We start from the raw sequence: 83,388 nt of genomic DNA, 5'->3' as shown, positions 1-83,388 counted from the left end.
TACGCTGGCCTGAAGGCCAAGGGCAAAGCAAGCAAGGTGGCGCTCGTGGCGGTCATGCGCAAAATGCTGGTGATCCTCAACGCCCGTAAGCGAGACGCCGAGGTGGCCCTCGGCTGCCCCTGACAAGACAGTTGCTACTGGAAATGCGGCATCCACGGAGGATGCGGATCAATCGGATTGCGGGGATGCCATGGTAGATCCACGCCATGCGTGGATACGCGGTGCAAGGCGCCTCGCAGACTCTGAAAAAAAAGCGCTTGACGGCATCCTTGGAATAGGTAAAATTTCGCCTCCCAAGCGGGAATAGCTCAGTTGGTAGAGCGCAACCTTGCCAAGGTTGAGGTCGCGAGTTCGAGTCTCGTTTCCCGCTCCAGATTCAAGAAAAACGCTCCCGCAAGGGGGCGTTTTTCGTTATGCGCGGCGGTACCCGCGCAGATCAATCATTGTCCTGCGCCGTCGCGCGCCAACGCATGCCGGTGATGCGCGCTTCCTCGCGTGCCACCTGGCGGTCGGCAAACCACGCCTGCACATCACCGGCGAAACTCCCCGGGCGTCCCTTGCCCTGCACGCCCTCGGCAATCGAGGGCAGGTTGGAACGTGCCAGTTCTTCGCGCATGGCCTTCTGCGCATTGATCATCACCGCGTGGATGACGCACACACCGCGGTTGGCCCAGCGGGTGGGGCACCATCAAACAGCGCGCAGCGCCCACAGGGAGTTGGGTGTGTCCTGGCGTCTGGGCTCGGGCGTCGCTCGCGTGGATGCGGAGGGCGTGACGTTGGAAAACGGAGAACGCATCGACGCCGCCACCGTTGTCTGGACGGCCGGTGCACGTGCCAGTGCGTTGACTGCTCAGATTCCTGGCTAGCACGATGCGGTGGGTCACCCGCATGTGGATCGCACTCTCAAGGCGAAGAGTGTCGACGCGGTGTTCGCCACCGGGGACTGCGCGCATGCCGCCACCGATGACGAGGGCAACGTGGCGATGATGTCCTGCCAGCACGCGATGAACCTGGGGCGCTCCGCCGGACACAACGCCGCGGCTGACCTGACCGGGGAAGCGATGATTCCGTATGCGCAGCCCAAGTACGTGACCTGCCTGGACCTGGGGCCGTGGGGTGCTGTCTACACCGAGGGCTGGGATCGCCAGGTAACGCTGTCCGGCGCTGAAGCCAAGGCGCTCAGGACCCGGATCAACACCGAATGGATCTATCCGCCCACGGGTGAGCATGCGGAGATCCTGGCGTCTGCAGATTCGCTGCGGATTATGGTGGCCTGACGGCGCAAAGAAGTCCTGCAAGCAACGTTCTCGGACGGGGGCGTTGCTTCTGCCCGATAGTGGATGCTGTGATCTTTCTCCACCTGGGATCTCGACATGGTCATCGTTGGTGTCAGCTTTGCGGACGGCACCTACCTGTTGGTCGTCGCACAAAACGGTTGTGCCTGGATGCAAGGTGGACGTCGGTGGCGAGTGAACAACGCAGGCAACTTTGAATGAATTGATCGTAGTGCTCGACAGCTGCGCAGAATGTCGCAAATGGTCAGCTGACATGGCAGATACCTCGGCGTTGTGCGATATCCAGAGCATCGGTAGCGCTTTCGCAAGCGAGCTCTCTCTCACAGTGAGTTCAGCCGGGCTTGCCCCTTGGTACAGTTGCCATTGCTGACGTGATGGGCAAGGAAGAACCAAGAAAGTACGAGTTGATGGAGAAGCTATGTTGGTGGGCCCCTTGCGCTCAGCTGCTTTTCCATCTGCATATTGACTGCACGGCGCGATGCTCATCGCTCAATGGACGGGCGTTGGCATGCCAGCTTCATTGATATGAATGGACGCCGAAACCTTCTATTCATCTACATCCGGAGTTCCATGATGATTCGACCGTTGGTTGCCGTCGGGATGCTCGTTTTTTCTGTCAATGCGCATGCGACTCCTCTGGGATATGACAAGCAAGCCGAAGTTTCCCTTATTGATGGGCGGCCTGCGATCTGCCTTCCGAAAAAGGCCCGATCACCTTTCCCCATAGGCTGGGCAACGCTGTCTGAAGCCAGTGATCAGAACGATGGGGTCTGGAGCATTGAACTGAAGGATGGTGCTGCACCATTGATGCTGAAACCCGGTGACTGCTTCTCATATGGGCGTGTGCCCAGCTCATACGCTGTCGAACCCTTGAGAGGAAGGGAGAGAGTGTTGGAACTGCGGCCAGGCTTGGCGTATGTGTTCAGGCTGAATTCTTCTGTGCACTCAGCAGAGGCCTATTCGGTGTTGTTCTGCACTGGCCGGAAGCAGACGGAAGGTCGCGAAATTGAATCCATCAAGAAGGTAGACGACAGGACGAGGCGGTCCTCATGCTGATTCATAAGGTCGGAGTCTGATGCGGCGGTCCTTTCGTAGCGCGCGGTGCTTCGTTGACTGCGATGCATGGTGTGTGGATCAGCAGCGCTCCCTGACAATCCTTGTCATTTCTGATAGAGAGGAGCTTCGATCGGGTCCAGCGTAACGTGTAGGCGAACGCTCATTTTTTTAAGATTCTTACGATCGAGATTGACCTCTTTTTTCCCGTCGCAGATCAGTAACTTCCTCAACTCTTCCTTGGAAGAGCTGCTTTGATGAACGAGTTGCTTGCAGTGCTGGGTGAGTCGAAGCTCCTTGATCCCCGCATTCAGATAAGTAGCGTCTTCGGTTGCATCTCGGACATGTAGATGGAAGCGGTACTCCCCTGAATTGATTGCGCTCTTTCTAGGTTCGTTCTGGAGTGTTAGTCCGACCGCTTCCAGTGGCAGTTTGCAAGCTCCGATGGAGTAATGCACGGGGATGTTTACACGTGATGGCTTGGATTCATCCGGGCTGGATAGATGAAATGCCTTTGTGACAGATCTCGGGCCGGGGATGTTGCTCACAAAGGAAGTTACTCCGCTGCAGTTCAGATCTTTCGCATCTCGTGGTGCATAGTGTGCGACAAGAGTCATGTGCAGCTGTGCCGGCAGTTGGGCTGTCAAGTTGAATGTTCTCGAAGATGCGCGCGTGGTCGTGGAAAGTGCAATTTCCTTGCTGATGACAGCTGCCGTCCGGCATCCCGATGTGATTAATGCCATCGAAACCAATAGCAGTGAAAGGGTGGTGCGGCCGGTTGCCAAGATGAGAGGTCCTGTCGAGGCCCAATGGGTTGTGCGAAGTGACATTCGATAGTGCTGCCAGAGCGATGGAATCGCGACATTTCGTTATAGATGCTCGAAGTAGGATCAAACATGCAACTAGTTGCAGAATATGCTGAATAGGTAAGAATGAATGCATCAGGAGGGTAGGTTGCGTTTCCTGATGAGGTGATGCGCAAAGAGTCGAAGCAGAAAAGCGATCCCGAAACTGAAGACGTTTTCCCGTTGGCAAGTTGCATGCTTCATCCCCACTTCACCCACACTCCATCGCCCCTCCATCCGCGCTAGCGAAGCTGCATCTCCGACTCTCCACGGCGATGCCGCAATGCCTCACACTCCCTCCGCCTATGACCACGACGTCGTCATCGTCGGCGCCGGTTTCGCCGGTGCCGCATGCGCGCTGGCTGCTGCCCAGTACGGCCTGCGCGTCTGCGTGCTGGAACGCAAGGCCGACCCCGGCGAGCGCCTGCACACCACCGGCATCGTGGTGAAAGAGGCGATGGAGCAGACCTGGCTGGGGCGCATGCCCGAACATCTCGTGCAACGCGTTGCAAACGTGCGCCTGTATGCGCCGAATCTGCGCAGCGTGTTGCTGGCCGCGCCCGGCTATTACTTCCTCACCACCGATACGCCGAACCTGATGCGCTGGCTGGCCAGCGAGCTGCGCGCAAATGGTGTCGACCTGCGCCTGCAGCAGTCCTTCACCGATGCACATCGCAATGGTGACGGCTGGCTGGTGGATGGGGCAGGGCGATGTGCCTATCTGGTTGGCGCTGATGGCGCACGCTCACGTGTGGCACAGCGCACCGGGCTCGGTCAGGTGCGTGACAACCTCTACGGCGTCGAACGTGAGTTCGCCGGCCTGCAGGTCACGCAGGGCGACGCGCTGCACTGCTTCGTCAACAAGCGCTACGCGCCGGGTTACATCGGCTGGGTCGCGCAGAATCCAACCGGCCTGCAGGTCGGGCTGGCCCTGCGTCATGATCCGCGACAGGTGCGGCCGCCGGATATTGAAGGTTTCCTCGGCCACGTGCGCGATGTGGTCGGCATTCCGCCTTCGGCGCGTCCCTCGGCCACCCGCGCCGGCCTGGTGCCCTGCGGCCGGCCGGATGGGCCGATTACCGGCCAACGCGTGATCCTGACCGGCGACGCGGCGGGCATCGTCTCGCCGCTCTCCGCCGGGGGCATCCACTCCTCGTGGCGGCATGGCTGGGCGGTCGGCGAGGCGATGGCCCGCCATCTGCGTGGGCAGGGGCCGGAAGCGGAACGGGTGGCGCGGCAGGTGGCGCCGGCATTCCATGGAAAGCGCCTGCTGCGCTGGGCGATGGATCATCTGCAGGTCGACTGGCCGCTCAACGCGCTGCTGCACACGGCGGCCACGCGGCGCATTGCCGAGCAGGTCTACTTCCACCGCCGTGGCCTGCGGACCTGAGGTATTGGTCCTGGAGGCCTGAACGCCGCCCTTCACTTCAGGTGAAAATTCCTGTTGACGCCGTGCAGCAATATCGACACAATAGCGCTCCTTCGACGCAGGTCGAACGAAATCTGCGGGAATAGCTCAGTTGGTAGAGCGCAACCTTGCCAAGGTTGAGGTCGCGAGTTCGAGTCTCGTTTCCCGCTCCAGATTCAAGAAAAACGCTCCCGCAAGGGGGCGTTTTTCGTTTGTCACACCGGTTGCACCGCTGCCGCGCTAGCGTGCCTTGCCGGGCAGGGCGCTGCACCAGGTCCGGGCGTCCTGGGGCTCGAAGGCGGGGCAGCGGTTGTCCTGTGGGATGTAGACGTAGGGAACGTCATCTTCGTAGGTGAAGTGGTAGTAGTAGGTCCGGTCCCTGCCGTACACCCAGTAGTTCGAGGAGCCCTGGTTGAGGGCATACGGCTCGAAGGTGAAGATCGAGGATTCACCGGGGATGAAGTTGCTGCGCTCCATCAGGAGCAGCATGGCGTTCGAGACCAGCGGGGTGGTCAGAACGAGCACGATCACGCCGACAGTCGCTGTCGTGATCGAGCCAATCAACAGCCAGCTGTGGGGACGTTTCACGGTCGGGCAGCGTCGAAGCAAAGCAGTGCCGCAATGTGCAATACGCCGTGAAAGCCGTCCAGTGTTCCGTGTTGAGAACGCATTGAAAGCGTAGTGAAAGGCCAACGGCATCGTTGCCTGAACCGCACGCGTGTTGTGACCTTTTTCGGACCATTTCTCCATGTTCGCTCCACAATCGCACGGTAGCCTTCATGCTCCTTCTACACGTTGGCGGGCTGGTGGTCAGGCGTATCACTCCAGTGGCAGTGCCCAGGACCGGGCGCGGATTTTCCCTGCAGGCAGTGCTGCGCCCCGGCGCGTTGCTGGCAAGCCTGGCTCTGGCTGGCTGCATGTCGGTGTCCGTCCCGGACCTGCCTGATCGCACACCCAGCGCCTGGACCCAGGTGCCGCAGGGGCAGGGCGTGGCGGTGGATGCCAAGCAGTGGTGGAAGGTACTGGCCGACCCGGCGCTGGACGGCCTGGTGGACCAGGCCATCGCCGGTAACCTCGACCTGCAGCAGGCCACGCTGCGGCTGCAGGCCGTGCGGATCGTCGCCGGCACCTCGGACTCGCGCTTCCTGCCGGAAATCTCGGCCAGCGCCAAGCAGGTGCAGGACGCTGCTGCGGTCGATACCTATTTCCATGCCGGCATCGAAGCGATCTGGGACCTGGGCCTGTTCGGCGCCGCCGAGAGCGCGCAGCTCAGCGCGCAGGCCTCGGCCGGCAATGCCGAGGCGCTGCGCAATGCCGCGCAGGTGGCGGTGATTGCCGACGTGGTGCGCAGCTATCTGGACCTTACCGTGGCGCAGGCCCAGCAGGACCTGCTGGCCCGGCAACAGACCGTGGATGACCGCGGCGAGCAGCTGGCCCTGGTCCGCCAGCGCCTGCGCCTGGACGAGCCGGGCGAGCTGGACCGCCTGCGTGCACGCCAGGCCGCCACCCGCGCCGCCATCGCACAGGCTCGGGAAAACGCTGACAACGCGGCCCGCGCGCTGGCATTGCTGCTCGGCCGCGATGGGCCGGATCCAGCCTGGCGCGCGTACCGAACGCCGCCGAAGCTGGGCACGTTCTCGCTGCAGCAGGTTCCTGCGGATCTGCTGCGCCACCGGCCACAGATCCTGCTGGCCGAATCCGAGGTGATGCAGGCCGCGGCCAGCAAGGGCTCCGCGCGCGCGGCAATGTATCCGCGGGTCAGCCTCGGCGGCTCGATCCTGTACGCCTACAACCTCACCCAGAACGCACGCTCCAATTCCGATTCCAGCCCGTCGATCGGCCCGTACATCGATATTCCGCTGTGGGACTGGGGCCAGCGCCGTGCGCGCTTCCATGCCGATGAGAAGCAGCTGGATGCCGCGCTGCTCGGCTATCGCAAGGCAGTGCTGGAGGGCGTGAGTGAAGTGGAAGGCGCACTGGGCAGCCTGGCGCGGCAGGACAGCAGCATCCAATCGCTGCGTGCGGCCAATGATGCCGCCGGGCAGCAGGTCAAGCGCCAGGCGCGGCAGGTGCAGCTGGGCCTGTCCAGCGAGTTCGATGGCCTCGATGCGCAGCGTACCGCGCTGGCCTCGCAGGCTGATCTGATCGGTGCGCAGGGCGCACGCGTGCTGGCCTTTGCGTCGCTGTACCGTGCCCTTGGCGGCGCACCGCTGCCGGTCGAGGCTGAGGGCGAGGTGCAATGATCGCGCTGGCCCGCAAGACCCTGGCCTACGAGTGGCGCCGGTTCCTGCCGGTGGTGCTGGCGATGTGCTTCGCCGGCGTGCTGTTGATCGTGCAGGCCGCCCTGGTACTGGGCATCTTCGGCACCGCCGCGATCTACGTGAAGGCATCCTCGGCCGATATCTGGGCCGGTTTCCCCGGCACCCAGAGCGTCAACTACGGGCATGCGATCAGCGCGGATGTTGAAAGCCACCTGCGCATGGACCCGGATGTCACCCGCGTCGAACCCTACGAGTGGGTGGATGGTGAGTGGCGTTCCAGTGCGCAGGGCACCGGCAATGTGTCGGTGTACCTGTCCGGCATTTCCACCCGCGACGACGCGATGATGTTCGCTCGCATCCTGCCGGCCGATCTGCGTGCACAGCTGCGCGAACCGGGCGCCGTGATCGTGGACAGCGCCGACCTGGATACGCTGGGCGTGGACCTGCAGAACAACCGCGCGTGGATCAACGGCAAGGCGGTGCGTGTGGTTGCCGCGCAGCCGGGCCTGCGTGGCCTGGGTGGCGTAAACGTGCTGGCCTCGCTCGACACCGCGCGCGCCATCGCCGGCACCGACCCGCATGAGGGCAGCACCTATTTCGTGGCGGGCCTGCGCTCGCCGGAACTGGCCGATCGCGTGCGTGACCGCCTTGCGGCGTCGATGGGCCAGGCCACACCGGTCGAGTTCTGGACTGCACCGGAGTTCGCCAGCCGCTCGCAGCAGTATTGGCTGTTCGATACCGGCGCAGGTATCGCCGTGTTGTTCATGGCCGTCATCGTCTGCTTCGTCGGTGCGGTGATCACCAACCAGTCGTTCGCTTCGGTGGTGGCCGGTTCGGTGCGCGAGTACGCCACGCTCAATGCACTCGGTGCGGGCCGCTATGCGCTGGCGCGGGTGGTGTTCGAGCAGGCATTGCTGATCGGCGGCGTAGGCATGTTGCTGGCGGCGGCGTTCAGCACGGTGGTGCTGTTGATCGCGCAGACCCAGCGCGTGCCGGTGCAGCTGACGCCGGTGGTGATCCTCGGTTGCGTGGCGCTGGTTGCGGTGATGGCCATGCTGTCGAGCATCATGGCGGTGCGCAGCGTGGTCCGCTCCGATCCATCGTTGCTGCTGCGTTGAGGAACGGCCGATGACCTTCAAACATGCCGTCGCCCCCACGTTGCAGGCCGACGCACTGGAAAAGGGCTTCATGTCCGGCGATGTGCAGGTGCCGGTGCTGCGTGGCCTGTCGCTGGACATCTATCCCGGCGAGCTGACCCTAGTATCCGGCCCGTCCGGCTGCGGCAAGAGCACGCTGTTGTCGCTGCTGTCCGGCCTGTCCGCCCCAGATGGTGGTCGCGTGCATGCACTCGGCCAGGATGTGGGCCACATGAGCCGCAGCGAAGTGGAGCGTTTCCGCCTGCACCATGTCGGTTTCGTGTTCCAGGGCTTCAACCTGTTCCCGGCACTGACCGCGCTGGAGCAGGTGCAGCTGCCACTGGGCTACCGCGGCATGAGCAATCGCGAAAGCGAACCGCTGGCGCGCCGTGCGCTGGAAGAAGTCGGCCTCAGCCATCGCAGCCACATGCGCCCGGCGCAGCTGTCCGGTGGTGAGAAGCAGCGCGTTGCTGTCGCCCGCGCGTTTGCCAAGTCGCCGACGCTGATCTTCGCCGATGAACCCACCAGCGCGCTGGATGCCGAGAATGGCCAGCGCGTGATCGACATCCTGCATCGCTACGCACGTGCGCATGGCGCCACCGTGCTGTGCGTGAGCCACGATCCGCGCCTGATCCGGCATGCCGATCGGGTGATCGCCATGGAAGACGGCATGGTCCGTGATGACCGCCGCCAGAACGAAACTGTAGAGTCCGCCCCATGACCAAGACGTCGCACCTGCTTCCCCTCAGCCTGGCCCTGTCCGCGGCATTGCTGCTCGGTGCCTGTTCCAGGGAAGCGCCCACCCCCGCATCGGCCCCCTCAGGCAAGGCGGGAACTGCCGTCGCCGGCAAGGTCGCCGTGGCGCGGGGCATCATCGACGTCGAAGGCGGGCTGATCGCACTGGCGCCGCCGGTGGATGGCTCGATCACCGCTGCGCCGGTGAAGGAAGGCGCCGTGGTGAAGAAGGGGCAGCTGCTGCTGTCGCTGGATGGCGCCCTGTTGCAGCAGGAAGTGGCAATGGCCACCGCCGACCTGGCGTTGGCCAATGACCGCCTGAAGGGCAGCCAGGCGCAGCTGCGCGAGCTGGAGCGCAACGCCACCCGCCTGTCCACGGGCGCCAGCGAAGGCGTGACCTCGAACCAGCAGGCCGATGCGGCCAAGCAGCAGCTGGCCGGCGTACGTGCCGACGTCGACGTTGCCGGTGCGCAGGTCGATATGGCCCAGCACAAGCTGGAGCACGCCAGGCTGAAACTGCAGCAGATGTCGTTGAGCGCGCCGGAAGCCGGCACCGTGGTCGGCCAGGTGCCGGGCCTCGGCGCCTTCGTGCAGGCCGGCAAGCCGGCGATCTCGTTGTTGCCGGCGCGCCCGCTGCAGGTGCGTGCCGAACTCAGTGCTGCCTACGCCGACGCGGTGCAGGTAGGCATGCAGGCCACCGTGGTGCCGGACAGCGATGGCGCCGAGAACACCGGCACGCTGCCGCCGGCGCGCGTGGTGCGCATCAGCCCGGTGTTCGCGCAGGCGCGCCTGCCTGAAGACGCAGGCCGTGGCGTAGCCAAGGTGGTGGAGTGCGTGCTGGAGTTCGATGGTGAGGCCAAGGCGCGCTTCGGCCAGCACGTGCGCGTGGAGTTCCGGAAGTAACTTCAGCCCGGTGGCGGGGCTGGTTCATGGGCCCTGCGATGCCGGAGCATGCGCCACGCGCTCACCACCGAGACAAGGCATAGCGCCAGCAGCAGGCCCACATCCAGCAGCAGTAACCACAGCAGGTGGGTGCCATGTACCGGCGGCTGGTGCATGGCCGAGAGCATCCATGGCACCGACCACGCCAGCAGCAGCGCGAAGGCGATCAGCAGGCGCAACCACAGCCGCTTCAGTTTCCAGGGCCGCACGATCAAGGCGGCCACCACCAGCTCGACCGTTCCCAGCAGTGCGAACACGATGACGGTGCTGGTCGGGTAGGGCAGCTCGGCGCCTTCCAAGCGATGCAGCAGCCAATAGTCCGGAGTGAAGCCGGCATTGACCAGCGCGGCGATCAGCGCCAGCCAGGTCAGCGCGACCAGCAGCCAGAACAGGCGGACGTAGCGTCTAGGCATCGGCGGTGTCCGTGGTGGCGGGCAGATGGTTGCGTGATGCATGCCACGCGGATAGGACGATCGCGGCCAGTGCCAGCAAACCGGGCCCGACGGTGAAGTACAGCAGGCGCAGCGGGTGGTTGTGCATCAGTGTCCAGCTCGCGAACGCCAGGGGAATCGCCAGCACCAGCAGCTTGGCGAAGAACGGCCGCAGCACGGCGATCAGCGGCTGGGCGCCAATGAACATCCAGAACAGATAGAACTGGGCGATGCCCAGGCCGACGTCACGATGTGAAGTAAAGCCGAAATGGTCGCGATACCAGTTCATTCCCATCGGCATCAGTGCCCAGTACAGCAGGGCCACCAGCAGATGCAGCAGCAGGGCGATCAACAGGGGCGTGCCGCGAAGGAGCATGGGCGAACGGGGCCGGGCGGGGCAGCGTACCCCAGCGCGGACGCCCGTGACCGCATGATGTGAAGACTGTTGACGGCGTGAAGGAATTTGGACACAATAGCGCTCCTTCGACGCAGGTCGAACGGAATCTGCGGGAATAGCTCAGTTGGTAGAGCGCAACCTTGCCAAGGTTGAGGTCGCGAGTTCGAGTCTCGTTTCCCGCTCCAGATTCTACAGGGCCCCGGTAGGGGCCTTGTTTTTCTCCCGCCACGGCAAGGCGGGGCACGTTGGGCCACAAGGCTCTACGCGCAGTCAGAAAGGTGAAATCGCTGGTGTGTTTTCCGGATTTCCGGTAGCATGTCGGCTTACGCGGGAATAGCTCAGTTGGTAGAGCGCAACCTTGCCAAGGTTGAGGTCGCGAGTTCGAGTCTCGTTTCCCGCTCCATGTTCCGACAGGCCCCATCTTGGGGTTTTGTCTTGTCAGGGCTACGTTCCTGGCGCGCAGTACGTTGGCCTCATGGCAGAGTGGCTATGCACCGGATTGCAAATCCGTTTACAGCGGTTCGATTCCGCTTGAGGCCTCCAATTGAAAAGCCCTGACTTCGGTCAGGGCTTTTTTGTTTGCCTGGATACCGGCACGCGCCCGGATCGATACCCGCTACAACCGGGCCAGCGCCTGCATCGTGGCCTGGGTCAGCGGTTGCGGCAGGGCATCGCGCGCGAACCAGCCCAGCCCGGTCTGCACGCCCGGCTCCTGGATGGAGGCTTCGATGCCGGCAATTGCCTGGGCTTCGTAGATCGGCGCGACCCAATGCTGCGCAAGCGCCGGCTCGAAATGATCGGCCACGCACAGCAGGCGCAGCAACGTCACTTCCAGCGCCGTCTCCTCGCGGATTTCACGGACCACGGCAGCCTCCACCGTTTCCATCCAGTCGACTTTTCCACCGGGCATGCCCCAATGCCCGCGCTCCGGCTCGCGTCCGCGCTGGATCAGCAGGATGCGGCCGTCGGCATCACGGACGACGGCGCCACATCCCACCCGGGGAATCTGCAGTTCAGTCATGGCGTTGGGTGAAGAAGGGACGTTCTTCATTCTTGCATGCACGCCGCATCAGGCGGACCCGCGCTAGGCTGGGCGCCTGTGCATCAACAACCCCGCAGGTGTGTCGCATGTTCATCCAGCAACTTGGTGCTGACGACGCCGACATTCTCTGGCAGGCACGGTTGCAGGCGCTTCGCGAGTCGCCCGCTGCGTTCCTGTCCACGCTGGCCGAGGCGCAGAATGAGACGGCAGACGTGATGCGCGCCCAGCTTGCTGATCCCGGCACGCGCTACTTCGGCGCTTTCATCGACGGCATGCTTGCGGGCTTCCTGCGCTACGTACGCCCGATGCGGATGGCGCGACGGCATACGGCGGAAGTACACAGCGTCCACGTGGGCACCGACCATCGTGGCCAGGGTGTCGCCCGCCAGCTTCTTCTTGCTGCGTTTGCGTCTGCGCGCGCCGAAGGCATTGAATCGCTCACCCTCACGGTGCTGGCGGACAATACTGCCGCGCGCGGGCTGTATGAATCGCTGGGTTTCAGCGTACTCGGCAGGGAGCCGCGGGCAGTCAAGCGCGAGGGCAGCTACACGGATATCGTCTCGTACTGGATCACACTGCACTGACAGTGAAACGTTGCCGCGGGTACGGTCATGTTTCCGTGGCACGATGAGGCTGGACACAGGTTGCAGGAAGACAGGGCAATGCACGTTCAGGTATCCAGCAGGGAGCGCGTGGCGCCGGAACACCGTCAGCAGGCGGTGGATCTGCTCCGCCAGGCTTTCCCGGACATGCAGGGCGAGGGCTACGCCATCCCGGGGCCGGTCGCTCTGGTCCTGGCGATGGAAGGTGATCACGTGGTCGCCCACCTCGCACTGTACGAACGCAATGCACTGCTGGACGGCGAGCCGGAACGCATCGGCCTGATCGGCGGCGTGGTGGTGCGTGCCGACGTTCGCCGGCAAGGCGTTGCCTCGCGCCTGATCGAGGCGGCCCATGCAGAGCTGCGCCGGCACGGTATCGATTTCGCCGTGCTGTTCGCTCTGGATCATCGGCACTATGCTTCTGCGGGCTATGTGCCGATGCAGAACGAGACCTGCTTCATTGAAGATGGTCACGCACGTCGGTTCGTCTATCGCGGTGGCATGGTGGCCACGCTGGGAGCGCGCCGCTGGACCACGGATGTGCTCGATCTGCAGGGCGAAACGGTCTGAACGGCGGCAGCGTGCAGTCGCCACCAAACCACCGTATCGTGGCGGTTGTCCAATGAACCAGGGAGCGGTGCAGGATGAAAGGGAAGGCAGTGATGGCGATGATCCTGCTGGGGTGTGCCCCGCTGGCATCGGCCCAGGTCTACAAGTGCAAGGGCGCATCCGGCGAAACGGTGTACAGCCAGAATCCCTGTGCTGCCGGCGCTGAACCCATGAAGCTGCGTTCCAGCCGTTCCTCCACGGAAACGGCGGGGGAGGCATCGAACCGCGCGGCGGTGTACCAGAACACCGAACTGGCCGACGCCGGCATCGCCGAGCGCAACTGCGTGCAGGGCGAGCGCTCGCGCATCTATGGTCCGCTGGAGTCCCGCAGCCAGCAGGTTGGCCGGCAGGTCGCCGAGCTGAATCGTCAACTTGCCGCGGCGGACACCAACCTGGCCGGCGCGACACAGGACTCCGGCATCCGTGCACAGATCGCCAGCCTGCAGCAGTCGTTGAGCGCTGAGCGCGTTGCAGCAGATACGCAGATGTCGAATGCGCGCGAACAGTGTGCATCGGTCCGGCGCGAACGTGAGCGGTCGGTGCGCGACAAGTTCAGCAGTTCGACCGCCCCTGCGAATTGACTGGTCACTGCGCGGCAGACGCGCGCATGGGCGTTTCCGCGCGGAAGTTGCGCCCGACCGGCTCTCCTACACCCAGGTAGTGCCGGAACAGGTAGATCAACGGTTTCCAGCGCGCCACATCGATGTGCTGGGTGCCGTCCACGGTGATGTCTTCGTGCGCATGCACGCAGCGGATGCGGGCTTCGACGATCACGAAGCCCTGGCCATCATCCTCGCCGGGCGGATGCATCGCCATTACGCTGGCCTCCACCTGCAGCGGGCACTCGGCAATGGCCAGCGGAGCAACATGCATCGACGCGACGGCACTGAACCCACCCAGCGCGAATTTGTCACGCACGTGCACGTAGCCCATCGCCTGCTTGGCGGCCGGCACAGGGTTGCAGCCGGTCGCTCTGGCGATGGCCTCGACCTGTGCGGCCTGCGCGGATGAGGGAAAGTTCAGCACGCACTCGTTGCGCAGCTGCAGGTTGCGATAGCCCTGGCCCTGCGTGCCGAGGCCCAGTACCACCCGGTTGCCCAGTGCCCAGAACGAAGAAAGCGGGCTGATGTTGCTGCTGCCATCGTCATTCAACGTGGTCATCAGCAGCACGGGCGTGCCCGGGTACAGGACCGAAGGGGTGATGCGGCGGCGATGGATCGAAGCGGTCTTCACGGCAGGTCTCGCGGTTGCGGGCGGCCACTGTGCCGTGCCATCGGCTGCAGACGCTTCGGCCTGCATCGAACTGTCGGCAGATGACGGCATGCCACAATGCAGCATGGTCCACACCTCCGGTTCCCTTGTCAGTGTCGGTGCCCTGGTCGGGGACCAGGCGCGTGCCGCCATGCTGCTGCAGCTGATGGATGGACGGGCCTATACCGCGATGGAGCTGGCGCGCGTGGCCGGGGTAACCCCGCAGACGGCGAGCACGCACCTGCGCAGGCTGGTCGAGGGCGACCTGCTGGTGGCGGTGGCGCAGGGGCGGCATCGCTACCACCGGCTGGCATCAAGCGAGGTGGCAGAGATGCTCGAAGGCATCCTGCGCGTGGCCGACCACACGCCCTCGTGCACCGCCGCAGCGTCACGCAGCATGCCTGCACTGCGCGAGGCGCGTTCGTGCTATCGGCACCTGGCTGGCGTGCACGCGGTAGCCATCACCGATCGCCTGCTGCAGGCGGGGCATGTACTGCCGTGCGAAGGGCATTGGCGGATCAGCGCTGGGGGCGCCGGATTCCTTGCCGGGCTGGGCCTGCCGTTGCGCGAGCTCCTGCAGCAGCCGGTGACGGCCAAGCCGGCGCGCTACTGCCGTGGTTGCCTGGATTGCACCGAACGGCGGCCACACCTGGCAGGGCTGGTCGGTGAGGCGATGCTGGACAGTTTCGTGAACAACGATTGGCTGCGGCGCGTCGAGGGCCGACGCGAACTGCGGCTGACGCCACCTGGGCGTGAGGCGTTGTGGCGGCTGTTCAGCCTTGCGACCTGAGCCGACTGATCAGTCTCAGCGGCCCGCGACATGGCAAGGCGTTATGGTCGAGTTCCACGTCTCAGGGAGCTGCAATGGCGAGCAAGGACATCACGGGTCGCTTCGGGCACGGAGCGAAACGGAAATGAGCAAAATCATGGCAGATGTGCGCTGGCTGACCTTTCGGTTGAAGAACGGGCAATCCATTGGACCGGAGCGGCTGAAGGACGGATGGGTGATTGCCTCGGAGACCGCCCGCTGCGAGGTCCGCCGCGAGAATATCGAGGGATCGGGCCTGGTGTATGCACTGTATGCGCCTGCCAACCTGGCCTCGCCACGGCGCGCGGAGATGCGCATGCGCGAATTCCTGATGAGCTCCGGCTACACCTTTACCATGGGCACGCTGGGCGGCTGACGCCGCCCGTTGCCGTCACGGGCGCACGGTCAAGGCCTGGCCAAGCGTGCCAATTGGACCGCGCGCATCGTGCAGCACCGTGCTGGTCAGGCCAAGCCCCTGGCGGCCGAACGAGACTGACGTGTCGAAGCCCAGCCATTCGCCTTCGGGCGTGCCGAACAGGTGAGCGGTCAGATCGAGGTTGGGGAAGGCGATCTCCTTCGGATCGGCGCGTACGGCCATGCCATTGGACAGATCGAACAGGGTGGCTGCACGCGCCAGTGGACTGACGGTCTCGCCGTCCAGCAGCGCATGCTTTGCACGCGCCCAGTAGGTGGCACGGCCGGGACCCTGATCGTGTCGGCGGATCTCCACGCTCCTGATGAATCCGCCGGGCCAGACCGTGCCCGGGTCCCACGCCGGCATCGATTCCGGTGGCGCGATGGCAGTGATCGGCGTTCCGGCGATGGCCTGCGTATCGTTCGGACGCATCAGCCACGCACGTACGCGCAGCGCCGCGCGATCGTCATGGCGCAGCGTGGCTTCGACCAGTTCGATGGTGCGACCACCACGCAGCACCTGCACGTCGGCCTCCATCGCTTCGATCGGAATGGTGCCGAGGATGTCGTAGGACAGGCGCGCGATCAGGAAGCCGTGGCCACGTGCGGCGGCGTCGCGTTCCAGGTGGTGGGCCAGCAGTCCGATCGCAGGCGCGATGTGCTGTTCGCGGATGTTCCAGGCGCCGCCGGTGTGTTCGGTCGGCAGGTAGCGGGTGTCGCTCAGTCGTTCGAAGAAGGCCATCGTATGCGTTGTTTCAGCAGGGAGGGGGCGGCAGGAACTCCACCGGTCTCTGCATCGTAAGCGTTCGGCTGCATGGCGGGCTGAGCCGGCCCCCGAAGGAGCCGGCCGGACACCGGTCAGGGCGACGGGCAGTCCGTTTCACGGCACAGCTTGTACTCGGCCAGGCACTGCTCGGAGGTCTTGCCCAGCGGTCCATGGGTTGCACGCAGGCATTGTTCGTACCGCAAGGCGCAGAACTCGCAGGAATCTGCGGCGAAGGCCAGGCCGGTCACGGCCATGCCAAGGAGCATCACGGCCTTCAAGGTCATCTTGATCATCACGTCAGTCCTTTGTGTGCCCGTCAATGGGCCGGGCCACCATAGCAGCACTTCCTGGACGGTCCTGATGCGCTGCGGCACGCGGTGGACTCAGGGCCGTACCGCCTTCAAGGCGTCGACCACCTGTGCTTCCGAAAAGCCACAATGCCCTTCGCCCACCGATGGCAGTACCCGCGGTGCTGGCCGCGCACCGGCGTGTGCGGCCAGCTGCGGATACACCGTCTGCATGTGCGGCACGATGGTTGGGTCGTTGTGGTTGAACTGGATCACCAGCGGGCGCTTCAGGGCGCCGGTCAGCGCCAGCGTCGCGCGCACCTTGGCCTGCGCGGCAGGTACAGCATCCAGGCGCCGCACCCCGGCGTTGAATGCGGAGTCATCGCCGAAGCCGCTATAGACCACGCCCATGTTGCCGACCGGCATGCCACCGCTGCGTGTGGCCAGTTCATGCAGGACCAGGGCGTGCAGGCTGATCGTGCCGGCTACTTCGTCGGGGGAAACCTGCAGCCGCTGCGCCAGCAACGCGGCATGCGTTGGGTCGCGCTGCAATGCAGTGGCGATACCCTGGTACAGCTCACCCTGCGGCAGCATGGCTGCTTCGCGCGATGCCAACCCGGTGCCAGGCAGCCCCTCAGCCTTGGGGAAGAAGTAATCGAATGCGACCAGCGTGGTCAGCAGGTCGGCCGCGATCTGTTCGCCACTGAGATTGGCGCCGCACAGCGACACACCACCGGCATAGTGCTGGGGGAAGCGCTCGAGGCTGCCGATGGCCACGGCACCGCCCATCGAGAAGCCCAGCATCCAGGTGTGTCGCACGTGCTTGAGTTCCACCAATGCGTGTTGGCGCAGGTGCTCCATGTCGGTGATCGCCTCGGCGACCGCCCAGCCCTGGCCGGAATACGCGCTCTGCGCGACGGCGTAGCCCGCAGCCAGCAGTGCTGCGGTGCTGTCACTGGCAGCCATCGGCGTGGTGCGCGGCACGCCCACGGGCTCATAGCCATGGGCCAGCATCACCAGATCGCCGTTCCAGTCTGCCGGTACATCCAGCCGCCAGGGGGCGCCCTGCAGCTCGCCGCTGAGCGTGCGTGGCGCCGTGGGTGGCGTTGCCAGCAATGCCGTCGAAGGAAGCAGCAGGCCAAGGGCGAGGGCACATCGAAGCAAGGGGCGCATCGTGGTCATTCCATGCGGGAATGGCGCCGAGCATAGATGCCAGCGAAACGTTGCGCGCGCTGCACTGCCGCAGGGGATTGCGGGCCGAACAGGCGGTGCTCTACGCTGTCGACATGGTCCCGCACGTCACCGCGTCGATTATCCGCATTCCCCACGGGAAGGCGGGGTAGCGCGCGGTCGTCATGGCCCTGCAACCCGCCCGGGAAGGCGGATTGCACGCAGCGCTCTCCCGGGAACTGGAATCCACCGAGGAGATCGCAGATGCAACACACTTCACCCGCCGCCGACGGCGCAACCCTGCACCTGCTGTGCGGCAAGATTGGGGCAGGAAAATCGACCCTGTCGCAACAGCTGGCGGCGAAGCCTCGCCACGTTTTGATCAGCGAAGATGCTTGGTTGGCCACGCTGCATCCGGGCGAAATCCACTCCATCGCCGATTATCTGCAGCGCGCAGCCACGCTGCGCAGCGTGCTGACCGAGCATCTGCGTGCGCTGCTGCAGGCCGGCGTTTCGGTGGTGCTTGATTTTCCCTTCAACACGCCTGCCACCCATGCGTGGGCGCGTGAGGTGTTCTCGCCAGTGGGCGCCGCGCATCAACTGCACTTCCTCGATGTTGCCGACGAAGTCTGCAAGGCGCGGCTGCGTGCACGCAATGCGCGCGGCGAGCATCCCTTCCAGGCCAGCGATGAGGAATTCGAGCAGATCACCCGTCACTTCGTGGCACCGGCCAAGGAAGAGGGCTTCGTGGTGATCCGGCATACGGAGGCCGGCCCGGTATAGCGCCGTCGGCTCAGTCGCCGAATGCCGGCTTGCCTTCGGTGGCGGTGCGCACGAGCGTCCTGCGGAAGGTTTCGACCAGGGGGCGCAGATTGATGCGGTGCCAGGCCGCCCACAGCGGCGTGCGGTAGCTGAACCACGGCAGCTCACGCAGCACCACGCCGTCCGGCGCCTGGTGATCCAGGCTCTGCTGGACGGTGGTCAGGCCCAGGCCGGCGGCAACCAGGCCAAGCGCGGCCAGTGGCTCGGTCGCTTCCATGGCGATGGTCGGGGTGAACCCGGCTTTCGCACACGCGGCGATGAAGGTGTCGTGGCGCAGTGCGTTTTCCTTGTGCATCACGCCGATCCACTGTTGGCTGGCCAGATCCGCGGGCGTGATGATTTCCGCGCTGGCCAGCGCGTGCGCGGCCGGCACGGCCAGCAGCATCGGGTCGTTCAGCACCTGCGTCGCTTCCAGGTCCGGGTCGTCGAACGCCGGTGGTTCGCAGACCAGGGCGATATCCAGGCTGCGTTGCCTCAGGCCTTCCAGCTGCACGTCCGACTGCTGGTTGTAGAGCGCGATATGCACCGCCGGGCGATCGCCTCGCAGTTCGCGCAGGGCGGCGGGCAATACGCCCGAGTGCATCGCGTACTCCAGATAGCCGATGCACAGGCCACCTTCATCGCCGCGGCCGAGCCGGCGCGCCAGCGATTCCAGCCGGTTGGCGTGGGTCAGCAGGGCCCGTGCCTCGGCCAGGAAGGTGCGGCCATCGGCGGTCAGCCGGATGCGCTGCTGCGAGCGTTCAAACAGCTGCAGTTCCAGCCGTTCTTCCAGCTGGGCGATCTGCCGGCTGAGCGGGGATTGGGAGATGTGAAGGCGCTCGGCAGCGCGGCCGACATGTTCATCTTCGGCGACGGCCACGAAGTAGCGCAGTTGGCGGAGATCGAGCATAAGACCTCGGGGGACTCAAGATTAAGAAATTATGTCTTGGACAGTCTTATCGGGCAAGCCTAGCCTGTGCCTCAACCTCAACAACCTCCCCAAGGGGAACTCCATGAGCATCAACACTCTGTTGGCTGGCAAGACCCTCGGCTTCGGCACCGCCCCGCTGGGTAACATGTTCCGTGACATTCCGGAAGCCGAGGCCCAGGCCACGGTGGACGCAGCCTGGGAGCAGGGCACCCGCTACTTCGACACGGCCCCGTTCTACGGTGCCGGCCTGGCCGAGATCCGCCTTGGCGACGCACTGGCCAAGCGCAACCGCGACGATTTCGTGCTGAGTACCAAGGTCGGCCGCCTGATCCTGGACGAAGTGGAAGACACCAGCGCCCGCGACCTTGGCGAGAAGGGCGGCCTGTTCGTCGCCGGCCGTCCCAACAAGCTGGTCAACGACTATTCGGCCGATGCCACCCTGCGCTCAATCGACGACAGCCTCACGCGCCTGAAGACCGATCGCCTGGATATCGTCTGGGTGCATGACATCGCCCAGGACTTCTACGGCGATGAGTGGCTGTCCTACTTCGAGACCGCACGCCGCGGCGCCTTCAAGGTGCTGACCCGCCTGCGCGAGGAGGGCGTGATCAAGGCCTGGGGCCTGGGCGTCAACCGTGTCGAGCCGATCGAGCTGACCCTGGACCTGGACGAAGCCCGTCCGGATGGTTTCCTGCTGGCCGGCCGCTACTCGCTGCTCGACCACGAGCGTGCGCTGCAGCGGGTGATGCCGAAGGCGGTCGAGCGCAACACCGGTATCGTGGTCGGTGGCCCCTACAGCTCCGGCGTTCTGGCCGGTGGCAGCCACTTCGAGTACCAGAAGGCGTCGCCGGAGATCCTGGCCAAGGTCGAGCGCATCAAGGCCATCGCCGCCGAGTACGGCATCAGCATCAAGGCGGCCGCCCTGCAGTTCTCGCTGGCAAACCCCGCAGTGGCGGCCGTGATCCCGGGCGCCAGTCGTCCTGAGCGCATCGCCGAAGACTATGCCGCACTTAAGGAAATCATCCCGGCCGGGTTCTGGCAGGAACTGCGCGCCCAGGGCCTGGTCGCTGCCAACGCCCCGCTGCCGATCGACAACATCTGAGTCACAAGGAGACCTTTCCATGGCAACTGCATCTGTATCCATCACCGTACCGACCCCGGCAGACCAGGTCTGGAACCTCATCGGCGGCTTCGATTCGCTGCCCGACTGGCTTCCGTACATTCCCCAGAGCACGCTCAGCGAAGGCGGTCGCGTGCGCCATCTGGCCAATCCTGATGGCGAGGCCATCGTCGAACGCCTGGAAGCGTTCGACCAGGCTGATCGCAGCTACACCTATTCGATCCTGCAGGCACCGTTCCCGGTCACCGGCTACCGTTCCACCCTGCGTGTGGTTGAGCAGGGCAGCGGTTCGCGGATCGACTGGTCCGGTGAGTTCGTCCCGGTCGGGGTCAGCAGCGAAGAGGCTTCCGCATTGTTCGAGGGAATCTATCGCGATGGCCTGAAGGCACTGGAAACCACGCTGGCCGGGTGATCGCCGGCGGTGCGTTGATTCCATGCAGGCGCCCCGGCCGGTCCGGGGCGTTTGTGTGTCAGCGTGCGGGAGCCGGCCCACCGCAGGCGATGCGGTGCATCGGGAAATCCATTGCCTGTTCCGGATTGTCCTGCGCGATCTCGATGCGCGCATGCGCCCGCTGCTCGTCCAGGCGCCGGTAGCGGATGCGCTGCGGAAAGTCGTTGGCCGGGTTCTCGAACACCGCTTCGTTGCCATCGACCCGCGTGGCGTTGAAGTCCGTGGCGTTCTGGCCAGAGGGCAGGGCGGTCAGCACCAGGCGCCCATCATCGTGCTGGCGCAGTTGCATGAATTCGAAGCCGACGGTTCGCCCGTCACGCAGGCTGCGGCTGCTGCCGAACAGGGTGTTTCCAGCAAGGCTGGACCACTGCTCGCCGGCGCCGGGCGGCTGCCCATCAAGCTGCCAGCAACCGGCCAGCCAGGCCAGGTGTTCGATCTTCGACTGCGGCGAGGCCTGTGCGTGGGCCACCGCAAGCAGCAGCGTCAGCAGGGCCGGGGCGATGCGGATCGACATCGGTGCCTCCATGCGCGGGAATCTGTGGCCTGTATAGCGCCCGGTGGATCGCCGGGCCAGTGCCCCCCTTTCCTGCAGTGATTCCGATACGATCTGTCGCACTGAGCCTGTCTCGCTTGACCCAACGTCCCGCCATGGTCGATCGCCTCGCCATTCTGCTTGAACGCTTCGCGGTCACCGCCTCGGTGTTCCATGCCGGTGCGCTGTGCGGCATCAACACGCTGGACGGCGAGGATGAGGCCGGCCAGCTGCACCTGGTGCGACGTGGCCCGCTGCAGGTCAGTCATGGCCAGCAGACCGTACAGGTCGAGGTGCCCAGCCTGCTGCTGTACCCGCGCCCGATGCCGCACCGCTTCAGCAGCGATCCGCAGCAGGGCGCCGACATGGCCTGTGCGAACCTGCATTTCGAAGGCGGCCGGCTGAATCCGATCAGTGCCGCGCTGCCTGATTTCATCTGCCTGCCACTGGCCGAGCTGTATGGCGGCAACGCCGCGCTGGAGTTGTTGTTCGAAGAGGCGTTCGAGCAGCGTTGCGGGCGCGCGGCGATGGTCAACCGCTTGTTCGAGGTGGTGATGATCCAGGTGCTGCGCCAGCTGATGGAAGGTGGCGAAATGCGCGGCGGTCTGTTCGCCGGGCTTGGCCATCCGCGATTGCGGCTGGCGCTGGTGGCGATGCATGAAGCCCCGGCGCAGGGATGGACGCTGGAAGATCTGGCCGAGGTGGCCGGCATGTCACGCAGCGTGTTCGCCTCCAGCTTCCGCGAGGCGATGGGGACCACACCCGGCCAGTACCTGCAGGGCTGGCGGGTAGGGCTGGCACAGCAGGCGCTGCGCCAGGGCCGACCGCTGAAGCGGATTGCCGATGAGGTGGGCTATGGCAGCGAGGCGGCACTCTCGCGCGCGTTCAAGGCGCACACAGGGCAGTCACCACGCGAATGGCGCGGACAGGCGCGCGCTGGCGCGGCCTGAGCCTCAGCCCAGGACCAGCCGGGCCAGCTTCATGCCACCGAACAGGCCGGCCAGGCCCAGTGCCACCGAGCCACCGGCATACAGCGCGGCCAGCCCGTGCTGGCCGCGCTGCAGCAGCAGGCCGATCTCCAGCGCATAGGTGGAGAACGTGGTGTAGCCGCCGAGGATGCCGGTGGCGAGCAGCAGGCGCAGCTGCGGCGAGGCGCCATTGCGCATCGCGAAGACCTCGACCACCACGCCCATCAGCAGCGCGCCGCTGATGTTGATCAGGAAGGTCGACCACGGCCAGGGGCTGCCGACGGCCACCCGGGCGCCGATCAGGTTGCAGGCATGGCGAAGGCAGGCGCCGATGCCACCTCCGATGAAGACCAGGACATAGTTGTTCAGCGTTTGCATCGCGTGCCTCGAGTGCAGGGTCGATGGCGAACGCCGAGGGCAGGCACGGCCTGCCATCGACGAACACCGGGTTCGTCTTGGCAGGAGCCATCAGCCTTCTCAGGCGGTTATCGGGGGAGCCCCATCCCCATCGTGGTCCATGCTACCAGCGGTGGTGCATTCACGTCATCGAGGTGGTCAACACGCGGGCGACCTTGCTGCGGCTGAAGCCGTCCATCAGCAGTTCGAACGCGAGCAGGTCCAGCGCCGCGTGGCGGCGGTGGTCGATTTCCAGGCCATTCTCGGCCACCAGGTGACTGACCAGCTCGTAGGCGTCCTGCCAGACGTCAAGGTGGGCCTGGCTGGGAATGTAGGCGTTGCCCGGTTCACCAACGGCGCGCCCGTTCACTCCGTACAGCAGCTCGCGCGCGTCCAGCTTGGCCGCATCGGCGATGCGGAACAGCTGCTCGGCTTTCACATGGGACGCACTGACATGGTCGTTGAGCCAGTTGCTGATGGTTGCCGTGGTGGATTTGGCGGCGCGGGCCAGATCGGCCGGGCGGGGGTGCCCGGCTTTCTTCATGGCGGCGGCGAGTCGTTGGCCGAGAGTATTCATCTATGCAAGCCAGCTTAACGCGTGGAATGCGAAGAATCCTTGCCGCAAGAATAAGTCTGGTTAACAGAAGGGCAGACCATGACCGAATTCTGGAACAAGCGGCAGGTGCGCACGCGGCTGGGATTCCAGACCGATGCGGAGCTGGCGCGCTTCTTCGGCATCAGCCGTTCCGCAGTATCGCAGTGGCCGAAAGACTTCCCGATTCCGGCTCTGCGGCAGTACATGCTGCATCAGCGCTACCCGGACCTGTTCCCCGCAACTGCCGCCGCCGAAGTCGAATCCATCTGAATTGCGCCGCCTTTTGTCGCATTTAGCACACTAAGCGCATTCTGCTAAGTAGACTTAGCAAAATAGGGAAAACTGATCGTTCTGGCGGTACCGATCGTTGTGACCTACCGGCTGCCGTGACAGGCGCCCAGGTCGCGTTGTCGGCTTCACCCCATCCGGGAGGGGCGGGGTCCCGTATGTAGTTTCGTGAACGATTAATAATTTCAATCGCGAAAGTCGCTGCATGTAATTGACCTGTCGTGAAATCTATGACTAATTTGGATCAACCGGACGTGAAGCCCGGGAGTCTTTCAGTAGCACGCAAGTGAGTCGGTAGACCGTCAACGATGCAGAACAAGTCCAACGGAGGTCGTATGGAATACGGCATGCATGGCTTGGCTGAACGGGTACGCCGCGAACTGGAAGCCAGCTATCACAAACACGGATGCGGTCCGGCGTTCTGGGATACCTACCAGCAGGTGCTGGACCGGCTCGTCCCGCAGGGGACCGAGCGTACCGAGTTCACCAACGAAATGGCGCTGATCATCGAGCAGCTGGGCATTGTCCGACGTGCGCAGCTGGTTCCGCCGCACGCCGACGGGCCGCGTTGATTCAGAGCAGGCGCCAGGCGCCGCAGGCAAGCAGCATCAGCAGCAGGGACAGCAGGGCCAGGGTCCGGGGTCGCCACCAGCGCTTCGGTTGCCCGGCCATCGCCTGCGGACTGCAGTAACGCACCAGCCCCGGACCGAATCCGGCCCGGTGCTGTTGCTGCGCGCAGGCTTCCAGGCAGGCGCCGCAGGCCAGGCAGTCGGCCTGAGGCCCCTGGCGGATGTCCAACTGCATCGGGCAGGCGCTGACACAGGCGGCACAATCGGTGCAGTCTCCGAGCCGATCGGCGTTGAAGGTCGGCATCGGTCCGGCCAGCAGCGGGTGCGCGGCGCGGAACACGTAGTCCTGGGCGGTGGTCGGGTCGAGCAGGCCGCGACCCCGGCCCAGTACGCCGCCCAGCCCCGACGGGCGCGGCCCGCGCGGCTCGCCGCGGCGGGCGTCGTACAGCATGCGTGGCGTGTGTGGATCGGTCAGCAGCGGCTGCATGCGTGCGAATGGGCACAGCGAACGGCAGACCTGTTCGCGCAGGAAACCGGCATTGCCCCAGGTGGCGGCGGCGTAGAACAGCACCCAGAAGATCTCCCAGCCGCTCCAGCCGGCACGCGGCGCTGCGATCACCAGCTCGGCGATCGGGCTGAACAGGCCCACGAAGGTGATGCCGGTCCACAGTGAGAGCAGCCCCCAGGCCAACTGCGTGGCCGCGCGCGCAACGCGTGCCGGAAGCGTGCGGACCATGCCGTCGGCGATCCAGTCGAAGGCGCGGCGCCACAGTGTCTGCGGGCAGGCGTGGCCGCACCAGATGCGCCCGGCGAGGTGGGTGAGCAGTGCCAGCCCCACCGCGAGCACCGCCAGCAGGCCGATCAGCACCCCGACGTCTCCCGGCCACAGCGTCCAGCCGAACAGATCGAAGCGGCGGGCGTTGATATCGAGCAGCAACGCCTGGCGGCCATCCCAGCGCAGCCATGGCAATGCGTAGAACAGCACCAGCAGGATGGCGCTGAGCTTGCCGCGCCAGTGTCGCGGTCCCGGCGTGCAGGTCGTACTCATCCCAGCGGCAACTCGTCGTCGTCGTCACTGGGCATCGGTCGCTGCAGGTACCAGGTGATCGCGCTGGACAGCGCCGTCACCGTCCAGAACATGAAGAAGCCAGCGGTGTAGCCCATTTCACGGCTGATCTGCGTGCCCGGGAAACTGATGGCCTGCAGCCGCAGCGGGTCGACGAAGGCGAAGAACACCACGCTGGCCACGCCGGCAGCGATGAAGCTGGGCCACAGGATGGCGCCCCAGTGCTGGATCAGCCGCTGGCGACGGCTTGGAGAAGGTCTGTTCATGCTGTCCCGGATCGAAATGTGGGCGGCGCGTATACTCGCCTGGGTTGGCGCGGCATCCGCAGGGCATGCTTCCTGCAAGCGTGCCAGCCTAGGTGCAGCGGACTGCGCCGACATTGATCTGGATCAACGGTGGTGCCGGCCGGCTGCGGCACACTGCCGGCACGCTTTGGGTACCCCGATGAACGCAACGCCGCCGCCTGTCCTTCCTGTCGCCTCGCCCGAGCTGTGCACCGAGCAGGAAGTGACCCGCCTGGTCCACGACTTCTACGCCCGCGTGCGCGAGGAGGAGCGATTGGGGCCGGTGTTCGAAGCCCACGTCCATGATTGGCCGGAGCATCTGGCCCAGCTGGTCGACTTCTGGTCGGCGATGCTGCGTGGCACCCGGCGCTTCAAGGGTTCGCCGATGTCCAAGCACATGGCCATCGAGCTGGACAGGGATCTGTTCGACCGCTGGCTGGTGCTGTTCCGGATCACCACGGCCGAGTGCGGCAACCCGCCCATGCAGGAGCTGGCCAACGACGTGGCCGCGCGCATCGGCGACACCTTCTGGAAGCGCTACCAGATGCTGCGCTGGCCCCAGGTCGGCCTGCCGGTGCTGGGGATGCCCGCCAAGGATTGATCTGGGTCAAGGCGTCGCCAGTCGACCGGCGCGATGCTGGCGTCATGGACACGTTCTCTCCCGCCGCCGGCGGCCTGGCCTGGACCTTCGACCCCGACCTGCTGCGCCGGCATGACCGGCCGGGGCCACGCTACACCTCGTATCCGACCGCGCCGCACTTCCACGATGGCTTCGATGCACCGGCGCTGCGCCAGGCGATCGCCGACAGCAACCAGCTGGCACGCGCGCTGTCGCTTTACGTGCATGTGCCGTTCTGTTCCAGCCCGTGCTTCTACTGCGGCTGCAACCGGGTGATCACCCGCGATCGCGGTCGTGGCCACAGCTATGTGTCGCGCGTGCTGGCCGAGGCCGATCTGCTGGCACCACAGTTCGATGACGGTCGCGAGGTCATCCAGCTGCACCTCGGTGGCGGTACGCCGAATTTCCTGGATGCCGAGGCGATGACCACGCTGGTGGAAGGCCTGCGCCGTCGCTTTGACTTCAGCGATTCGCCGCAGCGCGATTTTTCGATCGAGCTCGATCCGCGCTTCATCGATACCCGCGATGTGGGGATGCTGGCGCGGCTGGGCTTCAACCGGGCCAGCCTGGGCGTGCAGGATTTCGACCCGTTGGTGCAGGAATCGATCAACCGCGTGCAGGGCGTGCAGCAGACGCTGGACATCCTGCGTGCGTGCCGCGACAGCGGCATGCGTTCGGTCAACGTCGACCTGATCTACGGCCTGCCCGGGCAGAGCCTGGAGGGTTTCGGCCTCACCCTAGAACGGGTGCTGGCGCTGCGCCCGGACCGCCTGGCGGTATACGGCTATGCGCACCTGCCGCATCTGTTCCGCGCGCAGAAGCAGATCGACGAAAGCCGCTTGCCCTCGCCAGAAGACAAGCTGGCGCTGCTGGGGCTGGCGGTGGAGAAGCTCTCCGCGGCCGGCTACCAGTACATCGGCATGGATCATTTCGCGTTGCCGGAGGAGGATCTTTCACGCGCGCAGCGTGCCGGCCAGCTGCATCGCAACTTCATGGGCTACACCACGCATGCCGATACCGATCTGCTCGGCCTGGGCGTAAGTGCGATCAGCCACATCGGTGCCACCTACAGCCAGAATCCACGTGACCTGCCGTCGTGGGAGGACGCGGTGGACCAGGGACAGTTGCCGGTCTGGCGCGGTGTCGCGCTGAGTGCCGACGACCAGCTGCGCGCGGAGCTGATCCAGCAGCTGATGTGCCAGGGCGAGGTGGATGGAGCGGTGCTGGGGCAGCGCCACGGGGTCGATTTCGAGCGGTACTTTGCCGAAGACCTGCGTTCGGTGCAGCGGCTGCAACAGGACGGCCTGGCCGAGTACCGGGAGGGGGTCGTGCGCGCCAGCGAGCCGGGGCGGCCACTGCTGCGGTTGCTGGCGATGTGCTTTGACCCCTACCTGCGCGCCGCACACGAGCAGCCACGCTACTCGCGTGCGATCTGATCGCTCAGGGCTTTTTGCCGACGCCGCGTTCTGGATGACGGGCCGCCATGCCACCACTGGCGGTGGTGCGCCACCTGCCGCTCAGGTCGCGGGTGCTGGTCGAGTAGGAGCCGTCGCTGAACTCGGTGCGCCACCTGCCGCTCAGGTCACGTGTGCTGGTGGAGCGCGCACCGTTGCTGTACTGCGTGATGACCCTGCCGCTCAGGTCGGTGCTGGTGTCGGAGTAGCTGCCATCGCTGTAGGTGGTGCGCTTGCGGCCACTGAGGTCAGTGGTGGTGGTCGAGCGGCTGCCGTCACTGTGTTCGGCGATCACGCGCTTGGACAGATCGCGCGTGATGCGGCTGGAAGACCCATCGCTGTAGCGGATGTCCACGCTTCCGTCGCGATTGTGGCGGCTGTCGGAGTAGGACTGCGCCACCGCCGGAAGGCTGGTCACGCACAGCAGGGGGAGTATCAGGACAGACAGCTTCATGTGCGGGTTCCTTGTGCAATGCCCCGAAGGGCGGACGCCATCCTGCGCTGCGATGTTGGTGCCCGGAGCCGGAATCGAACCGGCATGGGGTTGCCCCCGGCGGATTTTAAGTCCGATGCGTCTACCAGTTTCGCCATCCGGGCCTGCAGCGCGGCGCCGATTGTAGCCCACCTGCAGCGCGGCGACCGGATCGCGTCGCGGCGAGGACGTGCTTAACTGTTATCCCTGTTCATGTCATAGTCCCAGCCATCGTTCCCAGGGGGGGAGCCACCCGATGTCGCTGCACGCGATTGCCTATGCCAGTGAGGCCCGCGCCGATCTGCGGACAACCGATCTTGATCGCCTGCTGGCCGATGCCACGGCCTTCAATCGTGTAGCCGGCGTCACCGGTGTGCTGATGTTCGACGGCAGCCGCTTCCTGCAGTATCTGGAAGGCCCCGAAGATGGCATCGATTCGGTGTTCCAGCGCATCGTCAATGCACGCAGCCATGCGCAGATGAAGGTGTTGTGCCGTGCGCCGGTACTGCAGCGTGCGTTCCCGCGCTGGTCGATGGGCACGCGGCGGATCGATGCGGACCTGCTGACCCAGATCGTTGACGCGGCGTGGCCGGGTTTCCTGCTGGGCAGTGGAGGTTTCGAGCGCCTGCTGCAGGCCTGGACCGGTGCCGACGGCGAGCTGGAACCCGCTGCGGTCGCGCTGGGCTCCTGAGCCCGCCTTGGCGGCGGGGTACCGGGGCCGTTAGGCTGTAGCCTTCCTGGTGCGGGTTTTCCGGAGTGGTACAGCGAATGAGTGGGTTGGCCGAAGCCATGGCAGCATGCATCCGGTTTCACCCGGTGCACGGGATGAGCCGATGAGCGTGCCCGTTGCGGCGGCGGTGACGCCGCGTTTCGCTGTGATCGGCCTGGGTTACGTCGGCCTGCCGTTGGCGGTGGCGTTTGGCCGGCACTGGCCGACACTGGGCTTTGACATCGATGCCGGCCGCATCGCCGAGCTGCGCGGTGGCCGCGATCACACGCTGGAGATGGAGGCTGACGAGCTGGCCGAAGCCACGCATCTGCAGTACGGCAGCGATCCTTCGCTGCTCGATGCCTGCAACGTCTATATCGTCACCGTGCCGACCCCGATCGATGCCTACGAGCAGCCCGACCTGGAGCCATTGCGTTCGGCCAGCCGCCTGATCGCCGGCCATCTGCGCACGGGCGATCTGGTGATCTACGAATCCACGGTGTATCCCGGCACCACCGAAGAGGTCTGCGTGCCGCTGCTCGAGCAGGGCTCGGGCCTGCGCTTCAACGAGGATTTCTACTGCGGCTACAGCCCGGAGCGGGTCAGCCCTGGCGATCGCCAGCGGCGCCTGGCCGACATCCGCAAGATCACCTCCGGCTCGACGCCCGAGGTGGCGGCAGTGATTGATGGCCTGTACCAGCGCATCATCGACGCCGGGACCTTCCCGGCGCCGTCGATGCGCGTGGCCGAAGCAGCGAAGGTGGTCGAGAACATCCAGCGCGACGTCAACATCGCGCTGGTCAACGAGCTGGCGCTGATCTTCGACCGGCTCGGCATCGATACCCAGGACGTGCTCGATGCGGCGGGCAGCAAGTGGAACTTCCTGCCATTCCGGCCCGGCCTGGTGGGGGGGCATTGCATCGGCGTGGATCCGTATTACCTGCTGCACAAATCCGAAAGCGTGGGCTACCACCCGGACCTGATCCACACCGCACGGCAGGTCAACAACCGCGTCGGCGAGCATGTCGCCGCGCGGGTGCTGGCCATGCTGGCCGAGCGTGGCCGCGCACCCGCGCAGTCGCGTGTCCTGGTGCTGGGCGTGACCTTCAAGGAGGACTGCCCGGACCTGCGCAACAGTCGCGCGCTGGAACTGGCCCAGCGACTGCGCGATGCCGGCGCCGAGGTGGAAGTCAGCGACCCGTGGGTGGGCCCTGCGGCGCTGGCCGAGGCCGGCGTGCAGTGGCTGGCCGAGCCGGTTCCAGGCGGCTATGACGCGGTGGTGCTGGCGGTGGCCCATGCCCGCTTCAAGGCCATGGATGAAGCGGCCATCCGGGGCCTGCTGGCACCGGGTGGGCTGGTCTACGACGTGAAATCGGCCTGGCCGCGCAACGTGGTTGACGGTCGCCTGTAAGCCTGGGCGGCGGGCAGCGCGGTAGACTCGGGAGCAGTTGCAACCGAGGAAAGCCATGCACCGGTATATCGTCTACCTGCTCGCCATCCTGATGTTCCCGATATGCCTGTGGCTGGCCACGATATGGCCGGCCTGGTATTGGGGCGTCGGCCTGACTGCCGCGATGGTGGCATTGGGGACCTGGGATCTGCTGCAGAAGCGCAGCACGCTGCGCCGCAACTATCCGGTGATGGCGCATTTCCGCTACGGGCTCGAATCGATCGGACCGGAAATCCGCCAGTACTTCGTGCAGAGCGACCTGGAGGACGTGCCGTTCTCGCGCCAGCAGCGCGCGCTGATCTACCAGCGCTCCAAGAACGAGATGGACACGGTACCGTTCGGCACCCTGCGCAGCACCTATGCGGTGGACTACGAGTGGATCAACCATTCACTGGCACCGACCGCCATCGCCAAGCATGACTTCCGCGTGCTGATCGGTCCGAACTGTGCCAAGCCCTATTCGGCCAGCGTGTTCAACATCTCGGCGATGAGCTTCGGTTCACTGTCGGCGAATGCGATACGCGCGCTGAACGAAGGCGCGCGGCGCGGTGGTTTCTACCACGACACCGGCGAAGGCTCGATCTCGCCCTACCACCGCGAGATGGGCGGTGACCTGGTGTGGGAAATCGGCTCGGGCTACTTCGGTTGCCGCGACGAGAAGGGTGGTTTCAGCGAGGAACGCTTCGTTGCCAATGCCACCCATGACCAGGTCAAGATGATCGAGATCAAGCTGTCGCAGGGTGCCAAGCCAGGCCATGGCGGCGTGCTGCCAGCGCCGAAGGTGACCGCCGAGATTTCGGTGACGCGCGGTGTGCCGATGGGCGTGGACTGTGTGTCGCCGTCGCGTCATTCTGCGTTCTCCACGCCGGTGGAGCTGTTGCAGTTCGTCGCCCGCCTGCGCGAGCTGTCCGGTGGCAAGCCGGTCGGTTTCAAGCTGGCCATCGGCCACCCGTGGGAGTGGTTCGGCATCGCCAAGGCGATGCAGGAAACCGGGCTGCTGCCGGACTTCATCGTGGTGGACGGCGCCGAAGGCGGCACCGGCGCGGCACCGGCCGAGTTCGTCGACCATGTCGGCGTGCCGATGCACGAGGCGCTGCTGCTGGTACACAACACCCTGGTGGGCCTCGATCTGCGCGAGCGCATCCGCATCGGTGCGGCCGGCAAGATCACCAGTGCGTTCGACATCGCGCGCACCATCGCGCTGGGTGCCGACTGGTGCAATGCCGGCCGTGGCTTCATGTTCGCGCTGGGCTGCATCCAGTCACTGAGCTGCCACACCGACAAGTGCCCCACCGGCATCGCCACCCAGGACCCGGCGCGCTGGAAGCATCTGGACGCACCGGACAAGGCCACCCGTGTGTACAGCTTCCATGAGCACACACTGCATGCGCTGAAGGAGCTGCTGTGTGCTGCAGGCCTGAATGACCCGGCGGAACTGGGCCCGGAACATATCCTGCGTCGGGTTTCGCCTGTTGAGATCCGCTCGCTGGCCTCGCTGTACCGCTACCTGGAACCGGGCGAGCTGCTGCACAAGGTGCCGGACCACGCCGTGTTCCATGCGTTCTGGGCCGACGCACGCAGCGATTCCTTCCAGCCGCCGCCGAAGATCCAGGCACTGCGGGCCAGCAAGTCGCGATAACGTCTCTGTAGAGTCGAGCCGTGCTCGACTGCTTTTGTGGAACGAAGAACAGCCGGGCATGGGCTCGGCTCTACAAGGAGATGCCATGCGATTCAGGATCGGCACCATGGATGACGTGGCCATCTTGTGGGCGCTGCGCACGCGATGCGTGCGTGAGACCTGCAGCAGCCACTACCTACCCGAGGTCATCGCGCCGTGGTCGGCCTCGCCGCCGCCCGCGCAGTACGCGCGGCTGCTGGGGCAGGGCGGTTGCGTGGTGGCCGAGGACGGCGAGGGTGCCCTGCTTGGTTTCGGGGTGTTCGATGCCGATGCCAATGAAGTCGATGCGTTGTTCGTTGATCCCGATCGTGGCGGCCAGGGCATCGGCCAGGCACTGATGCAGCGGTTGCTGGCAATGGCCGATCGTGAGCGTGAGGTGGTCCTGTCGGCCTCGCTCAATGCCGTGCCGTTCTATCAGCGGCAGGGGTTCATCAGCGTGAGCGAAAAGGCCTACCCACATCCCAGCGGCGTGGCGCTGGCGTCGGTGAGCATGCGCCGGCCGTGGTGATGTAGCTCGACGGCTTTTGTAGAGTCGAGCCATGCTCGACTGCTTTTGATTCAATCGATGAAGCAGTCGAGCATGGCTCGACGCTACAAGGCAGGCGTCACTGCCCGGCGAGCCACTCGATCACACCTTCCGCCGCACGCAGGCCGCTGGCGTAGCACGCGGTCAACAGGTAGCCGCCGGTCGGTGCTTCCCAGTCCAGCATCTCGCCTGCACAGAACACACCGGGCACCGCCCGCAGCATCAGGCCATCATCCAGCGCCTGCAGGCGCACGCCACCGGCGGTGCTGATCACCTCGGCCATCGGCCTTGGACGCAGCACGCGCAGCGGCAGGCGCTTGAGCGTGGCAGCTACGGCCGGCAGATCGTTGCCGGCCTCCTTGCCAAGAATCTCGAACACCAGTGCGGCCTTCACCGCATCCAGGCCCGCCTGGCGACGCAGATGCTCACCGAAGCTGCGGCCCTTGCGGGGACGTGACAGGTCGGCCAGCAGGCGCGCTTCGTCGCGGCCGGGCACCAGGTCCAGCCACAGCATGGCGTGGCCGTCGTGGTTGATGGTTTCGCGCAGATCGGCGGCCAATGCGTAGATCAGGCTGCCTTCAATGCCGTACTCACTGGCCACGCACTCGCCCTGCAGCGACTGCGGCTGTCCAGCCAGGTCGATCCAGTGTGCAATCACCGGCTTCAATGGTGCACCGGCATTGCGCTGGGCGAAGAACGGGGTCCAGTCCACGTCGAAGCCGCAGTTGGTTGACTGCAGTGGCGCGATGTCCACGCCACGCGCCTGCAGTGGCGCAACCCAGGCGCCGTCGCTGCCCAGCTGCGGCCAACTGCCGCCGCCCATCGCCAGTACCGTCGCATCGGGGCGCACATCGATTTCCCCCGCCTCGGTGGCAAAGCGCAGGGCGCCGTCGTCGCTCCAGCCGATCCAACGGTGGTTGGCATGCAGGCGCACACCCTGATCCTTCAACCGGCGCACCCAGCCGCGCAGCAGCGGCGCTGCCTTGCGGTCGACCGGGAACACCCGGCCAGAGCTGCCCACATAGGTCTCCACGCCGAAGCCGGCGGCCCAGTCACGCAATGCCTGCGCGTCGAAGCCATCCAGCCAGCTGCCGACCACGGCGGCCTGCTCGCGGTAGCGGCTGTCGAACAACGGCCGCGGATCGGAATGGGTGAGGTTGAGCCCGCCCTTGCCGGCGATCAGGAACTTGCGGCCGGGTGACCCCTTGGCCTCGTACAGGTCGACCTCCAGCCCAGCGGCGCGCAGGCGCTCGGCGGCGTACAGGCCGGCCGGGCCGCCGCCGATGACGGCGACCCGCTGGGGCAGTGCGGTATTACGGTTTGACATCGAGCAGCTCGACGTCGAACACCAGCGACGAGCCGGCCGGGATCGGGCCGACGCGGCGGTCGCCGTAGCCGTAGTCCGGCGGGATCATCAGGGTGCGCTTGCCGCCGACCTTCATGCCGGCCACGCCCTCATCCCAGCCCCGGATGACCTGGCCTGCGCCCAGCGGGAAGGTGAACGGTTCGCCACGGCTGACCGAGCTGTCGAAGGTCTTGCCGTGCTTGGTTTCGGTGCGGTTGTCGTAGATCCAGCCGGTGTAGTGCACGGTCACCTTGCTGCCGGAGACGGCTTCGGCGCCGGTGCCGGGCATGGTATCGATGCGCTCGAAGGTGGTCAGGGTGCCGCCGGGCGGCGGGCCGGACGGTTCGGTCGTGCAGCCAGCGGCGGCGAGGGACAGCAGCAGGGGAAGCAGCAGGCGGCGCATCGGGCGTCTCCGGAAGGGCGCAGGGCGAGGGCGGCAAGGGTAGCGCATCGGCGCCGGGTATCATGGAGCCATGGCAAAACTCCTGCTCAATCTGCGCAATGTCGGTGACGACGAATATGCCGATGTCTGCACGCTGCTCGACCAGCACGGCATCGCCTGGTATCGCACCGAACCCAGCCCGTGGGGCATTTCCAATGGCGGCCTGTGGCTGCGCGAGGACGCTGATCATCCGCGCGCGAAGGCGCTGATGGCCGAGTACCAGGCCGAGCGGGGTCCTCGCATCCGCGCTGAGCGTGAGCAGGCATTGCGTGATGGCACCGCCGAGACCTTCGGCAGCCTGTTCCGGCGGCGGCCGGTCTACGTGGTGCTGGTGCTGCTGGGGATGGTGGGTGCAGCAGCGCTGGTGCTGCTGCCGTTCGTGCTGTTGCGGGGGTAGAGGGTCCGGCCGGGTGGCACCCGCTGCCCGCCTGCCCACACCGCCCCATCCCTGACAGATTCCGGGTATCTGCCGGGGGTCGGATCCCTCTGCTGCGCAGAGGGCTCTGACCCCTGAATCTGTCCGGAGGGGCGGGAGGCGCTAAAATGGCGGGATGATCGCCAATACCGCTGCCTACCATTTCGCCGTCATCGACGCCCCCCAGGCCTTGTGCGACCAGCTGCTGGCGCGTGCCGAGGCGGCGGAGCTGCGCGGCACGATCCTGGTGGCAGGCGAGGGGTTGAACCTGTTCCTGGCCGGCGCCCCGGGAGCCATCGAGGGCTTCTATGCGGCGTTGCGTGAAGATGCGCGTTTTGCTGATTTGCGGGTCAAAACCAGTCTCAGCGAGCACCAGCCGTTCGCGCGGCTGAAGGCCAAGGTGAAGGACGAGATCATCAGCTTCCGCCGCGATGATGGCCAGCCGCTGGACTATCCGCGTGCGCCGGCGGTCGATCCGGCCACGGTGCAGCGGTGGCTGCGCCAGGGGCATGACGACGCCGGCAAGCCGGTGGTGATGCTCGACACGCGCAACCTGCAGGAAGTGGAGTACGGCACCTTCAAGGACGCGCTGGTGCTGCCCATCCACAAGTTCACCGACCTGCCCGAGGCGTTGGCGCCGCATCGCGAGGCGCTGAAGGACAGCACCGTGGTCAGTTTCTGCACCGGCGGCATCCGCTGCGAGAAGGCCGCGCTGTGGATGGTCAACGACGGCATGGACAATGTGCTGCAGCTCGACGGCGGCATCCTCGGTTACTTCGAGGAGGTGGGCGGTGAAGGCTACGAGGGGCGTTGCTTCGTGTTCGACGAGCGCGTGGCGCTGGATGCCGAGCTGAAGCCGATGGTCGATCAGCCGCTGCCGGAGCCGCGCCCCAGCGCGTTCTGACCGGTATGCAGGTTGACCGGGGCGCAGGTTGATGGGAATGCGGGCTGGCGGGGACGACGGTTGACGGGGCGCCGGTAGAGTCGACTGTTAGTCGACTATCGCGCGCAGCGCGGGGGTTTCAGTCTCCCGCCGAGAGCAGTCCAGCCGCCGTCCAGCCGCCGTCCGCGGCCCGCGGCCCGTAATCCGTCGACCCTGTTCTCCTGAACCCATCCCGCGGGAATCAGCATCCCGCCACCGTCACTGGCCGTTGCGCCCGGCCGACCCCATCACAAAGGGAATCCTGTGACGGAATACCGCCTGATGATCCCGTTGTCGATTCTCGACCTAGCCCCGGTCTGCGAGGGCAGTGACACCACCGCCGCCTTCGCCAACATGCTGGAACTGGCCCAGCACGCCGATGCGCTGGGCTATCGCCGTTACTGGCTGGCCGAACACCACAACATGCCCGGCATCGCCAGTGCGGCCACCGCTGTGCTGATCGGCCACGTGGCGGGCGGCACGAAGCGCATCCGCGTCGGTGCCGGCGGCATCATGCTGCCCAACCATGCGCCGCTGCAGGTGGCCGAGCAGTTCGGCACGCTGGCGTCGCTGTATCCGGATCGTATCGACCTCGGCCTCGGCCGCGCGCCGGGCACCGACCAGCCGACCGCGCGTGCACTGCGCCGCTACTTCGACAGCGCCGACCAGTTCCCGCAGGACGTTCGCGAACTGCTGCACTACTTCGAACCGGTACAGCCCGGGCAGGCTGTGCAGGCGGTGCCGGGGGGAGGCCTGCGGGTGCCGACCTGGATCCTCGGTTCGAGCCTGTTCGGTGCGCGCATGGCCGCCTCGATGGGCCTGCCGTACGCGTTCGCCTCGCACTTCGCGCCCGACGTGATGGACGAAGCGCTGGCGGTGTACCGCCGCGAGTTCCGCCCCTCGGCCACGCTGAAACAGCCGCACGCGATGCTGGCCTTGAACGTTGTCGCCAGCGACAGCGAAGCCGAATCGCGGCGTTTGTTCACCAGCCAGCAGCAGAGTTTCGTCAACCTTCGCCGCGGCCGTCCGGGCAAGATTCCGGCACCGATCGACGACATCGAGTCCTTCTGGGAACCGCATGAAAAGCTGGGCGTGGAGCGGGCATTGGCCTGCACCGTACTGGGTGATCCGCAGCAGGTGGCCGAGGGCATCGCCGCCTTCGTCGAACGGCACAAGCCCGACGAACTGATGCTCACCGCCAATCTGTACGACCACCGCGCACGCCTGCGTTCGTTCGAACTGGCGATGCACGCCTGGCATGCCCGCCACGCGGGCTGAACAATTGCGTCACGGCCTGTTGCGGCCCAACCGCGTCTGATGGGGACTCCTACTTCTGGAGTCCCCACCATGGCCGAGACCCGCGCCGAACACATTGCCCAGCTGGCCGAACTGATCAAGGACGTGGAGGTGGCGATGTTCACCACCACCGGCGTCGACGGGCGACTCTACAGCCGGCCGCTGGCCACCCAGCAGGTCGCCTTCGATGGTGACCTGTGGTTCGTGATCACCGGCGACAGCCCGAAGGTGGCCGAGATCGCGCTCGATCCGCGGGTCAACGTGGCGTATGCCTCGCCCTCGAAGAACACCTATGTGTCGGTGGCGGGGCGGGCACGCGTGGTTGACGATCGCGCGAAGATCGAGGAGCTGTGGTCACCGGCGATGAAACTGTTCTTCCCCGGTGGCAAGGATGACCCCAACCTTCGCCTGATCCACGTGCGCGCCGACAGTGCCGAATACTGGGATGGTCCGGGCACGCTGCTGGGCAAGGCGTTGACCTTCGTGCTGTCGGCGGTGCAGGACGAGCCGGCGGCGTTGGCCGACAACGGTTTCATTGATCTGCGCTGAGGTTTCGCCCCCGCCGGGCATGGCCCGGCGCTACCGGGGGCGCATCGTGGGTAGCGCCGGGCCATGCCCGGCGAGCGCAGCGGTCGGCTTTCAGAACCAACGCTGGAACAGATCCACCGTGTAACCCACCAGCTGCCCCGAACTGAAACCGAAGAAGGCGATCGCCGCCAGCGCCGCGATCCAGTTGAACAGCATCAGCGCGCCATCGCGCTCCAGCAATGCCAGCGCGAACAGCAGCAGCTGGAAGCCGAACAGGAAATTGGTGAACGGAATCGGCAGCGACAGCAGCACGCCCAGCAGCACCAGCAGCAGGCCGGTAAACGCATGCGCTGGCAGCGGTGTCAGCAGCTGCGGCAGCCGCGGCTTAAGCATCTTGTCCAGGCGCCGCAGCGGGCGATCGATACGGTCAAGGAAGCGGTGCATGGTGCCGCGCTTCGGCCCGCGCCGGGCAATGAAGCCGGGCAGCCAGGGGCGGCGCAGGCAGCACAGCATCTGCAGGCCGATAAGGATCACCAGTGGACCGCTGACCGCGCCGCCCATGCCCGGAATCGGAATGAACGAGGGCAGGATGGCCACGAACAGGAATACGCCGAACGCGCTCTGCTGCAGGTTGCACAGGATCTGGCCAAGCGGCATGTGCTCGGCCGGATCACCGGAGGCGAACATCTCCAGCAGGGTGCGGATGCCCTCGTTGCGGTAGGTCGGGCGCTCGGCGCCCGGACCCTGGCCGGCCTCAGGCGGTGAGCTCATCGGCCTGCTCGTCGGACAACGTGCGCAGCAGCAGCTTGTCCACGCGCGCACCGTCCAGGTCGACCACTTCGAAGCGCCAGCCAGCCCAGTCGAAGTACTCGCCCGCGTGCGGAATGCGGCCGAAGTAATGGATGCACATGCCGGCCAGCGTGTAGTAGTCGCCGTCCTCGGCGTCGGGCAGGTCGTTGCTGCCGATCAGTTCGCGCACGTCTTCGATCGGCAGTGAACCGTCAACCAGCAGCGAGCCGTCCTCGCGGGTCACCACCAGTGCGTCCTCGTCGGCGTTCTCCACCGCCTGCAGGCGTCCAACCACCGCGCCCATCAGGTCGCTGATGGTCACCAGGCCCTGGATCTCGCCGTACTCGTCCACTACCAGTGCCATCGACTGCTGTTCCTCGCGGAAGATTTCCAGCAGCTTCATCGCGTGGGTCGATTCGGAAACGTACAGGGGTTCGCGCAGGGTCTGGAACAGCGCGTTGTCGCCGCGCGCCATGCGCGTAGCCAGCGATTTCAGCTCCAGCACGCCGACCACGTCCATGTCGTTGTCGCGGTACACCGGGTACCGCGAGAACTCGTGCTCGGCCATGATTTCCAGGTTGCGTTCCAGTCCAGCCTGGGTGTCGAGCCACGCGATGCGGTTGCGCGGGGTCATCAGGCTGTCGGCGGTGCGGTCGCCCAGGCGCATGACACGGTTCATCATGTCGCGCTCGTGGGCATCGATCACGCCGGCCTCGTGGCTCTCGGCCACCAGCATGCGGATCTCTTCTTCGGTCACCGAGGCGACTTCATCCTTGCCCAGGCCGAACAGGCGCAGGACCAGCTGGGTGGTCTTGGACAGCAGCCAGACGAAGGGCAGGGCCAACTTGGCCAGCCAGCTCATCGGCATCGCCACCAGGCCGGCAATGGCCTCCGAACGGGTCAGTGCCAGGCGCTTGGGCACCAGTTCGCCGAAGATCAGCGTGATGAAAGTGATCAAGCTGACCGCCAGCGCCGTGCCGATGTTGCCGGCATAGGCGAAGCCCGGCATCAGGCCCTGGATCCAGCCGGCGAAGGCCTCGCCCAGTGCTTCACCACCGAGGTAGCCGGTCAGCACGCCGATCACGGTGATGCCGATCTGCACGGTGGACAGGAAGCTCTCCGGCTTCTCCGACAGCTCAAGCGCCTTGGCGGCGCGCTTGGAGGTGGCGGCCATCTGCTTCAGGCGGCTCTTGCGCGAGGTCATGACCGACATCTCGGACATGGCGAAGAAGCCGTTCAACAGAACAAGCGCGAAGACAATCAGGATCATTTCAAACACGGGCGTCGTCCCCGGTTGGTGGCAGGGAGGGCGGGTGCTTGCGATGGCGGCAGGCGCTCAGGAACGGGGTCCGGCGCGGCGCTGGGGGATAAGGGTCGTCGTCCATAAGGTGCGCCCGAAGGCGCGCTGGCATCTTAGCAAAGGGGCGTGGCAGGGTGGCAACCGCCTGTTCAGGTTGGGGGTTCTACGCCCTTGAAAGGGGGCGGGGATACCCGAGATGGTCATCTAGCCGTCATAATTCCGTCTGGTGCCGTCCTTCCCGCGACGGCTGACAGGTTTCTCAATGTTCTCTCTGCAGACCATTTTCGGTTCCGGCAAACAGTTCTACACCCTGCTCGATGAGGCCGCCGTCGCGGCGTCCGACGCCGCCAAGGCGCTGCATTCCATGCTGCGCGAGGCCGACCGCCAGCCCGCGCTGGACGCCTTCAAGCTGGCCCGCCTGCGCGAGCGCGCGGCCTCGGACAAGATCAGCCAGGCGCTGGTGGACAGCTTCATGACCCCGATCGAGCGCGAAGACATCGAAGCGCTGGGCTCGGCCCTGTACAAGATTCCCAAGCAGATCGAGAAGTTCGCCGATCGCTATTCGCTGGCCACGACCCACCTGGAACACATCGACTTCGCGCCGCGCGCGGCGATGCTGGAACAGGCCGCCGGCGTGGTGGTGGAGATGGTGGCCGACCTGCGCCACATGAACCTGGACCGGATGACCGCGCTGAACGAGAAGCTGCGTTCACTGGAAAACGAGGCCGACCGCCTGATGCTCGAGCTGTACCGCGACATCTATTCCGGCCGCCTGGACAACCTGCAGATGTTCCTGCTGAAGGAATTCTTCGAGATCCTGGAAAAGGCCATCGACCGTTGCCGCGAGGCCGGCGTGGTGGCGTACCAGATCGTGTTGAAGAACAGCTGACGGACGCCGCCGCATGTTGACCCTTGTCCTGGTGGTGATCCTGGCCGCACTCGTCTTCGAGTTCATCAACGGCTTCCACGACACCGCCAACTCCATTGCCACCGTGGTCGCGACCAAGGTGCTCTCGCCCGGCTGGGCGGTGATGCTGGCCGCCTTCATGAACCTGATCGGTGCGCTGACCGGTACGGCCGTCGCATTGACGATCGCCTCCGGCCTGCTCAACACCAACGTCGTCGATGTCACCCCGCAGGTGATCCTGTGCGCGCTGCTCGGCGGCATCATCTGGAACCTGATCACTTGGTGGAAGGGGCTGCCGTCCTCGTCCTCGCACGCGCTGATCGGTGGCCTCTGCGGCGCTGGCCTGGCCGCGGCCCACAACAACTGGGACGCGCTGATCTGGTCCGAGCGCCTGGGCAGCTGGGCGCAGAACAAGGGCCTGCTGTGGAAGGTGTTCGTGCCGATGATCACCTCGCCGATCGCCGGTTTCCTGCTCGGCATCGTGGTGATGGTGCTGCTGTGGGGCCTGATTGCCGGCCTGGCCAAGATCGGTGGCGCCATCGGTCGCCTGGCCCGCCCGCGCATCGTCAATGCGTTCTTCGGCAAGGCCCAGATCGCCTCGGCGGCCTACATGGGCTTCGCCCACGGCCACAACGACGCGCAGAAGACCATGGGCATCATCGCCATGACCCTGATCGGTGCCGAAGCGACCGGCGCACTGAACGACCTGCCGTCCTGGCTGGCCTTCATGCACCCGGACGCGCACGCCGGTGACGGCATCGCGATGTGGATCGTGCTGACCTGTGCGGTGGTGATGGCTGCCGGTACCGCCTCGGGCGGCTGGAAGATCATCAAGACCCTGGGCCACAAGATGGTCAAGCTGCACCCGATCCACGGCTTCGCCGCGGAGACCAGCTCGGCCACCATCCTGACCCTGGCTGCCCACTTCGGCATGCCGGTCTCGACCACGCACAGCATCTCCACCGCGATCATGGGCGTCGGCTTCGCCAAGAACCCGCGTTCGCTGAAGTTCGGCGTGATCGAACGCATCGTCTGGGCCTGGATCCTGACCATCCCCGCCGCCGGCGGCTGTGCGTACCTGATCCTGAAGCTGTTCGAGCTGTTCGGCTGGACCTGATCTGCACGCACACGTTGCACAAAAAAAGCCCGCCGGATACCGGCGGGCTTTTTTCATGGGGAGATCATTTCTCTGTACCCAGTGTGTCGACCAAGGTCGACACCCACCAACAGCAGCAGGAAGTCGACACCCACCAACAGCGGACGGTCGCCCGCCCCAACAGCCGCAGGAATCTGTCAGCGGCGGGGTGGGGTTGCAGGACCGTTGGCGCCATGGATGGCGCCATCGAGCCCCCAGGGATGGGTTTACGGCGTGTCCTGCAACCCCACCCCACCTCGCCAGCCCACGGAACCCCGGCTTGTGCCGTTGCCGTTGCCGTCAGCGGGTGCCGGGCCGCAGGCCCGGCCGAACCCCTCAATTGCGCTGGAACAGCGCCTGCACATCCTTCCGGAACGCCGCCTGGCTGTCCGCCCGGCTGTAGAACATGTGCCCGCCCGGGTAGCTCCGCACCTGCACCCGGTCCGGATTGCTGCCCATCGCCGGCATCTGGTCCACCGTCAGGATCGAACCCATGAACGGGCACGACAGGTCATTCCAGCCGTGCACGATCAGCACCTGCAGATGCGGGTCGATCGCCACCGCCTGGCGCAGCTGGGTCACCGCACCCTGGCGCAGTTCGCCGTTGCGGTCCCACAGCCGGTTCACCTCGTAGTTCAGCGCCTGGTAGCGCGCATCCACCTTCCAGCCGACCACGCGCGTCACGAAGTCGACCATCGCCGTGGTGGTCGGCGCGATGATGCTGTCCAGCAGAGGATCGTTGGCACGCTGCTCCGGATCGTTCGGGAACGGATCGAACGCGGTCACGTTGGAATCGTAGCGGCTGCCCAGCGTGCCCTTGTCGCGGAACACTTCGCGCAGGTAGGCCTGGGTTTCCAGGCGGCCGCCGGCACGGCGCACGAACTGCGGGTCAAGCCCGGTCAGCTCGGTTACCCGGCGCAGCATCGCCTCGGTCGCCTGCGGATCGCTGCGGCCCTTCATCAGCGCGTTGGCGTAGTCGCCACGGGTGTACTCGACCACCTCGCGCATCGCCGCGTCGGTCAGCCTGCCCTGGCGCTCCAGGTGCGCTGCGGCGATCGACGGCAGCGTCTGCATCCACGCCATCGGCGAGACGTCGGCGTTGTCTTCCAGCGTCGGGCTAAGGTACGGCGACACCAGCACCAGGCCGTTCATCGCCACGCCCAGCCGGGTCTGCAGGAAGTGGGTGATGCGCGGGCCGCGATAACCGCCGTAGCTCTCGCCGGTCAGGTACTTGCGTGACGCCATGCGCTGGTTGCGCAACAGCCAGTCGTAGATCGAGCGCGACAGGTACTCGATGTCGGCACTGGGGTTGTACAGCTGCTTCTTCGCCTCGTCATCGCCGATGCGCGCGCGGCTGAAACCGGTGCCGACCGGATCGATGAACACCAGGTCGGTGAAATCCAGCCAGGTACCCGGGTTGTCATGCAGGGTGGCTGGCGCCGAGGCGCTGTCGCCCTCCGAACCGAAGGTGACTACCTTGGGCCCGATCGCGCCCATGTTGAGGTAGACCGACGAGGCACCGGGGCCGCCGTTGAGCGCGAAGGTCACCGGCCGGTCCTTGCCCGGCATCGTGTAGGCGGTGAACACCACATCGGCGATCACCTTGCCCTTGTCATCGCGCACCGGCAGGGTGCCGACCGTGGCGGTGTAATCGAGGCTGCGCCCGGCCAGGCGCATGCTCTGGCGGACCGAGGCATCGGCCGGCAGCGCGGGCGCTTCGCTCTTGTCATCCTTCTGGTCGGGTTTGGCGTCGGCCGGTGCGGCCAGCGCGCTGGCAGGGGCGATGAGCAGGCCGACGCAGAGCGCGGCAGTGTGCAGCAGGGACTTCATGGCACCGTATCGGCAACGGAAGGGGGTTCCGATGCTAGGCCGGTGGGTGCCGCACCGGATGTGTCCAAAGGCATGCCTGAGCGCGCTGGCCGGTTGCGGCCAGATTGGGTCAAGCGGGCAGGGCGGTTGCCGCTTCGTCGTTGGCCAACAGGCCGTAGACGGCCGAGTCCGAAAGCTCACCCTGGATGCGCCAGCGCTGGCGCAGCACCCCTTCGCGGTGGAAGCCCAGGCGGTCAAGCACATGTGCCGAGGGTACGTTGCGTGGATCGATCTCGGCTTCGATACGGTGCAGGTGCAGGGTGCGGAACAGATAGCCCAGCATCTGCTGCAGGGCCTCATGCATGTATCCCTGGCCCTGGCGGTCCGGCGCCAACAGATAGCCGATCTCGGCCCGCATGGCCTCGCGATCAATGGCGAACGCAACGCAGATGCCCAGTAGTGGGCCGTTGGGCGATTCGCGCACGGCCAGCTTCAACTGGGTACCGATGGCGTGCGCGGCAAGATCGTCGTCGATCTGTTCGCGGGCTTCGGCCGGACGCGTCCAGGCCGGGTGGTTCCACCAGCGCATCACGTCCGGATTGGACTGCAGCGTGAACAGCGCGGCCGCGTCGTCACGGCGGATCGGGCTCAGCACCAACCGGGCGCTGTGCAGCGGCAGGGCGGGGAACAGCAACGAGTGGCTGGCCAATACGATGGTCCACACGGGTGGACGCGCATTATGGCGCCGCCGGGTTTGCCGATGGCGGCGGGATGGCTCCGGAGCGGATGGGGTCGGATCCCTTTCCGCAGGAAAGGGATCCGACCTCGCTCAGGATCAGACTTCCAGGGAGGCGAGGTCGCCCTTGCTCTCCAGCCAGCCCTTGCGGTCGGAGGCGCGCTTCTTGGCCAGCAGCATGTCCATCAGCGAACTTGTCTGTTCGCGATCATCAACGGTCAGCTGCACCAGGCGGCGCGTATCCGGGTGGATGGTGGATTCACGCAGCTGCGGCGGGTTCATCTCGCCCAGGCCCTTGAAGCGGGTCACGTTGATGGCGCCCTTGATCTTCTCGCGTTCGATCTTGTCCAGCATCGAGCGCTTTTCTTCCTCGTCCAGGGCGTAGAACACCTGCTTGCCCACGTCGATGCGGAACAGCGGCGGCATCGCCACGAACACGTGGCCGGCATCGACCAGCGCCGGGAAGTGCTTCAGGAACAGCGCGGTCAGCAGCGTTGCGATGTGCAGGCCGTCGGAGTCCGCGTCGGCCAGGATGATGACCTTGCCGTAACGCAGGCCGCTGATGTCATCCTTGCCCGGGTCGCAGCCGATGGCGATGGCCAGGTTGTGCACTTCTTCCGAGGCCAGCACGCTGTTGGACGAGACTTCCCAGGTGTTCAGGATCTTGCCGCGCAACGGCATGATGGCCTGGAAGTCCTTGTCGCGGGCCTGCTTGGCGCTGCCGCCTGCCGAATCACCTTCCACCAGGAACAGCTCGGTACGCGACAGGTCCTGGCTGATGCAGTCGGCCAGCTTGCCGGGCAGGGCCGGGCCCTGGGTGACCTTCTTGCGGACGACCAGCTTCTCGGTCTTCAGGCGTGCGCTGGCACGCTCGATGGCGATCTGCGCGATCTTCTCGCCCAGTTCCACGTTCTGGTTCAGCAGCAGGCTGAACGCATCGTGGGCGGCGCCTTCGACGAAACCGGCGGCCTGGCGCGAGGACAGGCGTTCCTTGGTCTGGCCGCTGAACTGCGGGTCGGTCATCTTCAGCGAGAGCACGAACGACACGCGGTCCCACACGTCTTCCGGGGCCAGCTTGACGCCACGCGGCAGCAGGTTGCGGAAGTCGCAGAACTCGCGCAGCGCCTCGGTCAGCCCGGTACGCAGGCCGTTGACGTGGGTGCCGTGCTGGGCGGTGGGAATCAGGTTGACGTAGCTTTCCTGTACCAGCTCGCCCTCCGGCAGCCAGGCCACGGCCCAGTCCACCACCTCGGTGTCCTTCTTCAGGTTGCCGACGAACAGGTCGGCCGGCAGCGATTCGCGCTCGCCCAGTTCCAGCTTCAGGTAATCGCGCAGGCCGTCTTCGTAGTACCAGGTGTCGACTTCGCCGGTGGCCTCGTCGGTCAGCTTGACGGTCAGGCCCGGGCACAGCACGGCCTTGGCGCGCAGCAGGTGCTTGAGCGCGCGCACCGCGAACTTCGGCGTATCGAAGTACTTCGGGTCCGGCCAGAAGCGCACGCGGGTACCGGTGTTCTTCTTGCCGACGGTGCCGACCACTTCCAGCGGGGTGGCGCGGTCGCCATTGCGGAAGGTGATGCGGTGCTCGGCACCTTCGCGCTTGATGTGCACTTCCACCAGGGTCGACAGCGCGTTGACCACGCTGACGCCGACGCCGTGCAGGCCGCCGGAGAAGGTGTAGTTGTTGTTGCTGAACTTGCCGCCCGCATGCAGGCGGGTGAGGATCAGCTCGACACCCGGGATCTTCTCTTCCGGATGGATGTCCACCGGCATGCCGCGGCCGTCATCGCTGACCTCCACGCTGCCGTCCTTGTACAGGGTGATCTCGATCGAGCGGGCGTGGCCGGCGAGGGCCTCGTCCACCGAGTTGTCGATCACTTCCTGCGCCAGGTGGTTCGGGCGCGCGGTGTCGGTATACATGCCGGGACGGCGCTTGACCGGGTCAAGGCCGGACAGGACTTCAATATCGGCGGCGTTATAGCGGGCGTTCATCTATCTTCTAAAGCGCGGAGCGACGCGCAAGTGTGCGGTCTGTGCGGCGAATTTGCACGCCTGCGGTTCAGCCTCGGCGGCGGGGAGGGGGTAAAATGGCAGTCGCTGGAATCTGAACGCCGGCGGCCCCTGTTGGGTCGAAACATCCAAGCCATACCGCGAGGAGGACCTCATGAAGAAGTTGCTGACCATTGCGATCCTGGCCGCTGCCGCCGTTGCAGTGCCGCTGGTGGTGGCGCAGAACGCCGGCCAGCCGGCCCCGCAGCAGGGCGACCAGGCCGACAAGGCACAGGCCGAAGCCGATGCCAAGGCCAAGCGCCGCGCCCAGGCCAATGCCGAAATGAAGGCGCAGGGCCAGCCGGCCCCGCAGCAGGAAGAGGAAGAAGAGGCGAGGAAGAAGAAGTAATCCTTCCACCCTCTGAAGCCCTTGCCGCAAGGGATTCGCCCCCCGACGCCCCGCCCAGCGGGGCGTTTCTTTTGGGTGATGGCCGCAACTGCCTCTTGGGTTGGCGGCCATCAATCTGTAAACTATGGCTTTCCGGGAGTAAGTGCGTGTCCACCCTTTGCGAATGGGCTGGCACGACCATGCGTGGTCGCCAGCAATGCGGGTCGCAGGTGACGGTCGATATGACCGGCACGGCCGCCCCGACCTCGCAGGGTGGTCCCCGTCCGGCGCCTGCCGCCGCACGGCCCAGCACCTCCCTCGCTGCCCCAGCGAACCGGAAAACCCCCTTCAAGCTCCATGCCCGCCCTCCGGGTGCGCGTGGTGCTGCCGTTTTCCATTTCCAGACAGGATGCTTGCAGCCATGACTCCCTTGATTTTCGTAACCGGCGGCGTGGTGTCCTCGCTCGGCAAAGGCATTGCCGCTGCGTCACTGGCCGCCATTCTCGAAGCCCGTGGCCTGAAGGTCACGATGATGAAGCTCGACCCGTACATCAACGTCGACCCGGGCACCATGAGCCCGTTCCAGCACGGTGAGGTCTACGTCACCGACGACGGCGCCGAGACCGACCTCGACCTGGGCCACTACGAGCGCTTCGTGCGCACCCGCCTGAGCCGCAAGAACTCGGTCACCACCGGCCGCATCTACGAGAACGTGATCCGCAAGGAGCGCCGCGGCGACTACCTGGGCGCGACCGTGCAGGTCATTCCGCACATCACCGACGAGATCCGCCGCTGCATCGATGAAGCCACCGAAGGCTACGACGTGGCGCTGGTCGAGATCGGCGGTACCGTCGGTGACATCGAATCGCTGCCGTTCCTGGAGGCGATCCGCCAGGTGCGCACCGAGCGCGGCCCGGAGAAGGCGCTGTTCATGCACCTCACCCTGGTGCCGTACATCGGCGCCGCCGGTGAACTGAAGACCAAGCCGACCCAGCACTCGGTGAAGGAACTGCGCTCGATCGGCATCCAGCCGGACGTGCTGCTGTGCCGCTCCGAGCAGGCCGTGCCGGATTCGGAGCGCCGCAAGATCGCGCAGTTCACCAACGTCTCCGAGCGCGCCGTCATCAGTGTGCCGGACGTGGACGTGCTGTACCGCATTCCGTCGGGCCTGCACGCGCAGGGCCTGGACGAGATCGTGGTCAACCAGCTGAAGCTGGCCGACAAGGTGGGCCCGGTCGACCTGTCGATGTGGGAGGACGCGGTCGACGCGACCCTGCATCCGCTGGACGAAGTGACCATCGCCGTGGTCGGCAAGTACGTCGATCACCAGGACGCCTACAAGTCGGTCGGCGAAGCCCTCAAGCACGGTGGCCTGCGCCAGCGCACCAAGGTCAACCTGAAGTGGCTGGAAGCGCAGGATCTGGAAGGCACCGACATGGCCGCACTGGCCGATGTCGACGGCATCCTGGTGCCCGGTGGCTTCGGTGACCGTGGTTTCGAAGGCAAGGTGCTGACCTCGAAGTTCGCCCGCGAGCAGCAGGTGCCGTACTTCGGCATCTGCTACGGCATGCAGGCGGCCGTGGTCGACTACGCGCGCAATGTGGTGGGCCTGGAAGGTGCAAACAGCACCGAGAACGACCGCCAGTCGCCGAACCCCGTGATCGGCCTGATCACCGAATGGCGCACCGCCACCGGTGATGTCGAGAAGCGTGACGACAAGAGCGACCTCGGCGGCACCATGCGCCTGGGCCTGCAGGAGCAGCGCTTGAAGCCGGGCACGCTGGCCCGCGAGCTGTACGGCAAGGACGTGGTCGCCGAGCGCCATCGCCACCGTTACGAGTTCAACAACCGCTACCGCACCCAGCTGGAAGATGCCGGCCTGGTGATCGCCGGCAAGTCGATGGACGACACCCTGGTGGAAGTGGTGGAACTGCCGCGCGATGCGCACCCGTGGTTCCTGGCCTGCCAGGCGCACCCGGAATTCCTGTCCACGCCGCGTGACGGCCACCCGCTGTTCATCGGTTTCATCCGCGCCGCGCGCGAGCGCAAGGCCGGCGGCAAGCTGCTTTCCGAAGCGCGCGCCTGACTTGTGAATGGGGGCCTCGGCCCCCATCCTGCATGCTTCAACCCCCAGCGCACCGGCCCGGCCGGTGCTGCGGACAACAAGGAAACGCCATGAAACTGTGTGGATTCGAGGTCGGGCTGGACCAGCCCCTGTTCCTGATCGCCGGCCCCTGCGTGATCGAGTCGATGCAGCTGCAGCTCGATACCGCCGGCAAGCTGAAGGAGGTCACCGACAAGCTCGGTGTCAACTTCATCTTCAAGTCCAGCTTCGACAAGGCCAACCGCACTTCGGGTACCGCCTTCCGCGGCCCGGGCATGGAGGAGGGCCTGAAGGTCCTGGCCGAGGTCAAGAAGCAGATCGGCGTGCCGGTGCTGACCGACGTCCACGAGTACACCCCGATGGATGAAGTGGCCTCGGTGGTGGATGTGCTGCAGACCCCCGCGTTCCTGGTCCGCCAGACCGACTTCATCCGCAAGGTGTGCTCGGCCGGCAAGCCGGTCAACATCAAGAAGGGCCAGTTCCTGGCGCCATGGGACATGAAGCCGGTCGTGGAGAAGGCCAAGGCCACCGGCAATGAGCAGATCATGGTCTGCGAGCGCGGTGCCAGCTTCGGCTACAACAACCTGGTCAGCGACATGCGTTCGCTGGCGGTGATGCGCGATACCGGTTGCCCGGTGGTGTTCGACGCCACCCATTCGGTGCAGCTGCCGGGCGGGCAGGGCACCAGTTCCGGTGGTCAGCGCGAGCACGTGCCGGTGCTGGCCCGTGCCGCCGTGGCGGTGGGCATCTCCGGCCTGTTCGCCGAGACCCATCCGGACCCGTCCAAGGCGCTGTCCGATGGCCCCAATGCGTGGCCGCTGGACCAGATGGAAGCCCTGCTCGAGACCCTGATGGAACTCGACGCGGTGACCAAGAAGCACGGCTTCTCGCGCTTCGCGTGAGTCGTGACCCGTGGCTGGCGCTGGAAGCCCAGCGTCATCGCCGGCACTGGAAGCAGTGGCCTTGGGGCCTGATCGCACTGGGCCTGGCGGTGCTGTTCACCGTGGGCATGTTTGGGTTGGCATTGATCGGCGCAGCGTCCGTGCGGCCACCGGGTGATGGTGGCAGCGCACTCAATCTGCGCGCGTACTTCATCGCGCTGCTGGTGGCGGAGCTGCTCGGCGCCGTGGGCTGCGTCGCTGCCGCCGTGCTGGCCTGGCGCCTGAATCGCGGCAAGGTGATGGCTGGCCTGGCGATCATCCTGCTGTCGCTGTGGTTCGGTGCTCTGTTCTACGGAGTGCTTTGATGAATGCGACCACGTCGGCGCGCGGCTGGCCCTGGGGTCTGATCGCTCTGGGCCTGGCCGTGTTGACCTGGATGGCCCTTGTGGTGGGCGTGCTGGCCTTCACGGCCGGCTTCCGGCCGCCGGGAGACGGAAACAACGGCGTGCAGGCCACGCAATGGTGGATGCTGGGCGCGTTGGTCACGATGGTGCTGTCCTTCCTGGGCTGCCCGGTGGCGATGGTGCTGGCCTGGCGTCGGCAGCGTGGCCCCATCCTGGCGGCGATTGCCGGTGCATTGCTGGTGATGCTGGTGTCGATGGTCCTGATCGTGATCGGGTCCAGCTGGGGCTGAAGCCGCCTGCGCCATTTGGCAAGTGGCGGGCAGCCGGGGATAATCACGCGGCATTCGTTTTGTCGCCCCCTCTCCATACAGGTAACCGGCCCGACCATGAGTACGATCCGCAGCATCCACGCCCGTGAAATCCTCGACAGCCGTGGCAACCCCACGCTGGAAGCCGAAGTCATCCTGGAGGACGGTTCGTTCGGTCGCGCCGCGGTTCCCTCCGGCGCCTCGACCGGCACCAAGGAAGCGGTCGAGCTGCGTGATGGCGACAAGACCCGTTACCTGGGCAAGGGCGTGCGCAAGGCCGTCGACAACGTCAACACCACCATTGCCAATGCGCTGAAGGGCTTCGAGGCCACCGACCAGAACGGCCTCGACCGTCGCCTGATCGACCTCGACGGCACCGAGAACAAGGGCCGCCTGGGCGCCAACGCGCTGCTGGGTGTTTCGATGGCCGCCGCGCATGCCGCCGCCGCATCGAGCAAGCAGGCACTGTGGCAGTACCTGGCCGCCAAGACCGGCGTGACCCCGTCGCTGCCGGTGCCGATGATGAACATCATCAACGGCGGCGCACATGCCGACAACAACGTCGACTTCCAGGAATTCATGGTGCTGCCGGTCGGCTTCACCTCGTTCTCCGAAGCGCTGCGCGCCGGTACCGAGATCTTCCATTCGCTGAAGTCGGTGCTGAAGGGCCACGGCCTGAGCACGGCGGTGGGCGATGAGGGCGGCTTCGCACCGGACTTCCGCAGCAACGTCGAAGCGCTGGACACCATCCTCGAAGCGATCGGCAAGGCTGGCTACACCGCCGGTGAAGACGTGCTGCTGGGCCTGGACGTGGCGTCCAGCGAGTTCTTCGAGAACGGCAAGTACAACCTGGTCGGCGAGAACAAGCGCCTGACCTCCGAGCAGTTCGTCGACTTCCTCGCCGACTGGGCCGCGCAGTACCCGATCATCACGATCGAAGACGGCCTGGCCGAGAACGACTGGGCCGGCTGGAAGCTGCTGACCGACCGCATCGGCAAGAAGGTGCAGCTGGTGGGTGACGACCTGTTCGTGACCAACCCGAAGATCTTCCAGGAAGGCATCGACTCGGGCACCGCCAACGCGATCCTGATCAAGGTCAACCAGATCGGCACCCTGAGCGAAACCCTGGAAGCGATCGCCATGGCCGACCGCGCCGGCTATGCCGCCGTGGTCTCGCACCGTTCGGGCGAAACCGAAGACACCACCATCGCCGACATCGCCGTGGCCACCACCGCCACCCAGATCAAGACCGGCTCGCTGTGCCGCAGCGATCGCGTGGCCAAGTACAACCAGCTGCTGCGCATCGAGGAAGCCCTCGGTGCCGGCGCGCGTTACGCCGGTCGTGACGCGTTCGTTTCGCTGAAGCGCTGAGCCGATGCGCGACTGGCGCTGGATGCTGCTGGTGCTGGCCCTGCTGCTGGGTTGGCTGCAGTACCGCTTCTGGTTCGGTCCGGGCAATTCGGGCGAAGTGATGATGCTCGAAGCCCAGGTCGCCAACCAGGAGCGGGACAATGAGGGCCTGCAGCAGCGCAATGATGCGCTCGCTGCGGAAGTGAAGGACCTCAAGGAAGGCCAGTCCGCCATCGAGGAACGCGCGCGCAGCGAGCTGGGCATGATCAAGCCTGGCGAAAAGTTCTACCGCGTGGTCGAGGATGCGCCGGTCCACCCGGCGCAACCTGCTGCAGGTGTCAGTGCGCAGGTCGGCGAACACCCGGCGGACGTGCCATGAGTGCGGCGATCTGGGTCGTGGTTCCGGCTGCCGGCCGTGGCACCCGCTTCGGCGCGCCGTTGCCCAAGCAGTACCTGCAGGCAGGTGGGCAGATCCTGCTTGCCCATACCCTGGACGCCCTGCTGGCGCACCCGGCCGTGGCCGGGGCGATGGTGGTGATCGGCCAGGACGACGCCGACTGGCCCGGCTGGAACGAATGGTTGGGCAAGCCGGTGCTGACCTGCATCGGTGGCGCGACCCGTGCAGCTTCGGTGCTGGCTGGCCTGCAGGCGTTGCCGGAGACGGTGCGCGCTGATGAGTTCGTACTGGTCCACGATGCCGCGCGGCCGAACCTGTCGCGGGCCGATCTCGGCCGCCTGCTTGAGGTCGGCCGTGCCGACCCGGTCGGCGCGATCCTGGCTGCCCCGGTGCGCGACACGCTCAAGCGTGCGGGTGACGACGGTGGCATCGATGGCACCGAACCGCGCGAACGCCTGTGGCGTGCACTGACCCCGCAGCTGTTCCGTCGCCATCAGCTCAGCCGCGCGTTGTCCGAAGCCGCGGCCGCCGGTGTCGACGTCACCGACGAGGCCATGGCCATGGAGCGCCAGGGCCAGCGCCCGCTGCTGGTGGAAGGCAGCGAGGACAACTTCAAGGTCACCACCCCGGCCGATCTGGACCGGTTCGAATTCGTACTTTCCCGCCGCGCCAGCTGATTGCCCGCGCGGCCCTGCTGCAAGGGTTGCATCCATGAGCACCGCACCGTTCCCGTCCGTCCGCATCGGCCAGGGCTATGACGTCCATGCCTTCGGCGAAGGCGATCACATCATGCTTGGCGGCGTGAACGTTCCACACAGCTGTGGCGTGCTTGCGCACAGCGACGGCGACGTGATCCTGCACGCCTTGTGCGATGCGATGCTCGGTGCGCTGGCGCTGGGTGACATCGGCCAGCATTTCCCGCCCAGTGACGACCGCTGGAAGGGCGCCGACAGCAGCGATTTCGTGCGCCATTGCGACAGCCTGCTGCGCGAGCGTGGCTGGCGTGTCGGCAACACCGACATCACCGTGATCTGCGAGCGGCCCAAGGTCGGCCCGCATGCCCTGGCCATGCGTGAGCGCATCGGCGAGCTGCTGCAGTTGCCGCTGGATACGGTCAGCGTCAAGGCAACCACGTCGGAGAAGCTGGGTTTCACCGGGCGCGGTGAAGGCATTGCCGCACAGGCGGTCGTGTTGCTGGTGGCGGCATGATCCCGCTGCCGCTCGCGTTCGGTGCGCCGCTGTTGACGGCGCGCATCCGCACCACGCCGGAAGATTTCCAGGTCGACGAGCTGCCCGCCTTCGAGGCCACCGGCGAAGGCGAGCACCTGTTGCTGCACATCCGCAAGCGTGGTGCCAACACCGTGCATGTGGCCAAGCTGCTGGCCAAGTGGGCCGGCCTGCCGGAAATGGCGGTGAGCTACGCGGGCATGAAGGATCGCCACGCAGTCACTACCCAGCGTTTCAGCGTGCACCTGCCCAAGCGCGTTGCGCCGGACCTGGCCGAGCTGGCCGGTGACGAGATCGAAGTGATCGAGTCCACATGGCACAACCGCAAGCTGCAGCGTGGCGCACTGGCTGGCAACCGCTTCAAGCTGGTGCTGCGCGAGGTGCAGGGTGATGCCACTGCGATCAGCGAGCGCCTGCAGCAGATTGCCGGGCGCGGCCTGCCGAACTGGTTCGGTGAGCAGCGCTTCGGCCGCGACGGCGGCAACGTGCCGGCGGCACTGGCGATGTTCGGTGGCCGCCGCATGCGCAAGGACCAGCGTTCATTGCTGCTGTCGGCGGCCCGCTCGGCGTTGTTCAACCGTGTGCTGGCCGCGCGCGTGGAGCAGGGCAACTGGGATCAGCCGCTGGACGGCGAAGTGTGGATGCTCGATGGCAGCCGCAGCGTGTTCGGCCCCGAGCCGTACACCGACGTGCTGGCCGAGCGCCTGGCGCGCTTCGACATCCATCCCAGTGCGCCGCTGTGGGGCGAAGGCGAACTGCGCAGTGCCGATGCGGCACGCGAGCTGGAGCTGGCTGCGCTGGACGACGAGGAGTCGAAGGCGCTGCGGGCCGGCCTGGAAGACGCGCGCCTGAAGCAGGAGCGCCGCGCGCTGCGCCTGCGCCCGGCGTTGCTGCAGCACCAGTGGCTGGCCGATGACGTGCTGGAGCTGTCGTTCGCATTGCCGCCCGGCTGCTACGCCACGGCCGTGCTGCACGAGCTCGGCCCCGTCGAAGACGCCTCGCAGGCCTGACGGGACAGGGGGGGGGGGGGGGGGGGGGGTAGAGTCGACTGTTAGTCGACTTGCGCGCGCAGCGCGGGCTTTTCGCGCGCCGCCCCAAGAAGCAGCCGACTAACAGTCGACTCTCCCGGGCCGGTCGCCGCCGGGTTAGTCACCGCCGTGCCAGCAGCACCAGCACCGCGCCGGTGCCGCCTTGCCCGGTCGGCGCCGAATGGAATGCCAGTACGTCGTTGCGCAGCCGCAGCAGGCGGTCGACCAGGTTCTTCAGTACCGGCGCGCCGCCGTCGGACTGCAATCCCTTGCCGTGGATGATGCGCACGCAGCCATACTCGTGTGCATGCGCTTCCAGCAGGAACTGGCGCAGCAGCGTCTCGGCCTGCGCGGCGGTGGCGCCATGCAGGTCCAGTTCGTCCTGCACCGAATACTGGCCACGCTTGAGGCGCTGGAACAGGCGAGGTGGCAGGTTGTCGCGGCGATAGCTGGCCACGTCGCCGGCTTCCAGTGGCGTGCTGTCGCGCAGCAGCCGGGCGAACTCGCCGGCGGCTTCGGCCTCGTCACGTTCGGCCATACGCGCGCGCGGCTTCGGCCGGGGCGCAGCCGGTGCCGGCTCGGCATCCTTGCGCAGCGGCGTCACTTCGCCGATGGCCGCACGGAACAATGCGGCCGGATCTTCGTCTTCAGGGTGCGACATGCGCACAGGGTAAACCGCCGGCGCAGGTCTGCCTATGACGGTTCGATGTCGGTCGTGACCGCCGGCAGGGTAGGACCGGCGGCTCGCATGCGGCACAATAGATGATGCCCTTGCAGGGTCGACGGCTTCCGCAGGGAGCACGACGGTCCCGCCCACACTGCACGGTGACGGAATCGAATTCTTGGAAAATCAAGCGGTTAAATCGAAGATGCGAATCCTGGTGAGTAACGACGACGGTGTCGACGCCGCAGGCATCCGGATGCTGGCCTCGGTGCTGCGCGAGGCTGGACACGAAGTCACGGTGGTCGCACCCGACCGCGATCGCTCCGGTGCCAGCAACTCGCTGACCCTGGACCTGCCGATCCGCCTCAAGCGCATCGACCATTACACCGTCTCGGTGGCAGGTACGCCCACCGACTGCGTGCACCTGGCGCTGACCGGCCTGCTTGAATTCGAGCCCGACATTGTCGTGTCCGGCATCAACAATGCTGCCAACCTCGGCGATGACGTGATCTATTCCGGCACCGTCTCGGCGGCGATGGAAGGTCGTTTCCTCGGCCTGCCGGCGGTTGCTGTTTCACTGGTCAGCCGCAATCACGACCCGAAGCATTTCGAGACCGCAGCGCGCGCCGCGCTCGAGATCGTTGCCCGGCTCAAGGCCGATCCGCTGCCCGCCGACACCATCCTCAACGTCAACGTGCCGGACCTGCCGTGGAACGAGGTCAAGGGCTTCGAGGTCACGCGCCTGGGCAACCGCCATCGCGCCGAAGGCTGCATCGCGCAGAAGGACCCGCGCGGCAACGAGGTCTACTGGATCGGCCCGGCCGGTCGTGAGCAGGACTCCGGCCCCGGTACCGATTTCCACGCGGTACGCACCGGCCATATCTCGATCACCCCCATCCAGGTCGACCTGACCCGCTACCAGGCCCTGGAGAAAGTGGCCAGCTGGGTCGGCGGCCTCAGCGCCGCGCTGGACCAGCCGGCATGAGTCCACGCCTTCGCCTGCAACCGGAAGCCGTTGGTATCGGCATGACCTCGCAGCGCGTGCGTGACCGCCTGGTCGATCGCCTGCGCGAGGCCGGCATCGTCGACGAGTCGACCTTGAATGCGATCCGGGTGGTGCCACGTCATCTGTTCATCGACGAAGCGCTTGCGTCACGCGCCTACGAAGACACCGCCCTGCCGATCGGCCACGGCCAGACCATCTCACAGCCGTGGGTGGTGGCGCGCATGACCGAAGCCGTGCTGCAGGTCTCGCCGAAGAAAGTGCTGGAAGTCGGTACCGGTTCCGGCTACCAGGCCGCCGTGCTCGGCGCGCTGGGCCTGGAAATCTACACCGTCGAGCGCATCGGCGACCTGCTGCGACAGGCGCGCAAGCGCTTCCGTGCGCTGGGCATGAACATCCGCACCAAGCATGACGACGGCCGCGCCGGCTGGGCCGAGCATGGCCCGTTCGATGCCATCGTGGTCACCGCTGCAGCGCCCGCACTGGTCGATGAACTGGTCGGGCAGCTGGCCGAGGGCGGCCGCCTGGTGGCGCCGGTCGGTGGGCCGGGCGGGCAGTCGCTGGTGCAGCTGGACCGCAAGGCTGACGGCAGCATCGAACAACGCGTGCTGGCGCCGGTCACCTTCGTGCCGCTGCTGTCCGGCATGCTCGACTAATCCACGGAGCAGGGTTGCATGAAGATTTTCGGGCCGCTGTACGAGCGGGCGATGAAGTGGGCGGCGCACGAACGCGCGCCGACCTACCTGACGGTGTTGAGCTTCTTCGAGGCGATCATCTTCCCGGTGATGCCGGAAGTGATGCTGGCGCCGATGTGCGTGGCCCAGCCCAAGCGTGGCTGGTGGTTCGCCACCCTCAGCCTGGCCGGCTCGATGGTCGGCGCGCTGGTCGGCTATGCACTGGGTCATTACGCCTTCGAGGTGATCAAGCCGCTGTTCGAAGCGCTGGGCATGCTGCCGGCCATCGAGCAGGGCATCACCACCGTGCAGGCGAAGATGGCCGAGTCGCCCTGGGCGGTGTTCACCTTCCTGGTGCTGGGCGGATTCATGCCCATCCCGATGAAGGTCTTCACGTGGGCATCGGGTATCGTCGGTGTACCGATGCCGCAGTACCTGTTGAGCATGCTGATCGGTCGTGGCAAGCGCGTGTTCGTGCTGGCTGCGGTCATCCGTATCGGTGGTGCGCGTGCTGAAGCGGCACTGCGTCGCTGGATTGAACCGCTGGGCTGGATCGCCACCGCGTTGGTGGTGGTGCTGATCGCCTGGCTTGTATGGAGGTCGAAGTTCGCATGAGTCCTGATCGTCTGAGCAAGGGAGTGCGCATCGGCGCGCTGGCGTTGCTGGTTTCCACCCTGGCCGCCTGCGGCACCGCCACTGTGGTCCGCCCGGGTGGCGGCAGCACCGGTGGCGTGACCACGCCGAAGACCTCGGTGCCCAAGCCCGGGCAGACCGTGGTGGTGCGCAAGGGCGACACCATCTATGCGCTGGCCCGCATCCATGACATCACCCCGGCCGACCTGATCGCCTGGAACAGCCTGGACAACCCGTCGACCATTCATCCGGGCCAGGTGATCCGCCTGTATCCGGCCGGTGCCAGCGGTGGCCGCGCGCCGACCACGGTGGTGACCCCGCCGCGTTCCGGCGGTGGCAGCACGGGCAGCACCGCGCCGACCACCGCCCCGGTGGGCCCGGTGAAGAGCAATATCGCCTGGCGCTGGCCGGCCGATGGCGCGATCGTCGGGCGCTACGTGGCCGGTGACGCAACCAAGCAGGGCGTCGATATCGCCGGCACCAGCGGCCAGGCGGTGAAGGCCACCGCCAATGGCGTGGTGGTGTACTCCGGTGCCGGCCTGGTCGGCTACGGTGAGCTGATCATCATCAAGCACAGTGACCAGTGGCTGTCGGCCTATGGCCACAACCGCAAGCGCCTGGTGAACGAAGGCCAGAGCGTGAAGGCCGGCGAGCAGATCGCCGAGATGGGCCGTACCGGTGCGAACCGCGACATGGTCCACTTCGAGATCCGCTATAACGGCAAGCCGGTCGACCCGCAGCAGTACTTGCCGGCACGCTGACGCAGGCAGAGACGGGCAGCGCCAGATGTAGAGCCGAGCCATGCTCGGCTGCTCTTCGCTGCGATGCGGCGCCGCCCGGGCGTGGGCTCGGGCGCAGGCCACGGGTGATCCAGGGTAGGGCCGGGGCATGCCCGGTGTGCGCCCAGGCTGAACGGTAATGGCCGTTTACGACCCTGATTGCCGTGTCTCCATCTTCCCGGTCAACCGCGAACGCGGCATCCTGCCGCAGACCCCATCGCCTGTGGTGCCGCATGATCCGCCGCCTTACCGTTCTGGCGTTGCTTGCCATCCCGCCGCTGGCCACCGCGGCCAGCGATCCGCATGAGGTCGTCTCCCGCTTCTACGCCGCCCTGCAGGCCAGTGGGCCAGACCAGGCCGCGATTGCGCCGCTGCTCGGCGATGCCCTCCGCTCAGCCATCGATGCGCAGCGTGCATATGAACAGGCCTGCACCGCATTGGCGGCGCCCGACGAAAAGCCGCACATGCTGGACCAGGGCCCGTATCTGATGGCGCCGGATCGGCCGGAAACGGTAAAGGTGGGGCTGCCCGCGACGAGCGGCGATGCCGGTTGGGTGCCCGTCGAAATGGCAATAGGCGACTATCGCTGGACCGACCGGGTCCTGCTGCAGAGGCAGGGCCAGGACTGGAAGCTCATGGATATCCGCTGGGACCAGGGCGGCAACCTGATCGGGCGGCTGAAGGACTTCTCGGCCTTCCGTTGTACCGCCACGCACGGGTAGCGCCGGGCCATGCCCGGCGACACCACGTCAGCCTTCGAGAATGAAGGCGGCGGCAACCTTGCGGCCTTCGCCTGCAAGGATGTTGAAGGTGCGCGCGGCGGCCGGATTGTTCATCACTTCCAGGCCGATCCCGCGCGAAAGGCAGGCGGCCATCACCACCGCCGGCGGGAACACCTGGCGGTCACCGGTGCCAAGCACGATCAGTGCCGGATTCAGCGCCAGGATCGGCTCCAGGTCGGCCAGCTGCAGTTCGGCGGCCTGCTTCACCGGCCAGCGCTCGACCAGCTGGTCCGGGGTCAGGAAGAAGCTGCTGCCCAGCACCAGCTCGTTGACCCGGGCCGAGCGGCCGTCGGCGGCGCGCAGGCTGTAGGCGTAATCCGGCGGTTCGTGGTTCAGCTGCATGGCAGTCGAGCGATCAGCCGCGCGGCAGCACGATCTGGCGCTGTTCCTTGCTCGGGCGGTACAGCACGGCGACGTGGCCGATGCGCTGCACCAGCGCGCTCTCGGTCGCTTCGACGATCTCGCCGATCATCACGTCACGGGCGTCGCGGTCTTCGGCAGCGACCTTCACCTTGACCAGCTCGTGGCGCTCCAGCACTTCGTTCAGCTCAGCGATGAAGGCCGGGGTCACACCCTTGCCGCCGGTCTGCAGCAGGGCCTTCAGGTCGTGGGCTTGGCCGCGCAGGAAACGGGTCTGGGAGGCGGTCAGGGCGATGGACATGCAGGAAAAGACGGTTGAATGGGGCGATCAGGGTATCATGAGGACCCCATCAGCCCCTATTTTCAATGGCTACCCGCAGCAAAAGCAGCCAGCGCTGGCTCAAGGAACACTTCTCCGACCCCTTCGTGAAGAAGGCCCAGGCCGAAGGCATGCGCTCGCGCGCCGCCTACAAGCTCGAAGAGCTGCTTGAACGTGACCGGTTGCTGAAGCCGCACATGGTGGTGGTCGACCTCGGTGCGGCCCCGGGCGGCTGGTCTCAGCAGGTGCGGAGACAGATCGGCGACACCGGCCGCGTGCTCGCCTTGGACATCCTGGAGATGCCGCCGCTGGCCGGCGTTGAGTTCCTTCATGGTGACTTCAGGGAAGAAGCCGTCCTATCGCAGTTTGAAGCCATGCTCGGGGATCAGCCGGTAGACCTTGTGCTGTCGGACATGGCCCCCAATAAGAGTGGTGTGGGCGCGGTTGACCAGCCGCGGATGATGCACCTGGCGGAGCTGGCCCTGGATTTTGCCGACAACCACCTGAAGACCGGTGGGGCATTCCTGATCAAGCTGTTCCAGGGTGAAGGCTTTGACGACTACGTGCGCGACATGCGCCGCCGGTACGACAAGGTCTCCATCCGCAAGCCGGAAGCGTCGCGCAAGCGCTCTCCCGAGGTGTATGCCTTGGGTCAGGGAAAACGCGCCCACATGAAGTAAGCTCGCAACGTACGCAAGTTCGACCCCAACGCAACGCCAGCACTAAGAGGAACACCGGAGCCAATGAGGATGAACGACTTGACCAAGAACCTCCTGCTATGGGTGGTCGTCGCCGTCGTGCTGATGGTGGTCTTCCAGAGCTTCTCGCCCAAGTCCTCCGGGGCCGGGGCGCAGGGCGCGTCGTATTCGCAGTTCCTGGACCAGGTGGACAGCGGCAACGTGCAGAAGGTCGCTTTCGGCGGCGACATGCGCGGCGGCACCAGCCAGCTGACCTACACCACCCGCGGTGGGCAGTCGTCCACCATCACCGCGCCGTTCGATCGTGACCTGATCAACGTGCTGCGTACCAAGAACGTGGAAATCGTGCAGGAGGAGCCGTCCAGCGGCATTTCCCTCGGTGCGATCCTGATGAATTTCCTGCCGGTCATCCTGATCATCGGCTTCTGGTTGTTCATCATGCGCCAGATGCAGGGCGGTGGCGGCGGTGCCAAGGGCGCGATGTCCTTCGGCAAGTCGCGCGCCAAGCTGCAGGGCGAAGACCAGATCAAGGTCACCTTCGCCGACGTCGCCGGCTGCGACGAGGCCAAGGAAGAAGTGGGCGAGCTGGTCGACTTCCTGCGCGACCCGTCCAAGTTCACCAAGCTGGGCGGCAAGATTCCGCGCGGCGTGCTGATGGTGGGTCCGCCGGGTACCGGCAAGACGCTGCTGGCCAAGGCCATCGCTGGCGAAGCCAAGGTGCCGTTCTTCTCGATCTCCGGTTCGGACTTCGTGGAAATGTTCGTCGGCGTCGGCGCCAGCCGCGTGCGCGACATGTTCGAGCAGGCCAAGAAGCACGCCCCGTGCATCATCTTCATCGACGAAATCGATGCCGTCGGTCGCCACCGTGGTGCCGGCCTGGGCGGCGGTCATGACGAGCGCGAGCAGACCCTGAACCAGCTGCTGGTCGAAATGGACGGTTTCGAGGGTGGCGAAGGCGTGATCGTGATCGCCGCGACCAACCGTCCGGACGTGCTGGACCCGGCGCTGCTGCGTCCGGGCCGTTTCGACCGCCAGGTCGTGGTCGGCCTGCCGGACGTGAAGGGCCGCGAGCACATCCTGAAGGTGCACATGCGCAAGCTGCCGCTGGCCGACGACGTCGAGCCGATGGTGATCGCGCGTGGTACCCCGGGCTTCTCCGGCGCCGACCTGGCCAACCTCTGCAACGAGGCCGCCCTGTTTGCCGCCCGTGGCAACGAGAAGGAAGTCCGCATGGACCACTTCGACCGTGCCCGCGACAAGATCCTGATGGGTGCCGAGCGTCGTTCGATGGCCATGAGCGAGGAGGAGAAGACCCTCACCGCCTATCACGAAGCCGGCCACGCCATCGTCGGCCGCCTGGTGCCCGAGCATGATCCGGTCTACAAGGTCACCATCATCCCGCGCGGCCGCGCGCTGGGTGTGACCATGTACCTGCCGGAAGGCGACAAGTACTCGATGAACCGCGTGGCGATCAAGTCGCAGCTGTGCTCGCTGTACGGCGGCCGCGTGGCCGAGGAGCTGATCTTCGGTGCCGACAAGGTCACCACCGGCGCCTCCAATGACATCGAGCGTGCCACCAAGATGGCCCGCAACATGGTCACCAAGTGGGGGCTTTCCGACCAGCTTGGCCCGATCGCCTATGGCGAAGAGGACGACGAGGTGTTCCTGGGCCGTTCGGTCACCCAGCACAAGAGTGTCTCCAACGACACCGCGCGCCGCATTGACGAGGAAGTGCGCAACATCCTCGATGAGGCCTATGCGCGTACCACCGAGCTGATGACCGCCAACCTGGACAAGCTGCACGCGATGTCCCAGCTGCTGCTGCAGTACGAGACCATCGATGCGCCGCAGATCGACGCCATCATGGAAGGTCGCGATCCGCCGCCGCCGGCCGGCTGGAACAAGTCGAACAAGGACGGTGGCGACGACAAGGGCGGCGACGCCCGTCCGCTGCCGCCGATCGCAGGCCCGGCCGAATCGCACTGACGGCCCGCTGCAGGTGACACCAGACGAGGCCGGGGCAACCCGGCTTCGTCGTTTCCGGGCCACTGGCCCATCTGCTGAACTGAACTGACGCTGGAGTCTGCATGTCCGCCCCGAAGCCCGAACCGATTTCCCACACCGTCGAAATGGTCATCGCCACCGTGGTCGGCGTGGGTGTGGGCCTTGGCGCTGACAATCTGCTGCTGGGCTGTGTGGTGGGTATCGCCGTTGGGATCGTGCTGAGCATTGCCAAGACCCTCTACGTGGATCGCAAGCGCCGCCGCCGTTGAGGGCGCGGCAGGGCTGCGCCCTGCACCCGCGGTAGTGCCGGCCGCTGGCCGGCAACCTCAGCAGCAACAGCAACAGCAACATTCCGTGGTTTGGCGGGGCGGTGTCGGATGGCGGGGACGCCGTAAACCCATCCATGGGGGCTTGGCAGCCGCATCCATGCGGCTGACACCCCGTCATCCGACACCGCCCCACCTCTGACAGATTCCTGCTGCTATTGGTAGGTATCGACCTTGGTCGACACGGTAGATCCACGCCATGCGTGGATGAGTCTCCATCGAATTCGAGTATTTCGAGAATTGAACGAAGAGCATCCACGCATGGCGTGGATCTACCGGGCCCCATCCAACCGTCACCGGGAATCTGCCGAAGGCGGGGCGGTGTGGGGCTGCAGGACCGTTGGCGCCATGGATGGCGCCATCGAGCCCCCAAGGACGGGTTTACGGCGCGTCCTGCAGCCCCACACCGTCCCGCCAGACCATCAGCAATCCAGCGCTGCTTTGGCTTTGGCTTTGGCCGTTGCCTCTGCGGGTGCAGGGCGCCGCCCTGCCGAACTAAACTACCCGCCGTTGTCCCTGCAGGATTGCCCATGTTCGATACCTCGCCCCAGCTCGATTGCGCCGGCCGCATCCTGCGCCTCGACCGTGCCCGGGTCATGGGCATCGTCAACGTCACCCCGGACTCGTTCTCCGACGGCGGCGCGCACGACACTACCGAAGCCGCCGTCGCGCACGGACTGAAACTGGTAGAGGAGGGCGCTGACCTGCTCGACATCGGCGGCGAATCGACCCGTCCGGGCGCTGCGCCGGTATCGGTCGAGGAAGAACTGCGTCGTGTGATTCCGGTGATCGAGCAGTTGGCCGCGCGCAGCGCCGTGCCGATCAGCGTCGACACCTTCAAGCCAGAAGTGATGCGCGCAGCCGTGGTGGCCGGCGCCGGCATGATCAATGACATTTTCGGCCTGCGCCAGGACGGCGCATTGGAAGCCGCTGCCGACGCCGGCGTGCCGGTGGTGCTGATGCACATGCAGGGTGAGCCGGGCCATATGCAGGCCGATCCGCACTACGACGATGTGGTCGCCGAGGTGCACGGTTTCCTGGTGCAGCGGCTGTTCGCTGCGGAAATGGCCGGTATCGCCAAGAAGAACCTGCTGATCGATCTCGGCTTCGGTTTCGGCAAGACCACTGCCCACAACATGACCCTGCTGGCACGCTCCGAGCGCTTCCTGGAACTGGGCGTGCCGATGCTGGCCGGCCTGTCACGGAAGCGCAGCCTTGGCGAACTGACCGGCCGCGACATGCCCTCCGAGCGTGTGGTTGCCTCGGTGGCGGCGCATCTGATCGCGGTCCAGCGCGGCGCGCGAATCGTGCGCGTGCATGACGTGGCAGCCACCGTCGATGCGCTGAAGATCTGGCAGGCCGTCGACGCCGTGCCGGCACCACGTGCCGACGCCACGCCGTCGATCCGCTGGCCGGACGAAGACTGATGGGTATCGACCGGCGGCCGCTGGCGATCGCCGTGATGGGTCCGACTGCCAGTGGCAAGACCGCCACGGCGATCGCCCTGGCCCGGCAACTGGACGGCGAGATCGTCAGCGTCGATTCGGCGCTGGTCTACCGCCATCTGGATATCGGTTCGGCCAAGCCCGACGCCGCCGAGCGTGCGCAGGCGCCGCACCATCTGCTGGACCTGCGCGATCCGTGGCAGACCTATTCGGCGGCCGAGTTCGCCGCCGATGCCGGCCGGGTCGTGGCCGACATCGTGGCGCGTGGCAAAACGCCGATCCTGGCAGGTGGCACGGGGCTGTACTTCCGGGCCCTGTTGCAGGGCCTGTCGCCGATGCCGGAGGCCAACCCGGAGATGCGTGAAGCGCTCAGCGCCGAAGCTGCCGAGCGTGGCTGGGCAGCGCTGCATGCGGAGCTGGCCGAGGTCGATCCGGCCGCGGCCGCGCGGATCCATGCCACCGACCCGCAGCGCATCCAACGGGCGCTGGAGGTCTATCGCCTCACCGGCACCCCCATCTCTGAATGGCAGCGCCGGCCGGGCGTGGCGCCGTTGCCGGTGCGCACCCTGAAACTGATCCTGGCCCCGCGTGACCGCGCGGTACTGCACCAGCGCATCGAGGCCCGCTTCGATCTCATGCTGGCGCAGGGCTTCCTGGATGAGGTGCGGGCACTCCGTGCAATGCCGGAAATGGCCGCCGTGGCGGCGCCGCTGGACCTGCCGGCGGTGCGCGCGGTCGGCTACCGCCAGGCCTGGGAGTACCTGGACGGCCAGGGCGATGCCGCCCGTTTCCGTGACAAGGCGATCTTCGCCACCCGCCAGCTGGCCAAGCGCCAGCTGACCTGGCTGCGCGGCGAGCTTGATGCGCGCTGGTTCGACCCCCATGTGGATGGAGAGCGCCTGGCCGGCGCGGTGTCGACCTTCGTCGCACGCTGAACCCCCGCCAGCCGTGTAACATCATCGGTCGGCGGGCGGCTCGGGGGCCGTGGCAACCGTCGGCAACCCAATAAGAACAATAATCAGGAGTGTGCAATGTCCAAGGGGCAATCGCTGCAGGATCCTTTCTTGAACGCACTGCGGCGCGAACGCGTGCCGGTTTCGGTGTACCTGGTCAACGGCATCAAGCTGCAGGGCACGATCGAGTCGTTCGACCAGTTCGTGGTCCTGCTGCGCAACACGGTCAGTCAGATGGTTTACAAGCACGCCATTTCCACGGTCGTTCCGGCACGCAACGTGAAGGTCGGTCCGGGCGGTGGTTATGTGCAGTCGGGTGAAGGTGGTCAGGCAGGTGATGAAGCAGACGAGTAAGACCGGAGCGGTGAATGTTTGACCGCTCGAAAAAGGGCGAACACGCCCTGTTGATCCAGCCCCATTTCGGCAAGCTGGAAGACGATGTGCTGGAAGAATTCGGTGATCTGGCCCGCTCGGCTGGGGCCAGCATCGCCGCGACGATCACCGCGCGCCTGGACCGTCCGAATCCGTCGACCCTGATCGGCAGCGGCAAGCTGGACGAGATCAAGGCTGCGGCCGATGCCAGTGGTGCCGACCTGATCCTGGTCAACCATGCGTTGAGCCCGGGCCAGGAGCGCAACCTGGAACGCTTCCTCGAGCGCCGGGTGATCGACCGTACCGGCCTGATCCTGGACATCTTCGCCCAGCGTGCGCACAGCCACGAAGGCAAGCTGCAGGTCGAGCTGGCGCAGCTGCGCCACCTGGCCACGCGGCTGGTGCGCGGCTGGACCCATCTGGAACGCCAGCGCGGCGGTTCGATCGGCCTGCGCGGCCCGGGTGAAACCCAGCTGGAAACCGACCGCCGCCTGCTGCAGAAGCGGGTCGAGCAGCTGCAGAAGCGCCTGGAAAAGGTCGAAGTACAGCGCACCCAGATGCGCCGTGCGCGCGTGCGCAGCGAGCTGCCGCGCGTGGCCCTGGTGGGCTACACCAACGCCGGCAAGTCGACCCTGTTCAATGCCATGACCGGTGCCGAGGCTTATGCCGCCGACCAGCTGTTCGCCACGCTGGACCCGACCGTGCGCCGCATCGCTGTGCCCGGTGGCAACGTGGTGCTGGCCGACACCGTCGGTTTCGTCCGCGACCTGCCGCATGATCTGGTCGCCGCGTTCCGCTCGACACTGTCGGAGGCACGCGAGGCCGATTTCCTGCTGCACGTGGTCGATGCTGCCGATCCGCATCGTGAGGAGCGCATCGCCCAGGTGGACGAGGTGCTGACCGCGGTCGGTGCCGGTGATCTGCCGCAGCTGCTGGTGTTCAACAAGATCGACCGCATCGACGGTGCCGACGTCCGCCACGACGGTCAGGATGGCATCCCGGACGAATCGCGCCGCGAGCGGGTGTGGATTTCCGCACGCGACGGGCAGGGCCTGGAGCTGCTGCAGGCGGTGCTGGGCAAGCGCCTGGGCCTGCAGCACGTCACCGGCGAACTGCGTCTGCCACCCGATGCCGGTCGCCTGCGCGCGCGGCTGCACCAGCTGGAAGTGATCCGCAGCGAACAGGCGGATGAAGAGGGCTGGCTGCTGCAGGTTGACCTGCCGATCGCCGAAGCCGAAAAGCTGGCCGCCAGTGCCGACGGTGCACCGATCCGGTCGCTGCTCCCGGAGAAGCTGCCGGAGTGGTGAGGTGGCGCCGGGCCATGCCCGGCGGCTGCCATTGCGGCGGTGCGCGACATCAGGCTGTCATCTGCGGTACAACGTGCAGGTTCTTCACCCCACCGTCATGCCGATGTCCATCCCCACCGACGCTGAACTCAATGCCCAGTCCGCCGCGCTCGGGCAGCGCCTGCAGCAGGCCTCGCTGCAGCTGGTGACCGCTGAAAGCTGCAGTGGTGGCTGGATCGCCAAGTGCATGACCGACATTGCCGGTTCCTCGGCGTTCTTCGACTGCGGCATGGTGGTCTACAGCTACGAAGCCAAGCAGCGCCTGCTCGGCGTGCGCGCGCAGACCCTGGAGCAGTTCGGTGCGGTCAGCCGCGAAACCGTGCTGGAAATGGTCTCCGGTGCGCTGGTCAACTCCGGTGCTGGCATTGCCGTCGCGGTGACCGGCATCGCCGGCCCCGGCGGTGGCAGCCCGGACAAGCCGGTCGGCAGTGTCTGGATCGGCTGGAAGCGCCGTGGCGGCTACGCCCGCGCCGAGTTGTTCCAGTTCGACGGCGACCGCGAAGCCATCCGCCGGCAAACCGTGGCGGCGGCATTGCGCGGTATCGACGCCCAGCTGTGACATGCTGCTCCGGTAATCGTCCGGAGCACGCATGATGTGGGAAACGCTGGGCACGGTCCGTGACCTGGGCCGACTGCAGGAAATCGCGGTTGTCCTGATCCGCTATGGCTTTGGTGACGTGGTGCGGCGCATCGGCCTGGCCAGCACGCTGGAGCGGGCAGGCCGCCTGCTGCACTGGAACGAAGAGCGGCAGGAACTGCTGCGGATGACCGCGCCGGTGCGTGTGCGCAGCGCGATGCAGGATCTCGGTCCCACTTTCGTCAAGCTCGGGCAGGTGCTGGCGACGCGCGTTGACCTGCTGCCGCCGGAATGGATCGCTGAACTGTCCGAACTGCAGAACGCGGTGCCGGCGCTGCCGTACGCGGATATCCGAGAGCAGCTAGAAGCCGACCTTGGCGCCTCGCCGACGGAAGTGTTCGCCTTCCTCGATGAAACCCCGATGGCCGCCGCCTCGCTGGCGCAGGCCCATCGCGCGCGCCTGCATGACGGCCGCCAGGTGGTGCTGAAGGTGCGGCGCCCGGGTATCCGCGATGTGGTCGAGGCCGACCTGCGGCTGCTGGCCCGCCTGGCCGAGATCGTCGAGGCGCGCCTGCCGGACCTGCGTCGCTATCGTCCGGCCGAGGTCGTGCAACAGTTCACCGTGTCACTGCGCCGCGAACTGGATTTCGCCGCCGAGTGCCGCAACGCCGAGCGCATCGCGCGCAACTTCAACGGCCGTGACGACATCCTGATACCCAGCGTGCACTGGCAGTGGACCTGCGAGAGCCTGAACGTGCAGGATTTCGTCGACGGCATTCCCGGCCGAGACCTGGCCGGTGTCGATGCGGCCGGGCTGGACCGCCGCGAGCTGGCCCGACGCGGCGCCGACATCGTGTTGAAGATGGTGCTCGAGGACGGCAGCTTCCATGCCGACCCGCACCCCGGCAACATCATCTACCTGCGTGACGGCCGCATCGGCGTGATCGATTTCGGCATGGTCGGGGCCTTGTCGGAAGTGCGGCGTTTCCAGGTGGCGCAGCTGCTGCATGGCCTGGTCGAGCAGGACCCGCAGGGCGTGGCCGACGTGCTGCTGGACTGGGCCGGTGGAGTTGAGGTGGACGAGAACCGGCTGCAGCACGACATCAGCCAGTTCGTAGATCAATACCGTGGTGTGCCGCTGAAGGACCTGCGCATCGGCCTGATGCTGGGCGACATCACCCAGCTGCTGCGCAGCTACAGCCTGACCCTGCCGGCCGACCTGGCGCTGATGATCAAGGCGTTCCTGACCCTGGAAGGCATGGGCCGGCAGCTGGACCCGGATTTCGACATGGCCAGTGCCGCGCGCCCGTTCCTGGAGCGGGTGGTACTGCAGCGCTATGCGCCCAGGGCGCTGCTCAAGCGCGGCCGCCGCAGCCTGTTGGGCCTGGTTGATTTCGCCGGTGAGCTGCCTCGGGACCTGCGCAAGCTGGTGCAGGCCGCGCGCCGTGGACGCCTGCAGTTGAAGGTGGAAACCACGGCGCTTCAGGGCTTTGGCGAACAGGTGAACCGCGCAGCGAACCGGTTGGTGATGGGCATCGTCACCGCCGCGCTGATCATCGGTTCCTCGATCGTGATGCACAGCGTCGGCGGTGTCTCCAGCCGCTGGCTGCTGGCGCTGGGCGTATGCGGCTTCATCGGCGCCGGCTTCTGCGGCGTGTGGATCCTGTTTTCGATATGGAGAAGCGGCAAGCACACCTAGTGTGCTTGCCGCAGCGGTTCCCAAAGGGAACCGTGGAATCGCGCAGCGATTCCTGTAGAGCCGACTGTCAGTCGGCTGCATCTGCTTTTGCCCTTGCTTTTGCCTTTGCCGACCGGTCGACCGGTCGACCGGCCGGGCGCGCGCCTGCCGAGCATGCCCCGGCCCAACAGGCCCTCACCACCCCATGTCGCCCCCGGCACTTGCAGTTCCGGATATTAGTAGTAATACTACTAACCATGGACCTGACCGACACCCAGCAGGCGATCCTGCAGTTGATCGCCGAGCGTATCGAGAGCGAAGGCGCACCGCCGTCGCAGACGGAAATCGCACGTGCGTTCGGCTTCAAGGGGGTACGCGCGGCCCAGTACCACCTGGAAGCCCTGGAACAGGCCGGTGCGATCCGTCGCATTCCGGGCCAGGCCCGGGGCATCCGCCTGGTACAGGCGCCACCGGTCGAAAAGCTGGCCGAGCCGGGCCTGCCCGACAGCGTACTGCGCCTGCCGGTACTGGGCCGGGTTGCGGCCGGCCTGCCGATCGGCGCCGATATCGGCTCGGACGACTTCGTGGTGCTGGACCGGGTGTTCTTTTCGCCGGCACCGGACTACCTGCTGAAGGTGCAGGGCGATTCGATGATCGACGAGGGCATCTTCGATGGCGACCTGATCGGCGTGCACCGCACCCGCGACGCCCACTCCGGGCAGATCGTGGTGGCCCGCATCGATGACGAGATCACCGTCAAGCTCCTGAAGATCGCCAAGGACCGCATCCGCCTGCTGCCGCGCAATCCCGATTACAAGCCGATCGAGGTGTTGCCGGATCAGGACTTCGCGATCGAAGGCCTCTATTGCGGCCTGTTGCGGCCGAACCGTTGACCTGTTCCATAGCGCATTACCCCGCGGTCTTTTGTGGCGATTCTCTGGTTCCACTGAGGTTGGTACGGATGTCCGATAATTCTTTTCAGAGCGCTGGGCAGAATCTCAGCCTGTGCGATACGTCCGACTTAAAGTGAGCCCATGGCAAAGAAGACCCCCAAAGACAGCACCTCCAACGACATCACCTCTGCAAGGACCCAACCGATGGACGAGAACAAGAAGCGCGCCCTCGCTGCAGCTCTGGGCCAGATCGAAAAGCAGTTCGGCAAGGGCTCGGTGATGCGCATGGGCGACCGCGTGGTCGAGCCCGTCGAAGCCATCCCGACCGGTTCGCTGATGCTCGACATCGCACTGGGCATTGGTGGTCTGCCGAAGGGCCGTGTCGTCGAGATCTACGGGCCGGAATCCTCGGGCAAGACCACGCTGACCCTGCAGGCCATTGCCGAATGCCAGAAGCTGGGCGGCACCGCGGCCTTCATCGACGCCGAACATGCGCTGGACCCGATCTACGCCGCCAAGCTGGGCGTGAACGTGGATGACCTGCTGCTGTCGCAGCCGGATACCGGTGAGCAGGCGCTGGAAATCGCCGACATGCTGGTCCGTTCGGGCTCGGTCGACATCCTGGTGATCGACTCGGTCGCCGCGCTGACCCCGAAGGCTGAAATCGAAGGCGAGATGGGCGACCAGCTGCCGGGCCTGCAGGCCCGCCTGATGAGCCAGGCGCTGCGCAAGCTGACCGGCAACATCAAGCGCTCCAACACCCTGGTGATCTTCATCAACCAGCTGCGCATGAAGATCGGCGTGATGATGCCGGGCCAGAGCCCGGAAACCACCACCGGCGGCAACGCGCTGAAGTTCTACGCCTCGGTCCGCCTGGACATCCGCCGCATCGGCGCGATCAAGAAGGGTGACGAAATCATCGGCAACCAGACCAAGATCAAGGTCGTCAAGAACAAGCTGGCACCTCCGTTCAAGCAGGTCATCACCGAGATCCTGTATGGCGAAGGCATCAGCCGCGAAGGCGAACTGATCGACATGGGTGTGGATGCCAAGCTGGTCGAGAAGGCCGGCGCCTGGTACAGCTACGGTGAAGAACGCATTGGCCAGGGCAAGGACAACGCCCGTGGTTACCTGCGCGACAACCCGACCGTCGCCGCCAAGCTCGAGGCCGAGCTGCGCGAGAAATTCCAGCCGGCCGAAGCGGCCCGCGAGGAAGGCGACGACGAAGGCGACGACGAGTAAGGCTTGCTGTGGGGCAGGGCGGCGCCGTCAGTGACGTCGCCCTGTCCCGCAGGTTCGAATCGCCCAGGGATGGGCTGGGCGCCACGGATGGCGCCACCCTTGGAGTACCCATGTCCGACGCCGAAGACATTCCGACCGGCCGCAAGCGCCGGCCGCGTGAGCAGAGCCCCGTACAACGGGCGCTGGGCCTGCTGGTCCGCCGCGAGCACTCGCGCAAGGAACTCACCCGCAAGCTGACCGCCCGTGGCATCGAAGACGAAGCCGCGCAGGCCGCTGTCGCCAAGCTGACCGAGGCCGGCTGGCAGGACGACACCCGCTTCGCCGAGAACCTGGTGCGGATGCGCGCCAACACCGGCTATGGGCCGATCCATGTCCGTGCCGAACTCGGCACCCACGGCCTGGACAGTGCCGCGATTGCCGCAGCGATGGACAGCTACGAAGGCGACTGGCAGGAAAATGCCCGTGACCTGGTCCGCCGACGCTTCGGCGAGGCCGGCCCGCAGGACCTGGCGCAACGGCGCAAGGCGGCCGATCTGCTGGCCCGACGCGGCTTCGACGGCGACAGTATCCGTCGCGCGACCCGCTACGACCCGGATGACTGAGACTGGCGGCGCCGGGCCTGATACCCTTTAGGTTTTCGGCGGTCCCTCGCGACCCTGGCCAACGCGGCCGGTGGTCCGGGTCCGCCGGCCCGCAGACTGCCAGCCCCCAATGAACGCATCCGCCAAATTCACGACCTCCCAGATCCGCAGCGACTTCCTTGAATTCTTCAAGGGCAAAGGCCACACCATCGTGCCGTCGGCGCCGCTGGTGCCGGGCAATGATCCGACCCTGCTGTTCACCAACTCCGGCATGGTGCAGTTCAAGGACGTGTTCCTTGGCGCGGAGAAGCGCAGCTACGTGCGTGCAGCCGACGTCCAGCGCTGCCTGCGCGCGGGCGGCAAGCACAACGACCTCGACCAGGTCGGCTACACCGCGCGCCATCACACCTTCTTTGAAATGCTGGGCAACTGGTCGTTCGGCGACTACTTCAAGAAGGACGCGATCGCCTGGGCCTGGGAGCTGCTGACCCAGGTCTGGAAGCTGCCGGCCGATCGCCTGCTGGTCACCGTCTACCAGACCGACGACGAAGCCTACGAACTGTGGCGCGACATGGTCGGCGTTCCGGAAGAGCGCATCGTACGCATCGGCGACAACAAGGGTGCGCCGTTCGCTTCGGACAACTTCTGGCAGATGGCCGACACTGGCCCCTGTGGCCCGTGCACCGAGATCTTCTACGACCACGGCGACCATATCGCCGGCGGCCCCCCGGGCTCCCCGGATGAAGACGGTGACCGCTTCATCGAAATCTGGAACCTGGTGTTCATGCAGTTCGACCGCCAGCCCGACGGCACCCTGGTGCCGCTGCCGGCGCCGTGCGTGGACACCGGCATGGGCCTGGAGCGCCTGGCAGCGATCCTGCAGCACGTGCACACCAACTACGAGATCGACCTGTTCCAGGCACTGATCCGCAAGGCTTCCGAGCTGACCGGCACCGCGGACCTGGAAAACAAGTCGCTGCGCGTGATCGCCGATCACATCCGTGCCTGTTCGTTCCTGATCGTCGATGGCGTGCTGCCGTCCAACGAAGGCCGTGGCTACGTGCTGCGCCGTATCATCCGCCGCGCCCTGCGCCATGGCTGGATGCTGGGCGTGCGCCAGCCGTTCTTCAGCAAGCTGGTGCCGACCCTGGTCGAGCAGATGGGCGAGGCCTATCCGGAACTGCCGGCAGCGGTGGACACCGTCACCCGTGCGCTGCAGGCCGAGGAAGAGCGTTTCGCTGAAACCCTCGACGCCGGCATGAAGATCTTCGAGGACGTCGCGGGCAAGGCCAGCAATGGCGTGATCCCGGGCGTTGACGCCTTCCGCCTGTACGACACCTATGGTTTCCCGCTCGACCTGACCCAGGACATCGCCCGCGAGCGCGACCTGACCGTCGACATCGCCGGCTTCGATGCTGCGATGGAGCAGCAGCGCGAAACCGCACGTGCGGCCGGCAAGTTCGGTGGCGGCGTGACGCTGCCGGCCGAGCTGGTGGCGACCCTCAGCCCGACCCGCTTCCTGGGCTACGACCGCCTGCAGGCCGATGGCCTGACCGTGCTTGCCGTGCTGAAGGATGGTCGACCGGTGCAGTCGGCCGATGCCGGTGATGCAGTCATCGTGATCACCGACCAGACCCCGTTCTACGCCGAATCCGGTGGCCAGGTCGGCGACACCGGCGTGCTGACCGGCAACGGCGTGCGCCTGGCGGTGGACGACACCCAGAAGTTCGCCGGCCAGTTCCATGGCCACGTCGGCACCCTGTCCGACGGCGGCCTGAAGGTCGGCGACGTGCTGTCCGGCCAGGTCGATGGCGAGCGCCGCGGCGCCACCATCCTCAACCACTCGGCCACCCATCTGCTGCACGCCGCCCTGCGCGAAGTGCTGGGCACCCACGTGCAGCAGAAGGGCTCGCTGGTCGCTCCGGACCGCCTGCGTTTCGACTTCTCGCACTTCCAGCCGATCAGCGCGGAAGAGCTTGCCGTGATCGAGCGCAAGGTCAACCAGCAGGTGCGCGCCAACAACGCCGCCGAAGTGCACAACATGGGCATGCAGGAAGCGCTGGACTTCGGTGCGATGGCGCTGTTCGGCGAGAAGTACGGCGAGCACGTGCGCGTGCTGAAGATGGGTGACTACTCCACCGAGCTGTGCGGCGGTACCCACGTCAACCGCACCGGCGACATCGGCCTGTTCAAGATCACCTCCGAGGGCGGTGTCTCCGCCGGCGTGCGCCGCATCGAGGCCGTTACCGGCCAGGGCGCCCTGGATTACGTGGACGCCGAAGAGGCCCGCCTGGCCGAGGCCGCTGAACTGCTCGGCGGTAGCGCTACCGACGTGGTCGAGAAGATCCGTGCCCTTGGCCAGCGCCAGAAGCAGCTGGAGCGCGAACTGGAAGCCGTGAAGGCCAAGGTCGCCGCAGGTGCCACGGCCGACCTGTCCAGCCAGGCCGTCGAGGTTGCCGGCGTGAAGGTGCTGGCGGCCCGCCTGGAGGGCTTCGATGCCAAGGCCCTGCGTGACGCCATGGACCGCCTCAAGCAGCAGCTGGGCGACGCGGTGATCGTGCTGGCCGGCGCCCAGGACGGCAAGGCCGCCCTGGTCGCGGGTGTGAACGGCAGTGCAATGGGCAAGGTCAAGGCCGGGGAACTGTTGTCCCATATCGCCAGTCAGATCGGGGGCAAGGGCGGCGGACGCCCGGACCTCGCCCAGGGTGGTGGCGAGGACGGGCCCGCCCTTGCCACTGCGCTGGCTGCAGTCGTCGAATGGGTCAGCCCCCGCCTGTGATGAACCTGGCCGTCCCCCTCCTTGTAGGAGCGGGACGGCTGACGGTACCATTGCGAATCTTTTCCCTTTGTCGTGGTAGCGCTTCTTGACGGAGCGTCAAGCCGGTGGGGGATACCCTTCCACACGGTTCCATGGAGACTTACAAAAATGTTGATCCTGACTCGCCGCGTCGGCGAAACCCTGATGATCGGTGACTCGGTGAGCGTCACCGTGCTTGGCGTCAAGGGTAACCAGGTGCGTATCGGCATCACCGCGCCGAAGGACGTCGCTGTGCATCGCGAAGAGATCTATCAGCGCATCCAGCGCGGTGACGAAGCCGGTGGCACCGGTAGCGAAAATTCTGCCGAATAACGCTTTACCTTCGCACTCGATTAACGTTATGATTCACGCCCCGCTGAGGTGCAACGCACCAGACGCGGAGAAAACCCCGGAGTGATGCCCGAGTGGCCGAAGGGGCTCCCCTGCTAAGGGAGTATAGGGTCAAAAGCTCTATCGAGGGTTCGAATCCCTCTCACTCCGCCAGATACAAAGAAGCGCGTGCAGATCCTCGATCTGCAGGCGTATTTCTTTATGGCGGCACTCATTGCCGGTGCACCATCCACTGATCATCGATCAATGGATGGCGCTTCGGATGCCCCCGGCTCAGAGCCTTACCGTCACCCCCACCTGGAACCCACGCCCCGGCAACGGCGCGATGTATTTCAGCGGCGAGTTGTGCGGGCGTGCTTCCTCGTTGAGCAGGTTGCTGCCATTGACGAACACCTCCATGCCGGCGATGTAGCTGTTGCGTACCGGCAGCGCACGACTGACCTGCAGGTCGACCAGGTTGAAGGCATCCAGCGGTACTTCCTCGCTGACGTTGCGGCCGAGGTACTTCTGCGTGTCGTAATAGGTGCTGGACAGCTGTGCCTTCCAGCCTTCGCGCTGCCACTGCAGGTTGGCACCGTAGCGGTTGGTCGGCATGTTCGGCAGGTACTCGCCATCGTTGTGGGCGCGCAGCGAATCGGGGCGATCGGCCTTGTTCTTCACCAGATCGGCGAAGGCGGAGATATTCAACGTGCCATAGCGGCCAAGGTCCAGAGCCTGTGATGCGTCGATCTCGAAGCCCTTCACCGTGGTGTCGGTCTGCTTCCAGTATTTCAGCGGCAGGCGGTTGGCCGTCTGTACGCCGGAATAGCCGAGATAGAGATAGTTCTCGTACTTCATCCGATAGGCGGTGGCCGACAGTTCGAAACCGCCGATGTGGAACAGGCCGGTCAGCTCCAGGTTCTTCGCGCGTTCCGGCGCGAGGTTCTGGTTGCCTTCCTCCTGGGTCATCACCGAGTAGTGCGCGTTGCTGGCATACAGCTCGTTGATCTCGGGTGCGCGCTGCGAGGACGCGTAGCGCACCTTGGCGGCAAACAATGGACCCAGCTCGACGTACGAACCCAGGCTGTAGCTGTTGAGCCGGTAGGAGCGATCCTGCAGTTTCGTGTTGGCGGCATTGCGCGCGGTCTTGAAGCGACTGGGCTGCAGTTCGTGATCGACACGCTCATGGCGCACGCCGGCATCGAAGGTGGCCCAGCCGAAATCCAGCGTTTCCTTCAGGAACACCGCGTTGCTGCGGGTGTCCACGTCCGGCAGGTAGCGCAACGAGCCACTGCCGGTAACGTCGCGCGACTGGTGGCTGAAACCGAGCAGGCCGCTGAGCGGCCCGATCCGCTGGTGGCTGAGCAACACCTCGGCCTGTGTGCTCTCGAAATCGTAGTCGTTGGCCCTGGAAGCGCCCAACCGCTCGCCGGAGGTGTTGTCGAGCTTGGAAACACGCAGTTCGGTGCGCTCGAGCCCTGGCAGCGGATCACGCAGCAGCGCCTCCAGCGCGTAGCGCTCCTGCTTGATCACCACGCCTACCGGCAGGCCATCGGCGTAGTTGGAACCGAATGACAGGTTCTGCATCGAGAAGCCTGGCACACCGTACTCGCTGTCCTTGGCATCGATGCTGACACCGACGTAACCGCGATCGAAGAACAGGGTCGAGCCGAAGGCCACCTGCGAGTTGTGCGAGTAGCTGTTGCCCAGCCGGTGATGGTAGTCGGGCGTCACGTCGTTGTTGATCTGCTTCTGGACGTACGACGGGGTGCCTGCGACGTAGGCGGGATTGACCGGATTGACGTAGGTGCGGCGCTGCCAGACCGAGGTCGGGTTGTTGGTGTAGAACGAGAAATCACCGTCGGCCCAGTCCGGGTTTTCGGTCATGAACTGGTCGATGTAAGGCTGCGAGGCCTTGTTGTAGATCTGCTGCACGCGCGCTTCCTTCTGGCAGCTGTCGGCCAGCGCAGAGTTCACGCCACCGGTCGGCGGGAACAGGCGCGTATTGCAGACGCTGGCCTTGCTGTTGCCGGGGATGTCGTAGTGCGAGATGCGCTGGCGCGAGACCTGCAGGTTGGTCGAGACGTTGCGCTGGTTGTTGAAGTTCATGCGGAAGCCCTGCGCGTCGGCGGCATTGAAGCCCTTGCGCAGGACCAGTTCCATCGACTGGTCCTTGTCTTCCATGCTGCGCGAGATCAGGCCGGAGTCGATCTCCACGCTGCCGCCGATCGCGTTGCCACCGTAGCGCACGGTATCGGACGACTTGTTGACGGTGACGCTGCGCACGAACAGCGGGTCGAACGGAATGCTGATATCGCCGCTGATCGCGTTCATGCCGAGGATGGACTGGCCGTCCTGCAGGATCTGCACGCGGTTGCCGCTGAGGCTGCGGATGACCGGGGCGCCCGCGTTCGGCCCGAAGGCGCTGCTCTGCACGCCGGAGACATGTTCGAGCAGATTGCCGAGGGTGCGGTTCTGGGCGTGTGGATTGTCGACGGTGACGCGGCTGTCGATGCGCGAGGGCTGGGAGGCCTGGACCTGGAGGGTGGGAAGGGTGGGTTCGTCCGCGGCCTGGGCGGACTGGACGGCGAACAGAATGGCTGCAGCAAGGAGATGACGACGCATGACACGATCCGTGAAGTTGACGTGAAATGTTATAACGTAACTATTTATGTCAACAAGGGAGGATTGGGCCTTGCCATGAGGACTGGATATGAGAATGGTTCTCATATCAGAATGGCCGCGGATTCTCTGCAGGCGCACCATGCACAGCCTCTCCCTTGCCGACCTTGATCGACTGGGCCGCAGCAGCGGCTTCCACTACCGGTTGCCTGCATTGGCCTCAGCCGATGGCTCGGTGGAGCGTTGCGTGGTGCAGGGCAGGGTGGAGCAGCGTTGCCTGCGCCCGGGGATCACCCTGGCGCTGTCGGACGTGATCGCCCACCAGCCGTTCGAGGCGACGTCGGAGTCGCCGCCGGCCTTCTCGGCGATCGTGATGCTGGAGGGACGCGCTGGAGCGCGGCTGGCGGGGCAGGCGGTGACCGGCATGCGTCCAGGTGCCGGTGCGATGGTGCTTGCCGAGGCGGCGCCGATGACTGCGATTCATCCCGCCGGGCAGCGGATGCGCAGCCTGAATGTCTCGCTGGATGCAACCGCCGGGATCGACGATCCGGTGATCAGCGAACTGCTGTCCACTGCGCGTCGCGGCGGTCAGCCGCGGTTGCGGGGTTGGCAGGTGCCCGGGCATCTGGAGCGCGCCGCCGATCAGGTGCTGTCGGGCACCTGGCACGGCGCGATGCATGCGTTGCTGTGCGAGGGTATCGGCCTGCAGATGCTGGCACAGGCGCTGGGCGCACCTGCCGGGGATGCCTTGCCGGACCTGCGTGTTTCAGCGCGTGACCGCCGCATGCTGCAACGGGTGATCGATTGCCTGCAGTCGGCACCGGCCGCCGAACACAGCCTGGAGGCGCTGGCACGCCTGGCCTGCATGAGCCCGAGCAGCCTGCGCCTGAAGTTCCAGCAGGTGCACCAATGCTCCGTGTTTGGCTGGCTGCGCGAGCGGCGCCTGCAACTGGCCTGCGAGCAGCTGCGGCAGGGCTGCAGCGTGCAGCAGGCCGCACATCTGGTCGGCTATCGTCACGCCACCAACTTCGCGACCGCGTTCCGTGCACGTTACGGCATCGCCCCCAGCCAGTTCCGCTGAATCCGGGGCATCGTCGGCAGCGCGCATACACCTGTTGTGTCCGCGCATACCTGCGCTCACGCTCAGATGACAATAATTCTCATCCAGCCTTTCTCTCCTGCTGGATCTCCCATGCCTGCCTGTTCCCGCCCGAGTGCCCTGGCAACCGCCATCGGCGCGACCCTGGCGCTGTTCAACGCCGCCCATGCCGCCGAGCGCGCCCCGTCCGCGACAACCTCGCAGCTGCCGACCGTGCAGGTCACTGCCGACCTTGATGGCAGCACCGAAACGTCGCGTTCCTACACCACCGATTCCATGGGCACGGCGACCGGGTTGTCGCTCACCTCGCGGCAGACGCCGCAGTCGGTCAGCGTCATCACCCGCCAGCAGATCGAGGACCGCGGGCTGCTCAGCACCGCCGATGCACTGGCCACCGCTCCGGGAATCTCGGTCACGCGCAGTGATGCCAACCGCTACTCGTTCTCGGCACGCGGCTTCGACATCGACAACTACCAGTTCGACGGTGTGGTCATGCCAGTGCTGTCGCCGTGGAATTTCGGCGAAAACAACCTGGACATGGTGGTGTACGACCGCATCGAGATCGTGCGCGGCGCCAATGGTCTGATGACCGGTGCCGGCAACCCCTCGGCGGCGGTGAACTATGTGCGAAAGCGTCCGCTGCGTGATTTCGCAGCCAGTGGCGGCATCAGCCTGGGCAGCTGGGACGCGCGGCGCGCCTGGGTGGACGTGTCCAGCCCACTCAGCCGGGAAGGGCGCGTGCGTGGCCGCGTGGTCGCCGCGCAGGCCGAGGGGGACAGCTATACGGCGGGCCTGGACAGCACCGCGAAGACGCTCTACGGCGTGGTCAGCATGGACCTGGGCGAAGACACCGGATTGATCGCCGGATTCTCCTACCAGGCCAACGACAACCGCGGCTTCGGTAGTGGCTTCGCGCTGTTCAATGCCGACGGCACGCGTACCCGCTTCGATCGTTCGGTATCGGCTACCGCCCCGTGGGCACGGATGAGCACCGATACCCGCAACGGCTTCTTCGATTTCAACCACCGTTTCGGCAACGACTGGCAGGCGCGCGTGTCCTACAGCCGTTCGCACACCGACATGGAAATGAAGCACCTCTATCGTGGCGGCTATCCCGATCCGGTTACTGGTGCCATGCCCAGTGGCAACAGCTTCACCCGTTACGACGGGCCGGTGCGCCGCGAGGCGGTCAGTGTCAGCCTGACCGGTCCGTTCCAGCTGTTCGGTCGCCAGCACACTGCGTCGGTGGGCTGGTCGCGCTCGCGAGATCAGATCGCACTGGGGCAGTACCGCGCACTGGCGCCGTTGCCACCGTTGGCCAGCTATTTCGACTGGCACGGGCCGGGCACGCCCGAGCCGGTGTGGGCCGGCAACAAGACCCAGGCCGATGATCTGGACAATCATCAGAGCGGCGCCTATGCCGTGGCGCGGTTGTCGCTGGCCGATCCCCTGCATGTGATCGTCGGTGGCCGCCTGAGCAACTGGGAGACCGACCAGGTCTACTTCGGCAGCAAGCGGAAATACCGCTACCGAAACGAGTTCGTACCGTATGCCGGCGTGGTCTGGGACCTGAACGGCTACAGCAGCGCGTATGCCAGTTACACCGGCATCTTCAAACCACAGAACAACCGCAATGAATCCGGGCAGATCCTCGACCCAGTCAGCGGCCGCAGCTATGAGCTGGGCCTCAAGGGCAGCTGGTTGCAGGAGCGCTTGAATGCCTCGGCGGCACTGTTCCGCACCCAGCAGGACAACCTCGCCGAAGCTACCGGTGGGCTGGTCGAGGGCAGTACGCAGGCGGCGTATCGTGCGGTGAAGGGCGCAACGGTGGATGGCCTGGAACTGGAACTGGCCGGTGAGCCGCTGCCGGGTTGGAGCCTGGGCACCAGCTTCACCACCTTCATCGCGCAGGACGCGCAGGGCAGGGCGATCAACACCGCCAAGCCGCGCAGCCTGTTCAAGCTGTTCACCACCTGGCGCCTGCCCGGTACCTGGGACCGGCTGACCATCGGTGGAGGCGTGGACTGGCAGAACCGCATGTACCAGACCGCCACCGCGCCAGGGAACCGGCGGGTGCCGGTGGAGCAACCCAGCTACGCGTTGGTGAACCTGATGGCGCGCTACCAGTTCAGCTCCAACGTGTCGGCGGCGGTCAACATCAACAATCTGTTCGACCGCCACTACTACTCGCAGATCGGCTTCTACAACCAGGGCTGGTACGGCGCGCCGCAAAACGTGATGTTCACCGTGAAGGTTGGCTATTAAGGCAGGAGGTTGCCGTACGTTCAGCGCCCTGCCTTGTGCAGGGCGACGATGCTGTGCACGATCCGGGGTGCTGCGCCCCACAGCGCTTCACGCAGCGTCTTCTTCACGGGAATGGAGCAACGTATGAAGCTGCTGTCCGCTGTGTTGATGTCTGCGCTTTCGCTGCCGGCCGCTTCGGCATTCGCGGTGGAGGCACCGCCCTCACCGCTGCTGGGGCGCTGGTCGCTGGATGTCGCCACGTCTGCGCTACCCGAGGCGCAGCGCCCGAAGCACGTGGTGCTGGAGTTCAAGGATGCCGGTGCTGGTCGTTGGAGTTCGCACGTGGACATCGTCCTGCACGACGGCAAGACCATGAAGTCCGATGGAACGCTGTCCCTCGACGGCACGCCGGGCGCCTTGTCCGGCACCTACGGCGCGGACAAGGCCAACCTGAAACTGCCAGCGCCGAACACCCTGGTGATGCAGCTGGTGGACCATGGAACGCCAGCGTCCACCCGCATCTATACCGTAGCGGCCGACCGCACGACGATGACCGAAACCAAGGCGTTCTACGGCCACGACGGTACCCCGATCCTGCAGACCAATCTGTTCAAGCGCATGCCGTAGCGGCATCATCTGCACCACGCCCGCACAGCGGGCGTGGTGAATGCGACAGCCTTACACCGCAGCCGGATCGCGCTTGCCGGTGTCGATGCCGTACCTGTCGATGGCTTCCTGCATCCGCGAGCGCTCGATGCGGCCTTCGTCGGCCAGCGACTTCAATGCCGCCAGCACAATGAAGTGGCGATCGACTTCGAAGAACGTGCGCAGCGATTCACGCGTGTCGGAACGGCCGAAGCCATCGGTGCCGAGTGCGGTGAAGCGGCGGTCGTTGATGAAGGGACGGATCTGGTCGCCGACGATCTTCATGTAGTCGGTGGCCACCACCACCGGGCCGTCGTGGCCCTGCAGGCATTGCTGCACGTAGGGCACGCGCGGCTCCTCGGCCGGATGCAGCAGGTTCCAGCGCTCGGCGGCCAGGCCATCGCGGCGCAGTTCGGTCAGGCTGGTCGCGCTCCACACATCGCTGGCGATGCCGAAGTCCTGCTGCAGCAGCTCTGCCGCTGCTTCCACCTCGCGCAGGATCGCGCCGCTGCCCATCAGCTGCACCCGTGGCCGGGTGGTGTCGGCGGCCGCCGGGTGCAGCAGGTACAGGCCCTTCAGGATGCCGGCTTCGGCGCCCTCGGGCAGGGCCGGCTGCGGGTAATTCTCGTTGAGTACGGTGATGTAGTAGTAGATGTCTTCCTGGTCGACATACATGCGGCGCAGGCCGTCGTGGATGATCACCGCCAGCTCGTAGTTGTAGGTCGGGTCGTAGGACACGCAGCTCGGGATCACCGACGACAGCACGTGGCTGTGGCCGTCATCGTGCTGCAGCCCTTCGCCCATCAGCGTGGTGCGGCCCGACGTGGCACCGAGCAGGAAGCCGCGGGTGCGCGCATCGGCAGCGGCCCAGGCCAGGTCACCGACGCGCTGCAGGCCGAACATCGAGTAGAAGATGTAGAACGGAATCGTGGCCAGGCCATGGTTGCTGTAGGCAGTGCCGGCGGCGATCCACGAACAGATCGCACCGGATTCGTTGATGCCTTCCTGCAGGATCTGGCCGTCCTTGGCTTCCTTGTAATAGCTCAGCTGGCCGGCATCCTGCGGGGTGTACAGCTGACCGAGGTAGGAGTGGATGCCGATCTGGCGGAACAGGCCCTCCATGCCGAAGGTGCGCGATTCATCGGGCACGATCGGAATCACCAGCCTGCCCAGGTCCGGATCTTTCAGCAGGCTGGTGAGGATGCGCACGAAGCCCATGGTGGTGGACTGGCCACGATCGCCGCTGCCCTGCAGCTGGGTGTTGAAGATCGACAGTGGTGGCAGCGGCAGCGGATCGACCTTGGCCAGGCGCGCTGGCAGCTGGCCACCCTGGATGCGGCGGCGCTCGGCGAAGTAGGCCGCCTCGGCGCTGCCGGGTTCGGGGCGCAGGTAGGGCATTTCTTCCAGCTGGTCGTCGCTGACCGGCAGGTTGAAACGGTCACGGAAGGCGCGCACCGCGTCGGCGCTCATCTTCTTCAGCTGGTGGTTGATGTTCTGGCCTTCGCCGGCTTCGCCCATGCCGAAACCCTTGACCGTCTTGGCCAGGATCACCGTCGGCCGGCCGCTGGTGTTCATGGCCTGCTGGTAGGCGGCGAACACCTTCTGCGGATCATGGCCACCACGCGCCAGCGCCCAGATATCGTCGTCGCTCATGTGCGCGACCAGCTCCAGCAGCTCGGGGTATCGGCCGAAGAAGTGTTCGCGCACGTAGGCGCCGCTCTGCGACTTGAAGGTCTGGTAGTCGCCGTCCACGCACTCCATCATGCGCTGGCGCAGCAGGCCGCTGTGGTCGCGGGCCAGCAGGTCGTCCCAGCCGCTGCCCCAGATCAGCTTGATCACGTTCCAGCCGGCCGCACGGAAGGTGCCCTCCAGTTCCTGGATGACCTTGGCGTTGCCGCGTACCGGCCCATCCAGGCGTTGCAGGTTGCAGTTGACCACGAACACGATGTTGTCCAGCCGCTCGCGGCCGGCCAGCGAGATCGCCGCCAGCGATTCGGGCTGGTCCATCTCGCCATCGCCGAGGAAGGCCCAGACCTTGCGGCCCTGGTGTTCCTTCAGGCCGCGGTATTCCAGGTAACGCATGTAGCGCGCCTGGTAGGCGGCGGTGAGTGGCCCCAGGCCCATCGATACCGTGGGGAACTGCCAGAACTCCGGCATCAGGCGTGGGTGTGGGTACGAGGACAGGCCTTCGCGACCGGCTTCGCGGCGGAAGTTGTCCATCCGTGCCGGATCGATGCGGCCTTCCACGTAGGCGCGACCATAGA

The 83,388-nt window shown here is 65.9% G+C and carries 90 protein-coding genes, 7 tRNA genes, 1 pseudogene and 1 riboswitch (1 of these 99 only partly in view); of the genes and pseudogenes, 68 read left to right on the top strand and 30 right to left on the bottom strand.

The window, feature by feature from the left end; all coding sequences use genetic code 11:
- Positions 1 to 123: pseudogene (locus tag AC5P88_RS08940) on the top strand (IS110 family transposase); the annotation flags it as partial.
- Positions 124 to 297: 174 nt separating this feature from the next.
- Positions 298 to 373 (top strand) — tRNA-Gly (locus AC5P88_RS08935).
- 63 nt (positions 374 to 436) lie between these two features.
- Here AC5P88_RS08935 and AC5P88_RS08930 read toward each other — a convergent pair.
- Positions 437 to 616, bottom strand: a complete 180-nt coding sequence (locus AC5P88_RS08930; protein WP_146146952.1) for a hypothetical protein — start codon at positions 614 to 616, stop codon at positions 437 to 439.
- 274 nt (positions 617 to 890) lie between these two features.
- Here AC5P88_RS08930 and AC5P88_RS08925 point away from each other — a divergent pair, with 274 nt between their 5' ends.
- Positions 891 to 1,277: an NAD(P)/FAD-dependent oxidoreductase gene (locus AC5P88_RS08925; RefSeq protein ID WP_202911063.1), complete on the top strand. Its 387-nt coding sequence runs from the start codon at positions 891 to 893 to the stop codon at positions 1,275 to 1,277.
- 1,178 nt (positions 1,278 to 2,455) lie between these two features.
- Here AC5P88_RS08925 and AC5P88_RS08920 read toward each other — a convergent pair.
- The gene (locus tag AC5P88_RS08920; protein WP_157806718.1) at positions 2,456 to 3,133 is read right to left on the bottom strand and encodes a hypothetical protein; all 678 of its coding nucleotides are present in this window, start codon (positions 3,131 to 3,133) and stop codon (positions 2,456 to 2,458) included.
- A 343-nt stretch (positions 3,134 to 3,476) separates the two neighbouring features.
- On the opposite strand from AC5P88_RS08920, the gene AC5P88_RS08915 reads away from it, so the two are divergent.
- Complete coding sequence (locus AC5P88_RS08915) at positions 3,477 to 4,583, top strand: NAD(P)/FAD-dependent oxidoreductase (protein ID WP_100443196.1); 1,107 nt, start codon at positions 3,477 to 3,479, stop codon at positions 4,581 to 4,583.
- A 115-nt stretch (positions 4,584 to 4,698) separates the two neighbouring features.
- Positions 4,699 to 4,774, top strand: a tRNA-Gly gene (locus tag AC5P88_RS08910).
- A gap of 67 nt (positions 4,775 to 4,841) precedes the next feature.
- On the opposite strand, the gene AC5P88_RS08905 is transcribed toward AC5P88_RS08910, so the two are convergent.
- Positions 4,842 to 5,351, bottom strand: coding sequence for a hypothetical protein (locus AC5P88_RS08905; protein WP_495224814.1), 510 nt, complete (start codon positions 5,349 to 5,351; stop codon positions 4,842 to 4,844).
- Between the two features lie 29 nt (positions 5,352 to 5,380).
- On the opposite strand from AC5P88_RS08905, the gene AC5P88_RS08900 reads away from it, so the two are divergent.
- The 4 genes from AC5P88_RS08900 to AC5P88_RS08885 are packed head-to-tail and all read left to right on the top strand — an operon-like array spanning position 5,381 to position 9,636.
- Positions 5,381 to 6,844 (top strand): efflux transporter outer membrane subunit, encoded by a 1,464-nt coding sequence (locus tag AC5P88_RS08900; RefSeq protein ID WP_100443197.1) that lies wholly within the window; start codon positions 5,381 to 5,383, stop codon positions 6,842 to 6,844.
- Complete coding sequence (locus tag AC5P88_RS08895; RefSeq protein ID WP_100443198.1) at positions 6,841 to 7,980, top strand: ABC transporter permease; 1,140 nt, start codon at positions 6,841 to 6,843, stop codon at positions 7,978 to 7,980. Before AC5P88_RS08900 ends, AC5P88_RS08895 begins: the two co-directional genes overlap by 4 nt.
- Before the next feature lie 10 nt (positions 7,981 to 7,990).
- Positions 7,991 to 8,719, top strand: a complete 729-nt coding sequence (locus AC5P88_RS08890) for an ABC transporter ATP-binding protein (protein WP_100443199.1) — start codon at positions 7,991 to 7,993, stop codon at positions 8,717 to 8,719.
- Positions 8,716 to 9,636 (top strand): HlyD family secretion protein, encoded by a 921-nt coding sequence (locus AC5P88_RS08885; RefSeq protein ID WP_286075455.1) that lies wholly within the window; start codon positions 8,716 to 8,718, stop codon positions 9,634 to 9,636. The genes AC5P88_RS08890 and AC5P88_RS08885 overlap by 4 nt, the downstream gene beginning before the upstream one ends.
- 2 nt (positions 9,637 to 9,638) lie before the next feature.
- Here the strand turns inward: AC5P88_RS08885 and AC5P88_RS08880 are convergent, their stop codons facing one another.
- Positions 9,639 to 10,088, bottom strand: coding sequence for a hypothetical protein (locus AC5P88_RS08880; RefSeq protein WP_106548990.1), 450 nt, complete (start codon positions 10,086 to 10,088; stop codon positions 9,639 to 9,641).
- Positions 10,081 to 10,482 carry a hypothetical protein gene (locus AC5P88_RS08875; RefSeq protein ID WP_495224813.1) on the bottom strand — a complete coding sequence of 134 codons (402 nt, stop codon included), beginning with the start codon at positions 10,480 to 10,482 and terminating at the stop codon, positions 10,081 to 10,083. Before AC5P88_RS08875 ends, AC5P88_RS08880 begins: the two co-directional genes overlap by 8 nt.
- Positions 10,483 to 10,612: 130 nt before the next feature.
- Between AC5P88_RS08875 and AC5P88_RS08870 the strand changes: the two genes are divergently transcribed.
- The 3 genes from AC5P88_RS08870 (at position 10,613) to AC5P88_RS08860 (ending at position 11,046) form a co-directional block, all read left to right on the top strand.
- A tRNA-Gly gene (locus tag AC5P88_RS08870) sits at positions 10,613 to 10,688 on the top strand.
- Positions 10,689 to 10,830: 142 nt separating this feature from the next.
- Positions 10,831 to 10,906, top strand: a tRNA-Gly gene (locus AC5P88_RS08865).
- 66 nt (positions 10,907 to 10,972) lie between these two features.
- A tRNA-Cys gene (locus AC5P88_RS08860) sits at positions 10,973 to 11,046 on the top strand.
- Between the two features lie 73 nt (positions 11,047 to 11,119).
- Here AC5P88_RS08860 and AC5P88_RS08855 read toward each other — a convergent pair.
- The gene (locus AC5P88_RS08855) at positions 11,120 to 11,524 is read right to left on the bottom strand and encodes an NUDIX hydrolase (protein WP_495224812.1); all 405 of its coding nucleotides are present in this window, start codon (positions 11,522 to 11,524) and stop codon (positions 11,120 to 11,122) included.
- Between the two features lie 107 nt (positions 11,525 to 11,631).
- Between AC5P88_RS08855 and AC5P88_RS08850 the strand changes: the two genes are divergently transcribed.
- The 3 genes from AC5P88_RS08850 (at position 11,632) to AC5P88_RS08840 (ending at position 13,337) form a co-directional block, all read left to right on the top strand.
- Entirely contained in the window at positions 11,632 to 12,129 is a 498-nt protein-coding gene (locus AC5P88_RS08850) for a GNAT family N-acetyltransferase (protein WP_495224811.1), read from the top strand.
- Positions 12,130 to 12,207: 78 nt separating this feature from the next.
- Entirely contained in the window at positions 12,208 to 12,717 is a 510-nt protein-coding gene (locus tag AC5P88_RS08845) for a GNAT family N-acetyltransferase (RefSeq protein ID WP_495224810.1), read from the top strand.
- Positions 12,718 to 12,809: 92 nt separating this feature from the next.
- On the top strand, positions 12,810 to 13,337 hold the full coding sequence (locus AC5P88_RS08840; protein WP_495224809.1) for a DUF4124 domain-containing protein: 528 nt from the start codon (positions 12,810 to 12,812) through the stop codon (positions 13,335 to 13,337).
- Between the two features lie 4 nt (positions 13,338 to 13,341).
- Here AC5P88_RS08840 and AC5P88_RS08835 read toward each other — a convergent pair whose 3' ends face one another.
- Entirely contained in the window at positions 13,342 to 13,989 is a 648-nt protein-coding gene (locus AC5P88_RS08835) for a flavin reductase family protein (protein ID WP_495224808.1), read from the bottom strand.
- A 103-nt stretch (positions 13,990 to 14,092) separates the two neighbouring features.
- On the opposite strand from AC5P88_RS08835, the gene AC5P88_RS08830 reads away from it, so the two are divergent.
- Positions 14,093 to 14,797 (top strand): ArsR/SmtB family transcription factor, encoded by a 705-nt coding sequence (locus tag AC5P88_RS08830; RefSeq protein WP_111112220.1) that lies wholly within the window; start codon positions 14,093 to 14,095, stop codon positions 14,795 to 14,797.
- Positions 14,798 to 14,921: 124 nt separating this feature from the next.
- Positions 14,922 to 15,191, top strand: coding sequence for a hypothetical protein (locus AC5P88_RS08825; RefSeq protein WP_106548983.1), 270 nt, complete (start codon positions 14,922 to 14,924; stop codon positions 15,189 to 15,191).
- 15 nt (positions 15,192 to 15,206) lie between these two features.
- Here the strand turns inward: AC5P88_RS08825 and AC5P88_RS08820 are convergent, their stop codons facing one another.
- From AC5P88_RS08820 to AC5P88_RS08810, 3 genes are all read right to left on the bottom strand, one after another.
- Positions 15,207 to 15,971 (bottom strand): thioesterase family protein, encoded by a 765-nt coding sequence (locus tag AC5P88_RS08820; protein ID WP_106548982.1) that lies wholly within the window; start codon positions 15,969 to 15,971, stop codon positions 15,207 to 15,209.
- A 116-nt stretch (positions 15,972 to 16,087) separates the two neighbouring features.
- Positions 16,088 to 16,288, bottom strand: a complete 201-nt coding sequence (locus AC5P88_RS08815; RefSeq protein ID WP_495224807.1) for a hypothetical protein — start codon at positions 16,286 to 16,288, stop codon at positions 16,088 to 16,090.
- 90 nt (positions 16,289 to 16,378) lie between these two features.
- Entirely contained in the window at positions 16,379 to 17,455 is a 1,077-nt protein-coding gene (locus tag AC5P88_RS08810) for an alpha/beta hydrolase family protein (protein ID WP_495224806.1), read from the bottom strand.
- Positions 17,456 to 17,716: 261 nt separating this feature from the next.
- On the opposite strand from AC5P88_RS08810, the gene AC5P88_RS08805 reads away from it, so the two are divergent.
- Positions 17,717 to 18,235 carry a P-loop nucleotide/nucleoside kinase family protein gene (locus AC5P88_RS08805; protein ID WP_495224805.1) on the top strand — a complete coding sequence of 173 codons (519 nt, stop codon included), beginning with the start codon at positions 17,717 to 17,719 and terminating at the stop codon, positions 18,233 to 18,235.
- A 10-nt stretch (positions 18,236 to 18,245) separates the two neighbouring features.
- Here the strand turns inward: AC5P88_RS08805 and AC5P88_RS08800 are convergent, their stop codons facing one another.
- Positions 18,246 to 19,163 carry a LysR family transcriptional regulator gene (locus AC5P88_RS08800; RefSeq protein WP_106548978.1) on the bottom strand — a complete coding sequence of 306 codons (918 nt, stop codon included), beginning with the start codon at positions 19,161 to 19,163 and terminating at the stop codon, positions 18,246 to 18,248.
- A 103-nt stretch (positions 19,164 to 19,266) separates the two neighbouring features.
- Between AC5P88_RS08800 and AC5P88_RS08795 the strand changes: the two genes are divergently transcribed.
- The gene (locus AC5P88_RS08795) at positions 19,267 to 20,286 is read left to right on the top strand and encodes an aldo/keto reductase (protein WP_111112226.1); all 1,020 of its coding nucleotides are present in this window, start codon (positions 19,267 to 19,269) and stop codon (positions 20,284 to 20,286) included.
- Between the two features lie 19 nt (positions 20,287 to 20,305).
- Positions 20,306 to 20,716: an SRPBCC family protein gene (locus tag AC5P88_RS08790; RefSeq protein ID WP_106548976.1), complete on the top strand. Its 411-nt coding sequence runs from the start codon at positions 20,306 to 20,308 to the stop codon at positions 20,714 to 20,716.
- Between the two features lie 58 nt (positions 20,717 to 20,774).
- Here AC5P88_RS08790 and AC5P88_RS08785 read toward each other — a convergent pair whose 3' ends face one another.
- A complete protein-coding gene (locus AC5P88_RS08785; protein ID WP_495224804.1) occupies positions 20,775 to 21,269 on the bottom strand; it encodes a DUF6265 family protein in 495 nt (164 codons plus the stop codon).
- A gap of 134 nt (positions 21,270 to 21,403) precedes the next feature.
- On the opposite strand from AC5P88_RS08785, the gene AC5P88_RS08780 reads away from it, so the two are divergent.
- On the top strand, positions 21,404 to 22,237 hold the full coding sequence (locus tag AC5P88_RS08780; protein WP_495224817.1) for an AraC family transcriptional regulator: 834 nt from the start codon (positions 21,404 to 21,406) through the stop codon (positions 22,235 to 22,237).
- A gap of 3 nt (positions 22,238 to 22,240) precedes the next feature.
- Here AC5P88_RS08780 and crcB read toward each other — a convergent pair whose 3' ends face one another.
- Both crcB and AC5P88_RS08770 read right to left on the bottom strand, forming a co-directional pair.
- Positions 22,241 to 22,633 carry a fluoride efflux transporter CrcB gene (crcB, locus tag AC5P88_RS08775; RefSeq protein WP_049430634.1) on the bottom strand — a complete coding sequence of 131 codons (393 nt, stop codon included), beginning with the start codon at positions 22,631 to 22,633 and terminating at the stop codon, positions 22,241 to 22,243.
- A 74-nt stretch (positions 22,634 to 22,707) separates the two neighbouring features.
- Positions 22,708 to 22,771: riboswitch (Fluoride riboswitch) on the bottom strand.
- A 22-nt stretch (positions 22,772 to 22,793) separates the two neighbouring features.
- Positions 22,794 to 23,195: a transcriptional regulator gene (locus tag AC5P88_RS08770; RefSeq protein ID WP_106548973.1), complete on the bottom strand. Its 402-nt coding sequence runs from the start codon at positions 23,193 to 23,195 to the stop codon at positions 22,794 to 22,796.
- Positions 23,196 to 23,306: 111 nt separating this feature from the next.
- Between AC5P88_RS08770 and AC5P88_RS08765 the strand changes: the two genes are divergently transcribed.
- Both AC5P88_RS08765 and AC5P88_RS08760 read left to right on the top strand, forming a co-directional pair.
- Positions 23,307 to 23,516, top strand: a complete 210-nt coding sequence (locus tag AC5P88_RS08765) for a helix-turn-helix domain-containing protein (RefSeq protein ID WP_495224803.1) — start codon at positions 23,307 to 23,309, stop codon at positions 23,514 to 23,516.
- Between the two features lie 353 nt (positions 23,517 to 23,869).
- The gene (locus AC5P88_RS08760) at positions 23,870 to 24,106 is read left to right on the top strand and encodes a hypothetical protein (protein WP_005408923.1); all 237 of its coding nucleotides are present in this window, start codon (positions 23,870 to 23,872) and stop codon (positions 24,104 to 24,106) included.
- Between the two features lies 1 nt (position 24,107).
- Here the strand turns inward: AC5P88_RS08760 and AC5P88_RS08755 are convergent, their stop codons facing one another.
- Positions 24,108 to 25,151, bottom strand: a complete 1,044-nt coding sequence (locus tag AC5P88_RS08755) for a 4Fe-4S dicluster domain-containing protein (RefSeq protein WP_495224802.1) — start codon at positions 25,149 to 25,151, stop codon at positions 24,108 to 24,110.
- Positions 25,148 to 25,435 (bottom strand): hypothetical protein, encoded by a 288-nt coding sequence (locus AC5P88_RS08750; protein WP_106548971.1) that lies wholly within the window; start codon positions 25,433 to 25,435, stop codon positions 25,148 to 25,150. Before AC5P88_RS08750 ends, AC5P88_RS08755 begins: the two co-directional genes overlap by 4 nt.
- Before the next feature lie 178 nt (positions 25,436 to 25,613).
- Between AC5P88_RS08750 and AC5P88_RS08745 the strand changes: the two genes are divergently transcribed.
- The gene (locus tag AC5P88_RS08745) at positions 25,614 to 26,054 is read left to right on the top strand and encodes a group III truncated hemoglobin (protein WP_106548970.1); all 441 of its coding nucleotides are present in this window, start codon (positions 25,614 to 25,616) and stop codon (positions 26,052 to 26,054) included.
- Between the two features lie 44 nt (positions 26,055 to 26,098).
- Positions 26,099 to 27,508: an oxygen-independent coproporphyrinogen III oxidase gene (gene hemN, locus AC5P88_RS08740; protein ID WP_495224801.1), complete on the top strand. Its 1,410-nt coding sequence runs from the start codon at positions 26,099 to 26,101 to the stop codon at positions 27,506 to 27,508.
- Positions 27,509 to 27,512: 4 nt separating this feature from the next.
- On the opposite strand, the gene AC5P88_RS08735 is transcribed toward hemN, so the two are convergent.
- Complete coding sequence (locus AC5P88_RS08735) at positions 27,513 to 27,980, bottom strand: hypothetical protein (protein WP_106548968.1); 468 nt, start codon at positions 27,978 to 27,980, stop codon at positions 27,513 to 27,515.
- Between the two features lie 56 nt (positions 27,981 to 28,036).
- Positions 28,037 to 28,123 (bottom strand) — tRNA-Leu (locus AC5P88_RS08730).
- A 131-nt stretch (positions 28,124 to 28,254) separates the two neighbouring features.
- Here AC5P88_RS08730 and AC5P88_RS08725 point away from each other — a divergent pair.
- The 4 genes from AC5P88_RS08725 (at position 28,255) to AC5P88_RS08710 (ending at position 32,343) form a co-directional block, all read left to right on the top strand.
- Complete coding sequence (locus tag AC5P88_RS08725; protein ID WP_099552647.1) at positions 28,255 to 28,689, top strand: BLUF domain-containing protein; 435 nt, start codon at positions 28,255 to 28,257, stop codon at positions 28,687 to 28,689.
- Positions 28,690 to 28,831: 142 nt separating this feature from the next.
- Positions 28,832 to 30,118 carry a nucleotide sugar dehydrogenase gene (locus AC5P88_RS08720; protein WP_106548967.1) on the top strand — a complete coding sequence of 429 codons (1,287 nt, stop codon included), beginning with the start codon at positions 28,832 to 28,834 and terminating at the stop codon, positions 30,116 to 30,118.
- A gap of 55 nt (positions 30,119 to 30,173) precedes the next feature.
- Positions 30,174 to 31,796, top strand: coding sequence for an FMN-binding glutamate synthase family protein (locus tag AC5P88_RS08715; RefSeq protein WP_106548966.1), 1,623 nt, complete (start codon positions 30,174 to 30,176; stop codon positions 31,794 to 31,796).
- Positions 31,797 to 31,881: 85 nt separating this feature from the next.
- On the top strand, positions 31,882 to 32,343 hold the full coding sequence (locus tag AC5P88_RS08710) for a GNAT family N-acetyltransferase (protein WP_106548965.1): 462 nt from the start codon (positions 31,882 to 31,884) through the stop codon (positions 32,341 to 32,343).
- A 97-nt stretch (positions 32,344 to 32,440) separates the two neighbouring features.
- On the opposite strand, the gene AC5P88_RS08705 is transcribed toward AC5P88_RS08710, so the two are convergent.
- Positions 32,441 to 33,688 (bottom strand): TIGR03862 family flavoprotein, encoded by a 1,248-nt coding sequence (locus tag AC5P88_RS08705; protein WP_106548964.1) that lies wholly within the window; start codon positions 33,686 to 33,688, stop codon positions 32,441 to 32,443.
- The gene (locus tag AC5P88_RS08700) at positions 33,675 to 34,109 is read right to left on the bottom strand and encodes an FKBP-type peptidyl-prolyl cis-trans isomerase (protein ID WP_106548963.1); all 435 of its coding nucleotides are present in this window, start codon (positions 34,107 to 34,109) and stop codon (positions 33,675 to 33,677) included. Before AC5P88_RS08700 ends, AC5P88_RS08705 begins: the two co-directional genes overlap by 14 nt.
- 70 nt (positions 34,110 to 34,179) lie before the next feature.
- On the opposite strand from AC5P88_RS08700, the gene AC5P88_RS08695 reads away from it, so the two are divergent.
- The 4 genes from AC5P88_RS08695 to AC5P88_RS08680 all read left to right on the top strand — a co-directional run bounded on the left by AC5P88_RS08695 (position 34,180) and on the right by AC5P88_RS08680 (position 37,330).
- Positions 34,180 to 34,545, top strand: coding sequence for a DUF6164 family protein (locus AC5P88_RS08695; protein ID WP_049430657.1), 366 nt, complete (start codon positions 34,180 to 34,182; stop codon positions 34,543 to 34,545).
- A 154-nt stretch (positions 34,546 to 34,699) separates the two neighbouring features.
- Complete coding sequence (locus AC5P88_RS08690) at positions 34,700 to 35,467, top strand: sulfurtransferase (protein ID WP_106548962.1); 768 nt, start codon at positions 34,700 to 34,702, stop codon at positions 35,465 to 35,467.
- 300 nt (positions 35,468 to 35,767) lie between these two features.
- Positions 35,768 to 36,763 carry an LLM class flavin-dependent oxidoreductase gene (locus AC5P88_RS08685; RefSeq protein ID WP_106548961.1) on the top strand — a complete coding sequence of 332 codons (996 nt, stop codon included), beginning with the start codon at positions 35,768 to 35,770 and terminating at the stop codon, positions 36,761 to 36,763.
- A gap of 69 nt (positions 36,764 to 36,832) precedes the next feature.
- Entirely contained in the window at positions 36,833 to 37,330 is a 498-nt protein-coding gene (locus tag AC5P88_RS08680; RefSeq protein ID WP_049428962.1) for a pyridoxamine 5'-phosphate oxidase family protein, read from the top strand.
- A gap of 90 nt (positions 37,331 to 37,420) precedes the next feature.
- Here the strand turns inward: AC5P88_RS08680 and AC5P88_RS08675 are convergent, their stop codons facing one another.
- Positions 37,421 to 38,080 (bottom strand): exopolysaccharide biosynthesis protein, encoded by a 660-nt coding sequence (locus AC5P88_RS08675; protein ID WP_106548960.1) that lies wholly within the window; start codon positions 38,078 to 38,080, stop codon positions 37,421 to 37,423.
- Positions 38,064 to 39,368 carry a hemolysin family protein gene (locus AC5P88_RS08670; protein WP_005408992.1) on the bottom strand — a complete coding sequence of 435 codons (1,305 nt, stop codon included), beginning with the start codon at positions 39,366 to 39,368 and terminating at the stop codon, positions 38,064 to 38,066. Before AC5P88_RS08670 ends, AC5P88_RS08675 begins: the two co-directional genes overlap by 17 nt.
- Before the next feature lie 292 nt (positions 39,369 to 39,660).
- Between AC5P88_RS08670 and AC5P88_RS08665 the strand changes: the two genes are divergently transcribed.
- Both AC5P88_RS08665 and AC5P88_RS08660 read left to right on the top strand, forming a co-directional pair.
- Entirely contained in the window at positions 39,661 to 40,287 is a 627-nt protein-coding gene (locus tag AC5P88_RS08665; RefSeq protein WP_004152833.1) for a DUF47 domain-containing protein, read from the top strand.
- 13 nt (positions 40,288 to 40,300) lie between these two features.
- Positions 40,301 to 41,422, top strand: coding sequence for an inorganic phosphate transporter (locus tag AC5P88_RS08660; protein ID WP_006431323.1), 1,122 nt, complete (start codon positions 40,301 to 40,303; stop codon positions 41,420 to 41,422).
- 354 nt (positions 41,423 to 41,776) lie between these two features.
- Here the strand turns inward: AC5P88_RS08660 and AC5P88_RS08655 are convergent, their stop codons facing one another.
- From AC5P88_RS08655 to parE, 3 genes are all read right to left on the bottom strand, one after another.
- Positions 41,777 to 43,270, bottom strand: a complete 1,494-nt coding sequence (locus tag AC5P88_RS08655) for a S10 family peptidase (protein WP_106548958.1) — start codon at positions 43,268 to 43,270, stop codon at positions 41,777 to 41,779.
- 109 nt (positions 43,271 to 43,379) lie between these two features.
- On the bottom strand, positions 43,380 to 43,958 hold the full coding sequence (locus tag AC5P88_RS08650) for a GNAT family N-acetyltransferase (RefSeq protein ID WP_106549021.1): 579 nt from the start codon (positions 43,956 to 43,958) through the stop codon (positions 43,380 to 43,382).
- 126 nt (positions 43,959 to 44,084) lie between these two features.
- Positions 44,085 to 45,974, bottom strand: coding sequence for a DNA topoisomerase IV subunit B (gene parE, locus AC5P88_RS08645; protein ID WP_049429545.1), 1,890 nt, complete (start codon positions 45,972 to 45,974; stop codon positions 44,085 to 44,087).
- 172 nt (positions 45,975 to 46,146) lie between these two features.
- Between parE and AC5P88_RS08640 the strand changes: the two genes are divergently transcribed.
- The 10 genes from AC5P88_RS08640 to truD all read left to right on the top strand — a co-directional run bounded on the left by AC5P88_RS08640 (position 46,147) and on the right by truD (position 54,040).
- Positions 46,147 to 46,380 carry a hypothetical protein gene (locus tag AC5P88_RS08640; protein WP_049429546.1) on the top strand — a complete coding sequence of 78 codons (234 nt, stop codon included), beginning with the start codon at positions 46,147 to 46,149 and terminating at the stop codon, positions 46,378 to 46,380.
- Positions 46,381 to 46,780: 400 nt separating this feature from the next.
- Positions 46,781 to 48,445: a CTP synthase gene (pyrG, locus tag AC5P88_RS08635; RefSeq protein ID WP_106548957.1), complete on the top strand. Its 1,665-nt coding sequence runs from the start codon at positions 46,781 to 46,783 to the stop codon at positions 48,443 to 48,445.
- A gap of 89 nt (positions 48,446 to 48,534) precedes the next feature.
- A complete protein-coding gene (kdsA, locus tag AC5P88_RS08630) occupies positions 48,535 to 49,365 on the top strand; it encodes a 3-deoxy-8-phosphooctulonate synthase (RefSeq protein ID WP_014036736.1) in 831 nt (276 codons plus the stop codon).
- Positions 49,362 to 49,709: a hypothetical protein gene (locus AC5P88_RS08625; protein ID WP_495224800.1), complete on the top strand. Its 348-nt coding sequence runs from the start codon at positions 49,362 to 49,364 to the stop codon at positions 49,707 to 49,709. Before kdsA ends, AC5P88_RS08625 begins: the two co-directional genes overlap by 4 nt.
- The gene (locus AC5P88_RS08620) at positions 49,709 to 50,038 is read left to right on the top strand and encodes a hypothetical protein (protein ID WP_495224799.1); all 330 of its coding nucleotides are present in this window, start codon (positions 49,709 to 49,711) and stop codon (positions 50,036 to 50,038) included. Before AC5P88_RS08625 ends, AC5P88_RS08620 begins: the two co-directional genes overlap by 1 nt.
- Positions 50,039 to 50,134: 96 nt before the next feature.
- A complete protein-coding gene (gene eno / locus AC5P88_RS08615) occupies positions 50,135 to 51,427 on the top strand; it encodes a phosphopyruvate hydratase (protein ID WP_111203486.1) in 1,293 nt (430 codons plus the stop codon).
- Between the two features lie 4 nt (positions 51,428 to 51,431).
- A complete protein-coding gene (gene ftsB, locus AC5P88_RS08610; protein ID WP_164138871.1) occupies positions 51,432 to 51,785 on the top strand; it encodes a cell division protein FtsB in 354 nt (117 codons plus the stop codon).
- Positions 51,782 to 52,480 carry a 2-C-methyl-D-erythritol 4-phosphate cytidylyltransferase gene (gene ispD / locus AC5P88_RS08605; protein ID WP_495224798.1) on the top strand — a complete coding sequence of 233 codons (699 nt, stop codon included), beginning with the start codon at positions 51,782 to 51,784 and terminating at the stop codon, positions 52,478 to 52,480. The genes ftsB and ispD overlap by 4 nt, the downstream gene beginning before the upstream one ends.
- A gap of 34 nt (positions 52,481 to 52,514) precedes the next feature.
- On the top strand, positions 52,515 to 53,012 hold the full coding sequence (ispF, locus tag AC5P88_RS08600) for a 2-C-methyl-D-erythritol 2,4-cyclodiphosphate synthase (RefSeq protein ID WP_495224797.1): 498 nt from the start codon (positions 52,515 to 52,517) through the stop codon (positions 53,010 to 53,012).
- Complete coding sequence (gene truD, locus AC5P88_RS08595; protein ID WP_495224796.1) at positions 53,009 to 54,040, top strand: tRNA pseudouridine(13) synthase TruD; 1,032 nt, start codon at positions 53,009 to 53,011, stop codon at positions 54,038 to 54,040. The genes ispF and truD overlap by 4 nt, the downstream gene beginning before the upstream one ends.
- Positions 54,041 to 54,179: 139 nt before the next feature.
- Here truD and AC5P88_RS08590 read toward each other — a convergent pair whose 3' ends face one another.
- Positions 54,180 to 54,719, bottom strand: coding sequence for a Smr/MutS family protein (locus tag AC5P88_RS08590; RefSeq protein WP_005409007.1), 540 nt, complete (start codon positions 54,717 to 54,719; stop codon positions 54,180 to 54,182).
- Between the two features lie 208 nt (positions 54,720 to 54,927).
- Between AC5P88_RS08590 and surE the strand changes: the two genes are divergently transcribed.
- The 5 genes from surE (at position 54,928) to AC5P88_RS08565 (ending at position 58,533) form a co-directional block, all read left to right on the top strand.
- On the top strand, positions 54,928 to 55,707 hold the full coding sequence (gene surE / locus AC5P88_RS08585; RefSeq protein WP_004152858.1) for a 5'/3'-nucleotidase SurE: 780 nt from the start codon (positions 54,928 to 54,930) through the stop codon (positions 55,705 to 55,707).
- Complete coding sequence (locus tag AC5P88_RS08580; RefSeq protein ID WP_049429575.1) at positions 55,704 to 56,381, top strand: protein-L-isoaspartate(D-aspartate) O-methyltransferase; 678 nt, start codon at positions 55,704 to 55,706, stop codon at positions 56,379 to 56,381. Before surE ends, AC5P88_RS08580 begins: the two co-directional genes overlap by 4 nt.
- Positions 56,382 to 56,399: 18 nt before the next feature.
- On the top strand, positions 56,400 to 57,014 hold the full coding sequence (locus AC5P88_RS08575) for a YqaA family protein (RefSeq protein WP_106548952.1): 615 nt from the start codon (positions 56,400 to 56,402) through the stop codon (positions 57,012 to 57,014).
- Positions 57,011 to 57,793 carry a peptidoglycan DD-metalloendopeptidase family protein gene (locus tag AC5P88_RS08570; RefSeq protein ID WP_106548951.1) on the top strand — a complete coding sequence of 261 codons (783 nt, stop codon included), beginning with the start codon at positions 57,011 to 57,013 and terminating at the stop codon, positions 57,791 to 57,793. Before AC5P88_RS08575 ends, AC5P88_RS08570 begins: the two co-directional genes overlap by 4 nt.
- A gap of 251 nt (positions 57,794 to 58,044) precedes the next feature.
- Positions 58,045 to 58,533 carry a YqhG/Tai3 family protein gene (locus AC5P88_RS08565; protein ID WP_106548950.1) on the top strand — a complete coding sequence of 163 codons (489 nt, stop codon included), beginning with the start codon at positions 58,045 to 58,047 and terminating at the stop codon, positions 58,531 to 58,533.
- Positions 58,534 to 58,560: 27 nt separating this feature from the next.
- Here AC5P88_RS08565 and AC5P88_RS08560 read toward each other — a convergent pair whose 3' ends face one another.
- Both AC5P88_RS08560 and yhbY read right to left on the bottom strand, forming a co-directional pair.
- Positions 58,561 to 58,935 (bottom strand): Mth938-like domain-containing protein, encoded by a 375-nt coding sequence (locus AC5P88_RS08560; protein ID WP_106548949.1) that lies wholly within the window; start codon positions 58,933 to 58,935, stop codon positions 58,561 to 58,563.
- A 13-nt stretch (positions 58,936 to 58,948) separates the two neighbouring features.
- Entirely contained in the window at positions 58,949 to 59,254 is a 306-nt protein-coding gene (gene yhbY, locus AC5P88_RS08555) for a ribosome assembly RNA-binding protein YhbY (RefSeq protein ID WP_004152868.1), read from the bottom strand.
- Between the two features lie 65 nt (positions 59,255 to 59,319).
- Between yhbY and rlmE the strand changes: the two genes are divergently transcribed.
- From rlmE to AC5P88_RS08480, 15 genes are all read left to right on the top strand, one after another.
- Positions 59,320 to 59,952, top strand: a complete 633-nt coding sequence (gene rlmE / locus AC5P88_RS08550; RefSeq protein WP_106548948.1) for a 23S rRNA (uridine(2552)-2'-O)-methyltransferase RlmE — start codon at positions 59,320 to 59,322, stop codon at positions 59,950 to 59,952.
- A 69-nt stretch (positions 59,953 to 60,021) separates the two neighbouring features.
- Positions 60,022 to 61,956: an ATP-dependent zinc metalloprotease FtsH gene (ftsH, locus tag AC5P88_RS08545; RefSeq protein ID WP_049427664.1), complete on the top strand. Its 1,935-nt coding sequence runs from the start codon at positions 60,022 to 60,024 to the stop codon at positions 61,954 to 61,956.
- Between the two features lie 101 nt (positions 61,957 to 62,057).
- A complete protein-coding gene (locus AC5P88_RS08540; protein WP_008265807.1) occupies positions 62,058 to 62,243 on the top strand; it encodes a hypothetical protein in 186 nt (61 codons plus the stop codon).
- A gap of 587 nt (positions 62,244 to 62,830) precedes the next feature.
- The gene (gene folP / locus AC5P88_RS08535; RefSeq protein ID WP_495224795.1) at positions 62,831 to 63,727 is read left to right on the top strand and encodes a dihydropteroate synthase; all 897 of its coding nucleotides are present in this window, start codon (positions 62,831 to 62,833) and stop codon (positions 63,725 to 63,727) included.
- A complete protein-coding gene (gene miaA / locus AC5P88_RS08530) occupies positions 63,727 to 64,680 on the top strand; it encodes a tRNA (adenosine(37)-N6)-dimethylallyltransferase MiaA (RefSeq protein WP_106550721.1) in 954 nt (317 codons plus the stop codon). The genes folP and miaA overlap by 1 nt, the downstream gene beginning before the upstream one ends.
- A 96-nt stretch (positions 64,681 to 64,776) precedes the next feature.
- Positions 64,777 to 65,052 carry an RNA chaperone Hfq gene (hfq, locus tag AC5P88_RS08525; RefSeq protein WP_004152891.1) on the top strand — a complete coding sequence of 92 codons (276 nt, stop codon included), beginning with the start codon at positions 64,777 to 64,779 and terminating at the stop codon, positions 65,050 to 65,052.
- 14 nt (positions 65,053 to 65,066) lie between these two features.
- Positions 65,067 to 66,377, top strand: a complete 1,311-nt coding sequence (gene hflX / locus AC5P88_RS08520) for a ribosome rescue GTPase HflX (RefSeq protein ID WP_106550720.1) — start codon at positions 65,067 to 65,069, stop codon at positions 66,375 to 66,377.
- A 103-nt stretch (positions 66,378 to 66,480) separates the two neighbouring features.
- On the top strand, positions 66,481 to 66,975 hold the full coding sequence (locus AC5P88_RS08515; RefSeq protein WP_010484249.1) for a CinA family protein: 495 nt from the start codon (positions 66,481 to 66,483) through the stop codon (positions 66,973 to 66,975).
- Positions 66,976 to 67,009: 34 nt separating this feature from the next.
- The gene (ubiB, locus tag AC5P88_RS08510; protein ID WP_106550724.1) at positions 67,010 to 68,692 is read left to right on the top strand and encodes a 2-polyprenylphenol 6-hydroxylase; all 1,683 of its coding nucleotides are present in this window, start codon (positions 67,010 to 67,012) and stop codon (positions 68,690 to 68,692) included.
- Positions 68,693 to 68,928: 236 nt separating this feature from the next.
- The gene (lexA, locus tag AC5P88_RS08505; RefSeq protein ID WP_005412936.1) at positions 68,929 to 69,564 is read left to right on the top strand and encodes a transcriptional repressor LexA; all 636 of its coding nucleotides are present in this window, start codon (positions 68,929 to 68,931) and stop codon (positions 69,562 to 69,564) included.
- A 204-nt stretch (positions 69,565 to 69,768) separates the two neighbouring features.
- Positions 69,769 to 70,806 (top strand): recombinase RecA, encoded by a 1,038-nt coding sequence (gene recA, locus AC5P88_RS08500; RefSeq protein ID WP_049428133.1) that lies wholly within the window; start codon positions 69,769 to 69,771, stop codon positions 70,804 to 70,806.
- Between the two features lie 110 nt (positions 70,807 to 70,916).
- A complete protein-coding gene (gene recX, locus AC5P88_RS08495) occupies positions 70,917 to 71,408 on the top strand; it encodes a recombination regulator RecX (protein WP_106550719.1) in 492 nt (163 codons plus the stop codon).
- A gap of 109 nt (positions 71,409 to 71,517) precedes the next feature.
- Positions 71,518 to 74,166: an alanine--tRNA ligase gene (gene alaS, locus AC5P88_RS08490; RefSeq protein WP_495224794.1), complete on the top strand. Its 2,649-nt coding sequence runs from the start codon at positions 71,518 to 71,520 to the stop codon at positions 74,164 to 74,166.
- Positions 74,167 to 74,313: 147 nt separating this feature from the next.
- Positions 74,314 to 74,517: a carbon storage regulator CsrA gene (csrA, locus tag AC5P88_RS08485; RefSeq protein ID WP_004152909.1), complete on the top strand. Its 204-nt coding sequence runs from the start codon at positions 74,314 to 74,316 to the stop codon at positions 74,515 to 74,517.
- Between the two features lie 78 nt (positions 74,518 to 74,595).
- A tRNA-Ser gene (locus AC5P88_RS08480) sits at positions 74,596 to 74,688 on the top strand.
- A gap of 120 nt (positions 74,689 to 74,808) precedes the next feature.
- Here the strand turns inward: AC5P88_RS08480 and AC5P88_RS08475 are convergent.
- Positions 74,809 to 77,139 carry a TonB-dependent receptor gene (locus AC5P88_RS08475; protein WP_495224793.1) on the bottom strand — a complete coding sequence of 777 codons (2,331 nt, stop codon included), beginning with the start codon at positions 77,137 to 77,139 and terminating at the stop codon, positions 74,809 to 74,811.
- A gap of 139 nt (positions 77,140 to 77,278) precedes the next feature.
- Between AC5P88_RS08475 and AC5P88_RS08470 the strand changes: the two genes are divergently transcribed.
- The 3 genes from AC5P88_RS08470 (at position 77,279) to AC5P88_RS08460 (ending at position 81,106) form a co-directional block, all read left to right on the top strand.
- On the top strand, positions 77,279 to 78,217 hold the full coding sequence (locus AC5P88_RS08470) for a helix-turn-helix transcriptional regulator (protein ID WP_495224792.1): 939 nt from the start codon (positions 77,279 to 77,281) through the stop codon (positions 78,215 to 78,217).
- Between the two features lie 111 nt (positions 78,218 to 78,328).
- Entirely contained in the window at positions 78,329 to 80,500 is a 2,172-nt protein-coding gene (gene fauA / locus AC5P88_RS08465; RefSeq protein WP_495224791.1) for a TonB-dependent alcaligin siderophore receptor FauA, read from the top strand.
- 123 nt (positions 80,501 to 80,623) lie between these two features.
- Complete coding sequence (locus AC5P88_RS08460) at positions 80,624 to 81,106, top strand: LuxR family transcriptional regulator (protein ID WP_495224790.1); 483 nt, start codon at positions 80,624 to 80,626, stop codon at positions 81,104 to 81,106.
- A gap of 51 nt (positions 81,107 to 81,157) precedes the next feature.
- On the opposite strand, the gene aceE is transcribed toward AC5P88_RS08460, so the two are convergent.
- Positions 81,158 to 83,388, bottom strand: the 3' portion of a protein-coding gene (gene aceE, locus AC5P88_RS08455; protein ID WP_495224789.1) for a pyruvate dehydrogenase (acetyl-transferring), homodimeric type. The gene runs 439 nt beyond the window's last position; only the last 2,231 of its 2,670 coding nucleotides appear in the window; its start codon lies off the right edge, out of view; it ends in the stop codon at positions 81,158 to 81,160.

It is taken from the genome of Stenotrophomonas sp. YJH_SMC_8 (assembly GCF_059371315.1).
The sequence above is the reverse complement of the archived record's forward strand: the minus strand, read 5'-3'. Positions and strand labels throughout refer to the sequence as shown.

Excerpts from the sequence above, each read along its gene's own strand:
- AC5P88_RS08930 (WP_146146952.1), bottom strand. The coding sequence starts at position 616 with ATGCGCGAAGAACTGGCACGTTCCAACCTGCCCTCGATTGCCGAGGGC.
- AC5P88_RS08915 (WP_100443196.1), top strand. The coding sequence starts at position 3,477 with ATGCCTCACACTCCCTCCGCCTATGACCACGACGTCGTCATCGTCGGC.
- AC5P88_RS08905 (WP_495224814.1), bottom strand. The coding sequence starts at position 5,351 with ATGGAGAAATGGTCCGAAAAAGGTCACAACACGCGTGCGGTTCAGGCA.
- AC5P88_RS08900 (WP_100443197.1), top strand. The coding sequence starts at position 5,381 with ATGCTCCTTCTACACGTTGGCGGGCTGGTGGTCAGGCGTATCACTCCA.
- AC5P88_RS08895 (WP_100443198.1), top strand. The coding sequence starts at position 6,841 with ATGATCGCGCTGGCCCGCAAGACCCTGGCCTACGAGTGGCGCCGGTTC.
- AC5P88_RS08890 (WP_100443199.1), top strand. The coding sequence starts at position 7,991 with ATGACCTTCAAACATGCCGTCGCCCCCACGTTGCAGGCCGACGCACTG.
- AC5P88_RS08885 (WP_286075455.1), top strand. The coding sequence starts at position 8,716 with ATGACCAAGACGTCGCACCTGCTTCCCCTCAGCCTGGCCCTGTCCGCG.
- AC5P88_RS08880 (WP_106548990.1), bottom strand. The coding sequence starts at position 10,088 with ATGCCTAGACGCTACGTCCGCCTGTTCTGGCTGCTGGTCGCGCTGACC.
- AC5P88_RS08875 (WP_495224813.1), bottom strand. The coding sequence starts at position 10,482 with ATGCTCCTTCGCGGCACGCCCCTGTTGATCGCCCTGCTGCTGCATCTG.
- AC5P88_RS08855 (WP_495224812.1), bottom strand. The coding sequence starts at position 11,524 with ATGACTGAACTGCAGATTCCCCGGGTGGGATGTGGCGCCGTCGTCCGT.
- AC5P88_RS08850 (WP_495224811.1), top strand. The coding sequence starts at position 11,632 with ATGTTCATCCAGCAACTTGGTGCTGACGACGCCGACATTCTCTGGCAG.
- AC5P88_RS08845 (WP_495224810.1), top strand. The coding sequence starts at position 12,208 with ATGCACGTTCAGGTATCCAGCAGGGAGCGCGTGGCGCCGGAACACCGT.
- AC5P88_RS08840 (WP_495224809.1), top strand. The coding sequence starts at position 12,810 with ATGGCGATGATCCTGCTGGGGTGTGCCCCGCTGGCATCGGCCCAGGTC.
- AC5P88_RS08830 (WP_111112220.1), top strand. The coding sequence starts at position 14,093 with ATGGTCCACACCTCCGGTTCCCTTGTCAGTGTCGGTGCCCTGGTCGGG.
- AC5P88_RS08825 (WP_106548983.1), top strand. The coding sequence starts at position 14,922 with ATGAGCAAAATCATGGCAGATGTGCGCTGGCTGACCTTTCGGTTGAAG.
- AC5P88_RS08820 (WP_106548982.1), bottom strand. The coding sequence starts at position 15,971 with ATGGCCTTCTTCGAACGACTGAGCGACACCCGCTACCTGCCGACCGAA.
- AC5P88_RS08815 (WP_495224807.1), bottom strand. The coding sequence starts at position 16,288 with ATGATCAAGATGACCTTGAAGGCCGTGATGCTCCTTGGCATGGCCGTG.
- AC5P88_RS08810 (WP_495224806.1), bottom strand. The coding sequence starts at position 17,455 with ATGCGCCCCTTGCTTCGATGTGCCCTCGCCCTTGGCCTGCTGCTTCCT.
- AC5P88_RS08805 (WP_495224805.1), top strand. The coding sequence starts at position 17,717 with ATGCAACACACTTCACCCGCCGCCGACGGCGCAACCCTGCACCTGCTG.
- AC5P88_RS08800 (WP_106548978.1), bottom strand. The coding sequence starts at position 19,163 with ATGCTCGATCTCCGCCAACTGCGCTACTTCGTGGCCGTCGCCGAAGAT.
- AC5P88_RS08795 (WP_111112226.1), top strand. The coding sequence starts at position 19,267 with ATGAGCATCAACACTCTGTTGGCTGGCAAGACCCTCGGCTTCGGCACC.
- AC5P88_RS08790 (WP_106548976.1), top strand. The coding sequence starts at position 20,306 with ATGGCAACTGCATCTGTATCCATCACCGTACCGACCCCGGCAGACCAG.
- AC5P88_RS08785 (WP_495224804.1), bottom strand. The coding sequence starts at position 21,269 with ATGTCGATCCGCATCGCCCCGGCCCTGCTGACGCTGCTGCTTGCGGTG.
- AC5P88_RS08780 (WP_495224817.1), top strand. The coding sequence starts at position 21,404 with ATGGTCGATCGCCTCGCCATTCTGCTTGAACGCTTCGCGGTCACCGCC.
- crcB (WP_049430634.1), bottom strand. The coding sequence starts at position 22,633 with ATGCAAACGCTGAACAACTATGTCCTGGTCTTCATCGGAGGTGGCATC.
- AC5P88_RS08770 (WP_106548973.1), bottom strand. The coding sequence starts at position 23,195 with ATGAAGAAAGCCGGGCACCCCCGCCCGGCCGATCTGGCCCGCGCCGCC.
- AC5P88_RS08765 (WP_495224803.1), top strand. The coding sequence starts at position 23,307 with ATGACCGAATTCTGGAACAAGCGGCAGGTGCGCACGCGGCTGGGATTC.
- AC5P88_RS08760 (WP_005408923.1), top strand. The coding sequence starts at position 23,870 with ATGGAATACGGCATGCATGGCTTGGCTGAACGGGTACGCCGCGAACTG.
- AC5P88_RS08755 (WP_495224802.1), bottom strand. The coding sequence starts at position 25,151 with ATGAGTACGACCTGCACGCCGGGACCGCGACACTGGCGCGGCAAGCTC.
- AC5P88_RS08750 (WP_106548971.1), bottom strand. The coding sequence starts at position 25,435 with ATGAACAGACCTTCTCCAAGCCGTCGCCAGCGGCTGATCCAGCACTGG.
- AC5P88_RS08745 (WP_106548970.1), top strand. The coding sequence starts at position 25,614 with ATGAACGCAACGCCGCCGCCTGTCCTTCCTGTCGCCTCGCCCGAGCTG.
- hemN (WP_495224801.1), top strand. The coding sequence starts at position 26,099 with ATGGACACGTTCTCTCCCGCCGCCGGCGGCCTGGCCTGGACCTTCGAC.
- AC5P88_RS08735 (WP_106548968.1), bottom strand. The coding sequence starts at position 27,980 with ATGAAGCTGTCTGTCCTGATACTCCCCCTGCTGTGCGTGACCAGCCTT.
- AC5P88_RS08725 (WP_099552647.1), top strand. The coding sequence starts at position 28,255 with ATGTCGCTGCACGCGATTGCCTATGCCAGTGAGGCCCGCGCCGATCTG.
- AC5P88_RS08720 (WP_106548967.1), top strand. The coding sequence starts at position 28,832 with ATGAGCGTGCCCGTTGCGGCGGCGGTGACGCCGCGTTTCGCTGTGATC.
- AC5P88_RS08715 (WP_106548966.1), top strand. The coding sequence starts at position 30,174 with ATGCACCGGTATATCGTCTACCTGCTCGCCATCCTGATGTTCCCGATA.
- AC5P88_RS08710 (WP_106548965.1), top strand. The coding sequence starts at position 31,882 with ATGCGATTCAGGATCGGCACCATGGATGACGTGGCCATCTTGTGGGCG.
- AC5P88_RS08705 (WP_106548964.1), bottom strand. The coding sequence starts at position 33,688 with ATGTCAAACCGTAATACCGCACTGCCCCAGCGGGTCGCCGTCATCGGC.
- AC5P88_RS08700 (WP_106548963.1), bottom strand. The coding sequence starts at position 34,109 with ATGCGCCGCCTGCTGCTTCCCCTGCTGCTGTCCCTCGCCGCCGCTGGC.
- AC5P88_RS08695 (WP_049430657.1), top strand. The coding sequence starts at position 34,180 with ATGGCAAAACTCCTGCTCAATCTGCGCAATGTCGGTGACGACGAATAT.
- AC5P88_RS08690 (WP_106548962.1), top strand. The coding sequence starts at position 34,700 with ATGATCGCCAATACCGCTGCCTACCATTTCGCCGTCATCGACGCCCCC.
- AC5P88_RS08685 (WP_106548961.1), top strand. The coding sequence starts at position 35,768 with ATGATCCCGTTGTCGATTCTCGACCTAGCCCCGGTCTGCGAGGGCAGT.
- AC5P88_RS08680 (WP_049428962.1), top strand. The coding sequence starts at position 36,833 with ATGGCCGAGACCCGCGCCGAACACATTGCCCAGCTGGCCGAACTGATC.
- AC5P88_RS08675 (WP_106548960.1), bottom strand. The coding sequence starts at position 38,080 with ATGAGCTCACCGCCTGAGGCCGGCCAGGGTCCGGGCGCCGAGCGCCCG.
- AC5P88_RS08670 (WP_005408992.1), bottom strand. The coding sequence starts at position 39,368 with ATGATCCTGATTGTCTTCGCGCTTGTTCTGTTGAACGGCTTCTTCGCC.
- AC5P88_RS08665 (WP_004152833.1), top strand. The coding sequence starts at position 39,661 with ATGTTCTCTCTGCAGACCATTTTCGGTTCCGGCAAACAGTTCTACACC.
- AC5P88_RS08660 (WP_006431323.1), top strand. The coding sequence starts at position 40,301 with ATGTTGACCCTTGTCCTGGTGGTGATCCTGGCCGCACTCGTCTTCGAG.
- AC5P88_RS08655 (WP_106548958.1), bottom strand. The coding sequence starts at position 43,270 with ATGAAGTCCCTGCTGCACACTGCCGCGCTCTGCGTCGGCCTGCTCATC.
- parE (WP_049429545.1), bottom strand. The coding sequence starts at position 45,974 with ATGAACGCCCGCTATAACGCCGCCGATATTGAAGTCCTGTCCGGCCTT.
- AC5P88_RS08640 (WP_049429546.1), top strand. The coding sequence starts at position 46,147 with ATGAAGAAGTTGCTGACCATTGCGATCCTGGCCGCTGCCGCCGTTGCA.
- pyrG (WP_106548957.1), top strand. The coding sequence starts at position 46,781 with ATGACTCCCTTGATTTTCGTAACCGGCGGCGTGGTGTCCTCGCTCGGC.
- kdsA (WP_014036736.1), top strand. The coding sequence starts at position 48,535 with ATGAAACTGTGTGGATTCGAGGTCGGGCTGGACCAGCCCCTGTTCCTG.
- AC5P88_RS08620 (WP_495224799.1), top strand. The coding sequence starts at position 49,709 with ATGAATGCGACCACGTCGGCGCGCGGCTGGCCCTGGGGTCTGATCGCT.
- eno (WP_111203486.1), top strand. The coding sequence starts at position 50,135 with ATGAGTACGATCCGCAGCATCCACGCCCGTGAAATCCTCGACAGCCGT.
- ftsB (WP_164138871.1), top strand. The coding sequence starts at position 51,432 with ATGCGCGACTGGCGCTGGATGCTGCTGGTGCTGGCCCTGCTGCTGGGT.
- ispD (WP_495224798.1), top strand. The coding sequence starts at position 51,782 with ATGAGTGCGGCGATCTGGGTCGTGGTTCCGGCTGCCGGCCGTGGCACC.
- ispF (WP_495224797.1), top strand. The coding sequence starts at position 52,515 with ATGAGCACCGCACCGTTCCCGTCCGTCCGCATCGGCCAGGGCTATGAC.
- truD (WP_495224796.1), top strand. The coding sequence starts at position 53,009 with ATGATCCCGCTGCCGCTCGCGTTCGGTGCGCCGCTGTTGACGGCGCGC.
- AC5P88_RS08590 (WP_005409007.1), bottom strand. The coding sequence starts at position 54,719 with ATGTCGCACCCTGAAGACGAAGATCCGGCCGCATTGTTCCGTGCGGCC.
- surE (WP_004152858.1), top strand. The coding sequence starts at position 54,928 with ATGCGAATCCTGGTGAGTAACGACGACGGTGTCGACGCCGCAGGCATC.
- AC5P88_RS08580 (WP_049429575.1), top strand. The coding sequence starts at position 55,704 with ATGAGTCCACGCCTTCGCCTGCAACCGGAAGCCGTTGGTATCGGCATG.
- AC5P88_RS08575 (WP_106548952.1), top strand. The coding sequence starts at position 56,400 with ATGAAGATTTTCGGGCCGCTGTACGAGCGGGCGATGAAGTGGGCGGCG.
- AC5P88_RS08570 (WP_106548951.1), top strand. The coding sequence starts at position 57,011 with ATGAGTCCTGATCGTCTGAGCAAGGGAGTGCGCATCGGCGCGCTGGCG.
- AC5P88_RS08565 (WP_106548950.1), top strand. The coding sequence starts at position 58,045 with ATGATCCGCCGCCTTACCGTTCTGGCGTTGCTTGCCATCCCGCCGCTG.
- AC5P88_RS08560 (WP_106548949.1), bottom strand. The coding sequence starts at position 58,935 with ATGCAGCTGAACCACGAACCGCCGGATTACGCCTACAGCCTGCGCGCC.
- yhbY (WP_004152868.1), bottom strand. The coding sequence starts at position 59,254 with ATGTCCATCGCCCTGACCGCCTCCCAGACCCGTTTCCTGCGCGGCCAA.
- rlmE (WP_106548948.1), top strand. The coding sequence starts at position 59,320 with ATGGCTACCCGCAGCAAAAGCAGCCAGCGCTGGCTCAAGGAACACTTC.
- ftsH (WP_049427664.1), top strand. The coding sequence starts at position 60,022 with ATGAACGACTTGACCAAGAACCTCCTGCTATGGGTGGTCGTCGCCGTC.
- AC5P88_RS08540 (WP_008265807.1), top strand. The coding sequence starts at position 62,058 with ATGTCCGCCCCGAAGCCCGAACCGATTTCCCACACCGTCGAAATGGTC.
- folP (WP_495224795.1), top strand. The coding sequence starts at position 62,831 with ATGTTCGATACCTCGCCCCAGCTCGATTGCGCCGGCCGCATCCTGCGC.
- miaA (WP_106550721.1), top strand. The coding sequence starts at position 63,727 with ATGGGTATCGACCGGCGGCCGCTGGCGATCGCCGTGATGGGTCCGACT.
- hfq (WP_004152891.1), top strand. The coding sequence starts at position 64,777 with ATGTCCAAGGGGCAATCGCTGCAGGATCCTTTCTTGAACGCACTGCGG.
- hflX (WP_106550720.1), top strand. The coding sequence starts at position 65,067 with ATGTTTGACCGCTCGAAAAAGGGCGAACACGCCCTGTTGATCCAGCCC.
- AC5P88_RS08515 (WP_010484249.1), top strand. The coding sequence starts at position 66,481 with ATGTCCATCCCCACCGACGCTGAACTCAATGCCCAGTCCGCCGCGCTC.
- ubiB (WP_106550724.1), top strand. The coding sequence starts at position 67,010 with ATGTGGGAAACGCTGGGCACGGTCCGTGACCTGGGCCGACTGCAGGAA.
- lexA (WP_005412936.1), top strand. The coding sequence starts at position 68,929 with ATGGACCTGACCGACACCCAGCAGGCGATCCTGCAGTTGATCGCCGAG.
- recA (WP_049428133.1), top strand. The coding sequence starts at position 69,769 with ATGGACGAGAACAAGAAGCGCGCCCTCGCTGCAGCTCTGGGCCAGATC.
- recX (WP_106550719.1), top strand. The coding sequence starts at position 70,917 with ATGTCCGACGCCGAAGACATTCCGACCGGCCGCAAGCGCCGGCCGCGT.
- alaS (WP_495224794.1), top strand. The coding sequence starts at position 71,518 with ATGAACGCATCCGCCAAATTCACGACCTCCCAGATCCGCAGCGACTTC.
- csrA (WP_004152909.1), top strand. The coding sequence starts at position 74,314 with ATGTTGATCCTGACTCGCCGCGTCGGCGAAACCCTGATGATCGGTGAC.
- AC5P88_RS08475 (WP_495224793.1), bottom strand. The coding sequence starts at position 77,139 with ATGCGTCGTCATCTCCTTGCTGCAGCCATTCTGTTCGCCGTCCAGTCC.
- AC5P88_RS08470 (WP_495224792.1), top strand. The coding sequence starts at position 77,279 with ATGCACAGCCTCTCCCTTGCCGACCTTGATCGACTGGGCCGCAGCAGC.
- fauA (WP_495224791.1), top strand. The coding sequence starts at position 78,329 with ATGCCTGCCTGTTCCCGCCCGAGTGCCCTGGCAACCGCCATCGGCGCG.
- AC5P88_RS08460 (WP_495224790.1), top strand. The coding sequence starts at position 80,624 with ATGAAGCTGCTGTCCGCTGTGTTGATGTCTGCGCTTTCGCTGCCGGCC.